The sequence below is a fragment of the Polyangiaceae bacterium genome, assembly GCA_016715885.1.
In the GTDB taxonomy this organism is placed as follows: Bacteria; Myxococcota_A; Polyangia; order Polyangiales; family Polyangiaceae; genus Polyangium.
On sequence record JADJXL010000010.1, the window covers coordinates 57,672 to 140,031 of the forward strand.

71 protein-coding genes and 5 pseudogenes (1 of these 76 running past the window's edge) are annotated in these 82,360 nt (G+C 60.2%); 37 read left to right on the forward strand and 39 right to left on the reverse strand.

Features of this window, described 5'->3' with window-relative positions:
- Nucleotides 1-96, forward strand: partial view of an AHH domain-containing protein gene (locus IPM54_12505; protein ID MBK9260629.1) — the final stretch only. The gene continues 1,677 nt to the left of window position 1, outside the view; only the last 96 of its 1,773 coding nucleotides appear in the window; the start codon falls outside the window, past its left edge; its stop codon occupies nucleotides 94-96.
- A 202-nt stretch (nucleotides 97-298) separates the two neighbouring features.
- Nucleotides 299-1,036, forward strand: coding sequence for a hypothetical protein (locus tag IPM54_12510; protein MBK9260630.1), 738 nt, complete (start codon nucleotides 299-301; stop codon nucleotides 1,034-1,036).
- A gap of 344 nt (nucleotides 1,037-1,380) precedes the next feature.
- Here the strand turns inward: IPM54_12510 and IPM54_12515 are convergent, their stop codons facing one another.
- The gene (locus IPM54_12515) at nucleotides 1,381-2,403 is read right to left on the reverse strand and encodes an AraC family transcriptional regulator (protein MBK9260631.1); all 1,023 of its coding nucleotides are present in this window, start codon (nucleotides 2,401-2,403) and stop codon (nucleotides 1,381-1,383) included.
- A gap of 167 nt (nucleotides 2,404-2,570) precedes the next feature.
- Between IPM54_12515 and IPM54_12520 the strand changes: the two genes are divergently transcribed.
- Together IPM54_12520 and IPM54_12525 are read left to right on the forward strand one after the other, a co-directional pair.
- Complete coding sequence (locus IPM54_12520) at nucleotides 2,571-3,515, forward strand: hypothetical protein (GenBank protein MBK9260632.1); 945 nt, start codon at nucleotides 2,571-2,573, stop codon at nucleotides 3,513-3,515.
- Between the two features lie 412 nt (nucleotides 3,516-3,927).
- Nucleotides 3,928-4,668: a tyrosinase family protein gene (locus tag IPM54_12525; protein ID MBK9260633.1), complete on the forward strand. Its 741-nt coding sequence runs from the start codon at nucleotides 3,928-3,930 to the stop codon at nucleotides 4,666-4,668.
- 8 nt (nucleotides 4,669-4,676) lie between these two features.
- Here IPM54_12525 and IPM54_12530 read toward each other — a convergent pair whose 3' ends face one another.
- Entirely contained in the window at nucleotides 4,677-4,979 is a 303-nt protein-coding gene (locus tag IPM54_12530) for a PD-(D/E)XK nuclease domain-containing protein (protein ID MBK9260634.1), read from the reverse strand.
- Nucleotides 4,919-6,421 carry an AAA family ATPase gene (locus IPM54_12535; GenBank protein MBK9260635.1) on the reverse strand — a complete coding sequence of 501 codons (1,503 nt, stop codon included), beginning with the start codon at nucleotides 6,419-6,421 and terminating at the stop codon, nucleotides 4,919-4,921. Before IPM54_12535 ends, IPM54_12530 begins: the two co-directional genes overlap by 61 nt.
- Nucleotides 6,422-6,498: 77 nt before the next feature.
- On the opposite strand from IPM54_12535, the gene IPM54_12540 reads away from it, so the two are divergent.
- The 6 genes from IPM54_12540 (at nucleotide 6,499) to IPM54_12565 (ending at nucleotide 10,097) form a co-directional block, all read left to right on the forward strand.
- Nucleotides 6,499-7,308 (forward strand): metallophosphoesterase, encoded by an 810-nt coding sequence (locus IPM54_12540; protein ID MBK9260636.1) that lies wholly within the window; start codon nucleotides 6,499-6,501, stop codon nucleotides 7,306-7,308.
- 15 nt (nucleotides 7,309-7,323) lie between these two features.
- Nucleotides 7,324-8,148, forward strand: coding sequence for a nucleotidyltransferase (locus tag IPM54_12545; protein ID MBK9260637.1), 825 nt, complete (start codon nucleotides 7,324-7,326; stop codon nucleotides 8,146-8,148).
- 360 nt (nucleotides 8,149-8,508) lie between these two features.
- The gene (locus IPM54_12550; protein ID MBK9260638.1) at nucleotides 8,509-8,850 is read left to right on the forward strand and encodes a hypothetical protein; all 342 of its coding nucleotides are present in this window, start codon (nucleotides 8,509-8,511) and stop codon (nucleotides 8,848-8,850) included.
- Between the two features lie 16 nt (nucleotides 8,851-8,866).
- Nucleotides 8,867-9,247 (forward strand): hypothetical protein, encoded by a 381-nt coding sequence (locus tag IPM54_12555; GenBank protein ID MBK9260639.1) that lies wholly within the window; start codon nucleotides 8,867-8,869, stop codon nucleotides 9,245-9,247.
- On the forward strand, nucleotides 9,184-9,558 hold the full coding sequence (locus IPM54_12560) for an ATP-binding protein (GenBank protein MBK9260640.1): 375 nt from the start codon (nucleotides 9,184-9,186) through the stop codon (nucleotides 9,556-9,558). The genes IPM54_12555 and IPM54_12560 overlap by 64 nt, the downstream gene beginning before the upstream one ends.
- Nucleotides 9,555-10,097, forward strand: a complete 543-nt coding sequence (locus tag IPM54_12565) for a hypothetical protein (protein ID MBK9260641.1) — start codon at nucleotides 9,555-9,557, stop codon at nucleotides 10,095-10,097. The genes IPM54_12560 and IPM54_12565 overlap by 4 nt, the downstream gene beginning before the upstream one ends.
- Nucleotides 10,098-10,138: 41 nt before the next feature.
- On the opposite strand, the gene IPM54_12570 is transcribed toward IPM54_12565, so the two are convergent.
- From IPM54_12570 to IPM54_12580, 3 genes are all read right to left on the reverse strand, one after another.
- Nucleotides 10,139-11,623: a hypothetical protein gene (locus IPM54_12570; protein MBK9260642.1), complete on the reverse strand. Its 1,485-nt coding sequence runs from the start codon at nucleotides 11,621-11,623 to the stop codon at nucleotides 10,139-10,141.
- Nucleotides 11,602-11,850 (reverse strand): hypothetical protein, encoded by a 249-nt coding sequence (locus tag IPM54_12575; GenBank protein ID MBK9260643.1) that lies wholly within the window; start codon nucleotides 11,848-11,850, stop codon nucleotides 11,602-11,604. The genes IPM54_12570 and IPM54_12575 overlap by 22 nt, the downstream gene beginning before the upstream one ends.
- Nucleotides 11,851-12,011: 161 nt before the next feature.
- Entirely contained in the window at nucleotides 12,012-13,229 is a 1,218-nt protein-coding gene (locus tag IPM54_12580) for a DUF2156 domain-containing protein (protein MBK9260644.1), read from the reverse strand.
- A gap of 388 nt (nucleotides 13,230-13,617) precedes the next feature.
- Between IPM54_12580 and IPM54_12585 the strand changes: the two genes are divergently transcribed.
- Complete coding sequence (locus tag IPM54_12585; GenBank protein ID MBK9260645.1) at nucleotides 13,618-14,196, forward strand: hypothetical protein; 579 nt, start codon at nucleotides 13,618-13,620, stop codon at nucleotides 14,194-14,196.
- A gap of 43 nt (nucleotides 14,197-14,239) precedes the next feature.
- On the opposite strand, the gene IPM54_12590 is transcribed toward IPM54_12585, so the two are convergent.
- Nucleotides 14,240-14,467 (reverse strand): hypothetical protein, encoded by a 228-nt coding sequence (locus IPM54_12590; GenBank protein MBK9260646.1) that lies wholly within the window; start codon nucleotides 14,465-14,467, stop codon nucleotides 14,240-14,242.
- Nucleotides 14,464-14,829 (reverse strand): hypothetical protein, encoded by a 366-nt coding sequence (locus IPM54_12595; protein MBK9260647.1) that lies wholly within the window; start codon nucleotides 14,827-14,829, stop codon nucleotides 14,464-14,466. Before IPM54_12595 ends, IPM54_12590 begins: the two co-directional genes overlap by 4 nt.
- Before the next feature lie 119 nt (nucleotides 14,830-14,948).
- On the opposite strand from IPM54_12595, the gene IPM54_12600 reads away from it, so the two are divergent.
- Entirely contained in the window at nucleotides 14,949-15,821 is an 873-nt protein-coding gene (locus IPM54_12600; protein ID MBK9260648.1) for a hypothetical protein, read from the forward strand.
- 21 nt (nucleotides 15,822-15,842) lie between these two features.
- Here the strand turns inward: IPM54_12600 and IPM54_12605 are convergent, their stop codons facing one another.
- The 4 genes from IPM54_12605 to IPM54_12620 form a co-directional block, all read right to left on the reverse strand.
- Complete coding sequence (locus IPM54_12605) at nucleotides 15,843-16,328, reverse strand: hypothetical protein (GenBank protein ID MBK9260649.1); 486 nt, start codon at nucleotides 16,326-16,328, stop codon at nucleotides 15,843-15,845.
- 26 nt (nucleotides 16,329-16,354) lie between these two features.
- Nucleotides 16,355-18,016, reverse strand: a complete 1,662-nt coding sequence (locus tag IPM54_12610; protein ID MBK9260650.1) for a GH3 auxin-responsive promoter family protein — start codon at nucleotides 18,014-18,016, stop codon at nucleotides 16,355-16,357.
- Nucleotides 18,017-18,124: 108 nt separating this feature from the next.
- Complete coding sequence (locus IPM54_12615) at nucleotides 18,125-19,246, reverse strand: FIST C-terminal domain-containing protein (GenBank protein ID MBK9260651.1); 1,122 nt, start codon at nucleotides 19,244-19,246, stop codon at nucleotides 18,125-18,127.
- A complete protein-coding gene (locus tag IPM54_12620) occupies nucleotides 19,243-19,470 on the reverse strand; it encodes a hypothetical protein (GenBank protein MBK9260652.1) in 228 nt (75 codons plus the stop codon). The genes IPM54_12615 and IPM54_12620 overlap by 4 nt, the downstream gene beginning before the upstream one ends.
- Nucleotides 19,471-19,635: 165 nt before the next feature.
- Here IPM54_12620 and IPM54_12625 point away from each other — a divergent pair, with 165 nt between their 5' ends.
- From IPM54_12625 to IPM54_12635, 3 genes and pseudogenes are all read left to right on the forward strand, one after another.
- A complete protein-coding gene (locus tag IPM54_12625) occupies nucleotides 19,636-20,544 on the forward strand; it encodes a PAS domain-containing protein (protein ID MBK9260653.1) in 909 nt (302 codons plus the stop codon).
- Nucleotides 20,545-20,590: 46 nt separating this feature from the next.
- Nucleotides 20,591-20,749, forward strand: a pseudogene (locus IPM54_12630) (aromatic ring-hydroxylating dioxygenase subunit alpha).
- A 95-nt stretch (nucleotides 20,750-20,844) separates the two neighbouring features.
- Nucleotides 20,845-21,663, forward strand: coding sequence for a hypothetical protein (locus tag IPM54_12635; GenBank protein MBK9260654.1), 819 nt, complete (start codon nucleotides 20,845-20,847; stop codon nucleotides 21,661-21,663).
- Nucleotides 21,664-21,695: 32 nt separating this feature from the next.
- Here the strand turns inward: IPM54_12635 and IPM54_12640 are convergent, their stop codons facing one another.
- Both IPM54_12640 and IPM54_12645 read right to left on the reverse strand, forming a co-directional pair.
- A complete protein-coding gene (locus IPM54_12640) occupies nucleotides 21,696-22,793 on the reverse strand; it encodes a hypothetical protein (GenBank protein MBK9260655.1) in 1,098 nt (365 codons plus the stop codon).
- Complete coding sequence (locus IPM54_12645; GenBank protein MBK9260656.1) at nucleotides 22,790-23,170, reverse strand: hypothetical protein; 381 nt, start codon at nucleotides 23,168-23,170, stop codon at nucleotides 22,790-22,792. Before IPM54_12645 ends, IPM54_12640 begins: the two co-directional genes overlap by 4 nt.
- Nucleotides 23,171-23,658: 488 nt before the next feature.
- On the opposite strand from IPM54_12645, the gene IPM54_12650 reads away from it, so the two are divergent.
- Entirely contained in the window at nucleotides 23,659-24,432 is a 774-nt protein-coding gene (locus IPM54_12650) for a hypothetical protein (protein ID MBK9260657.1), read from the forward strand.
- 104 nt (nucleotides 24,433-24,536) lie between these two features.
- Here IPM54_12650 and IPM54_12655 read toward each other — a convergent pair whose 3' ends face one another.
- Nucleotides 24,537-25,448 (reverse strand): phosphotransferase family protein, encoded by a 912-nt coding sequence (locus IPM54_12655; GenBank protein ID MBK9260658.1) that lies wholly within the window; start codon nucleotides 25,446-25,448, stop codon nucleotides 24,537-24,539.
- A gap of 122 nt (nucleotides 25,449-25,570) precedes the next feature.
- Between IPM54_12655 and IPM54_12660 the strand changes: the two genes are divergently transcribed.
- On the forward strand, nucleotides 25,571-25,795 hold the full coding sequence (locus IPM54_12660; protein MBK9260659.1) for a hypothetical protein: 225 nt from the start codon (nucleotides 25,571-25,573) through the stop codon (nucleotides 25,793-25,795).
- 158 nt (nucleotides 25,796-25,953) lie between these two features.
- On the opposite strand, the gene IPM54_12665 is transcribed toward IPM54_12660, so the two are convergent.
- Both IPM54_12665 and IPM54_12670 read right to left on the reverse strand, forming a co-directional pair.
- Entirely contained in the window at nucleotides 25,954-27,102 is a 1,149-nt protein-coding gene (locus IPM54_12665) for a PQQ-dependent sugar dehydrogenase (GenBank protein ID MBK9260660.1), read from the reverse strand.
- A 109-nt stretch (nucleotides 27,103-27,211) separates the two neighbouring features.
- The gene (locus IPM54_12670; GenBank protein MBK9260661.1) at nucleotides 27,212-28,579 is read right to left on the reverse strand and encodes a sodium-dependent transporter; all 1,368 of its coding nucleotides are present in this window, start codon (nucleotides 28,577-28,579) and stop codon (nucleotides 27,212-27,214) included.
- Between the two features lie 304 nt (nucleotides 28,580-28,883).
- Here IPM54_12670 and IPM54_12675 point away from each other — a divergent pair, with 304 nt between their 5' ends.
- The 5 genes from IPM54_12675 (at nucleotide 28,884) to IPM54_12695 (ending at nucleotide 35,780) form a co-directional block, all read left to right on the forward strand.
- Nucleotides 28,884-29,801 carry a zinc metalloprotease gene (locus IPM54_12675; protein ID MBK9260662.1) on the forward strand — a complete coding sequence of 306 codons (918 nt, stop codon included), beginning with the start codon at nucleotides 28,884-28,886 and terminating at the stop codon, nucleotides 29,799-29,801.
- Between the two features lie 88 nt (nucleotides 29,802-29,889).
- Nucleotides 29,890-31,779: an AAA family ATPase gene (locus IPM54_12680; protein ID MBK9260663.1), complete on the forward strand. Its 1,890-nt coding sequence runs from the start codon at nucleotides 29,890-29,892 to the stop codon at nucleotides 31,777-31,779.
- 239 nt (nucleotides 31,780-32,018) lie between these two features.
- Nucleotides 32,019-32,705 (forward strand): hypothetical protein, encoded by a 687-nt coding sequence (locus IPM54_12685; protein ID MBK9260664.1) that lies wholly within the window; start codon nucleotides 32,019-32,021, stop codon nucleotides 32,703-32,705.
- A gap of 309 nt (nucleotides 32,706-33,014) precedes the next feature.
- On the forward strand, nucleotides 33,015-34,484 hold the full coding sequence (locus IPM54_12690; GenBank protein ID MBK9260665.1) for a S8 family serine peptidase: 1,470 nt from the start codon (nucleotides 33,015-33,017) through the stop codon (nucleotides 34,482-34,484).
- 168 nt (nucleotides 34,485-34,652) lie between these two features.
- Nucleotides 34,653-35,780, forward strand: a complete 1,128-nt coding sequence (locus IPM54_12695; GenBank protein ID MBK9260666.1) for an NADPH:quinone oxidoreductase family protein — start codon at nucleotides 34,653-34,655, stop codon at nucleotides 35,778-35,780.
- 197 nt (nucleotides 35,781-35,977) lie between these two features.
- On the opposite strand, the gene IPM54_12700 is transcribed toward IPM54_12695, so the two are convergent.
- Nucleotides 35,978-36,871 (reverse strand): PCRF domain-containing protein, encoded by an 894-nt coding sequence (locus tag IPM54_12700; protein MBK9260667.1) that lies wholly within the window; start codon nucleotides 36,869-36,871, stop codon nucleotides 35,978-35,980.
- A gap of 309 nt (nucleotides 36,872-37,180) precedes the next feature.
- Nucleotides 37,181-37,645 carry a thioredoxin gene (gene trxA, locus IPM54_12705; protein MBK9260668.1) on the reverse strand — a complete coding sequence of 155 codons (465 nt, stop codon included), beginning with the start codon at nucleotides 37,643-37,645 and terminating at the stop codon, nucleotides 37,181-37,183.
- Between the two features lie 162 nt (nucleotides 37,646-37,807).
- Here trxA and IPM54_12710 point away from each other — a divergent pair, with 162 nt between their 5' ends.
- Nucleotides 37,808-38,422 carry a hypothetical protein gene (locus IPM54_12710; protein ID MBK9260669.1) on the forward strand — a complete coding sequence of 205 codons (615 nt, stop codon included), beginning with the start codon at nucleotides 37,808-37,810 and terminating at the stop codon, nucleotides 38,420-38,422.
- Between the two features lie 4 nt (nucleotides 38,423-38,426).
- On the opposite strand, the gene IPM54_12715 is transcribed toward IPM54_12710, so the two are convergent.
- The gene (locus tag IPM54_12715) at nucleotides 38,427-39,458 is read right to left on the reverse strand and encodes a hypothetical protein (protein MBK9260670.1); all 1,032 of its coding nucleotides are present in this window, start codon (nucleotides 39,456-39,458) and stop codon (nucleotides 38,427-38,429) included.
- A gap of 14 nt (nucleotides 39,459-39,472) precedes the next feature.
- Nucleotides 39,473-40,585 carry an acetyltransferase gene (locus tag IPM54_12720; protein ID MBK9260671.1) on the reverse strand — a complete coding sequence of 371 codons (1,113 nt, stop codon included), beginning with the start codon at nucleotides 40,583-40,585 and terminating at the stop codon, nucleotides 39,473-39,475.
- A gap of 264 nt (nucleotides 40,586-40,849) precedes the next feature.
- Between IPM54_12720 and IPM54_12725 the strand changes: the two genes are divergently transcribed.
- Nucleotides 40,850-41,905 (forward strand): hypothetical protein, encoded by a 1,056-nt coding sequence (locus IPM54_12725; GenBank protein ID MBK9260672.1) that lies wholly within the window; start codon nucleotides 40,850-40,852, stop codon nucleotides 41,903-41,905.
- Between the two features lie 16 nt (nucleotides 41,906-41,921).
- On the opposite strand, the gene IPM54_12730 is transcribed toward IPM54_12725, so the two are convergent.
- The 3 genes from IPM54_12730 to IPM54_12740 are packed head-to-tail and all read right to left on the reverse strand — an operon-like array spanning nucleotide 41,922 to nucleotide 48,138.
- Nucleotides 41,922-42,743 (reverse strand): hypothetical protein, encoded by an 822-nt coding sequence (locus tag IPM54_12730; GenBank protein ID MBK9260673.1) that lies wholly within the window; start codon nucleotides 42,741-42,743, stop codon nucleotides 41,922-41,924.
- Nucleotides 42,740-44,602 carry a DUF1998 domain-containing protein gene (locus IPM54_12735; GenBank protein MBK9260674.1) on the reverse strand — a complete coding sequence of 621 codons (1,863 nt, stop codon included), beginning with the start codon at nucleotides 44,600-44,602 and terminating at the stop codon, nucleotides 42,740-42,742. The genes IPM54_12730 and IPM54_12735 overlap by 4 nt, the downstream gene beginning before the upstream one ends.
- Entirely contained in the window at nucleotides 44,602-48,138 is a 3,537-nt protein-coding gene (locus IPM54_12740) for a hypothetical protein (GenBank protein MBK9260675.1), read from the reverse strand. The genes IPM54_12735 and IPM54_12740 overlap by 1 nt, the downstream gene beginning before the upstream one ends.
- Nucleotides 48,139-48,145: 7 nt before the next feature.
- On the opposite strand from IPM54_12740, the gene IPM54_12745 reads away from it, so the two are divergent.
- From IPM54_12745 to IPM54_12755, 3 genes are all read left to right on the forward strand, one after another.
- On the forward strand, nucleotides 48,146-48,820 hold the full coding sequence (locus IPM54_12745) for a hypothetical protein (GenBank protein MBK9260676.1): 675 nt from the start codon (nucleotides 48,146-48,148) through the stop codon (nucleotides 48,818-48,820).
- A 283-nt stretch (nucleotides 48,821-49,103) separates the two neighbouring features.
- Nucleotides 49,104-49,610, forward strand: coding sequence for a hypothetical protein (locus IPM54_12750; GenBank protein ID MBK9260677.1), 507 nt, complete (start codon nucleotides 49,104-49,106; stop codon nucleotides 49,608-49,610).
- A complete protein-coding gene (locus IPM54_12755) occupies nucleotides 49,610-50,176 on the forward strand; it encodes a hypothetical protein (protein ID MBK9260678.1) in 567 nt (188 codons plus the stop codon). Before IPM54_12750 ends, IPM54_12755 begins: the two co-directional genes overlap by 1 nt.
- A 484-nt stretch (nucleotides 50,177-50,660) precedes the next feature.
- Here the strand turns inward: IPM54_12755 and IPM54_12760 are convergent.
- A pseudogene (locus IPM54_12760) lies at nucleotides 50,661-54,726 on the reverse strand (N-6 DNA methylase).
- Between the two features lie 9 nt (nucleotides 54,727-54,735).
- A pseudogene (locus IPM54_12765) lies at nucleotides 54,736-57,854 on the reverse strand (DEAD/DEAH box helicase family protein).
- A gap of 441 nt (nucleotides 57,855-58,295) precedes the next feature.
- On the opposite strand from IPM54_12765, the gene IPM54_12770 reads away from it, so the two are divergent.
- Nucleotides 58,296-58,586 carry a hypothetical protein gene (locus IPM54_12770; GenBank protein MBK9260679.1) on the forward strand — a complete coding sequence of 97 codons (291 nt, stop codon included), beginning with the start codon at nucleotides 58,296-58,298 and terminating at the stop codon, nucleotides 58,584-58,586.
- A gap of 154 nt (nucleotides 58,587-58,740) precedes the next feature.
- Here the strand turns inward: IPM54_12770 and IPM54_12775 are convergent, their stop codons facing one another.
- The 5 genes and pseudogenes from IPM54_12775 to IPM54_12795 form a co-directional block, all read right to left on the reverse strand.
- Nucleotides 58,741-58,983, reverse strand: a complete 243-nt coding sequence (locus tag IPM54_12775) for a hypothetical protein (GenBank protein ID MBK9260680.1) — start codon at nucleotides 58,981-58,983, stop codon at nucleotides 58,741-58,743.
- A 63-nt stretch (nucleotides 58,984-59,046) separates the two neighbouring features.
- Nucleotides 59,047-59,412 (reverse strand): response regulator transcription factor, encoded by a 366-nt coding sequence (locus tag IPM54_12780; GenBank protein ID MBK9260681.1) that lies wholly within the window; start codon nucleotides 59,410-59,412, stop codon nucleotides 59,047-59,049.
- Nucleotides 59,409-60,905, reverse strand: a complete 1,497-nt coding sequence (locus IPM54_12785) for a hypothetical protein (protein ID MBK9260682.1) — start codon at nucleotides 60,903-60,905, stop codon at nucleotides 59,409-59,411. The genes IPM54_12780 and IPM54_12785 overlap by 4 nt, the downstream gene beginning before the upstream one ends.
- 156 nt (nucleotides 60,906-61,061) lie before the next feature.
- Nucleotides 61,062-61,979, reverse strand: a complete 918-nt coding sequence (locus IPM54_12790) for a phytanoyl-CoA dioxygenase family protein (protein ID MBK9260683.1) — start codon at nucleotides 61,977-61,979, stop codon at nucleotides 61,062-61,064.
- A gap of 120 nt (nucleotides 61,980-62,099) precedes the next feature.
- A pseudogene (locus tag IPM54_12795) lies at nucleotides 62,100-62,619 on the reverse strand (superoxide dismutase family protein).
- A 197-nt stretch (nucleotides 62,620-62,816) separates the two neighbouring features.
- On the opposite strand from IPM54_12795, the gene IPM54_12800 reads away from it, so the two are divergent.
- From IPM54_12800 to IPM54_12810, 3 genes are all read left to right on the forward strand, one after another.
- A complete protein-coding gene (locus tag IPM54_12800) occupies nucleotides 62,817-63,557 on the forward strand; it encodes a crotonase/enoyl-CoA hydratase family protein (protein ID MBK9260684.1) in 741 nt (246 codons plus the stop codon).
- A 4-nt stretch (nucleotides 63,558-63,561) separates the two neighbouring features.
- Complete coding sequence (locus IPM54_12805; protein MBK9260685.1) at nucleotides 63,562-63,975, forward strand: hypothetical protein; 414 nt, start codon at nucleotides 63,562-63,564, stop codon at nucleotides 63,973-63,975.
- 164 nt (nucleotides 63,976-64,139) lie between these two features.
- Nucleotides 64,140-64,865, forward strand: coding sequence for a hypothetical protein (locus tag IPM54_12810; protein MBK9260686.1), 726 nt, complete (start codon nucleotides 64,140-64,142; stop codon nucleotides 64,863-64,865).
- A 108-nt stretch (nucleotides 64,866-64,973) separates the two neighbouring features.
- Here IPM54_12810 and IPM54_12815 read toward each other — a convergent pair whose 3' ends face one another.
- Nucleotides 64,974-65,714, reverse strand: a complete 741-nt coding sequence (locus tag IPM54_12815) for a hypothetical protein (GenBank protein MBK9260687.1) — start codon at nucleotides 65,712-65,714, stop codon at nucleotides 64,974-64,976.
- Between the two features lie 254 nt (nucleotides 65,715-65,968).
- Here IPM54_12815 and IPM54_12820 point away from each other — a divergent pair, with 254 nt between their 5' ends.
- Nucleotides 65,969-66,109: a hypothetical protein gene (locus IPM54_12820; protein ID MBK9260688.1), complete on the forward strand. Its 141-nt coding sequence runs from the start codon at nucleotides 65,969-65,971 to the stop codon at nucleotides 66,107-66,109.
- 5 nt (nucleotides 66,110-66,114) lie between these two features.
- On the opposite strand, the gene IPM54_12825 is transcribed toward IPM54_12820, so the two are convergent.
- Together IPM54_12825 and IPM54_12830 are read right to left on the reverse strand one after the other, a co-directional pair.
- A complete protein-coding gene (locus IPM54_12825) occupies nucleotides 66,115-68,208 on the reverse strand; it encodes a serine/threonine protein kinase (GenBank protein ID MBK9260689.1) in 2,094 nt (697 codons plus the stop codon).
- 80 nt (nucleotides 68,209-68,288) lie between these two features.
- Complete coding sequence (locus tag IPM54_12830) at nucleotides 68,289-69,404, reverse strand: prolyl oligopeptidase family serine peptidase (GenBank protein MBK9260690.1); 1,116 nt, start codon at nucleotides 69,402-69,404, stop codon at nucleotides 68,289-68,291.
- Nucleotides 69,405-69,530: 126 nt separating this feature from the next.
- On the opposite strand from IPM54_12830, the gene IPM54_12835 reads away from it, so the two are divergent.
- The gene (locus IPM54_12835) at nucleotides 69,531-70,601 is read left to right on the forward strand and encodes an alpha/beta fold hydrolase (protein ID MBK9260691.1); all 1,071 of its coding nucleotides are present in this window, start codon (nucleotides 69,531-69,533) and stop codon (nucleotides 70,599-70,601) included.
- 4 nt (nucleotides 70,602-70,605) lie between these two features.
- Here the strand turns inward: IPM54_12835 and IPM54_12840 are convergent, their stop codons facing one another.
- The 5 genes and pseudogenes from IPM54_12840 to IPM54_12860 all read right to left on the reverse strand — a co-directional run bounded on the left by IPM54_12840 (nucleotide 70,606) and on the right by IPM54_12860 (nucleotide 74,783).
- Nucleotides 70,606-71,214, reverse strand: a complete 609-nt coding sequence (locus IPM54_12840) for a hypothetical protein (protein MBK9260692.1) — start codon at nucleotides 71,212-71,214, stop codon at nucleotides 70,606-70,608.
- A 41-nt stretch (nucleotides 71,215-71,255) separates the two neighbouring features.
- A complete protein-coding gene (locus IPM54_12845; protein MBK9260693.1) occupies nucleotides 71,256-72,563 on the reverse strand; it encodes a hypothetical protein in 1,308 nt (435 codons plus the stop codon).
- A gap of 79 nt (nucleotides 72,564-72,642) precedes the next feature.
- Entirely contained in the window at nucleotides 72,643-72,933 is a 291-nt protein-coding gene (locus IPM54_12850; protein ID MBK9260694.1) for a hypothetical protein, read from the reverse strand.
- A 75-nt stretch (nucleotides 72,934-73,008) separates the two neighbouring features.
- Entirely contained in the window at nucleotides 73,009-73,578 is a 570-nt protein-coding gene (locus IPM54_12855) for a serine/threonine protein kinase (protein ID MBK9260695.1), read from the reverse strand.
- Nucleotides 73,579-73,900: 322 nt separating this feature from the next.
- Nucleotides 73,901-74,783 (reverse strand): annotated as a pseudogene (locus IPM54_12860) (hypothetical protein).
- Between the two features lie 315 nt (nucleotides 74,784-75,098).
- Between IPM54_12860 and IPM54_12865 the strand changes: the two are divergent.
- The 4 genes from IPM54_12865 to IPM54_12880 all read left to right on the forward strand — a co-directional run.
- Nucleotides 75,099-76,448, forward strand: a complete 1,350-nt coding sequence (locus tag IPM54_12865) for a sigma 54-dependent Fis family transcriptional regulator (protein ID MBK9260696.1) — start codon at nucleotides 75,099-75,101, stop codon at nucleotides 76,446-76,448.
- Nucleotides 76,445-80,182 carry an AAA family ATPase gene (locus tag IPM54_12870; protein MBK9260697.1) on the forward strand — a complete coding sequence of 1,246 codons (3,738 nt, stop codon included), beginning with the start codon at nucleotides 76,445-76,447 and terminating at the stop codon, nucleotides 80,180-80,182. The genes IPM54_12865 and IPM54_12870 overlap by 4 nt, the downstream gene beginning before the upstream one ends.
- Nucleotides 80,161-80,574, forward strand: coding sequence for a tetratricopeptide repeat protein (locus IPM54_12875; GenBank protein MBK9260698.1), 414 nt, complete (start codon nucleotides 80,161-80,163; stop codon nucleotides 80,572-80,574). The genes IPM54_12870 and IPM54_12875 overlap by 22 nt, the downstream gene beginning before the upstream one ends.
- Nucleotides 80,575-80,858: 284 nt before the next feature.
- The coding region (locus IPM54_12880; protein ID MBK9260699.1) for a right-handed parallel beta-helix repeat-containing protein at nucleotides 80,859-82,360 on the forward strand (1,502 nt) is incomplete at its 3' end.

Consider the following 82,360-nt stretch of genomic DNA (forward strand, 5'->3'; position numbering starts at 1 on the left):
GACCGCTTCGTCGAGCGGGTCAAAGCGGCCAAGCTGAAGGGCACCGAGTTCATCAAGCTGTGGTCGTCCGACGAGTCTGCGCAATCGGGCGCATAGATTCCCTCCATCGACAGCGCCACGCGCGACGCATGCAACGTACGTTTTCCGGCGCGAGATCGCTCGAAGCGTACGTCGCGCTTGTCGAATCGCTCGAAAACGCGACGATGGTACAGGATACGACGCGCGAAGTGCTCGACTTTGACGACCACCAACAAATTTCTTGACACCCGTTCGCCCTCGTCCTACGCACCCCCACCGCATGAACTACAGCCTTTCCACTGTACGCCGAGGCTTGCGCAACCTGTTCACTCAGCGCATCGCAGCCCTCGAAGCCAGCAAGGCCGGCGCCTATTACAAGGTCGAGCTGCATGGGTATGCCACCGAAATCGGCGACCTCCCCGCCGCCATTGCATCCGCCCCCTTCAAAGACGACCTGCGCACGACCGACGTCCGACACGATAGCCTCGGCAAAGTCATTCACCTCGTCACCGAAACTTGCTTCGTCTGCCCCGATGTCGATCCCGCCATCATCGCCGCCGCCAAGCAAATTCGAGACGCTTTCATTCCTTCGCTCGATGAATTGCAAAGTCCTTATGCGGCCGAAGGCGAACGCGCCACCGAACGCAAACCCTTGCTCGACTCACTCGAACCCCAATTGAGTGTTCTTCTTGCCTTGGGATGCGAGCAAAACATTGCTCGATGTCGCCACGGCCTTCTTGAACGAAGGCCAAAAGCTCGATTCGCTCTTGAATCAACGCGCCGACGTGCCCAAAGGCATTCCACGTCGAGCCGCATCGCTACGAGCCAAAGCCGTCGGAACACTCAATCGCCTTCGCAAAGACTTGAAAAAGAAAATCGAACGCGATGCGAGCTTGCCCCGAGACCTCGAACCAAAGCGTCTTCGGCTTTTTTCGATACGCTGCATGCCATGGAAGCCGCAGGAAAAGGCCACGAGCCGGTCGAGGGCGAAAACGAAGCTCCCATAGCAACGCCGTAGTCCGCTCCTTCGCGACCGCCCTGGCCTCCAAGATGGCCCCCCGGTCCAATCAATCGCATCCTCCCCTACCTCGGAGACCAACCAGGGTCCGAACGATCGCATCCGCCTTGGTCTCGACGACCGACCGGCATCCGAACGACGGCATCCTCGCTTGGTTCAGAGATAGGCCGGACCCCTTACGAGCGCAACCAACGCTATCTCGAATGCCAACCGCAGGCCGAGCATTCGCGCGAGCCTTGATCGCGGTGACGTGCTCGGGTCCGGTCCATCGCATGGCGCGCCGTCTCGAAGACCAGCCGAAGTTCAATCGCTCTCGGCCCACGAGCCGCTGAGTTCGTCGCTGGCTACGACCTACGCATGCTCCGCTTGTATTCTGCCGGAGTTATCCCCGTCCATCGCTTGAAAGCTCGATGGAACGCGGGAACTTCCGCAAAACCAATCAGAAACGCCACTTCATTGATCGTTCGTTTTGGATCTTGCAAATATCGCATCGCCATTTCTCGGCGAAGGTCGGCGAGCAGCTTGGCAAAGCTCGTGCCCTCGTCGCTGAGGCGCCGCTGCAACGTGCGTGAGCTCATGCGCATTTTCGCTGCAACGGCACTCACCGCAGGCTCGCCATCCAACAAATGGTCGGTCATGTGGCACTTCACCCGCCCGGGAAACGAGCGATCCTCGGGCAGCTTGGCCATCAAGTCCTCGAGCTGACGCTCCAGCACCGCTTGAAGGCGAGGTTCGGCCCGGTGCTGAGATCGATCCAAGTCGGAACCATTGAGCACCAATTCACTGCGCGGACACGAATAATGCACGGGCGATCGAAACAGCCGCTCCTGCTCGTGTGTTTGCGCGGGCGCAGGATGGGCGAAGCGCACCTCGCGCGGGGAAAAGTCGTCCCCCACAGCTCGGCGACCTTGCAGCACGGCCAGCGCCAACATGCACTCCACAGGGTGCCTCGGTGCAACCGCTACATCAATGAGACCATGCGCCAAACGAGCCACGTCGCCCTCCACGTCGAGCGATAGAAACGTCCCCTCGTGAATCAGGCGCACATAACGCTCCATCCGCCGGTAATGGTCGCCCAGCGTCGCGCAGCTCCGCACGGCAAACGCAAGCACGTCGAAGTGCTCCTCGGGACAGAGACAAACCCATTCGGCCAGGTGCAAGCCAAAGTCCGGATCGCCGGCAAGACGCGAAGCCTCGTCCCACAAACGCAGCTTGGCCTGGTGCGGAATGCCCGCGTCGGGATCACCGATTGAAGCTGGATTCAGCCCCACCGCGTGCAAAAGCTCATCCGGCCGCACACCCGATCGGATTGCGAACGCAATGAGACTCGGAAGCCCCTTGTACTGTCGAACATCGCCGTCGCTCATCGTTTGTACACCAACCTATAAAGATTGGCGCGCACGAGCAATCTTTTTGGCACCGTCGAGCAATGTTTTTGGCTGCGCATTGCGTACGCTGATCGCCTCCGTCCGCTCGTACACCAACGCACGAGTCGGAAGCGACATCGATCACAAAAGCGGCGAAAGGACGCGTCATGCCAATTCACATTCGTTCGAGCTCCCACCATGCCATTGCAGGTTTCGTCCTGTCCAGTCTATCGCTCACCGGCTGCTCCGATGAGCCCAATGCGGCAAGCGACGAGCCGACGTACATTCGGGACATACAGCCGCTCGTAAAGGCGAATTGCGTAGATTACGTCACGGGTTTCGGCGTCGAGCCTGGAAATGCGGCTATCGTGCATCATGCGATCGCCTATGTCGTTCGACCTGTCAAAGTAGCCGAATTCCAAACGCTCGATGATGCCGACCCGGAGCCGGGGTGGGCTTGTTTCGGCGGCCCAGGGGGAACGCCGGGCCAAGGGCCTCCGGCGAGCTGGATTGGCGGATGGGTGCCGGGCGGACTGGGAGAGGATTTCCCCGAAGGAACGGGTATCGAGGTCCCGGTCGGTGCGAAGCTCATCGTGCAAATGCATTACAACAGTTCGAGCGCGACACCTTCGTCCGATCAGACGAAAATCGTCCTTCGAACCGATACCGCGGTGGAAAAGAAGGCCGCGATCATTCCGTTTGCCAATATTCAATGGTTGCTCGGCGGAATGACCATCCCTGCCCATTCGAAGGACGTGGTGCATTCCTATTCCACAGACCCGATGACGGTCGTCAATCTCATGACCGGGGGCGCGCTTTCCGGCAGCAAGCCCCTCACGCTCCACAGCGTCGGGCTGCACATGCACACGCTGGGCAAGCGCATTGCCACACGTTGGGACCGCAAAGACGGCACGAGCGAATGCCTCATCGATGTCCCGCGCTGGGACTTCAATTGGCAATCCAACTATACCTTCCGCACGCCGAAGCAAATGGCTCCCGGCGACGAGCTTTATCTCGAGTGCCAATGGGACAACCCCGGGAGCACCGACGTGAAATGGGGTGAAGGTACGAATGACGAGATGTGCCTTGCGCCGTACTACGTCACGGAATGATCCAATAAAACTGCTTACAGGAGACAGAGAACATGAATTCCATCCGAAATACGTGGGCAATTTCAGGCGTCGTGTGCGTGCTGCTTGTGGGGACCGCGGGCGGTTGCTCGGACGGCAATGACAATACGGGGACCGCCGGGACGGGTAATGCCGGCGGCGAGGCTGGTTCAGGCGGTCATGGTCATGGAGGCATGGGAGGCATGGGGGGCATGGGGGGCAGTATGGTGACTCCGCAGCACGAGCAGCTTTGCAAGCTGGTCACCATGGGTGTCGGGACGAGCGGTGGGTATGCCATTCCGGGCGTAGCCGGTGCAGCGACGTGGGGAATGCCGGCCATGCCGCCGGCCGTGCCGCGTGTGCGCAAATCGTGGTCGTCGCTTCAAGACAGCGAAAAGAAAAAAGTCGTCGACGCATGGCCGAAGTCACGGGCGATCCGAATTTTGCGTTGCCCTATTGGGATTGGACGGATTGCCATGCCGACGGCAACCCCAAAACATGCGCGCCGCTCTTCGACAATAGCTACCTGGGCACGGCCGGAGGCTGCGACGACGCCACCGCGGCAGTCACCGGTTATCTCACCGACCAGGGCTTCATGACGAACATCTATACCGAGGGGCAGCAGCCCTTCGGCACGAGCGGCGTGCGCTGCGGAAAACGACCCATTCTGCGCAAAGTCGGATGCATTCCTCTCGTCAATGGGCCGCCGGATGCCGCTGCGATCGACGGCATCTTCGATCGCCTCGTGTACGACTCGAACCCCAATGACAGTTGCTACACCGAAGAGGACGTCTCGTTCCGTCAATACCTCGAAGGCTTCGACAACGACGACACGGAAGCGCTCTGCGTCGCCGCGGGCTGCAAGATGCACGGACAAGGCCACGTATTCATTGGTGGCGACATGCAAGCGAGCACCGCGTCACCCAATGACCCCATGTTCTTCCTCAACCATGCCCAAGTCGATCGCCTGTGGGCAGCCTGGCAGGAGGCGAATGTGCAAAGCGGTGATCCCGCGAGGATGGTCGATCACGGTAACCCGGGCTATCCCGAAACTTACCGCGGCCCGCTCTTCAATTTCACCGAGGTCGATGTCTCCGACGTCTTCGACTACAAGACGCTCGGGTACGAATACGATACACTGCCCAGCAAGAAGTGAGGAAACGCCTACCCCGACGCCTCCGCCAAAACATCGTCCACCCGCTTTACCCACGTCTCTTTGCCGTCGAACGTCATCACGTATTCGTACACCGGCGACGCACCGGCCGCGACGAGCTCCGCGGCATAACGTAGCTCGCGCACTTGCTGAGCGCCTTCTTTCAGCACGCCCTCCACGGTTTTTCGCGGGCTGTCGAGCACCTTGAATTCGATGACCACACCGGGACGCCCCGCGGTTTTCGGCCGCATGATCATGTCGGCGCGACCGTACCCGGATTCGCGGTTGGAACGAATTTCGTATTGCTTTTCCAAACTGCAAGCAGCCCCAGGACGAAACCATGATAAAGTTTCTCCGGGCTCGCTCCGGCCGGATCGAAATACGACATCGCCGTCAAAAGAATGCGCCCGAGCCTCTCTTGCACCGTCGCCGCATCTCCGGCAAGCAGCGCCTTGACCACCATCTTCGTATCATCCGACGACGGATCCGCTTTCGCGAGCCAAAACCGAAAAAGGTCTTGATACACGATGTTCACTTCACGGTTGGGGATCGCGAGTTTTCCATAATAGCGTCCCATGTCGAGCTGCAAATCGACGACCTTCAGGTATCCCGCGAACAGCAAAAAATTCCAAAACGCCTCGGGGATCCGCTCGATGTCCCGCAAGACGATGTTGGAATCGATTTGCACGTCGATGGTGCCTCCGTTCAAGAGCGCCGCCGACTTTTCGGACAAGCCGAGCCCCTCGTTCAGCGCCAGCCGCTCGATGAGCTCGTTCAGAGCGGTGTTCACCCAATAAGGCTCGAGTTTACCGCGTTTGAGATAATGGAGAATCGACCCTGGATTGTAGATGACATGCCCACCGAAAACATACCCGTTATACCACGACCGGACTTCTTCCAAGCGCCCTGGTTCGATGATGGAGGCGACCTCGTCATCGGTGAATCCAAACGCCATACTGTACGGCTCGTGAATGATCGAATACACGTCGATATGGTTCAGCCCCGAGAACATATTTTCTTTGGACACACGCAAAATGCCCGTCAGCACCGCCTTGAAGAGGGCCGTGTTGTCCTTCAGGCAAGCGGAGAAGAAGTTGCGGAAAAACAGCACGACGTCATCGAAAAAGCCATGTGCATAGGCGGATTGCACCGGCGTGTCGTATTCGTCGATCAAAATTACCACACGTTCGCCGTGGTATTCATAAAGAGCCCGCGACAACCAATCAAACGCATAGGGGAGCTCCCCATCGCCGAGCTCGCCGCTGAGTATGCCCTCGAATTTTCGCTCCATGGTCGGATCGAGCTCATGCTGATCGAGTAGGTAGCGATGTCCGCGAAACGCCTTCACGAGCTGATCGCGGATGCCAATCATCGCATCCGACAACGTACGTGCCTTCACGTCCTTGAACGTGACGGAGATGACCGGATACTTCTGGAAGTGCTCCATCGCCTCGGCGTCGTTCGTGACCTCGAGGCCCGCGAACAACGAGGAAAGGTCTTCGTTCGTTTTGCGAAGAAAGTAGCCGAGCATCGACAGGTTGAGCGTCTTGCCAAACCTTCGCGGCCGAGGGAACAGAAAGACCTTGCTCGGGTCGTCGAGAATCTCGCTGATGAAACCGGTCTTGTCGATGTAGCCGAGCTTTGCTTCGCGAAGCTCGCGAAAGTCCGAATGACCAATGGCAGGACGAAACTTCTTCCTGACGCGACCCCAAGCACGCCGGCCACTGTTGCCCAGTGCAACCAGGATGTCAAGCAAACGCGGGCGTGCGGCGCGGACCGAACTGCACCGAGAATGGGAGCTGGTCTCGACCTTGCATTCGGTAGGCGGACACGGTGAACGACATCCTGCAGAAAGTGCGCCTCGCTGCGATCGGCGACCTTCATTGCTCGCGATCGACGCAAGGACGGCTCCGAACCACGCTCGCATGGGTCAACGAACATGCCGACGTGCTCATCCTGTGCGGCGACCTGACCGATCGCGGCACGGTCGAAGAAACGCGAATCCTCGTGAAAGAGCTATTCCCTGCGGTAAAAATCCCCATCGTCGGAGTCCTCGGCAATCACGATTATGAGGCCGGTAGTCAAGACGAGGTCTTCAAGATCCTGCGCGGACACGGCGTGCAATTGCTCGACGGCGACACGTGCGAAATTCGTGGCGTCGGTTTCTGTGGGGTCAAAGGGTTTGGCGGGGGCTTCGGCCAGTACGCGCTTTCGAGCCATGGGAGAACCGGCCCTCAAACGGTTCGTGCATTCAGCGATCGAGGAGGCTCTGAAGTTGGAGAGTGGTCTGTCGCGATTACGCACGCGCTCGCGGATTGCCGTCTTGCACTATGCGCCGATTGCACGCACGGTGTATGGCGAGCCTCCGAGATTTACCCGTTTCTCGGTTCGAGTCGCCTCGAAGAACCGCTGACGCGCATTCCGGTCACATTGGCGCTGCACGGACACGCTCATCGAGGCATCGCCGAAGGTGCCACATCGAATGGTGTCCCCGTCTTCAACGTGGCAGTTCCGGTATTGCGGAAGTATTTCCCCGACCAACCGCCCGTTCGAATTCTGCAGGTCGATGCGGATGAATCGAACGAATTGCCAGAACCGAGCAACGTGGAGCCGAACATGCCCCACGTCGCATCCCACACTTGATTGGAAGGACGGATCATGGTAGCCGCGTGCTCAGTCTGCGCAAACACGGTTTACGAACCGAAGAGCCATGAGACGTATCGACGCGCGCTCGTCACGCTCAATGAATCCGGCGTCGATTATCTGGTGGGCGGCGCTTTTGCGCTCGAACAACTCGCGGGTATCCCGCACAAAACGCATGACCTCGACATCTTCACGCGGGAAAAGGACAGCAGCGAGCTGCTCGCGGTATTGCAGGACATCGGCGCGACGACCGAAATGACGTTCCCGCATTGGCTCGCCAAGGCGCATTTCGAGGATTGTTTCGTCGATGTCATCTACAGCTCGGGCAATGGCGTCGCGGTCGTCGACGACGAATGGTTCGACAACGCGTTGACAGGCACGGTGCTCGGGGTCGAAACCAAGCTCTGTCCGCCCGAAGAAACACTTTTTTCGAAGGCGTACATCATGGAGCGCGAGCGATACGATGGCGCGGATATTGCGCATTTGCTTCGTTCTTGGGCAACTCGCATGGATTGGGATCGTCTCGTTCGTCGTTTCGGGCCGCATTGGCGGGTGCTCCTCAGTCATCTCGTTTTGTTTGGGTTCGTGTACCCGGGCGAAATGTCGAAGATACCGCCGAAGGTCATTCGCAGGCTTGCAAGGCGCCTCGTGCAAGAAGAAGAGGCCACGCCACTCGAACCCGTTTGTCGCGGCGGATTCCTTTCGCGTGGGCAATACCTGATCGACTTTCACGCATGGGGGTACGTCGACGCGCGTCGCTGCTCACCGGGTCGAATGAGCGACGAGGACATCGCGCATTGGACGAACGCGATGCAGCGGCAAAGAGGCGGGCGGCATTGAGGGCTGCACAACACTTGGCATGTCGAGTGACATGCGCGCGTGACGCGCTCGGTGCACTTGGCATGTCGAGTGACGTGCGCGCGTGACGGGCTTGGTGCACTTGGCATGTCGAGTGACATGCGCTCGTCCGGGCTCGGTGCGCTGGCATGTCGAGTGACATGCGCGCGTGACGGGTTCGGTGCACTTGGCATGTCGGTGACATGCGCGCGTGACGGGCTCGGTGTACTTGGCATGTCGAGTGACGTGCGCTCGTCGTGCAATGAGGTATTGCCAACATTGCGTCACGGGCGGGGAGTGAGGAGAGGTCGAGTTCGTTACCGATAGGCAAGGATGGCGAATCGGAGTAACATCGAGCGCGACATGAAAGTCACCAAAGTAACCCTGTCGGAGTTCAGCGCGTTCAAGGCGACCACGCTCGGGCCGTGCACCGGCATCAACGTGTTCCTCGGTACGAACGCGAGCGGGAAGTCGCACGCCATGAAGGCGCTTTACGCGCCCATCAAGACGATGGAGCAAACCGACAGCACCATCCCGCTCGATGCTCGTTTGCACGAAAAGCTGGCCAAGGTGTTCCGACCCGATGATGGTTTCCTCGGGCGCCTCGTTCGCCGGCGCAAGGGGTCGGGGCAAGGGCGCATCGACATTCAAGGGACGACGGGAACGTTGGCGTCACGCTCTACACGCGCGGGAAGAAGAAGATAGATGTGTGGGCGGATTCGTGGAAAACCGAGGAGCCGACGATTTGTTGCCGACGCGCGAAGTGCTCGCCATGTACGAAGGATTCATTGCAGCCTACCAAGCGCGCGAGATATCGTTCGACGAGACATATTACGATGCTTGCATAGCGCTCAGTCAATCCGTGTTGCGAGGCCCGCGGTCGGAGCAAGCCCAAGCGCTCATCGCGCCGATTGAAGTCGCGCTCGGGGGCAAAGTGGCACTGCAGGGCAATCGGTTTTACGTCGTGCGCAAAGATGGGGTCATGGAAGCGCACCTGGTTGCCGAGGTCTGCGCAAAATCGCGTGCCTGGCACACTTGGTGCTCAATGGTTCCCTCACGACGAACGGCATTTTATTTTGGGATGAACCCGAAGCGAACCTGAATCCGCGTCTCGTGTCGCTCGTGGTCGACATCTTGGTGGAGCTTGGCAAGCGCGGGGTGCAGATGTTCGTCACAACGCACGATTACCTGCTCGCGCACAAGCTGTCGCTGCTATCGGAATACGACAAGCACCCCGACGTTCCGATTCGATTTTTCGCATTCCATCGAGACGGAGAGCATGAGCCGGTGCAGGTTTCACCTGGGAGGACGCTGGCGGATTTGCCGGACAACCCCATTTTGGACGAATTCACGAAGCATTACGACCTCGAACGAAGGCTGTTCGACGAAAGCGTGTCGGGAGCGTCCACATGAGCGCCACGCATCCCGAGAGCCGCCTCGAATTCACGTTCAGCGACGATTGGCGGGTCATCAAGTGGGACGATCATCCCGCGTTCAAGAATGGTTTGTGCAAAGCGGGCGACACCAAGAGCGTGGACTTCGTCGGCGTCCTTTTCAATGCGCCGTGGCTCATCGAGGTCAAGAATTTTCGCCAGTATCGTATCGAAAACAAACCACGCTTATCGAGTGGCGCGCTGGCGAAAGAGGTAGCAGACAAGGTTCGCGATTCCATCGCGTCGATGACGTGGGCGTGCAGGCGCGCTCCGCTCGACGAACGGGACTTGGCGCCGTTCGTGCGAAGTATTTTCGGCTGGAAAGAACGAATCTGCGTCGTATTGTGGCTCGAGGAAGACCGCATCATGACGGCGGCCCAAGCTTCGGCAATGGCCGAGACGATCAAACGCGAGCTGACGTGGCTGAACCCCAAAGTGCTCGTCATGTCCCGTGACCTGGCGGAAAAGAAGCCTTGGCAAGGCATCTCCGTGGCAGGCGGAAGCTCGGGCCCCAAATAATTCGCAGGACCCAAGACCCCCTCGCCCGTTTCCACCCCACGTCACAGCATCGAGCACATGGCCGATCCGCCGGACTTGAGCCGCGCGAACTTGAGCGTCGTGCTGCCAGCGCTGTCGAACCATGCCCACACGACGTCGCCATTCAAGTGCACGCGGAACGGATCGTCGCGACGTCCCCACTTCGCCGTCGCAATCGTCAGCGGCCCCTCGAGGAAGTTGCCGCTCGCACCAACGCGGCCAAGGTAATACGTGCCGCCCGTCGGCGCCGACGTCCAACCGACCACGTATTGCTCGGTCGCGTCTCCCGACGGTTGCCACCGCGCAATCGACGAGTTGGCCTCGTTCACGCCCGTCGTATTCGTCAGCCATACGATCGGCCCCAGCGTCTTGTCGTTCGCAATGCCGACAAACCCGATGTCCTGGTTCATCGTGGACGTGTTGTAGGAATTCTGGCCCTTCACGGCCGCATTCTGGTGACCGTTGAACACGAGCTTCCAACCCGCCGCAGCCGGTGCCGCGCTCCCGAGCTCCGTGGCCACCTTGCCATTGCAACCGGCATTGAAATCTCGAACTTTTCGTTCGTTGTTGTTGAGGTAAATGCCGCCGATCGAATCGGTCGAGAAGTTGCTGCCGGTCGTGCCGGGGTAGCAATCGGTCGCGCAAATGGGCAGCGTGATCCCCGCCGCCGGACTGAAACGCAATAGCTCGCTCATGCTGTGCGAACAGCCCCACGTCCAACCATTGGTTTGCGCACCAGTCGCCGCGGCGACGTGGATCAATTGATCGCCCTCGTGACCATAAGCGAAGTAATTCATGTTCGTACCGTGCACGTGATAATACGCGCTGTACTTGCCCGCGCCGAACTCCAAACGGCTTTCGCCGATACCAAAATCGGTCGGGCCGACATTGCTGTTGTCGAGAGCCGTGGAGAACATTTGATTGGCGTCCTTGTCGTAACGACGCACGACCATTTGATTCATCGGACTGTCCGCGCCCTTGTAGTCCCACAAAAGCGCGCCCCAATGGCCATCACCTTCGGCAGCAAGGCCGCGCATGATGAACACCCCAAGGTCGTACGTCGCGACGAGCTTGTCGTCCTTGTCGAGCCGCGCGACGCGTGCTCGAGGCGCCGCATACGAGCCGGTCGTGTAGCCGACAGGCGTACCGCAATCGGCAAAAGGCACGGTATACACGGGCGATATGCCGAGCGATCCAAGCGCCCAAATGCGCCAATTGCTGTCGCCGCTCGCGACCCCCGCAGGCGTCGTCACGTCGACCGTGACCAAACGCTGATCGAGCGTCGTTGGCGGAGGTGGAGGGCAATCGTTGTCGGCTGCGTACATGCAGCCCATGGGGCAGCAGCCGTCTCCATTGACACATGCCGTAATCGGCGGATACGTACACACCGCATTACACATCGCAGCACTGCCGCTGAGCACGTTCATCGTGCATGCATCGCCATCGTTGCAACTCGTCGGGCAACTCGCAGGCGGATCCACAAACCTCATCGCCCTCGATAACACCATTGCCACACGTCGGCGGCATACCACTCGATGACGAGGACGATGATGACGACGAGGACGAAGATGCGGATGATGACGAGGATGAGCTGCCTCCCGACGAGCTGCTGCTCGATGACGAAGACGACGCTTCGCCTCCGGACGACGAGGACGCATTCCTGACGAGGACCCATTGCCCCCGGCTGAAGACGAGTTGCCGGACGACGTATCGCCTCCCGAGGACGACGTGTCACCAGCGCCTCCCATTCCCCCAAACTCACCGTTGTTGGGGTCGCTGATGATGCCCGTACAACCGTTCGACATCACGACGATGACGCCGAAGGCGAGCGTACCTGCAGCGACGTTACGCTCGTGAAGACCATGTTTCATAGCTCGTTTCATGAAGAATACTCCTTCATTCGTTGCCCAAGAAATGCCCTTGCCATTCGAACGATCGCTTTGCGTGGTCGTGCGAGCGCTGGTAGCGACGCCTGCGACGCGGGCTCATGATACACGATTCTTCAGCGGACCAGCACGAGCCGAACCGGTGCGGAGAAAATTTTTGACAATCGACCTGGGGCTCCCCGTGCAGGTCGGTCAGGGCCTCGCAGACCGCTTCTTCTGTCGCCAAGCCCGCAGCGCGAAGTGAATGGGGCGGCCGGCCGTGAGCGCGGAAGCGACATCCCACAAAACAATGAGACGGCTCGTGCCTCGCGGGTGGATGAACCATACCGGTTCCCAGCTTTCCGGAGCAAACCGGGCGAAACGCGTGGAGCCCGTCGAAATCGAAGACGAAGCCGCCCATGCGACGCAGAAGGCGCAATGCGAAAGGCAGCGGGCCGGCGAACGGGACGAGCCCCGTCGTCACTCGTCCACAACCTTCCTTTGCGAGAGCGCGCATGGTTGCATCGAACAAGAATTCGACGGTCCCATTCGGCGCATCGCTCCCGCGCAGAATGTCCTCGAAGAAAAACCCTTTCCGGCCCGGCACGGCACGGCCGCGAGCAAGTGCGTGAATGCGATTGCCTTGCTCGGCCACGACGTAAAACCGTTCGGAATGACGATGAAAAAGGTTGACGGAAAGCAGGCAGCCAAGCGCCCCACCTCGCCGCGTCGCGAGCCACTTCGCACGGAGCGCCTCGATCTCGGGCCGCATTTCGCGAGCGATTTGCTCTCCCGCGACCACGCGCGCGCGCACGCCTTTTGCACGAGCGCGCCGAATTTGCTCGCGCAAGCTTCGCCGGCCAGCGAGCACGTCACCCCATTTGCGTGGATCCCAGATTGGCTGCTGGCCAAGCGGAAATCGCGCAAAACCATCGTCCCATGGAAATGCCTCGGCCGCGCAAAACCCGGCTCGGCGCCCCTCCATGCGTGCAGCATTGACGAAATCGCGCGCCACGCGACCCATATCGTCGCCCGGGCAAAGCGGAGAGCCCACGGCAAGCCACGCGCTGCCCGTATCCATGTACGTTACCCAACCACCCGCACCGTCGCTCCACGCCCGCATTCCTGGCGCGAGGCCCTGAAATGCGACCGTGTCATGACCAAAACGGCGGATTGCCTCCTCCAGCGCCAATGGGACGAGCGACACGTGAGGCTCGACGGCCGCCTTGATCGCAGCGTGGTTGGTCATCGACCGCTCTTTGGCCGCACCGCGGGGGCTGGTTCATCTTCGAAGGACAACGGCGGCACTCTCTCGTCTGCTCCAATCGCGGCGGGACAGTAGCGTCGGCTCGACCCTTTGACAAGCGGTCATGCCGCCTCACGCACCACGATAGACGGAAATCGTGAAGCACGACGCGCATCGACTCGGCGCTGCATAGGGTTTGCCTGTAATGACTCGCGCGAAATCAGTCATTCCACGGTCCCGTTCGCGCACCTCGACCACGCCTTGCACAACCGTACCTTGGAGACCCTGACAGGGCACTCGTGGCTGAGACCTTTTTTCACAGCAGACGGCCCATCGGGCCCATCCGTCCGGGCATGAAGCTTGTTATCAGCCTTGGACGAATGGAGGATCCATGCGTTTTGGAAACATTTTTCTCGCATTGGGGTGCATCTCGCTCGTCGTGACGGGTTGTGCTGCCGATATCGACGAGTCCATCTCTGGCGACGAGGCTGTCGCACTGTCGGCGGTGGGCGATGAATCGACAGGCGTCGCCGAGGGAGCCCTTTCGACGTATACGGTCATCAACGCAGTGACACCTTTCTTCGTCCCGCCGCACGTGCGTGGCGACCGAGAATTCAAGGGGCACGGCCCTGTCGTGGATTCCGAAATAAAACTCGAAATCTTCAACCAACGGGAGCTTTGGGCACGCGTTTACATGCGCGCCATCGAATCGGAACGTGATTGGACGGAAGCCAGAGGACACCAATATTACCGCCTACATACCGCCAGCACCCCGATTGTCAGCATCCTGGGACCGACGTCGTTCACCCACCGATACATCGACAGCGATCATGGAACCGATTCCTTTTCGTTCTCTCCGTCCTCCCTCGTCAAGAGACTCGATTACGTGGGAGATACGCGCGGCGATGAAGCTGGCACGCGCACCGGCGTAAGGGTTTACTTCAACCCGATTCGACTCCAACTTCAATGATCGACAACGTCGAATGACCCGGTCGAGCAGCTTTTTGCTGCATTTATCTCAGAAAAAAACCGCCCACGAGAGCTTGCGACAAGAAACCAGCAAAGATAGCAAGAGTTGCTCGTCCCGCGCCCATACCATGCGCTCGTGACAAACCCACCGCGCCGAGCCAAACGCACGCAATCGCTGCAACGGGCGCATACCAGCGCATGGCCTTGCCAATGGCGGCAAAACCCAATGTCAAAAATACCGCGACATCAGGCAAGAGAAAAAGCACCGTCATGGGGACGGCGTATGCCACGCCAAAACGGCGAGCGAAGCATCCCGGCTGCCCGATCCCGACAAACGCCGCGCCAGAGCGTGCGTAACGAGCCCGCCCATCCAGAAGAGGACGAGGTACAGCGGCACAACGAAAATGGCCTGGCGCAAGTAATGACCTTCCCCGGCGAGCCCAGGGATACCCATGCGCGGCGCGTGGCCTGCAAAATGAAGCATGAGCGAAAAAAGCGCGTGCACGGCGCCGAGGACGAGCATGGCCCCGAGCCCTTCGCGCACGTGGGCGCGTGCTGCGACGTCGGCCATCGCAGCGCGCGGATTGCGAAGGACAGCGAAAAAGAGGGACCAAGGCGAGAGAGGACGTTGCATCGGCGCTCGGTGCGATAGCAGAAAAGGCGGGCCTTGGAAAGAGGCAAGAGCAACCGGATTCGGTCAACACCACCCTTTGCCTTCTTGGCAAACTCCCCTCGCTGCCGTATCGTCGCCGCGTGCCGCGTCGTCTGCTCGCTAAAGCTTCACTCGCCTTCGTCCATCTCGCGTCGTGCGGACAAACTCCCTCCCCGCCTCCAAGACCGATCGTCGTCGCAATAGCGTCGTCTGCTCCAAGCGCCGCGCCCATCGCAAGTGCCAGTGCGGCCCCTCCACAAGCGCCGATACCTCCGCCCGAGCCCCCGGCGGAGCCGCTCCATAAAGTCGCGCTGACGCTCGAGCCAGGAAAACCTCCTTGCACGTTGGCCATGGAAGGCACCTTGTTTCAGGACCATCCCGAATGGTTCGTGATCACGTCGGTGTCGCGTATGGCCACGGAAGAAAGTGGAGGTTGTGTGGCGTCGTTGTTGTACGATTTGTCCCAGGAAACGAAGGCCGATCCGAATGACATGGATCCCGAGCCGCTCATCGCGGGGATTTTTCGCAAGCCCGGACAAACCATTCCTCCGGACGTAGCCGATGGTCCCATTTGGAACGTGACCGAGGACCTCGATTTCGACAACATTATGGATTTATGCGTCGTGGTCATGACGGGCGCCTACAATTACAGCCAAATGTGCTGGTTATTCGATGCGAAATCACGCACGTTCGTGCGCCACGCCGAGCTCGACCCGCTCATCTTCGTGCAAGTCGATCGCCAAAAGAAAAAGCTCACGAGCGCCTTTCGCGCAGGCGGTCCGGTCTACGAAAACAACGAATACCAATGGCAAAACGGGAAGCTCGTGAGGACATTTCAATCGGTGAGCTACTTCGGGGAAAAGCCCGACGGAACGCCGCTCGGGCCCGGATTCAGCCATTGGCTGATTCGATACGAGCTGCGCCACGGCAAGATGGTCAAGACGTTCGACGGGGCATTGCGTGAAAAACCTTGACGTACGGGGCCATAACGCAAGCTAAATGGCTCGCTTGGCTCGACGACGTACGCCGCGAGCTGCGATGAATGCCGCGAGCACCCACACCATTGCGTTTGCCTCCGATCGAGATGCATCCGAAATGCCGCACGAATTCGCCGATTTCGGCGCAGGTGGAGCCGGTTTCGATTCGACGGGCGGCGCCGCGGATGCCACCGCCGAGGCGCTCGGCGTGGCGGCCGCATTGGCAAACGTGAGCTCGTTGCAGGGTTGTTCGCCGTAGCCTGGCGAGGGGACATTCCCTGGACCCTTGGCGCTGTAACACATGGTGCCTTCTTTGCAGTACCAAAACCCCCTCACATCCTGCATGCACGTGCCCTTGTATTCGAATCCAAGCAATCCAATCGTGTAACCCGAGCACGCAGCCCCCTCGGCTGCGCATCGCGCCGCTGGCGGGGGTACGTCGGCGCGCGCCACATTCATGAAACACACCAATACGAAAATGCAAACATTTGCGGCGTATCTCATGATGTTCTTCGTAGCCTTTCCTGAATTCAACGAACCTCGGCTGCCCCATTTCGAGTGCGAGCGTCGAGCAATTCGAGCATCTCCGCGTCGCGAACGACCCGCGGCACTTTTGCTTGTGCCGGCGAAGCACCTCGCCGTACGAGCACATCCTTGAGGAGCCGGAACGTGCCCGGTTCGACGTGGCGAAACGCGGCCTTGCCCAACTTTTCCGGCTTGCGCATCATTTCGTAAAAAGGATTGGCCCCGCACAATGCGACATCGAGCAGCTTCGCGAGCGCCTCGTCATCGACGCCTTGGGCCCCGCCTGCAAGCTCGACGAAAAACACATAACGTTCCGGCGTCGATTCGACATCCGGGGTGACCGTGTAATCGACGAGCTCCAGTCCCTTGCGCGAAAGCGTGCCCATGAGCGCCGCGTAGGCCGCATCTTCCGACGTTTTTTCACCGACCAAGTTCAAAAGACCACCTCGCCGGTACAAAAAGTCGACAATGGGCAATGACCGATAACGCCCCACGACTTGAACCACGTCGCCCATTCGATAACGATAGAGGCCCGCTCGAGTCGTGATGACGATTTCGTAACGCTTGCCCTCTTCGAGCTCGCTGATGAGCCGCGGCTCGGGATTCGGCTCGTCCATGGCTTCTGCGTCGATGAATTCGAAAAAGGCCGCTCGAGGCGTCAGTACGTAGTTGGGTTTTCCCGAGCCAATGCCGACACCCAACATGGTTTCGGTCGATCCGTACACGGACGAATACACGGGCAAGTCGCCGGTGTATTGGGCAAACTTTTCCGCGTAGACCGCGAAGCTCCCCCCGCACACCGTGTTGATCCAACCAATGCCAGGAAAAACGCGGCGCGCGATGTCGCCCATTCCGCGCGAAAACTCCTTCTCCAATCGCTTTGCATGCGCCGTCCGCGGGCGAAGACGCTTTTCGATGCGTGCACGCAGCGCCGGCGCCATCTTCATGTCACTTCGCAGCGAGCCCTGGCCAATGTCTTCCACGAGCCGTGGCCAATGTCGTTCGAGCGTATGAAACAGGTCGAGGATGCCCGAGGCAAAAGGCGCGCCGAGAAAACGCAGGGACGGGTCACACAGGCCAAAAAGCAGATGCAAATACATGGCATCGGCCTGCGTGGGCGCTTGGTACGCCTCCGGCGGCGACGTCCATATCCAATGGCTCATGCGAAGCATTCCTGCCATTCCCACCGATGTCGACGGCCCCATGGGCAAACCACCTTCACTCGTCTTTGGCAATGTCGCGCTCATGAGCAGCAAGCCTCGACCACCGAATCGAGCCGCAGCCACTTTGTCCGCCAAAAACCCCTGCACGAGCAGCGTCATGGCCTTGGCGACCGTCTTTCGCGACACGTCGGTCATGGGTATCATTTTGCCGACGCCCGTCGTGCCCGACGTTATGCCAAGGTGCGTGACGCGATCGGCCGTCAGTATGTTTTGCTCTCCGCGCGCAATGCGTTCGATATCGTCGCGAAACGCTTCGTACGAGGACACGGGCAAGGTTCGGCGAAACGCGTCCACCGAATGGATGTCCGCAAAGCCGTGGCGCCTCCCGAATTCCGTGTCGCGATTGTGCCGAAGAAGAGCAAGCAGGGTTTGATCATTGACCGCCTGTGCGCGATTGGCGTCGACATCGAATCGCTGCTTTTCTCGTTTGGCAGCGAAGGCCATGAGCCGATGTATGTACTGACTGATCCACGCAATGAACATCGCGACGGAAACGATGCCACGTCCGAAGCCGATTGTAAAGAAACACGAAGCGAGCGTCGCGCGACGACGTCAGGCAAAGAGAAGACCAGTCAACGTTTGATTGATGTGACCGATGTAGGATTCGCCGTTGGTGTGCAGGCCGGCGTGTGGAATCGTCGACAAGACGCGGTGATAACGTTCTTCGCAGCCTTTGATGCTCGCTTCGACCATCCGGAACGCGCAATTGAAGAAAATGCCACCTCCCACCGAACCTCCAAGCTTTGCGCACGTCTTTGCAAATGCTTGCTCGGCATCCGCCACCATGTCGCCGGCGCGCATGAAATGGAGTCGAGCGCCTTCGATGACCGCGCACGCCAGAAGAAGCGCATCCCCTTCGGGCCGAATGACGCTTCTGAGCCAAGGCTCACCGTCAATCATGAGTCCCAAAGGATTGACGTGAAAATGCTCGAACGCCAGCTCGGACACTGGAATGCCGAGCACCTTCGCATAATACGGCGCGGCCGGCTCACCATCGAGCGCCAGAATCAACCGTCGCGCCGCATCGATTTTCGTCACCGTGACGACGCGCTCGGTTGCATCGAAATGACATGTCTTCATGACCGTGAACGGAACCAGCATTTCCGCGCAAACCAGCGCCGTGCCGTCTCGTTCGAGCTTCCCGTCGACGAACGTCCACGTACCGGAAAAGGTAATGTCGTCCCCTGCCGATCCTCCGACGAAAGGCAAAAATGGGGCGACGTTCCCCAGCGCTTCATTGATTCGCTCTTCACGCCCGCGTGCGCCTTCGAGCAGCGCAAGTCCCGCGAATCGTTCCGGCGGAAGCTCGTTCAATCCGCGCCCGAGCTTGGCACTCATCCGCGCGGCCGCATCACGAATGCCCGCATCGACATCGCCTCCGACGAGCGCCATTTCCGCAGCGCACGCGCCAATGCGGTCAGGCCCAATGGCGACCGCTACCGCGCCCCCCTTACCATAACCTCCATCCGAAAACTCACCATTCGACGAACATCCAATGACACTCGCTCCCGGAAAGCGCTTTCGCAATGCTTCACCAATCGCCGCCCCATCCTGTTTGATACCGGCGAAAAAGACGACGAGCCGCGCAGAAGCTCCCGATAAACCGGCAACCAGCTCATTCGCCGCATCGAATGAATTCAGCTCCGTCGTTCGTGCGGAATGTATGCCGGTCATGTCGTCGCCTCCACGCGGATGTTCATGCGCTTCAGCGCATCAAGGACTTTTTGCAAAAGAGCCGGATCACGATTTTGTTCCGGTAAGATGTCATTCAAATTCACACCGAGCTGAATGATGAGTCGAGTGTTCAGGTGGCCGAAGATCACCGGTGACGGTATGCGTGCTCGCAAAGACGCATGCAGTTCTTCGAGACTACGAATGATTGGTATGTGACTCGACATGCCGCTCCTCCCTCCCACACCGAACGCTCCGAGCGCACCAGATTACCCGAAACCGAGCGGATTTCCAGAAAAAAGTGTGGAGCTTGCCGAGCGACGGCTTTGATGCGCAGCGCTTCGAAAATGCGGCGCATCCGTGGCAGGTGTCGTGGTAATCTGAGCCGGATCATGTTGGAAACGGATATTCCCCAAGGGGTCGATGATCTTCGTGAAGCGGAAACGTTGCGGCAAGAGCTCGACGCCGCCACGAAACGCATTCGCGATCTCGAGGTCGCGGTGTCCCGGGCCGACGAGCGTTTTAATGCGTTCACGTCGACGCTGCCAGGGATTTCGTGGGAAACCTGGGGCCGACCCGATGAAGTTGCCGCGAGCTACGTGAGCCCGTCGGTCGAGGCGATCACGGGCTACGGTATGGAACGATGGCAAAGTCAAGCCGGATTTTGGCTGGAGCTCGTGCACCCCGACGACAAGGAAAAAGCCAAACGAGAAATTCAAGCCCTGGCGGCTGGAAATTCCACTGAAGGCGTCCAAGAATACCGCTGGATATTGGCGAATGGCGAAGTCATTTGGATGCACGTGCGATTTACGATTCTACGCGACGAATCCAATGAGCCCGTCGTCTGGCAAGCGTTCTCACTGGACGTCACGGCGCAAAAAATGGCCGAAATCGAACGCGACAAGCTCCTCGGTAGCCAAGCGTTGCTACTCGCACAATTGTCCACGCCGCTCATTCCCATTACGGACGACATCGTCGTCATGCCGCTCATCGGCCCCATCGATCAGGCGCGTGCCAATCAGGTGCTGGAAGTGCTTCTCCGCGGGCTTGCCTCGCAACGGGCGCGATTTGCCATCGTCGACGTCACCGGCGTCCCGGCCATCGACGAAGACGTGGTGCACGCATTGACGCGCGTGACGAATGCATCGCGCCTGCTCGGGGTCGACGTGCTGCTCACGGGCATTCGTGCCGAGGTTGCGCAGGCGTTTTGCAAACATGGCGACGACCTTGCCGGCATGAGCACTTGCGCGAACTTGAAACATGGGATTGCGCAGGCCATGCGTCGAGGCAGGAGGCGGTAGTCGCCTGCCCTCGGCGTTCACTGCTCAGCCGTGGGTGCATTCCTGAAACAAGACCAACCGGCAAGACTGGCACGTCTGCGAGCTATCGCAGCTCGGCGTGAGCTCTCGCGCCTACACGCCCGGTCCCTATGCGAATGCCGAGGGCCTCGTCTGGCAGTTCGATCAAGAATACTTGCGGGCGATGGGCATACGTAACGACGGATGAGCCGCGGGATCCCCCCGCCCTCCTTTTTTTTTCACCATCGAGGGCTCGTGGGGCTGACGCCCCGGGCGTAAGGCCCCAAGGCAATACGCAGCAACATGGGCTCGCGACAACAGATGGCGGCGCTTGCCGCGTTTGTATTCGTTTTTCTGGCGGCCTCGGCAGCCAGGAGTGCCGAGCCTGTCGCGACGCGAGCGGGAGCTCGGGTTGCTCCGGGAAAACCGAAGGGCCCCACGCCCATGGTCAAGCGCGGGCTCATTTTGCCTGCGGAGATGGTCGACGTGTATTTGATTCCCTCCATCGAATACCCTGGCGGCGACCAGGATCGCCGCGTGGCCGCGACGGTGGGCACGCTTTGGGGCATCGTTCCCGAGGTACATGTCGATTTTCAAATCACGCCGTTTTACATGAATGCGCATTCCGTTCCAGGGACGGGCCGCTTTGCCATCACCGGTCGATTCGTGAAAACGCCGCCCATCGATGTCGGCGCTGGCGTCATTGCTTGGTTCGACACCCAATCGCCCAACGTCATCAGCTACATTCAGCCGATGTTTCCTGTTATTCTTCGACCGAGTGACCAATTCCGATTGGATGTTGCCATGCAGGTGCCGTTGTATACCGACAACGATCCTCATTTTGGCTTCCGCGTCCCCGTCAGCGTTTATACGCAAATCACGGATCGCATTCATATTGGATCGACGACCACGCTTGCCATCGGTGATCTGCGCGATCCTGTGGCGACGGCATCCATTCCGATCGGCCTCACGGGTGGTTACAGTGCCGGCCCGGAGCTTGGGTTTGCCGCGTTTACGCCGTACATTACGTGGACGAACTTTTACACGCCTGCCAGCGGCGCGGTGAACACGCAAGCGTTCGTGGCGGGCGTCATTGCGGATATTGCGACGCGGTTGCCGTAGGCATGAAACAAATCAACTTCTGACCCAGAATGCTAATCCTCGTCCGGAACGCCAATCCAATCCAACTTCTCTGCGCGTACGAATTGTTTTCCGGTCAATGGTCGGAACAACGTCCCACGCACATGTGCTTGTACCCCCGCGCGCGCCATATTTCCAAGATCCTCCGCACGAACATAACAGTGCAGGCGTTCCTTCTGGCCAAGAATGACAAGGCCGCGATCAAGATCTACGCCGCGCGTTTCATCTTGTCGGTCAAAAGGTTCTGATGCTGCCACCGAGCCGATCACCTCCATGATGCGCTTTTCGTGCTCAGGGTGGAACTCGACCGGTCGTGCACGACCGATGAATTTGCCACCAATTGCAACTTGGCTTATCCCTGCTTGCGGGAGTATTCGGAGCGATTGGACTGCAACGCGCGTACGCTGTTCGACGTCATCCACCGGCAGATCAGACACGTTGGAACCAGACCCAGCCCACTCACCCATGGTAATCAAATTGGCTAGCGCATCATGTACCTGCTCCTGCGCTAACAAGTCTTGCTGCCCGGGCCCGGCGCCAAGCAATAGAAGTGCTGTGGCAGCGTGGCCATTGGGATGAGTCATGCGTACATCATTCAATGAAAAATCAGTTGCTGCTTCGACACCTTTCGTGGGACGCCCAATCGCCTTGTCCCGTGGCCTTGCCACAGCCCGTGCCGCCCGTCGAAACTCCTCATAATAACCAGTCACAGCCGACGCTGTTGGGACTACTCGTGGCTTGAAGGTAAGTTGAATTGCGATATGGTGGTGCTGATACGGGTTTTCCTCCAACATTTGCGGAACGAATGCATCCCGGAATTTGCGCAACTCGGCAGCCAAATTGAGTCCAAGACGATCTGATTCTACAATTTGACAGAGTGGGCGATGTGGCTTTGTTGGGTATGTTTTCGCGAGATACGCTGCGTAAGTATCGAGAATACGACTAGGATTGTCTAATTCTTGTGCAGGTCGCATTGCGAGAGCACGCATCTCGAACAATAGTAGCAATTGCATTTCGACAGCTTCATCTCCACCCCACATTCGAGGTGCCGAGAGCATATCTTCAATGCGCTGGTCGACCCAGTGAACGATGGTATGATGAAGGGATTTCATGACACATCGTCCTCGATTCCAACATCAATCGTCTCCACATCGACCATTTCTACGGTCAGCATTTGATGGAAATGCCAATATCTTTCGAGGTACTCTTTCGCATGATAGCCATCTGCACCGGTTACGGCATCGACGTTGTGGTCATGTGTAGCCACCAGTGTATGGCTGTGCCAATACGGCACGTTTGGCTCTATCGGCACAAGATATCTCGCGCCCCTTTGTGGTCTGAGTTGTACCCCGTAGGTGTCCGGATCTCCAGGTTTTGCGATCTTGTAAATCACTCGAGCAAGCGCTGCGCATCGTCCGCTCTCGATCGGATGCTTTGCAATACCCTGCTCCACGTCATTCCGTTCGTCTTTTGTCCACGGGATCGCCACGCGACAGATGATACTACAAGTCGGTTCGAGTTGGAACAAAAAGTGCGCCCGGCAAAACTCTTCACGGTTAGGTCCGCAAGCGCGTGCTTGACGAGCCATGCACCGTCCATAGATCGCTCCGACCCGACCCTCGGTGCCGCTTCCGACCTCCGCGCACCGCTCCGACCCGACCCGCGGTGTCGCTTCCGACCTCCGCGCACCGCTCCGACCCGACCCGCGGTGTCACCTCCGGATCCCGCGCACCGCTCCGACCCGACCCGCGGTGTCGCTTCCGACCTGCGCCAACTGATCCGATCCGACCCTCGGTGTCGCTTCCAGGTTCCGCGCGCGTTGCGGATCCCAGCGCCGAGTGGCTCTTGCGAGGCGCACGCCTTCGCTAATCGACCTTCGCGGTTACTTCGGACATCGCGGGAAGCTCGAAAGTAGCCCACGCTGTCCACACGACAAAAGCTTGACAGACAACTCGGCACTCCTGTACCGTCCCCGACATGAGCACTTCCGTACGAGACCTCCAGATTGGTGAGATGATCAGCATTTCTGCGGCATGGGTGGGCCCGCAGAAGGCTACCTTTCTTGCGGTGCCTCAAATTGCGCCGCTGTACGATCGCGTCGATACGACCCACCAGGCCCTCATCGTCGCACGCGATGGTGCAACGGCCGATGCGACGCTCGGCGAGCTGAATGCGAAGGCCGAAAAGCTCGATGACCGGCATGACAACCTGAGCCGCGGTCTTCACTATTCATTGCTCGCCGCGAAGTATTTCGAGCTCGGGCGCGATGGCGGCGATGAAGCGCATGCAGCAGCGATCGATCGGGCGAGCGATGCGCTTTTCCCGATTGGCCTACGGGGCGTGCTGGCAACGTACCAAGCCGAGGCTGGTAATGCGGCGCAATTGAATTCGCTAGCGACGAACGAATTCGCGTCGGTGCTGAGCAAGGTGCACGTGACGAAAGACATGACGGCGCTCGATGTTGCGCATGCCATTGGCGCGGTGGGCACGGAGCTTGGGGCGGTCGAGGGGCAACGGGTGGTCGCTGCGGCGGATGCGAAGAAGGACACGATCACGCCGGCGGAAGTGCGGCGCCGGATGCGGGATTGGGCGCAAGTGGCGGAAGCGGTGCTGATGAACTTGGAGCTGTCGACGGCGTCGGAGCAAACCATCGAGGCATTGCGGCGGCCGCTTTTGGATGTGGTGGCCAAGGCGACAGCGCGGCGGCGCGAGAAGCGAGCGAAGAAGGAAGAGGGGACGGGGGGGACGTGAGCCGTCACGGATTGTTTTGCAACAACTCGACGACGACTCGGTCATCGAAAACGTACGCGTGATTGCCGTCGCGTTTAGCTGGGTGTGACGGCATTGGCTGCACCTCACGCCCCGACCCACCGATGCAAAGCGTCTCGAGCGAGCGCGAACTTGCGGCGTCCAGCAAGCAAATGCGCAGGGTCGGTCTCGCCAGCCTCGGCACGCACGAGCGCCCACGTGTACCAAACGAGGCGCGAGAGCTGTTGTGCCCAGAAAAACCGCTCGACAGGCAAAGCTTCCCCAGCACGGAAAAAGTATTTCTGCAATAGGATCCGGTCCTCGTCAGGGCCGAAATCTGCCTGCACCGATAGGTCCGCAAGATCGTACACCGGGTCCGCAAAACCGCTGTGTTCCCAATCGAGGAGGTACAGCCGCCCACCGACGCGAAAGAAATTGCCTCGATAAAGGTCCTGATGACAAGGAACTTGCTCGGCGCGAAACGACAGCAGCGCATCGCGGCACACGGCGAAGTGCTCCTGCGCAGCGGCAAGCTCCGGCGAAAGACGACCGCTCGTATGTACGATGTCCTCGTAGAGCCGTAGCGGGCGAAACGCCGGCGAAAATGGCATCCCGCTCTGGTGAACGCGGCGCAAAAGCTGGGCAACCTCCGCAACGACCGCCGGATCACGTAGATCCTCCGGCCCGAGCGGCGCTCCGTCGAGCCAACGGGAAACCTTGACGCCCGTGGCTGGATCCAAAAACAACGTCGGCACGTTCACGCCAAGCTCGGACATCATTCGCGTATTGGCGGCCTCCGCCTCCCGATCGAGAAGGCGCGGAGTCCCCGGCCGCGGCACTCGAATGACGAATCGCTCGTCATTGACGACCACGCCCCAGCTCTGGTTGGTAACGCCCCCGAGCGGCACTCCCATCGCAGCGCGCACGTCCGCGGCCGTCAAGAATGGCAGCCCCGCCAGCGCGTGCCGAACCTCGGCAGGCAACGGGCGCATGGCGTCTCCGGCGATCAGCGCTGTCATGTCCAAAACACGACGCTGTCGTCGATTGCCCCGAGAAAACGGCTGACCGATATCCGCGGACCGGATTTGCAAAATTGAGTGGCGCCGATCTGCTGCACGCGCACGTAGCCATCGTCGGAGCGATGCGAGCCGACCGATTCGACGGTGCGCCAGAAATTGTTTGCGAATACACGTATCGCGTCGGGTTGGACGGCACGGCGTACGACGAGCGCGACGGCGGGCACTGGGCCACGCCCGGCGCACAGGGCGCGCACGAGGAGCGGATCGGGTTCGTGGAGGGCCTCGATCACGCGGAATGCATCGCCGAGACGGCGCCCGCCGATGCTGTCGGCGCGTGGTTCAGGTAGGCTTATTGCGGCTGTGGAAAAGCAAGGTTCGAGCATTCGGCCCCATTCACCCGTCCCCCACCGGGCAATCGGCCGATGCTATCAGCGTGCGAATCGGCTGCATAGTGGGATCCGTGGTGGACGGCGACGATACTCGTGCGTAGTTGCCGTGAGAGGCATCAACGCCCTCTGGGTGTCAATCGCAGAATCTTGTCGTCTCCCGGGCGCGGGGTGCCGCGACCGTCTCGATTGCTGGTCAGCACGTACAGGCTTCCATCCGGCCCACGAACCACGTCGCGCAGTCTTCCGTAGACGCCGTCATCCCAATCCCTTGCAAAGAGGCGCTCAATGGCAGTCACCTCGTACGAGCCGCCCCTTTGTGCCAATTCGACCCTCACGAGCGCTTCGCTTCGCAAGGTCGCAATATACAAATCCTCATTGAGAAAAGCCATTCCCGCCGGAGGCGTCGCCTGTTTCCACATGATGATTGGATCGACATAAGGGGCCATGTCGACGTCCCCGAGCACGAGCGGCCAACCATAATTTCCGCCCTTTTGAATGACATCGATGCTGTCGTGACCTCGGAGCCCGAATTCCCCGGAAGGCCCATGCTCGGATGAAAACAAATGGTTTGTCCGAGGATGCCAGGCAAGTCCTTGAGGATTTCGGTGACCGTAGGAATAAATGGGCGATCCTTCGAATGGATTGTCCTGAGGAATGCTTCCATCTGGAGCGACCCGCAATATCTTGCCTCCCAGGCTATCCAAATCCTGTGCAATTTCCGCTTCCCAAGTATCACCCGTCGTGACGTAAAGCATGCCGTCGGGCCCAAACGCGATTCTTCCACCGTCGTGAACCCGATACCCCGGAATGCGGTCGATGATGACTTTATCCATCGCGGCCGTAGTTCCATGATCCCTCAGGCGGATGACCCTATTGAAAAGCTCGCCCCCTACGCGAACCGTATGCATTGCATACACGTAGGGCTCTTCGGGAAAACGCGGATGCACGGCCAGGCCCATGAGGCCCCCTTCGCCGACGCTGGCCACGTCGATTTTCACGTAGGGTTGCTCGACGAGGCGGTCATTTTTAATGAGCCGTATTCGACCGGGCCGTTCGCTGACGAGCGCTCGGCCATCCGGTAAAAATGCGAGCGACCAGGGGATTTCGAGGTTTTGGATCCACGTTTGTACGTGGAAATCTCCAGGTTGAACGATGAAAACATCGTCCACATTTCGAGGAGGATCACCTACGACGGGATTGCCCAATGCCGCGTTTGTCTTGCCGTTCGGAGCCGTGACCGTGCAGGCACCGAGGACCAGAAGCATGAGCAAACAGCGCCTAGCGTTGAAATGTCGCACAGGGAACCTCCTTGATCGGGCCGCAGCACGAGGAGTGCCTGGCGACGAGGAGGCAGGTCAGCAAGCGAGCGGCGGCTCAGACGACGCCGATCGCGTGCAAAATGATGAACAGGATCGCAATGGGTGCGACGAACCGGATGAGCTGCAGCCAACCCATGTAGACGAACAGCAGCTTTCCGAGGCGCGAACCATCCGCGAAATCGGCGGCACGAGCGGCAGCGTCGATCCGGTAGCCCGCAAAAAGCGCAATGCCAAGGCCTCCCAGCGGAAGCATCCAGTTGCTCGCGAGGTAATCGAAGGCGTCGAACCAGTTTTTGCCGACGATTTGGGTCACGCCCGCGCCAAAGAAGCCTTTGCCGCCAGACAATGCCGACGGAATTCCGAGCAAAAAGATGAAGATACTCGTCGTGATGACGGCTTTTTTGCGGCTCCAGCCTTTCTCGTCGATGAAGTACGCGCAGATCACTTCGAGCATCGAAATGCTGCTCGTGATGGCTGCGAATACGAGCAGCACGAAGAACACGGTGGCGAGCAAAGCGCCGCCGGGCAAACCTGCCAAAGCCACGGGCATGTTGATGAACACGAGCCCCGGGCCGCTCGAGGGCGCAATGCCCGCCGTGAACGTGATGGGAAACAAGATGACACATGCCAGCAAGGCCACGAGCGTATCGAGCACCGTGGTTGCAATCGATGCGGCGACGATGTCATCGTGTTTGGACAAATAGCTGCCGTACGTGAGCATGGCTCCCATGCCCACGCTGAGCGAAAAGAAGCTGTGCCCCAGCGCTTCGAGCACCCCGGCGGGTTTCAAGTCATGGGTATGAAACCCGAAAACGAAATTGAATGCCTTGGGAAAACCCGAGAGCCGCGATGCGTAAATGGCCAGAATGATGAGGAAGATGAACAAGGTGGGCATGAGCACGCGCGACGCGCGTTCGACCCCTTTTTGAATGCCGCCGATGACGATGAGCGCCGTCGCGAACATGAACGCCGAATGATAAATGACATTGAGCATTCCATTTTCGTATAGCGCTCCGAACGCGGCTTTGCTTTGCGCAATGTCGGCATTGAGCACGCTTCCCGTGACGGATCCCACGGTGTAATGGATTGCCCAGCCGGCCACGACGCTGTAGTACGAGAGCACCACGACGGACGCGATGACGCCGAGAAAGCCGACGCCCATCCAGGGACTCTTCGGACGCGCGAGTTTCTGGAATGCGCCGACGGGCGAAGTTTGAGCCATGCGCCCAATGAGGATTTCTCCAAGCAAGATCGGCAGCCCGACGAGAGCGATGCAACACAGATAGATGATGACGAACGCACCGCCGCCGTTTTCGCCCGTGATATAGGGAAATTTCCAGATGTTGCCGAGGCCAATGGCGGAACCTGCCGCCGCCAAAATGAATCCCAGACGAGATCCCCACTGTCCGCGTGTCGTGCTCATCGTATGCTCGTGGATGGTGTTTGTGCGTGCGCTCGCGTGCTAATCCGGCGGCGCGCGCGATGCAAGCCGATTCGTCCTCGCTAGGTGGATTCCGTCTCGCGTCCTCGACCAGAAGCTCGGTGCATCAATTCCCGCGAGCCACATCGCGGACGTCGTGCTTGGCGGCGGGTCGCGATCCTGCTTTCCTCGGAACCGCATTTGCTCTGATTTAATCGTAGGCGCTGTCGAATGAGGAGACTGCAATATGAATGCTTCACGTCTTGCGCTTCGTGCCGCGACCATGACGATGCTCGTCAGCAGCGGAATGATTCTTGGAATTGGTTGTATGGCAGAGACGGGCGACGAGGTCGATGACGAGGCGTTCGTCCATCAAGAGCTTGGACAGAAAGCCACGCCGGCGAATGGCAATCCGCAATTTGCGCGATGCAGCACGCGCACGCCGAGCGATGAAGAAATTGCGCGTGTGCAGATGGAAGTTGCGGCGAGGCTCGCGCAGGGCGAAAAGGGAAAACCCGGTGGCGGTAATCCGCCCCCGCCCGTTACGGGGGGCAAGATCAATGTGTACTTCCACGTCATCAACAAGGGGGCGGGCGCCGCGAACGGTGACGTCCCGAGCTCGATGATCAACGCACAGATGAACGTGCTCAATGCAGCATTCGCCGAGACGGATTGGAGCTTTGTCCTCGTGAGCGTGAGTCGTACGACGAATGCGACGTGGTATGCGGCGGGACCAGGCACCACTGCGGAACGCAATATGAAAAACGCTCTGCGCAAGGGCAGCGCGGATGACCTCAACATTTATTCGAGCAATCCCGGTGGCGGGCTTCTCGGTTGGGCGACGTTCCCGTCGTCCTACAACAAGGCTCCGAGTGATGACGGCGTGGTAATTCTATATTCGTCCATGCCGGGTGGCGACGCGGCCCCGTACAATCTGGGTGACACTGCGACGCACGAGGTTGGTCATTGGATGGGCCTGTACCACACGTTCCAAGGCGGTTGCGCGAAAAAGCCGGGGGGTGGTGACGAGGTCAGCGATACGCCTGCGGAAAAGTCTCCGGCCTATGGTTGCCCCGTCGGACGCGATTCGTGCAAAAACATTGCGGGGCCCGACCCGATCAGAAACTTCATGGACTACACGGACGATTCGTGCATGGACCACTTCACGGCTGGCCAGGATGCGCGCATGGACGCGCAGTTCACGACGTACCGGTTTGGCAAGTAGCGGCAGGGGCGCCAGAAACCCCTGAACTTCCAGACTGCCCACGCGCTCCGTTTCGTGCTAGCGTTCGCCCCGCACGAAGGCCGCGCCCATGAAAATTCCCTACGGTCAAGCCGATTTCGCGAGAATCCGCCGCGAAGGTTACTTCTACGCGGACAAGACGCGGTTTCTCGCAGACCTCGAAAGTGCGGAGTCCGGCTACCGGTACCTCGTTTTTCTCCGCCCGCGGCGGTTTGGCAAGTCCACGCTCGTCAGCATGATGTCTCACTACTACGACATCGATGGGGCAAACCATTTCGATGAGCTCTTTCGGGGTCTATGGGTCCACGAACACCCCACGAACGAACGCAACAAGTACCTCGTCCTCCATTTCGACTTTTCTGCCGTCGAAACGACCGGGGACATCGACGACATTCGGGATAGCTTCGTGAGGACGGTGAGGACCTCTGTGGAGGTGTTTCTCGACAAGTATCGTCGACGGTGTCCCAAATTCGAGCATCTCCTCGCAGACATCGGCAATTACCCCGATGCGTCTGGGCTGATGGGCGCCGTCCTTGCGGCAGCGACAATGGAACGCCAATCCCTGTACATTCTCATCGACGAATACGATCACTTCGCCAACCGGCTGCTCGCGGAGGGGCTCGAGGACGTTTATGGCTCAATCGTGACCAAGACCGGGTTCGTGCGTACCTTCTACGCAACGCTGAAAACGGGCACGACCTTCGGTACGGTCGCTCGGCTTTTTGTGACTGGCGTCACGCCGCTCATGCTGGACGACATGTCGAGCGGGTTCAATATCTCGACGAACATTTCGACGGTTGCGGAGTTCAATGCGCTGGCGGGTTTTACGCGTCAAGACGTCGAACGTGCATTGGACGAATTCGTTGCGGCGCATCCGTCGCTGTCCCAGCACGTCGGCGACCGCACAGTGCTTTTCGAGACGCTCGAAGCCTATTACAATGGCTATCGTTTCTCTTCGGATGCAACCGATCGCGTGTTCAATTCGGACATGGTGCTTTATTTTCTGCGCGAGCTGGCGACGAAGAAGCGCTTTCCGGATGACCTGCTCGATCGAAACGTCCGTACGGCATACGAGCACTTGCAGCGGATTGGCGCCTTGGGAGGTGTCGCGGCGCGGGAGCGGCGTGAGCTACTCGAGACGATCCTGCACGAGCCGTCGATTCAAAGCGACATCGTGGATCGATTCGGCGTGAAGAGTTTGTCGTCACCGGCGTCGTTCATTTCGCTCCTCTATTACATGGGAATGCTGACGCTTCGCGACGTGCCTCAGGTTGGTGTGTTCTACGATTTGGAGATTCCAAACCGCGTGATCCGGACACTGCAGTGGGAATACCTCGGTCACACATTGAAAGAACAAGAAAATCTCCAGATCGATACGCGTCAAATCGAATTTGCGCTCGGTGCCCTTTCGATCCGAGGGGACATTGCGCCGCTCTTGCACGTGTTCCACGAACAGGTCCTCCAGCACTTCGGCATCAAGGACACGCAAAAGCTCGGTGAAAAGACCATCAAACTGCTGCTGATGATGTTCGTGTCGCTGGGCAAAGTATTTTATGCGCTGAGTGAAAAGGAATTTTCGCAAGGCTATTGTGATCTGTTCCTCGCGGCGGCGAAAAACGTCCCCGGTTTGAATTATTCGTGGCTGCTCGAATTGAAGTACGTCAAGGCCAATGCAAAAGAAGCGCAAATCAATGCGGCATTTGCCGATGCGGCTGCGCAGGTCGAGCGGTATTCGAAAGACCCGACGCTCCTCCCGCTGCTCGTGGGGGATTACCAATTGAAATGCGGAACGCTCGTGTTCGTCGGGACGAATAGAATCCTTTTTCGCGCCTGGCCGGACGATGTACCGGAAAAACGGGTCGAGGTGGTTGGGAAGCGGATGAAGAAAGCGGCGGCGAAAAGGAAAGTGGTGGGGGCGAAGAAGAAGGCATCGCCCGCTCGTACGCGCAAGCGCGGGTGAGCGTCTTGTGTGACACGCGCGGCCTGCGAGAAATTCGACCAGCATTATCGACACGAAGCCGTTCATACCATCTCGCATCGCGCTCGACTCCTGGTATGTCCCTTTCGGATCGTTTTTCTCGAGCGAAAGGGACCTTCGACCGGAATGTTCGGCACACGCCGCGCCGTCATGGAATGACTGGCTTCGGCGACGGTTGGAGTCATCGTTCCCTCCGACGTGGACCATTTCGGAGGACGCGCATGACCTCGAATTCTTCTTCCGACGAATTGTTTCGTGACCAAGGATTTCGTTACCGAATCGCCCGCGACGAACACGGTGAAGCCATGGCGCGGCTGCTCGGTGCCGCGTTCGCGCACGAGCCCATGGCTCATGCCATTGGCCTCCATGCAGACGATGTCTACCCATTGGCGTCGCGCTTCATTCCCGAATGTACAGCCAATGGTTTGTCCGTCATCGCCGTCCCCGAAGAAGCTCCCGATCTGCTTGCCGGGGTATTCATCAATCGTGACTTCAAGGCGCCTTTGCCTGCCGGAATTCCCGACCATTTTCCTCGTTTCGGTCCCATCTTCCAGGCGCTCGAAAGCGTCGATGCATTGTACGAGGCGCAAGTACCCGGTCTTCAGGTGGGCCAAGCCTGCGATCTCTGGATGGTCGCCGTCGACCCCGACGGACGATTTTCTCGCCGAGGCATTGCGCGTAATCTGTTCCGCGCGAGCGTCGAAGTCATTCGCGATCGCAGCTTCGAACGCTGCGTGACCGAATGCACCGGAGCTTATTCACAACGTAGCGCCATTGCGACCGGCTTTACCGAACGTGCAAGCATCGTCTACAAAGATTTTATTTTCGACGGCCGCCCCATCTTCGCCTCCATTCCCGAACCTCATCGCCGCCTCGTGCTCTACGAACGTGTTCTCCGAACATCTTGATGGGCATTCGCATCACGGGAAACGGCGCACATCTTTCTTGGCCATTCTCCCGATTTTCCTCACCAAGCAATCTCGGCGCCATGGCGCGGTCTGCTCCGAACATCTTGACAGCTTGGCGTAGGGTCGATTTCCAGAAAGCCCCTGGTTGACCCTTGTTTTGGGTTGCTCGGCAGAGCCAGAAGGTTAAACCTTCCCGCATTAACCGTGTGCTGCACCACAAAACGGTGCCGCGTTGAACGGATTCGGAGCCATTTGCCGTCGCTCGATATTGCGCCCGTCGGCGCGCCCGAGCGCCGTCTGGGGGTATTCATGCGCCGTAATGTACTCGCTTTCTCTTCGGTCTTCATCTTGGCCCTCGCGACAATCGAAGCTTGCTCGCCCGATGCGCCGGACATCGAGGACCCGGTCGATACGGACGCCAATCACGACGCCGATAGGGATGTCGATGCCCATCACGATGCATGGATCGACCTACCGACGGCCGAGTTCATGCCGGGCGAGCTGCTCATTCAATACGAGCCAGGCGCGACGGAATGGCAAAAGGTCGCAGCACGAGGGCGACTCGGCGCCGTCGTCGCCGAGCGAATCCATACTGGGGCGATGAGGCGCAGCGGCGCAGGCTCGCTCGAGCGGGTTTCCCTGCCCCCCACGATGGACGTCGCCATCGCGGCGCGAGCGCTCGACAACGCCCCTGGTGTCGCGTTTGCCGAGCCAAACTACATTTACCGGCATACGGCGGACTCCAACGATCCATCATACCTAGATGGGGACCTTTGGGGCACTTATGGTGACAGCAGCTCTCCTGCGAATCAATTCGGCTCGCAGGCCGCAGAAGCTTGGGCGATGGGCCATATCGGCAACATCGGCGACATCGGCAATATCGAAACGAGCGACGAATCGAACGACGTGGTCGTCGGCATCATCGATACGGGTGTGGACATCGACCACATTGATCTCGCGGCAAACATCTGGACGAATCCCACGGTCGTCGATGGCGTGGGCACAGACGGAAACAACTTCGCCAACGACCTTCATGGCTGGGACTTCTTCCATAACGACAATACCGTTTTCGATGCCGGCGACGGCGACAGCCACGGGACGCACGTCGCCGGCACCATCGGCGCGGTCGGAGGAAACGGCATAGGTGTCGCTGGCGTAAACTGGCACGTGAAAATGGTCGTCGCCAAATTCCTGGGTCCCAATGGAGGCACGACCGCCAATGCGGTCAAGGCCGTCGATTACATGACCGGCCTCAAGCAGAGCGGTGTCAACCTCGTGGCCACGAACAACTCTTGGGGAGGCGGCGGGTTTTCGTCCGCGCTTTACAACGCCATCAAGCGCGCGAATGCGGCAGGTATCGCGTTTGTCGCGGCTGCTGGCAACAGGGGGAGGAACACCGACTCGTGGCTATTCCCGAACTACCCATCGGGCTATGCCGTCGACAACGTCATCTCCGTCGCAGCAATCGATGAAAATGGCAATCTGGCATCGTTCTCGAATTACGGCAAAAAAACCGTGGATCTCGGCGCGCCTGGTGTGCGGATTCTGTCCACGGTGCCGTCTAATAACTATGCGTATTTCTCGGGCACGTCCATGGCCACGCCGCACGTGACGGGCGCCATCGCCCTGCTCATGGCGGCGGCCCCTTCGGACCCTCCGAACCACTTGGCCGTGCGAGCGGCCCTCCTCGACACGACGATCCCGACACCCGCACTCCAGAACAAATCCGTGACCGGCGGGCGCTTGGACATTGCCAGCTTCTTGACCGAGGATCTCTGAACATCGGGTGACATCGATTCGATGCGCCCGCTGTAGGCACCCCCGCCGCTCGTCAACGATCATTTCCACAGAATTGTCGTCGCGTGACTTCACGTTGCAAGAGCCAACGGTTGACGCTCCCACGACAATCATGATAGCCGCATGGTAGGGACGCGCTTGGAGGCTCATTTGCAAAGTGACAAAACTCTCCGTGTAGGCAAAAAGGTCGTCGTCGCAGCGTTCGGCGAGACTCCCCTCGAGGCCATCGAGCTGCACACGTCGCTCGAGGACATGCCGCCGCCCGATCCGGCGACGCTATCGGCCCGCGACGTGATCGTGGCCATCAAGAGCGCGTCCGTCGGCTGGGTCGATCTGCTGATGACGAGCGGCCAATACCAGCACATGGCGCGGCCGCCGTATTGTCCGGGGCTCGAATATGCGGGTGTCATTGCGTGGATGGGCCACGAAGCCGCAGCCATGAGCGATTTTGCCGTTGGTGATCCGATCCTGGTCGACGGATTGCTCGCAGGGCCGCGCTCCATTGGCAATTACCAAAAATATGGCGGATTCGCCTCGTATGGCGTCGCGCCCATCGAGGCCGTGCAGCGCATTCCCAATGGACTTGGCTTCGACGAAGCGTGTAACCTGCTCGGCAACTACGAGACGGCGTACCATTGCCTCGTCACGCGCGGGCGCCTTCGCGCCGGCGAGACCGTGCTCATCCATGGTGCCTCGGGCGCGACCGGGCTCGCTGCGGTCCATATCGCCAAGATCATCGGCGCCAAGGTGATCGCAACGGGTCGCTCGAATGAAAAACTTGCAATCGTGGCCGCACAAGGCGCCGATCACGTCATCAACTGCAAAGGCGAAGGCGACGGTATTCGGCCGTTCCGCGCCGATGTGAAAGCCTTGACGGGCGGCGACGGGGTCGACGTGGTTTATGACGGCGTGGGCGGCGAGATCTCGGTCGAGAGCTTGAAATGCGTCCGCTTCGGCGCTCGGTTCCTGATCGTCGGATGGGCTTCGACGCCTTTCGTTTCGAAAGGCAAAGGGCAACGTGGCGCGCCAAACGTCAACACGCTCCCGACGAACCTCATGATGATGAAGGGCCTCGACGTGCTCGGTTGTCCGACGGCCATTTCGACATTGCACGATCCAACGATTCGCGCACCGCGGCTCCAGCAGGTCATGCGTTGGGCAAGCGAAGGGAAAATTCGGCCATACGTCGCGCGGCATTACCCACTCGAACGATATGCCGAGGCGATGCGGGCGAAATGGAATGCGGAGTTCGTCGGCGGTGCCGTGCTGCATCCCTGAAGCGCGGGCAGGGTGTCGTATGACGGAAAATCAACCATCCGGTGGTTGATTTTCAACCACGGGCATGGAGCACGCGGCGCTCGCGCCGGACATCTGGGCGCCTCCCGTGAACGCGTTATGGATGACGAACACGCCATAGAAAACGTGCCAACCACCTTTGGGACGACGCCCCTCGAGTGGTTGGCACGCTCGATCCATTACGCCATCGCCGGATCCAAAAATGCATCCAGCTCCCCATCGAGGACACGCTCGATGTGCGGGCTCGCGATTCCGGTGTTCTCGTCGCGCACCATACGTTGCGGCGCAAAAACGTAGCTGCGCCGCTGATGCCCAAATCGAATCACCGGCCGCGCCCCACGCCTCTCCGCCAAAGCCTGCTCACGCCGCTCCATTTCGAGCTGCATCAGCTTGCTCCGCAAAAGCCGCAATGCATTCGCCCGATTCTGATGCTGACTCCGCTCGGACCGCGCAACCACGACAATCCCCGTCGGAATGTGCCGCATGCGCACCGCCGAAGCGACCTTGTTGACGTTTTGCCCACCAGGCCCGCCGGCAGTCATCGTCGTCACCTCGAGCTCGTCTTCGGCAATGTCGATCGTGATGGTATCATCCACGTCGCACAGCACTTCGACCGCGACAAACGATGTTTGCCGGCGATCCCCTCTGCCAAACGGGCTCACCCGCACGAGCCGATGCACGCCGTGTTCACCGCGAAGCAGGTTGTACATACCTGCCCCCGGAATTCGAATCACCGCGACATCGATCCCAGCTTCGGCACCTTCTTGGCAATGCAGCTCTTCGACCGAAAACCCTCGCCGAAATGCCCATCGCTGGTACATCCGCAAAAGCATCGCTGCGAAGTCTTTCGCATCGATTCCACCCGCACCGGGCTGAATCGATACAATCGCCCCACGACACCCTTCCGGCTCCGGCGGCGCGCATTGATGCGCGCTTTCCCGCAGGTGCCCTTCGAGAAGCGCGACGTCCGACTCAGCCGAAGCGAGCGCATCGAGGTCGCCTTCTTGCAAAGCGAGCGAGACAAACTCCTCCGTTTCGTCGAGCTTATGCTCGGCGAAAGCAATTCGATCCAATTGCGCCCCGAGTCGTGCACGCTCGGCAAGGAGCTGCTCGGCACGTTCGCGGTCGCGCCAAAGATCGTTCGTACTGAGGAGGAAGTCGAGTTCGGCGAGGCGCCTGGCCTGCCGGGGAAGGTCAAAGACCGTCGCGGAGCCTGGTCAAGCGTCGACGTAGATCGGACAGTCGTTCGAGGATGGGAGAATTCATAGCGCGTCGTGTATACATCACGCCATAGCCCTCGTCAAAGGCAATCTTGCTCCGTGGCAAAAATTTTTCTATGGGGCGTCGAATACGCCGTCTTCGCAGCTTACTACATGCATCGGCTAGCCCGAGGCCCTTCGAATCCACTCGAGCAACTGGGCGGCGGGCTGCATACCACTGGTTTTCGCCGCGATACGCCCGTTCTTGATGAGGGCAAACGCGGGAATGCCCTGAATCTGAAATTGAGCCGCGATCTGCTGCTGCTCGTCGGTGTTCACCTTGGCAAAAACCACATTGCCAGCCGCTTGCGCCGCCGCTTTCGCAAATTCCGGGGCCATCATTCGACACGGACCGCACCACGAAGCCCAAAAATCCACGACCACCGGCAACGGGGATTGAGACACAAGGCCGGAAAACGCCTCGGGACCCGTGATTTCAATCGGACTGTTCAGGGTTGGGAGGCCGGTTTTGCACGAACCACAGCGTCCTTCTTGGGCAAGACGCGCATAAGCAATGCGATTCGCCGTGCCGCAATGAGGACATGGATAAATGACGCCACGTTCATCCGTGGTGAGATGTTGACTCATGGTGGATAGCTTCCGTTGTTGTCACTTTCCTGAATCTGCGTACGCACTCGTCGTTGGCAAGCGAAAATATGCGGCCCTGACGGATTGCAGTCGACATCGCCCGTCCTAGACATCTCGAGAGGAAGCTCGCGAGAGTCGGTCGCCGTCAGAAAGGAGAGCGATATGCGAATGTCGATTGTACTTGCCGTGGCAGCACTCGGTGCATCGTGCATGTGGGTTACCTCCGCCCAGGGAGCAAGCTCGGTGACCGCAGCGGACGCGACAGCGCGACAAAACATCTCGCAGCTCGGCGGTTGCTTCCGAGTCTCCTATCTATTCGTCGAAGACGGGAAAAACGACTTTTTCGTGCGTGACGTTCGCGAATACATCAACGTTACGGAGAAGGGAACGGGATTCGTCGTGCGCCACTTCATGGCGACCGAAGGTTCGTCGTTTCATCATTTCACGGAAGAATGGCAACCCGCTGGACGAGGGCGCTGGCATCAGCGGGTGACGACTTCACGCGGAACGCTGCGTTATGAAGGAACTGGATCCTGGAATTTCAATCAATGGGAAGCGCATGCGAAAAATGCCGCGCGTCCCGTCCGGGATACTCGCCGCGATTACGCGACGCTCGACCGCCGCAACACGGTTCAAATAACGCCGCAGCGCTGGGTACAGGCCGAAAGTAACATCAAGCGACGCAATGACGGAACACCCGTGGCGTCCGAAGTAGGCTGGGTGCAATACGAGCGCCTTCCGAACGAGCAATGCGCGGCCATCGCTGCAGCGCAGTAGTCGCTCAATTCTGCCCCCATTTGCGCGGGCGATCGAATCGGAAAAACCCGCTCGCTTCCTCGGCAGCAATGACCTCCGCCTCGTCGCCAAAGGTTCGCCGCAATAACTCTGCGAGCTTCTCGTCGAGCTCCTTGCCGCTATACGCCTCCACAAGCGCCGCGCGTTCGGTCATGTACTTCTTGCCCTTGTCCCAGCGCGCGTCTCGCTCCTGGTCGAGCGAATCCCAACGCTTCATCGCTGCTTCGTCGAGGCCCATTCCTTTGCGAATCGCCCGCAAATTCGCCGCACGCTCCGCCGCCGACATCGCATCGAGGTCCGCTTGCACCGATTCGAGCCCAATGAAGCGATTCATCGCCTCGTGCCGATGCTGTTCAATGTACGTATCGTACTTCTCCTCGTAAATCTCTTCGAGCCGCTCGGTGTACGTTGCGAGTTTGTCGCTGATGCTCTTGCCCTTTTGCCCGTCGATTTCTTTCAGCGTCTCCGATACCGCCTGGTTTTTCTGTTCGGAAGCCCAAATCTCGTCCGCCGCTTCCTTCCCAAATAGCCGCTCCCGCTCTTCGCGTATTGCAGCTCGTCGCTGTTCCGGTTCGAGCTCGTCGAGGCGCGATCGGTTGTCCTTCATCCAGCGCTCGTATTCGATGCGCCGGTCGAGGTTCTTTGCAATTTCGTCGTAATGCGCCGGGAATGCCGCACGTACCAGCTCGAGCAGTTTGTCGCGCCAATGCCCAGGATATTGCTTTTCGAATTGGCGCATGAGCGCTTCGATGAGCTTCAACTGGACATGGCGATTGCCAATGCTTGCCCCATATTGCGAGCGCAAGCGCTCGACCACTTCGGGGTCGACCGTCGAGCTCGCCGCGATCGTGGTAGGCATTGCAGCTTTTGGCTTGCTGCGCGGGGCCCGCGCCGCCGTTTCAGGAGGACTTGCAACAGCGGCCGCGGGCTCTTCGACTCTGTCCTGGCGCAGCCCGAAATAGAGCGCAAGGACGACGAGCGAGCTGCCGATCGCGACAAACCAATTCCGCGTCGTCATGGTCGCGTGATTTCTCAGTCGTACGTCGCAATGTATTCGAAGATTGCGCCGTAAAACTCCATTTCGTCGAACGTGTCGGGACCGACGCCGATGACGTCAATGTGATCCTGGTCGATGACGCTGGACATCGACGTCATTTGTGTCGACGTCGGCGCGTTCAAGTTACTCACGTAACCCGGGCCAGAGTCGGTCGTGATGCTATCGAGCGACAAGAATTTCTCGGTGTACTTGAGCCGGTGGCCCATGTGTTGCGAATTCACGCCGACGAGGCCGTCGTCGTCGCGCTCGTTGCAAATGCCATCACCGGCGCCCGCTGCCCCGTCGTTGTCACAGTCGCCCGAACAGTAGCCATCGCCGTCGATGTCATAAACGAGCTCGCTCAAAAGGAACAGCGCGGGGTTGACACTGGTACCGTTTTGCGCCGTCATGAGCGATCCATAGCGATAAGCATATTTCGCATCGACTGGGTAGAGCGTATTGAACGCCTGCATGCCCGTGGTAACGCCATCGGTCGACGAGTAATCCTTGTACACGAGCTGTTTGGCGCCCGCGTATCCATCATTGCCAGACTGATAGATGGTATCCCCGTAATACGACGCGAGTGCGGAGACGACACTGCTCACGCCCGGTTTGAGGTCGAGAATGTATTTGGCCACGGGCGAGCCCCGGTGTGGCGAGGAAATGCTGATGAGCACTCGAACCTTCGCCGTCCCATAACGGTTGTAAAGCACACGCGCAGCCTTACGAATGTCCAGGCCCCCCTGCGAATGCCCAACGAGGTTTACCTTCGACGCTCCCGATGTCGCCAAAAACCCCTCGATGTCGTCGGCAAGATCAAGCCCGCGTAACTCGGAAGACTGAAATGCCGCAACCTGGGCCACGTAAGCTTTCTGGCCCGAGTCGATGTTGTCATTGCAGTACACTTCGAGAAATTCATTACAGGCGTCACCGACGAACGTGCCGTAGTCGTCGCCCCAGTAGTCATAACCGAGAATGTTGTCGAACCCGCCCATGCCGTGGGCAAACACGACGGGGTAGGTGGTTTTCGGGGCAGCGGCCAACGCCGCTCCACCGCTGCCTGCAAGGATGGAGATGGATGCCAACAAGGCCACCGGCAATTTGCGCATGGGACTCCTTGACGATCGAGGGAAGAAGAAGAACCGGCTCGTGGTGCCGTAAGAAGACCAAATATTCCGGCCACGTGTCAAGCGTGAATCAAAGACGTTTACGATTCGTGAATTGACGCAACGCGCCTTGTCACAGTTATTAACGCGCAGCATCAATGCGGAGCTTCCCTGACGGCACTCTTCGGATGTGCCCGACTGTCCGGAAGCGTCGCGCCGAGCGTATCGTGGGCATCGGCCTATTTGGCGGCCCGAGATGGGGAAACGATGAACACGAGGTATGCAGCTTGGCGTTTGCTCGCGGCTTTATCATTGCTGATTCCATTGCCCGCGTGCCAAGCCTCCACCGCGCCGACCGTGCGCAGTCCATCATCGACTGCGACGCCGCCCAAAGCGTCCGCGGATGCGTCTTGCCCGCTCCCTTCGGGAGACCCGCTTTGCCCATTGAACGGTTTTTTTCGCGAAACCTACGCTCAGCGCCGAGCTGCCATGCTCGCCGCATCGGGACCGATACTCGTGCAGTACGGCGACAAGCTCGTCCTCTTGCGCAATGGCCAGCGGCTGGAGGGACGCGCCACGAACGAACGTTATCACGAGCTGAAAAGCGTCGCGCACGTGCCCTTCGCAGCGTATCTGCTCCTTGCGGAGACCAATGGCCCGATAGACGATGCATTGCTGCCCAAATTGATTTCCTTCGAAACGCTCGTGTCGCAAGCCCTCTCGTCCATCAATACAAGGTTTCCCGATGATTCCCAGCGTGAGCGCCAGCGGCAAATCCTGTCCCGCTCGCTTTTGCTGCTTCGTCGCGTGATCCAAGAAAAACAGGTACGCTCGAGCGATATCGATGAATACGTACGAGCACAACGAGACGACATTGCGGAAAACGTAAAGGATGCCGCACGCGAAAACATCATGACGCTGCACGCGCAGGTAACGGCGTGGGCAGCATTGCTGACGCCCGAGGAGCGCAATCGATTGCGTGTGGTCGTCGGTGCGTCTCACATGGCACGACCCGGCAATTTGGCATTACAATATTTTGCCGCATGGCTCGGCGAGCCTTCCACGGGTCGCACAACGGACGAACGCATCGCAGAGAACGCGCGTATCATCGTCGCGGAGAACATTTTCGATACGGATCACTCCGCCACACTCGTGGGAACACACCTTGTTAGTCGTGCCACTTCCATTGCCTTCTTCAATGATCCACTGCGCCTCGACCGAGACCTCTTGGCGGACGCGGCCGAAGAAGCAATTCGCGCGCTGTTTGGTCAATCTGCGAACGTACATGCGAGTGCGCCCGGCGACGATGCTGAGAAGCGTTGATGCGTAAACCGAGCGCCTATGCCCGCACCACCACCCCCGCCTCCACCAAATTCATCCACTGCCGCTCCAGGCTCGCGGCAAACGCTCGATCCTCGATGGCCACCCCCGCCTCCAAATTCCGCGTTTGTCCCCGATCCGTAAAGTTCGCCGACGTGATCAACGTGTATTCTTGGTCGATGACCACACACTTCGCATGCAAACTCATCGCACTTCGTTCGTCCACGGTTCGCGGATCGAAATACACGACCGGTTTCGGATCTCCGAATGGCCACATGAGCTCATAAAACAATGCCACGATGGCTCGTCCACGCGCGACAGGCCCCGCCGCAGCGTCCACCCTCGCCGAAGAGCTCGGCCAATGCTGCCCCGCTTGCTTTGCCGTTTGTCGCAATCTCTCCAAGAGTTGCCCCGCGTCCACGAAAAAGTCCGCGGTGACGCCGTGCTGCGCCATCGCCCGGTACAGCGACAAGAAAAGCTCCGCACCATGGTCGATGGCATACCCGGCCACGAGCACGTGCTCCCGAGCGCGCGCGAACAGCTCCGGCAATACGATGCGCGTATGCCGAGAATGCCCCACGCCTGGATCATCGCCCGTCCACACGAGCGTCAGCTTCGGCGCCTTTCGACTACGACGCTCGGCCATCGCCACTTCGACGAGCGCACGAATCCCAGCCACGCCCAGCTCGACGTAGGGTTGCATCACTTCGACGAGGTGCCCGAATCCGTGCGCCCGCAAGCTCGTGCCGTCGAGCGGCGCCCGTAATGTGCCCCGTTCGAGCGCCGCTGAAAGCGCCATGAGGTCCTGCTCGGTGACGGTCGACAACCCCGCGCTCGTCATGGCCGCTCTTTGAAAAATGCCAGATTCGGATCGTGCCCCATGGCCGGCACCACCAGCGCCCGATCCAGATATCGATTGAAACGCTCGCACGCAGGCTCCGCGACGAACAAACAACCGTGGCACGCCGCGCCCTCCAAATATCGGCCCGAAGGATCCTTCGGTGAATGATGCGCGCACACCGGATCACTCGAGCAAAGCGACGCCATGTCCCACGCGCGACGCAAATGCCGATGCAAGAAACGACCCTGTTCGACCAATCCCCCAAGCGTCCCCTCCGCACCGCTCGTTCCCGTCATGATGAAAATGGCCGCCATGGGCAACGCATCCGTCGCCGGTGCACAATAAATGCGCTCCGACAAGGCACTCGCCGAATACCCGCATTGCAACGAAATCGACGACATCAGCAGATGCGCAAGCGAATGCAGCAGGTAAAACCGCGCCCCGGGGAAACCAGGCCCGCGATTCGACGCACCAAATTCCAACTCGTATCCCTCGGCCAGCTCCTGCTCACGCGCCATCACCGCGTCACGTTTTTCCCATTCCAACACCGCCGCCTCGTCCAGGCAAACGAGCACCCCCTCGCCGAATATCTCGGCCGCAGGGAGCCATGTTTGCACGAGGCCCAGCGGCTGCAGGTTCGACGTATCCCCCGGCGTGCCCTGAAGATCCTGCGCCGTCGCCGAAAGCCGTGTCAGGCCCACCTGCGCCCGCACCTGGCGAACCTTCTTCGCCAGCACGATGCGGCTCACCCTCGCCGGCAATTCATATCGCTTCGACGACAAACGACACGCAAAGAAAGGCTCGTCCCGCGGCGGAAGCTGCCCCGGCACCTCGTCTTTCGCCTCGAGAAATACCTTGTATTCAGCCGTGCGCAGCTCCTCGCGCGCAGGCGTCTTGCCCTTGCGAATCGTTTCGATCGCCGTCCAGATCTGCTCGTCGTCGTATTCGCGCAGCGCATTTTTCACCGCTGGTATCTTGCGGTATATGACCAAGTCTTCGCGCGCCGCCTCTTGCAACACACTCCACACGTCCGCTTGCTGCACACGGCTCAGCACCTCGCGCGACTTGTCCGGAATCGACAGCGCGCTCATCCATTGCGAAAAGTACCCGCTGCTCGCCGTGCGCACGAGCAACGTCATCTTCTCCTCGCAACCTTTCTCTTCATTGCCCTCGGGCCCCAGCCACGGGCGCTCTCCGTGACACGTCGGCAAAATCTTCGGCTCACGCGCCTCCGAAAGCTTCCTCGATGCATCGCAGCTCCGGCATACCACCCGAATCCCCGCGAAATCACCCGACGCATCTTCCTCCAAGTACAGCTCCGGCGCCATACATCGCGTCTCCGCCGATACGTGCACGAACCAGTTCCAGGGAAATTCCTGCAAATGCCCGCGCCTGCATGCACCAACGAAACGCACCGGCACGCAAAAACCCCGTTGCGTATTCGTACAATGATGCACGTAACGGTACTTCTCCCGCTCCAGGTTCTTCGATTGCCCCAGCGCTCGGCACTGCTGACACACGAACCACGTCGGAAACTCCGCCACCTGAATCCCATTGTGCTGCGTCGGCGCGTCGTCGTCCCCCGCCGGAGGCAACCGGAATGCCCGACCAACGTGCAGCTCCACCCCCAGCTTCGACCCCACCTTCGCCACGATCGAATCGCGCAATCGCGGCTCGTCGATGAAACCCTGATCCTTGTACTTGTCGTAGCGCCAGAAATCAGTCCCCCCCACCAACACCGCGTGGTCACGCAAATCCACCATCGCGCCAGGACCAAACGTCAGCACCACTTGGCTCAGCCGAATCTTACCCTCGGGCGGCTTGCCTCCACCCTTCGGACTGCTCTTCTTGATGGCCATCAGTCTTGCCTCCCGAGGCGCCGGCCTACGAGCCACAAATGCGCCGTCGATTCCACGTCGCGCATCGATGTCGGCGCCGCAAATCGCCCCTCCGGGCTATGCGCATGCGGCCGCTCTTCATCGAGCGGCGTAAACAGAATCGGCTTGCCCCCCACCTTGTCCCGATCGAACTTCGAATACCGCCGCTGCTTCGGATCGTCCGGCGTCGAATGCACGAGATCTTCCCATGTATCGAGCACGTTGTGGCTCCGCTTTTCGATTTCGTCGCGCAGCTTCGCTTGTTCCTCGGCCTGCGATCCCGGTTGGCTCGTCGCCCGCTCGACAATCGCCTGCACCATCGCGTTCGCCAATTCCCGATGTTTCGGTAGCGCCATCGCGCCCCGCGCCGGCGTCAATTCCGGCGCCGCAAAACGCGTCATTGCAAACAGCGTCCCCACCAATCCCCGATCCAGCGCAGGACCCGAAAACGGCGTCACGCTCGTCGCCTCCACGAACCGATAAAAACTCTCGTGGTACGCCGTGAAGTGCTCGTAATGCGAACGATCCCGCGATTTGTGCAAGTTGTACACCGTCACCACCAGCCCCGGCCAGCGCTCTTGCCGCCCCACGCGACTCGACGCCTGAATGTATTCCGCCGTCGTCTTCGGCTGACCCGCCACCACCATCAAACCAAGCCGATCGATATCGACACCCACCGAAATCATGTTGCTCGCCAATAGCACGTCGATCCGTTCGGCATCGCGATGATGCGCCGAAAGCCGCTCCCGCGTCTTTTTCACCGCGTCCGTGCTCTCGCGGCTCGTCAATTCGACCAATTCCCCCACATCGCGATTCTTGAACCACAAATGCGAACCCCGCGCACTCAGCGGCCGAGCCTCCTCCGCCTTCTTCGTCCTCCCCAGCACCTCGTCTTCCACCAGCCGCCGCATCCCGCCCAGCTCGCGCAAACTATTGAAATACCCCGCGAGCGTCATGTACCCATCCGCCGTTTGATCCGAAGGCTCGTTCGCATCGTACGTCTTCATCGCCCCCGCCAGCAGCGTTCGGTACACCCGCAGCAATATCGCCTTCATGCTGCGCCCTTGCGCCGCCACCCCCACGTACGTGCGCCCCGGGCTCTCCTTGTCCACCGTCGCAAAAAACGTCTCGCCATCGTCGATACCCGGCGGCGGAAACACGCTCACCATGTCCGCTCGACGCCCGAACAGCGATTGAATCTGCCACGGAGCACTACGCACCGTCGCCGTCGCTGCCAATACCTTCGGGCGAATCGTGCCCGATTTCGTCCGTCGCGAACACAGCGTATCAATCGCCGTTTCGTACAGTCCAACCATCGTCCCGAGCGGCCCCGAAATCAAATGCAGCTCGTCCTGCACGATGAGCTCGGGAGGCAAAAGGCCACCCGGCAATGCTTTTGCCGAGCGCGGCGGTTTGCCGTCCACCGGCCCATAAAAACATCGACCATCACGCGCCTCGACCTTCCCGAAAAGCATGCCCGCTTCGCCGCGCCAAGGCATCATCGCGAACTTGTCCACCGTCGCTATGAGAAAACTCGGCAGCTCCCGATAAACTTGATCGTCGACGAAAACGACCGGGAGCCCCTCCGGGTTGTTCGCGCAAGAAAACTCGCACGTGTCGCTCGTGCACCCCACGCGCACTTCCTCCGGCGACGTCTTCGTCGGCAAGAGCGTCAAGCTGTTCGGTCCCAATGGCTCGCGGCACCACGGACACGAAGGAAGCGGGCAAGGATTGTGATTGATGCCCGTTTTGTATCCGGTCACGAGACGCGACACCTCGGCCATCGTATTCGCCGTCGCGCTTCGCCCGACCCATAGTCCCACCGAAAAACGCCCATCCCCGAGCACCGCGGGCATTTTTCGCCGCAATGATTCCAGCGCGCACATCAAAGTCGCCGCTCGACCGAGCTGGTCCAGCGTGAGCAGCCGCAACGTGTACCGAAGCAATACGGCCACGCCGAGACCCCCATCGGGCATTTTTGCTCGACGCAATCGGCGCAAGAGCAGGCAATACGCAATCACGCCCAGGTACGCCTCCGTCTTACCCCCGCCCGTCGGAAAAAAGACCAGCTCCACCCGCTCGCGATCGATATGTTCGCCGCTCGCCACGCCTTGCAGGTTCATCAGCACGAAAGCAAGCTGAAACAGGCGCCATTCGGGACGTTTTCCATCTTGATATCGCCCCGGGCTCCGCCGCCGCGCCGCCTCCGCCATCGCCTGGTTCGCCAAACAAAACGCTCGCCGAACCTGCGCATCCTCCGCCAATAGCTCGATGCCTTCGCGAATGCGCGCCTGCGCCAGGCTCGCCTTGCCCATCAAAAGATCGCGCGTCACGACGCGACTCCCGCCCCCGACGTCCGTCGTGCGCCGTTCGTCAATCCATTCGCCATACGCTGCGGGCAAGCGTTCCAGCCGCGTGCGCACGTCTTCGGCCGTTTCCAGGTTGCCGAGGTCATCCATGACCACGGTCACGCCGTCTTCGTCGCGCGGAATCACGCGGCGCACTTCATATTCGGGAATCCACGTCGTCTTGACCGCCGTCACGCGTTCGCCCGGCGACGGCTGCGATATCGCGACGCCGTGCCCCACCGCGTATTCGACGCGCTCGCGGAATTGCAGATCGGCGACGTTCGCATCCCATTGCTCGCTTCCTTCATCGGCCACGTTCGGGCGAGGCACGATGCCTTCGGCGCATTCGATCTCCAGTTCGACCTGGAAAATCATTTGTTCGTCGCGCCGTCCGCGTTCTCCTTGCCCGCGCCGATTGACCACGAACAGCGCGAGCGCCTGCGTCCCTTCGGGGATGCCTCGCGCATGCTCGACGGGTTTGAGCTGCCCGATCAATTTGATGCCCACGGTGTTCGGCAGGGGAATGCCATTGTTCAAGCTGGCCGGGTCGAGCGGCACGGGCACGGATATGGTTTGGCGCGGCTTTCGTTTCCACACGCGTTTGCCGCGCCCGCCTTCGGCTTTGACCGTTTCGGGGACGTATTCGGCAAACCGCACGATGGCCTGTACGGAGCGCGTTTCTTTTGGCAAGAGCACGCTCATGCCCATCGATGCGGGCCACAAATTCGGCCGCGGGTCTTCGCGCACGTCGGCGCCACCGGGGTTTTCTTCTTCCGGTTCGTCGGATCCGGCGCCGAGGTCCTCGTCGGCCGTCGCATCTTCGGGCGAACGTTCTTCTTCGGGGCAGAGAAAACCCGTCAGGTACGTGCGCGAGGGTGGCAATTCCAGCACTTCACGTGTGGCATCGCTTTCTTCGAGCGCGTAGGGGCCCACGAGGTCGGCATGCAGGGCGCGAATGAGGTGTTCGCGGGGGGCGGTGAACGAAGACACGCGCCCGTTGTACCGGGCAATCGGCGCGGGTGTAAAGGGAAAACGTGGAGGGAATATGCCCGTAGGAGGGGGCTGGAGCAGCGATGGGTTCGAGAGGTCGTCGAGCCATTCGGCGTTCTGGTTGCTCGGGATGGGGCGATGCACTTTTCTCTTCCCATGCGTTCGCTCGTCCGCTAGCATCGCCCGCATGGCGACCCACATCCGAGACACCACAATCATCGAAAACGCCACGGACATCTGCGCTGCCATTGCCGGAGGCCTCGAGAGCGACCCTGAAACGAAGCACCTCGCTCCCCTATGGGACGGCCTCACGGCCAAAGGCGATGCGCTCGTCAGTGCTCGCCGCGTCGCCGAACGCACGCTCGGTCGCGCACGCGTCAGACTCGACGTGCTGGATGCCAAATGGGATCCCGAAGTCGGCGCCTTCGGCCGCGACGTCGTCGACCAAAGCGGTGGCAAACGCGATCAAGCACCTTATACGCGTTTTTTCAAAAACGTGAGTCCCTCGGCCGCGCAAGACTTCGGCGTCGATCGCGAAGTCGCGCAAGGCAACGCTTGGCTTGCCGAATTGGCCCGTGATCCCAACGAGCCGCTCGCCCAGAAATGGACCCCGCGACTCGCCGCAGCCACCGAAGCGCTGGCCACCGGATCGACCAATCGCCGCAAAGCCCTCGAAACGCTGGCATTGCAAGATACCGCCGAGGAATTGTTCATTGCCGATGTGAACATCGAAATCGACGTCCTCGAAGGCGAGCTTTTGAAACTTTTTCCAGGACAACTCAAACGCGTCGCCGCGTTTCTCTCGCCCACCAAACCTCGAACCAAACGATCCCGTAAGAAGGACGACTCGGGCGAAGAGTGAAACCCGCGCGCGCAGCGCGCACACGTCACTCCCCGTCAGGATCGCGCGTCACGCCTCACCCCCCGGCCCCCTCTCCCCGTCGCAGCTATGCTGCTCCGCGGAGAGGGGGAGATTTCTGAAGAGAAAACGCATAGTTCCCCCTCTCCGCGACGCGTAGCGTCGGGGAGAGGGGGTTAGGGGGTGAGGCACTCCCCGCCTGGATCGCGCCTCGCGCTTCAAAACCCCAGGAAGATTGCCAACCACGTTCTCGTGCGCGTATTCTGCCATTCGGGAGGTCGTTGCCATGCAGTTGCTTGCCGTATTGGGTCTCGGATTTTCGGGGTTTGCAATCGGTGGTTGGGGTGGTGGGACGCCGGCCTCGAACCCGTTCGACGCCCCGTTGGTCCGCTCGCCCTTGGTCGAACCCCAAGCTCCTGCCGGAGCGGGGATCTTCGTCCCGATCCACAAACCAACCCATTTCAAGTTCGTCACCATCGTCAAGGATGACGGCAAGGGCCCGGCTGGCGGATGGCAAGCGGCCAAAGCCAACCTGCCCTTCCAAAAAGTCATCCTTCCCGTCACCTTGATTACGTGGTACTGCCCGCTCACGATAGGTGTGCCGATTCGACATTCGGTCAGGGGGTACATCTCGCCGGCCGCTGCGGCCGCCATGAGCGCAGCGGTCACGAACAGCGTCGCCAGTCGCATGAATTTCGACCTCCCCCAAGGAGTTTTTTGTCACACCTTTCGCAAAGGCGTTGAGGCGGCGTTTCCAGCCATGTACCCAGTTGGCGCTACGGTAGGTCGCTGATGAAAACAACACGCTCCGAACTGCTCGATGTCGTATATCGGCACTACCCGCGGGGAATGCTACAAATCGCCCGCATGCACGTGTCTCTTGGAGATCTCGTTTATGATGACACGGAAGAGCACTGCCGCCTCATGGTCGCCGCTGCCCGCGGGCGACGCGAGTACCGAACGTGGCAGGCGATGATCCACCGCCTCGGGGATCGATATGACCTTCAAGACGAATCGCTCCACCTGTGGTCGGATGGGGTCGAGCCGGCCTATTCGGGCCGCGTTTGGCTTGTCTTGGGCAAAACGTCGATCAACTTCCACGTGTCGCTGCTCGGGCCTTATTACGGGATCCAGCTTCCAGGCGTTCCCGAAGAGGAACCAATAGCACGCGAGATCGCTCGCGAGATCGAAGCCACGTACCCCGGCTATCAGACGATTCCACCCGAAATTGGTAATGAAGTCGTGCCGGACGTAGACGCCGGGTTCGAGTTCGGCGAAGGAACGATCTACATGTGCCTCTTCTCAAACCTCTGGACGCGCGTCTATAAAGACCTCGACACGAACTGGACCTTGCCATGAACGGGTGACCGTGCTCCTTGCGCGCAGGCGTTCTCGAAGGCGCAGCCGCCCACGTTGGTCACGCACGCTGACGCGCACACGTCGCTCCCCGTCTGGATCGCCCTCTGCGCCTCACATGCGACGTGCACTCCCCGTCTGGATCGCCCTCTGCGCGTGACGTGCAGCGTGCACTCCCCGCCTGGATCGCCCCTCGCGCGTGACGTGCAGCGTGCACTCCCCGTCTGGATCGCCCTCTGCGGCTCACGTGCAGCCTGCACTCCCCGTCTGGATCGCCCTCTGCGCCTCGCGTGCAGCCTGCACTCCCCGTCGGGATCGCGCGTCACGCCTCACCCCCCGGCCCCCTCTCCCCGTCGCAGCTACGCTGCTCCGCGGAGAGGGGGAGATTTCTGAAGAGAAAACGCATCGTTCCCCCTCTCCGCGACGCGTAGCGTCGGGGAGAGGGGGTTAGGGGGTGAGGTGTCCCCGCCTGGATCGCGCCCCCCGTTCAGAACCCCAAATTCCCCTGGCCTTCGTCCTTCTTTTTGCGCCCTTTTTTCGCCGGCTCTGCGGGCGTCTCCGTCGCGGCCTCTTTCTTTGCGGCAGCCTTGCGCGGCGCTTTCGCCGGTTTTGCCGTCGCCGCGGCGGCTCTCTTCTCGTCCTCGGCGCGCGCGGCATTCAGCACGAACAGCCTATCGATCACCTCGTCCTCGAACGCTTGTTGCGCGGCTCGGTCTTCGTCCGACAGGGCGCAATACGGCGGCACGGCGATGTCGTTCCAGCCGTAGGTTTCGAGCACGGCGCGGTCCATGTCTTCGTGGAGCTTGCGGAGGTGCAGAAATCGCGGGTCCTCGCACGCGGGGTCTTTCAGGGCATTGTAGGTTTTTGTGAGGCCCTGATTGGTGTCGATCATGAGCTTGGCGCGCGTCGTGTAAAGCGTTTCGCCGATGGTTTCCAATGCGGGAAAGACGGTGCGCGGATCCGGCGCGGGGAAGGGGAAGTTGACGAAGCAGTCCGAGGCGGAGTAACGTAGCCGGTCTTCGAGCGAAGAGGAGTGCAGCCGTGCCCATGGCTCGTGAATGCGGGATTGCAGAATAGCAAGACATGTGTACTGATCGAATGGAAATATAAGAAGCTGCTCACTAAAAACACGGTCTGTGGGCTGAAACGAAAAGCACAGATGCTTCGTAACGCGTGCCGTTACGAGACATTTGGGTGCTTTGCGAAGTTCGTCGTAGAACGCCGTTCTATCGGCCCAGAATCGCCACCAATACTTCTTTTGTTGCATTCCTATAGTGTTGTCCTTTAAGCGATCGCGTTCTGGTTTCACACGTTCCCGTACAATAGTAATGAGCTCAGGCCATCGCTCGGCCTCTTCCAAAGTCATTTGCCCGAAGTTGATCGTCCATCGGTCGAAAACTTGTCTCGGGTTTGTGTTTACCTCCTCGCCCCCGATATAAGGAAAAATCCGGTCCCCATTAGATGGGTTTCTGCTGACTAGATCGTCTCGTTCTGAAGCGGATAAAATAAATCCAGCTCCATTCATGATACTCCCTTGAGAATAAACCGAAACGTTATTTTCAAGTTTAGCTGCCATAGAGCGTTCCGAACCGCTCCGTAAGCGTGAATTGATTTCCGGAACAACTCTCCCGTCAAGTCTGCAAGCACCCACATGCATGGCCACTCCACCCTTGGCCATGAGCACAACCGACACGGTCACATTCGCATCGCCTGCCCACGACAGCGTGCTGGTTGCATCATATGCGCGCAACCCTCGATGGAGCAAATATTCGAGGGCCGATACTCGAGAATCCCCCTGCGCAATCGTATTGGTCGCAATAAGACCAATGGTTCCATTGGTACCCAGCAGGCTATCAGCACGGCGAAAAAAATGCGCAGACAGGTCGGCATTTCCATGCGCCTCATCATGAATCGTAAGAAGCCACGGACCATAACATGGCCCGCCCATGTCCCCTATTGCATTCTTCCCCGCAAACGGCGGATTCCCGACGAACGCATCCACCCACGCCGTGCCCGTCACCTTGTTCCCCTCCAGCGGATCCGCCCTGCCCGGCCCAAATACCTCGGGAAACTCGATCATCCAATGAAACGGCACCTGCTCCGCGCGCAGCTCCGCCTGCATCGCCCGCAATTCCAATTCAATCGCATGCGCCTTCGCAAAATCCCCCGCCTTGTCCGCCGCAAGCCATGACGTCACCCGATCGAGCCGCCGATCACGCTCCGCGTCCCGCGCCTTGTCGTTCTTCTGCGAGAAAAAGGCGCCCACCACCAAGTCCGCCATCAAACGCACCCGCCCCAGCGCATCCTCGGCATCGAAGAGCAACCGCTCCTTCTCACGCTGCGCCGCATACGTGCCCTCGGAGGCCAAATCCAATATCTGCCGCCGAATGGATATCGCCTCGTCGAGCGCCTCCTTCAACAGACCCGCCGATGTCTCGACCTGCGCCTTGGGCTTCCAATGAAATGCCCGAATCTGATCGAATCCGAGGCCCACCAGCGAATCCCCATGGCGAATGGCATGATCCACAAAGGTAAATGGCTCGTTCCGCGCCATCGTGACGAGCCACAAGGAGAGCCGCGCGAGCTGCACGGCATAGGTGTTCTTGTCGACGCCATACAAACATCGCTGCGCGACGAGACGCCGGGCGTGATTGACGACATCCTCGTGCGCACTCGCGACCTTTTCCAAGGCGCCCTCGCGCGTCCACGCCGCGACGACGTGATCGGCGAGATACCGGCACGCCGCGACCAAAAAGGCACCCGAGCCGACGGCCGGATCGCAGATGACCAAATTGAGGAGCGTGTCCGACGAAGGGTTTTCCCCCATGGCCTTGATGAGGGGCTCGAGGGTGCGCGCGACGATGGGCTCGGTCAATGCGCGGGGGGTGTAATGGCTGCTCGTGCGGCGACGTTCGGGACCAGGCTGAATGACGAGCGTTCCGGGACGGGCGCGTTCGGGGGTGCGACCGGAGAAGCTTTCGAGCGCGAGGAGGGCATCGTCGGGGGTTTTTGCGGACTTGACGGCATCGGCGATTTTTTCGGCGACGTTCTTGTCGAAGGCAAGCTCGTCCTGGAGCCACCGCTGGCGCTGATTGGGGGGTGTTGCGAGGAGCTGCGCGGCTTCGACCCAGACGCGTGCGGCGCCTTTTTTGCTGCCGAGCTTGATACGGACGGCGCCGCTCTCGATACGGCGGACGGCAAAACCCATGAGGGCCTCGTAGACGCTGCCGATTTGCTCGACGTCGAGGGCTTTGTAGGACAATCGTTGTCCGCCGAGGAAGAGGAGTTTTTCGAGGGCGGCGTAGATGGTGCCGTCATCGATGCTGGGCAAAACGGTGGCGGCGCGGGCTTCGGGTTGGGTAATGGGGGCGCTGCCTTCGGGGCCCCAGCCTTCGAGGAAGGGAAAGGCATTGGGGTCGAAGAGCTGTCCGCGGCGCGGTGGAATGCGGAGGCCGCGATGCTCGACGCCGAGAAAGACGGAGCGAAAGAGGGCGACGAGGCGGGGATAGGCGCCGAAGCGGCGATGCATGGTGTCGGGGTATTTGGCGGCGTCGGCCTGGAGGGCGCCGAAGAGGCCGAGGATGCTGTAGTTTTCGGCGAAGAGGGGGTTATCCATGGGGAGGAGGCCCCAATCCTCGCAATAGAGCAAAAAGACGAGGCGCAAGAGGAGGGTCAAGAGGCCGGCATAAAGATGGTCGTCTTCTCGTTCGAGCGCGGCGCGGAGGGCTTGGGTGCCGTCGCGGTCTTCGGCGGCGGAGAAGCCTGCGAGGAGGACTTCGAGGGCCGAAGACCTGGCGGGACAATTCGGTGGTGACGTCGGCGTTGCGTTTGCGGCTTTCGGCGAGGATGGCGGGGAGCTGCTGTTCGGGGGCGACGCCGAAGAGGCGTTCGCGGGACAGGAGCATGACGAAGGCATCGAAGAGGGGTCGTCCGCTGACGGAGGCCATGTCGGCGATACGAAAGGCGATCCAGCCGCTGGATTCGCCGTGGGGGGCATAGACGAGACGGACTTCGTGGGCATTGGAGAGGATGCCGATGGGGACGCGGCATTCGCGGAGGAGGCGTTCGAACTTGGCTTGGGCGGGGTATTCCCAGGTGCCGGTGGTGGTCTCGGGCTTGTCGAGGTTATCGACGGCGGGGGGGATGTCCCAGACGAGGAGGGTATAGGGGCGACCGGCAATGGCGGCGGGGGTGTTTTCGGCGGGTGAGGAGGCGTCGTCGCGGGGTTTTGCGGCGCGGAGGGCGCACGTGGGGCGGAGGAGTTGTTTGCCTTCGGGGACGTAGAGGGAGAGGTCTTCGGGGAGGGAGGCTTGACGATGGAAGCGGTTGTCGGCGAGGCCGAGGACGCGGGCGAAGAGGGTATCGAGGTGGGCGACGCGAGGATTTCCTTTGGCGTCTTGGTGGAGGCATTCGAGGAAGGCGAGGTGGTCTTCGCGTGCGTGTTTTTCGGCGCATTGGGCGTCGACGAGGACGGGGACGGAGACGACGAGGCCTTCGGAGGGTTGGGCCATGCCCAGCCATTGTTCGTGGAAGCGTTTGTCGGCGTCGGTCATGGTGCGTGCTCAAAAACTCGTCGTTGGCCAAAGGTACACGAGGCCCACGGGCGATAGGCGTTTCAGGCTGACGTGATACAGGGCTTCGAGCTGGGCGGGTTCGTCGCGAATTTCATCGTCGATGCGCGCGAGGCGTTTTTGCATTTCCTTGCGCTCGTTCTGCAATTGATTCTTTTGCGGCTCGAGCGCCTGGTCCTGGGTGTTGAAGAGGGGCAATTCGAGCTGCTGGTGGAGCTGCGCTCGAATTTCCGTGCGTTGCGCCTTGAGGATTTCACGCAAATCGTCGGCTTCTTTGGCGCCTCGACGAGCGAGCTGTTGCGACGCCTCGTGCGCGCGTCCGTCGGCTTCGTCCCGCACGTGCTTGAAGAGCGTGGCAAAGTCGCTCGGAGCGGTCTTGACCAAACGACGGCGCAAAACGTCGGGCACCGGAGGGAGATCGGCGACGCGGGTGAGCAAGTTTTCCAGGTCCGCCAATGCAATGCGATCGCTTTCGGCCGATAGGGGTGTCAAATGATCACCTTCGCCACTTTCGCGAAAATGGGCGGATACGGCGATCATTTCGTCGTGCAATCGGGCCGCACCGGGGCCGAAGAGGGAAAGACGGCCGAGCGCCAAGACGCGGGGGACTCCATGGCGGTCGTCGGGGACGATGGTGACGCGGGAGAGGTCCTGCGAGCCGAAACCTTGGGCCAAGAAGCGGGAGAGAATGCGCTGGACGAAGGGGTGTTCCAAATGCAATGGACGCGGTCTTCGCCCATGCGGCCGAGGGCTTTGAAGACGACGGGCTGAGGGGGCTGCTTGCGCCATTCCCATTCGGCTTCGTCGCGGCGGCGGGGGCGGCGCAAGCTATCGAGGGTGCGATCCCAGCTCGGGGGTAGCGTTGGCAATGCAAAGGCTTGCTGGCCTTCGATGGTTTTTTCGAGGGGCAAGAGGGGGCCGGCGCCGGCTATTTCGAGGCCGACGTCGATGGCGTCGCGGAGCAATTCTTCGCGAAAATCGAGGACTTTGCGGGAATCTTCCAGAATGCGGCGGGCCTGATCGAGGTCGCGGGCGAGGGTTTTGGCGTCGCAACGCTGGGTTTCGAGCTCGCGTTTGGTGGTTTCGACGTGCCCCGGGAGCCGCTCGGCTTGGTCGAGCTCGGCGGCGGTGGTTTTGTCGATGCCGCGGCTGAGTGTGCGTTCGATGCGCTCGATGACGACTTCGCCCAAGGTGCCAAGCTCGGATTGAATGGTTTCGACTTTGTGGACGAGCTTTTCGAGGACGGCGTCTTCTTCGCGGTCGGGGTAAACGAAGTAATGGCACCGTACGCGAGGGGCGGGCTGGAGGGTGCGGTCGATGCGGCCATTACGTTGCTCCATGCGGGCGGGGTTCCACGGAATGTCGATGTGGAAGAGGTCGGCGCAATGGTTTTGCAGGTTGAGGCCCTCGCGGGCGGCGTCGGTGGCGATGAGGATGCGGACGGGGTGTTCTTTGGGGTCGCCGTTGAACGAGCGTTGGATTTCCTCGCGGGCTTCGTCGCCCATGCCGCCATGAAAAACGGCGATGCGTTCATCGCCGCGACGGGTGTCTTCGAATGCGGCTCCGAGAATCTTTTGCCAATACCGCATGGTATCACCGTATTCGGTGAAAAGAATGACGCGACGGTCGTTCCACGTGCCCGGACAGAGCTCGGTACGAAGCCATTGCAGGAGCCAAGCAACTTTGGCATCGGGCCGAAGACGATGCTGGCGGGAGACGTCGAGCATTTTTTCGAGCAGCTCGCGGGCACGGCCTTCGGGCGAGGAGATGGCGGTCGAGGCGGACGCTACGTCGGCGGCATCTTCCGCGTCGCGCTGTTCGTCGTCGACGCCGTGTGCATCTTCGTCTTCGTCGGCGGGGCGTGAAAACGTGCTTTGCTGGGGGGAAGGATTTCCCACGCGGGCGGCGTGCGCTTGCAAGGTGCGATGAAAGGCTTCGATGCTGGAGAGCAGGCGCTTTTGGAGATTGATGAAGACGAGCTGGCCGCGGCCGCGCTTGGGTTTCACGAGGTCGGTGTATTCAGCGAGCATGCGGGACAATTCGAGCTCGGGGCTGTCCGTGGGATGCAGGGGGATACGGACGACGTCGCGCGTGGGGAAATCGCTTTTGCCGAGGGCTTGCAGGTCGCGTTTGAGGCGGCGGACCATGACGGCATTGAGGGATTTCGAGCCGGCGGCGATGGGAACGCCGGGGGTGAAGCGTTGTGGATCGAGCATGGCCATGAGGGCGCTGAAGCTATTGGAATGGCCGTTGTGGGGGGTAGCGGAGAGGAACAGACGATTCTCGAAGCGGGGGCCGATTTCGTCGCGCATCATGTAGGTGATATGCGAATCGACGGCGTACAGACTGGCCGAAGCGGGAGCCGCGGTATGGGCTTCGTCGAGGACGAGGAGGCTTTTTTTCAAACGCGTGCCCAAATGCACGAGGAGAGGCTCGCGGTATTCCGGGCGGCGCAGGGTTTGATACGATACGATGAAACGATTGTGGGTGCTCCAAGCATTGACGCCGAAGCCGCGTTCGCGACGGCGGCGAGCGACGAGGTCGCGGTCCATGATTTCGAAGCGTTGGCCAAAGCGTTTTTCCATTTCGCCGCGCCATTGAAGGCATAGCGATGCTGGGCACACGACGAGGACGAAGGCGACGCGTTGCCGGAGCTGGAGCTCTTGCATGACGAGGCCGGCTTCGATGGTTTTTCCGAGGCCGACGTCATCGGCGATGAATAGGTTTGCCCGGGGCAATTCGAGGGCTTTTTTGAGGGGGGTGAGCTGATGGTCGAGCAGCTTGATGCCAGCGCGAAATGGCGATTGAAAACGATCGGCGCGCGTGGCGGTGACGCTGCTCCATTTGAGAGCATGAAAATACGCGGCAAAGCGACGCGGCGGGTCGACGGATTGCACCGCACCGAGCCCCTCGGCTTCGGGAAGGAGGACTTTCGCACCAAGCTCGAGCTCCCACAGGACGGAGAGGCGGACACCTTGGGCGTCGTCGTCGAGGCAAACCAAGTCGACGCGGGTGGCTTCGTTGGGGGCTTCGGGGGCGAAGACGTCTTCGACGAGGTATTGGCGCTGGCGGACGAGGGTGATGTCGCCGCGAACGGGGGTATCGCGCATGACGACACGTGCGCCGAAGAGACCGGGCGGCGGGGAGCTATCGCGCACGCCGAGGGCTTGGAGGAGGCGCGCAGCGAGCTCTTGACGTGCGCGGCCCGTAGGATCGAGCTGAAGGGCCTGGCACGCAGCACGAAGCTCGTCGCGAGCCATCCACGAAACGACGGCGCGCATGCGGACCTGCTCGGAGCGGGCGAGCGCTGCGGCAAGCTCGGCTTTGGTCGCTTTTTGGGGGACGGAGACGCCGAAGGAGCGGGCTAGCTCGATGAGGCGGCCGCGCGAAGGCAAGGATTCGAGGAGTGTGCGAGCGGTTTCAGAAGGAGCGTGCATCGTGGTCGTGGGCGGTTGTGGCGGGAGGAACCGTACACCACGCGGGCGCGAGGCGGGAAATTTTTTCGAGGCGTCCACACGCAACGGAATCCGAGCACCAACATCAAATTTGTCATGCCGGGACAGATGGAACGCGAAGGCAAGATCATTCCCCCTGCCGAACCGCCCCCGCCTGGGCCTGCCGAGCCCGTAAAACCGCCCATGCGCGAGCCTGAACAAGGTCCTCCCGTGCGCGACCCGGTGCGCAAGAAGGGCCCCGTGGGCGATCCCGCGCCCGCCGAGCCACCGCGACGGGATCCACCGCCTGCGCCACCTTCGCCGGGCGAGCCTAGCCCAATCATCGAGGATCCTCTGGCGCCAGGGCAGCCAGAAAAACCCATCATTGCAGCATTGTCGACGAAATGACTTACTCGACCAATCGCCGCGCGTGCCCGAGCACCCGAGGACCATCCTTCGTCCCCGTCGGCGTCGGCTCCCAGCCGCGAGCGACACGCGCACCGAGCAATTCGTCCGCAGTAGGTTGGTGATCCCAGACGGCGACCGCCGCCAATCCACCCAGTCACGTCGTATCGTACACGAGCCACACGCCGCTCGGGTGCTGCATGACGACATCGTGCGTGTATTCATCCTGCACGACGACGTCTTTCACGAGCTGGATGGGATTCATGCCAAGCCCCCAGCGCACGACATCCTCGAGCGTTTTTTGCGACGCAAACAATGCCTCGATGCTCGATCGCACATCGTCACCGACACGCACCCGCCATTCGACGTCACGGCGTTCGGGGATCGCACAACTCGACATAATGAGAAGACCATAGCACGACTCGCCCGCTCGGGTAGCATCGACAACGAGTCGCCACCGTGCTCACGTTTCGGGGCGGCCAATCAGCCGGTGGATCTGAGCAGAAAGCTCCTTCAAGTTGAAGGGCTTTTGCAAAAACGCATCTTCGCCGAGCGAGTCGGCCGCAACGATTTCACGCGCGGCGCTCATGAGAATCACCGGTATCTTCGACTTACGCGCATCCCCTCGAATGGCTCGCAAAACCTCGCGGCCATCCACGATGGGCATCATCAAGTCGGTAATGACGAGGTCGACCGTTTCCGCATCGAGAGTCCGCAGTCCTTCACGACCGTCGGCCGCATGGAGAACCCGATACCCCTCGTCGGTCATTGCAATGTCGATGACCTCGCCAATCGCCATCTCGTCGTCGATGACAAGGATCGTCTTCATGGCTTCCGCCGACTTCGTCCCGAGGAACGGCCCGACACGATCGACGCGGCGCGTGCTCGACCCGTCAAGACCGCTTCGGCACTGTGAAAAGTTTCGGCCACGTCGATCCCCGTGCGCGAAATCGTGAACTCACGCAAAGCGCTGTCGTAGCCGCTCTCGCGCATTTTGAGAATGGAAATGAGGCGATGAAGGTGCGCGCGATATTCCACATAGCGCAGCAAAATCAAATTCTCGACCATGGCCGACATGCCCGCAATCGGCGCGTCGATGTCCTCTTGAAACAACTCCAGCTCCTCGCTGAACAGCGTGGTCACCCCCAGAAAACGCAGCTCGTTGCATAGTGCGGTAAAAAATGCCGGCAGCCTCTCCGGAAGCATCGCCGCACGCAAAAAGCCGTCGATGCCGTCAATGAAGACGCGCTCCACCCGTCGCTGCCGCACGATATCCAAAAGCTGATGAGCCAGCTCGTCCAAGAAGCGCTCGACCGGTGCCTGCCAAACGACATCCAACAAGCCCTCTTGCATCAGCTTGCTGAAATTCAGCCCAATCGCATCGGCTTTGGCAATGAGACGCGGTGGTGATTCGTAAAAACCAAAATAAAGACCTCGCTCGCCAGCGGCGCCACCTGTCGCGAGAAAGTTCACACCAAGAAGCGTTTTTCCAGCACCAGGTGCACCCAAGAGCGCCGTCGTCGAACCGGTATTGACGCCGCCCTCGAGCATCTCATCGAGGCGTGCAATGCCGAATTGTTTGCGAGTCCGCCGCTCGCCGCTCACGAGATTGGCCTGCGATACCATCGCCTCCAATCGTGGAAATACGACAATCCCGTCGCTCGTGATCCGGAACGTGTGCCGTCCTTGAATGAAATCACTTCCGCGTAACTTGGTAATCGCGAGCTGACGTATGCTTCTGACGCCCACGAACCGATAGGATACTTCCATGACCGAATCAACCATGCCGTGCTCGACGAAGGTCCTGTCTTGCTGGCTATTTGCGAGCAAAAGCAACGTGCAACCCGCCGCGGCGACCAGGGCCGAGAGTTGCTGAATGAATTTCTGGAATTCGAGCGTGGAGCCGGTCAGCGCTTCAATGACCGCGATGCCGTCGAGCACGAGCATCGTCGCGCCACGCTCGTGCGTCTCCTTGTGTATCACGTGAAGAAAGTTCGCCATGCCTTCTTTGATCAAGTGCTGATAACCGCCAATGAAGGAAAGTTGGTCCGGGATGAACTTGTCGTCGAAAAAGCTCAGCGTACGGAGGTAGTCGAGCATGCGCCCGTGCGTCTCGGTCAATAGCGTAATGTATACCGCCCGCCCGCCTTGGCGGACGTGGTGAAAAACGATCTGGTTGCCGAGAATGGTCTTGCCAGCTCCCGAAGGGCCGAACACGAGCGTCGACGAACGCTCGAACAGTCCACCGTGCAAAATCGCGTCGAGACCGGGCACACCCGTAGCAACCCTCGCCGACCTCGGAGCATCCTCTGTTGTCGACATAACTGCTTCCGCTCCCGAGCAAGAGCGTGCAATCCGTAGGCCGCCGGATTACCGCAACGTCGAGAATGACAACTGCGCCGAATGGCCAAGCACACCAGCCGCGTTTGCTCGTCCGCGTGGGCGACGACGAATGCGCGTGCCGTGACCGTGTCTATGTCAGCGCCCGAGCCAGGTTTTGGCGCGTATGATGAGGTCGAAGGCTTTGAGGTACGACGCGGTGTCGCTTTGCTCGGATTTGGGCTGGTACGGCCCGGTCACGTACGGCACGTACATGCTTTGGCGGCGGCTGCGAGCGCCGGTGTATTGGGACGCGGCGACGCGATGCCACGTGCGGCCGTCGTGCACGGTGAGGTCGCCCGGCCATGTTTCCACCATGACTTCCGCCGGGTCGGGCCGATTGTCGACGAAGTAAAGCTTGCGAAACAAGAAATCGCGCCATCCTTGATTGTGGCTGCCCGGAATGATGCGTAGGCCGCCGTCTTCCGGGGTAATCCGCTCGAAGTGCAGGCCCACGTTGAGCATCGGGCCGGGGAGCTGTCCATAAAAGGCGTCGCGCAGGCCGTCGGTGTGCCACGCAAGGCCCGGGCGGAGGCTGCCTTTCGTGCGGATGTATCGGTTGAACACGACGCCATCCTTTTCTTCATGGCCAATGCGAGCGTCTTTGCCGACGAGCTTCCGGATGGGCTCGAAGCGAGCATCGGTGACGAATTGGCGGACATAGTCGGAATGGACCGACAGAAAACCCGTGCGCTGCAGATAAGGTTTTCCCTGTTCGTCGCGGCCGAACCAAATGGGAATGCCGTGGACCTTGCGCCGCCCTTCGGCGAGGAACTGCGCCTGCACGCGGTCGACTTCGGCGACGATGCGTGCGACCTCGTCGGGCGATGCGACCCGGGCAAACACGAGGTAGCCGTTTTTGTCGAGGTAGGCGCGCTGGACGGGTGTGATTTCGGCGCCGAGGCGGAAGCGGTGGTTCAATGGAAGCGCCGCGGCGACCTTGGCGGCCTCTTCGGGGGAAAGCGCGGCGTGCGGTGTTTCGTGGCTTGGATCGGGCAACTCGACGGCGGTGTTCATGCAAAAGCTCCGGGTAGGGCGAACTAAACCAGATTTTGCATGAATTGCAAGGTGCGGGCGCCGTCCGCCTCGACTTCGCCTTCGATGGGTCGATGGTCAGCGACAAGACCGCCGCAAGGTCTATTTCTTCTGTATGACGCCACACGCAATGCGCGCGCCCGCTGCCCCCGCGGGATCGGTCGTATAATCGTCCGGTTGTGCATGCACCACGATGGCCGTGCCCTCGTCTGCGAGCAGGCTATTTTTTTCCTTGGTCGAGCATGGCGCCCGGCGCGTACACTTCGATCTTCATCCGACCGTTTTGCGGAACGACGATATTGGGTAAATCGCCTGCGTGTGGGCCCGCGGGATCGCGAAAGCCGTGCTCGGCGCCGGTCGGATTGAAGTGTCCGCCGGCCGCATCGAAATTGGGCGTGCATGCGCCCTTTTCGTGAATGTGGAAACCATGAGGCCCTGGCGGCAAGCCGGATAGCTCACCCGTAATGAGGACCCCGTTGGGCGTGCTTCGAAGGTCGAGCGTGCCCAGGGTCTTGCCGGATGGATCCACCATTTTGACGACCGCACCGTCGGCGGCGACGGCGGGTGCGGCAAGTGCAACAGTCGCGAACATCGCAGAAAATACGGAGCACAATCGGGTCATGGTACCTCCCCTCCAATGGCAGGCGCCCTGCGCGCCCCACTGTCATGTCTGGAGACGTCCCTGGCAACGGCAAGGGGTCGCATGACCGAAGACCTCGGCTGCGCGATCGAACACAAGCGCTCACGTCGACATTCTTTTGGTAGCCATGGGCATGAATGTTGGATTATGCTCGCGGCTCTTCCCAAGAGGAGCGTTTCATGAGCCAGTCACCGGTCAATTATCATCGCGACGGCGAAGTCGCCACGATCACGATGGACGACGGCAAGCGTAATGCGCTTTCGCCGCAGATGTTCAAAGCATTGAACGAGGCCATCGATCGCGCCGAGCGAGACGATGCGATGATCGTGCTGACGGGTCGGGTCGATGCATTCTCGGCAGGCTTCGACCTCAAGGTGATGCGTTCGGGCGGCCCGGCCGCGGTGGGGATGCTCAACGCAGGGTTTGCCATGACGGCGCGGCTCTTGTCGTTTCCTCGGCCGGTCATTGCGGCGAGCAGTGGTCACGCGATGGCAATGGGTCTTTTTCTGTTGCTGTGTGCGGATTACCGCATCGGCGCTGCTGGCGACTACAAATACGTTGCCAACGAGGTTGCCATTGGATTGCCCATGCCGCGGGTTGCGGTGGAGGTGATGCGATTGCGATTGCCGCCGGCGCATTTCCAGCGCGCGGCGACGCTGTCCACGATGTACACGCCCGAAGAAGCCGTCGCAGCAGGAATGCTCGATGAATTGGTGTCACCCGACAAACTGCTCGAGCGCGCGTATGAACGGGCCGCGCAATTCGGCGAGCTCGACAGGCACGCGCATCGGGTGACGAAATTGCGTATTCGGGAAGATGCACTGAAAACGATTCGTCGATCGATACCGCTCGATTTGGGCGATGCGGTCGTCACGGGCGTACGCCGATTCATCGCGGCAAAGAAGACGGGGTCGGCGTAAGACCATGTCCGATTTCAGCGATCGATCGTATGCAACAACCGAAGAGCCCGACGTCTTGATCGGGCATTACATCGGCGAAGTCACCGCAGCGGACGTTCAACGTATGGCGGTTGTTCAGAAGGAATTTTCCGCCAACCGCACGCACCTTTTTCTGGTCATCGATCTCCATCGAGTGACAAACCTTACGTCGGAGGCGCGGCGCGCTGCTTCTGCCGAACCGCCGGACCCATCCGTGCCCACGCACGGGACCGCTGTGGTTGGCGCAAGTTTCCATCTTCGCGTAATGATGACGATGTTTTTCCGCGCGGCAAAGCTCCTTGGACGGGTAAGCGATTTTCCTGTCCGCTTTTTCGACGACATGGCGCCGGCACGCCGCTGGTTCGACGAACGACGTCGAGAATTGGGCTTGCGCCGGTGAATGATGCGGCGAGCGACGCGAATCGCCGTTGGTCAAACGTCATCCGGTAGCGTTACTAGAATCTCTCCACCACGACAATGCCTCTCCAGCGAGCCAAAAACTTGCCTGCGGCTGTGCACCCTGTTTTCCTCGTTGCGACAAGACGCTCAACTGGCGCTTCCCGAATGGACTCTGACGAGGCAATGATGCAGTTTTACGTGCTGAAAGTCGAAGTCGGTTCAACGTATGAAACATGGTTCGAGAAGACAGAGCCGATACATCGAGGCGACGCCCTGTATTGCCCTACGTGCGGCATCAACGTGACGAATTTGCGCTGGCTGCCTCCCTACCGGGCAGCAATCAAGGCATACGGCCGCGAGTTGGGCGACGTCGCATTTTTCGGGATGTCCATCCTTGTTTCGCATCGTTTCCGACTGGCATGGGAACAGGCAGGGCTGCGTGGAATCAATGAATTCACGCCGCTCGAACGTGTGCGTGTGCGACCCGCGCGTTTGGGCAAGAGACCCGTGAACTACTACCATGTTGAAGTGCGACAATTCGGCACACGTGTCGATATGAAGCGAAGCCTCATCGAGTATGGTGAACCGATCACCTGTGATAGGTGCTTGAGCGCAGGCGTCGACACCGTACGTGGGTTTGCGATCGATGAGAGATCCTGGACGGGTGAGGACATCTTCGAAGCATGGGGCATGCCCGGCTCGATCATCGTCACCGATCGCGTGCGGCAATTGCGCGACGAGCACGGCTTGACCAACGTCAACCTCACGCCCGTGGAGGAGTATTTCTGGGATCCGCTCAGCAAGTGGACCCCGGTCGACTACAGCCCGCCCGATTGGTACAAGCCCGACGAGACGGACGACGGCGACGACGCGCAGCGCTTGGCCAATTGATGATGGCAAGGAACGTCAATGCAGGCCGATGAGCACTTGCATATGCGTGCCGCAACCTTTTTGCTGCGGGCGCTCGCACGTCGTGACCCATTCCCCGCGCCAGCCCCCTCAACCGTTTTCCGGCTTTTTCCGACGCACCGTCCGCGATTGCAGCGCCGGAACGAATCGATCCACCTCGTCCATCCACAACCACATTCCCACACGCCGCAGCTCCTTGTGGCGCATCGCAAGCAGCGTCCAGAATCGATCACGTAATGCCACAGCCTCGATCGCTGGGTCTTTGCTCCGCGTACCCTTGGGCTTGAGCCGTTTGAGCAGCTCGGTCCCCACATGCGCCGCTTCCGTCACCTGCTCCGGCGTGACCGCAGTTTTTCCGGCTATCGCCGTAGCGTGTTTGGTCAAAAGCGCAGCGAGATCGACGTTGTCTTGCGCCAAATCGATGGGCCCAGTGCCCGATCGAATTCGCTCGACTTCATGCGCCGGCAAGATTCCGGCGACGGCCAATGCTTCCGCGGATGCAAGCAAAAGCGTGCGCGATGCTCGGGCCTTGTCGATCAGCGCGCCGGTCGACCCGTCGCTCGTACGATCCACCTGCGCCGCCGCATAAATGACCGCAAGCGCCAAGTCGGGGAGCTTTTGCAGCGCAACGACATCCACGGTCGGCAGTTCCGCTTTGATCCGATCAACGTGGGGCGAAATGGCGTCGAGACCCATCTCGACGTTGTGAAGCGCCAGCGATCCATCCGCGCGAAATGGGCGCACGTCGGCATCGGCCAGCGCTTCTGCTTCAGAAAGGTATTGCTCGTAGGCTTTTTGCGAACCCACGACCTCAGGAGTGGGATTGGACATGATGCGCATCAAACCAGAAGCTGACCCTGATGGCAAGTCCAGGCTGCTCGACCGGCGCACATCACCAAATTGGTGACGCAGAAAGGGTCCATCATCGAGGCCCGTCACCCGCGTGGTCACAACGCAAGGTTGGACATCTGCCCATCATCACCAGCGCGGTGACCACGGAAGGGTCGACATGCGACCGTCGTCACCAGCGCGGTGACCACGGAAGGGTCGACATGCGACCGTCGTTACCAGCGCGGTGACCGCGCATGGGTAAGAGCTCTAAAGTGCAGTCGTCATCGTCGGAATCGCCGCTCTACGATGCCCGCGCCGCGCAACCAGTGCACTCGATACGTCCCGTGGCGTGCGGGCGGCGCTTCATCGTGGCGAAGAAAACGACGTCCGCGTGAAAACCTCACCTCTCCGCCATTGCGTCCGGAAATAGCCTGCGCAACAGCCACGATTGTACGAGCTTCTGCTGCTCGCTCGCCGAAAGCGCGTCACGCATGCGGCCCACGATCCACGCCGAAAACACGATGAACGACAGCGTCGAATACAGCATCGCCAAGAGCGTCGCCGTCTCCGGCAATGCCACCGCCCGCGCCAATATGATGAGCCTGTCCGCCTCGAACACGTACGACCGACCAAGTACCCCCGTAAATTCCGCAAGGAAAGGCAATGACGTAAACGCGACGAAGACGACGACGCCCACACGCCGCTCGTACGGCGTCGCATGCATCGCATAAATCAGCATTGCGGACACCGCACACGTGGGCACGAGCGCAAACGGCCCAAGATAACAGCTCGATAACGCCACCGTCGCCGCCACGAGCACGGACAATGCAATCGGCACGCCAGCACCAATACGTTGCCGCCGCGAATAAAACAATGCAAATAACGCTGCCATCACATCCACGGCCGCCGTCGCGCCGACGGCGAGCTTGCTATGCACGCCAATGACGAATGCGAGCGGAAGCACCGCAAGCCACGCCATGAGCCCATAAAATGCGCTCCGCAACGTCTCGGCTCGCGCCTTGTCCCGCGCCCGCTCGAGCTCCGGCATGGCCTCGGGCGGCACCTCCGTCGTGTTCACGATGAGCTCCACAAAGAGCCGCTGCGCCGCGCGATCCTCCGGATCGAGCGCCAGCCCCTGAATCACTTCGCGCACCGCCATGACGCGAGGCGACTGGTCGAGTGCATTCGCCACATCCACGCTCGCTTCGGCTTTCACCAGACCGCCCGCATTCGCCTCCGATTCCTTGAATGCTTTGGCACGCTCGACATGCGTCCGCGCCAAGTCCTGCCGCAGCTTGAGATCCCGATCTCCATCGAGATACCGCTCCACGCCCTCCGCAAGCTCGCGCGCCGACGAAAGGCGATCCTCGGGCTCCTGCGCCAGCGCTCGCATGCACAGCGCGTCGAGCTCCGGAGCAATCGATGGAACATGCTCGCTCGGCTGCGTCGGAACGCCCGAAAGCGCCGCGCGCATGATTTCATCGACGCGCGTCCCCGGACGAAGTCGCGATAACGTCAATATTTCAAATAGTATTGCGCCAAGCGCATACACATCGGCGCGCGCATCCACCGCGTCGTGCCCCAATATCTGCTCGGGCGCCATGTACGCCGGCGTGCCCAAAAGCGCGCCTTCGGCCGTCAGCGCCGCGTTGTCCGACGTGAGCCCCTCGGGACCGAACGGAGCTTCCCCCATTTTGGGCGGAGCAGGCCGAGCTTCGTCCACCTTGCTGAGACGCTCGTTTGTCTCGGCCATGTCGGACGGGTTTTCCCCGACGATTTTCGCGAGTCCCCAATCGAGGACGTACACTTCGCCGAAATCGCCGAGCATGATATTTCCCGGCTTCAAGTCGCGGTGAAGCACGCCGCGGGAATGCGCGTAATCGATGGCGAGACAAACTTGCATGAACGCCGAAAGCAGTCGCCGTTCGGCATAACGCTTCATGAAGACTTCGTCCTTGCGCCGAAGGTGCTCGATGACGCGTTCGAGGGTATCGCCACGCACGCGTTTCATCGTGAAAAATGGGCGACCTTGGGGGTCCAAATCGAGGTCGTACACGGGCACGATCGAAGGATGTTCGAGCTGCCCTTGCACGCGCGCTTCGCGCAAGAACCGAGCTCGCGCCGTCGGCGAATCGGTATCGGCGAGGAGCGTTTTTTTCGCGACGCGCCTGCCAATTCGAGTATCGCCGCTGAGGCGCACTTCGCCCATGCCGCCGACACCGAGGACGGGGCCTGCGTCGTAACGAGCTTGCGATGCGAGCGCGCCGAGCTCGCCGGGTCCGACGTCGACGGCGCCGGCACTGACCTCGCCGCTCGCAAGGGAAAACGGATCGTGGCTGGTCGCATCGACGAGCGTCACGATGGGGAGGTCGGGGAGCGCGGCAATGGTGGCGTCGAGCGGCCTTTGCGGTGCAGATTCGACCGTGGGCGCCATGGGATCGAGCGCTGTGGGAGGGCCAGAGTGCGAGGGAGGAGCAGAGGCGCGCTTGGACATCGAGCGGACTGTACCGCGATGCGCGTGCAAAACGGAACCGTCAAGCAAGAGCTTCGCGCACCTTACCCGCGAACCCTGGGTCAGGGAGCGACGCGCTTCTGCGCAATGCGCCGCTTTCCTTCGAGCCAGGCAAACCCCGCATCGTAGACGACGTCGTGTCCGCCATCGAAAAGCACGAGCGTCGTATTGCCAGACGTGCGCGACGCGCGCACGGGCGTGCCCGCAAGCGCATATGGGTCGAGCTCGCCCGCGGGACTTCGTAGGGATGCAGGGCGCGTGGACGATTTCAGCTTCGGCAGAAAATCGTCTGCCAATTGGTCGGCGGCAATGGCTAGCTGATTGAACGCGGCAATGGCGTGCCGCGGATACACGATGTCGTCACGAACACCCGCGGCAATGTACATGGGCACGCCGGCTTGCCGAGCTCGCTCCAAAACGGCGCTCGGGCTACGTCTTTTGCATTCGGTAAAAGCTTTCGTACCAGCGCGCGGCGCACCTCCGCAAACGGCTTCGATGTTGCCCACGTAATGCCGGCGAGGCACATGTGCGACATTTTCGCGATACCAATCCACGATATCGTGAATGGGACACCATGCCACGACGCCGGCCCACATGTCCGGATGCCGGCCCGCCATGGCGAGCGCCGCGAGGCCGCCGCCGGAAAAACCCGCCAAATAGATGCGATTCGTGTCCACACGCGCATGCCGCTTGGCGTATTCCACGGCATCCAGAATGTCGCTCGTCACGAGGTCCGATACGCCAGCGGCGGCGTTTCTGTTTGGACCTCGGAAATTCGGATGAATGAAGACCCAATCTTTTTTTGCCGCGTGCAGAGCATACGGAATGCCGATGTTCTGACGATAATCCGTGCTCCAACTGTGCAAGACGACGAGAAGCGGTTTTTCCGCGGACGATCCCGAATCGAAAAACATCGCACGTTGCGCCGATCCATCCGACGAAGATGGAAGCGTGACATCGCGCGCCCCTGGAACGAGACGTTTCCATGCTTTGGCGCTCATGGCGCCCTCGCCGCCCGGAAATCGCGACGCAAGCGTATGACTTTTTACGCTCATGGCTTTCACTTCGAGTCCTTTGGGCTTGGGCTTTGCGTAGGCTCGAGATGCAACGCGGCCCGAAATGAGCGTCAAAAGAACCGCACACGTGAGGAGTGCCACGACAAACAAGGAACGTTTCATTCGATAAACCTCTTTGCCGCGACGTTAGCAAAATGGATGGCCCTTGCCATACGAGCGGCACCATGAATACACGCCCCAGATCGGTGGCTCGGTTCGTCGGTACAGCCTTTGCGTGCGCATGGTGGAATGCTGGCCATCAAGTTCGTCCTGGTGAGCGTATTTTTGACATTTGCGGTGCTTTTTCCGGCGTCCGCTCGTGGCGAAACCATAACGACCGGGCAACCTTTGCTGATGCTGGTCCCGGAATATCCGCGTGCCGTGGGTGGGCCCTTTCCATTTGGCGCGCAGGATCTATCGGTATGGCGCACACGCGTTCCCCGGATCGAAGAAGTCGACATTCGTTCGAGCCTCGATAAAACAATACAAAAAGCCTTGTTTTATACTCCAACGGGCGATTCGCCGAAGCCGCTGCTCGTCGTGCTGCATAGCTGGAGCGAAAACTATTTGCAAAATATTGGCATTCCTTATGCCATTTTTGCCGAACGAAATGGCTGGGCGCTCATTCACCCGGATCATCGCGGTCCTTATCGCAAACCCGAAGCGGTGGCCTCCGAGCTTTCCCTCGGAGACGTGCTCGATGCGGTGGAATACGCCAAAAAACGCGCTCGGTTCGATTCATCACGCATTTATTTGGTGGGTTATTCGGGCAGCGCCATGACGTCGCTCGTGCTGGCGGGTAAACACCCCGAAATATGGGCAGGTGTGGTTTCGTGGGTGCCGATTTATGATTTGGTGGATTGGTACGAATGGATGCAAAAAACGTCGCCCGAACGGCATTATGCGGGCGAGATCGCGGCAGCTTGCGGTGGCCGGCCCATTCCGGGAAGCCCAGCAGAAAAGGAATGCCGGCGGCGAAGCCCGAGCCAATATTTGTCGAATGCACGCGGACGAGTTCCCGTTTATTTGGGCTTGGGCATTTGGGATCATCTGGTTCCGCCAAACCATGCGCTTCGAGCATTCAATGATCTCGCATCACCGAACGAACGTATTCCGGAGGGTCAACTGAGGGAGCTCGACCGAACACGTCGCGTGCCCCATGAGCTTGTATTTTCAGGGAAACGACCGCTTTATGAGCAAGCGGGCGCCAAGGTGCTCCTCGAAAGGTCGAGCCTTGGGTCGACGGTGACGATTTTTCAAGGAGGTCACGACATCATTTACAATGCGGGCCTCGCGTGGCTTGCGGAAAGAAGGCGGTGACTGGTCATTGACAGCACGCGCCGTCGATAGGGCATCCCAACGTGCCGCACGAGCCGCTCGCGCAATCGGCATTCGAGAAGCATCGCGTCCCCTTGGCTCCCGCAACGCACGCGCCATTCGTGCAAACGCCGCTCCAACATTCACCGTCATTGGTGCAGCCCTTACCTGCGCGGCATGGCAAGCAATCTCCACCACAATCGACGTCGGATTCCGCCGCATTCTGCGTGCAGTCGGCGCAATGGGGATTGTTCGGGTCTGCGCCTTCGCACATGTCTCGACCATTCAGCGAGATACAATACCCGCGCGAAACCGGACAGTAGCTACTCAGACAATCGGAGTCCATGCTGCAACCACGTCCGTCAGAACAAACGTCACATGAATCCCCGCCGCAATCGACACCGGTTTCCGTGCCGTCTTGTACGCCATTGATGCACGTCATTGCCGCCCCAGAGCTGCTGCTACTGCTGCTGCTACTACTCGTCGGCGTGTCGTCTGTATCGGGTTCGTCTACGCGATTGTGATCCTCCCACGGTTCGACTCCGAGAACTTGCTCGCACCCCGCCATTGCAGCAAGGGCCACGAACGCCCAGCCAACGCAAAATATGGAACGCATGTTCAGTATTCTTCCCCGTATTGGGGCGTTTGGCAAGACTTTTAGAAGCGCCCGACGAACTGCGCTCCTGCAACGTCCCGCCCCGCCCATGGAACGAACTGAACATGCTGGGCTTGGGTCTTTTCTCGCGCCAAAGTGGAAGATCGATTCGGCAAAAGGGCCAGCACGAGCGCGGTCCCGGCGCCAACGACGCCGATGCCAAAGCCAACGTTGGCCACCGTCGCCGCCGCAAACGCTTGCTCGCGCAGTTCCTTGCCCTTCTGACACGTAGCCGCCGAACCGCAAGACTGTTCAATCGGGATGGATGCGCTGTTCTTGCTGGCGGCCGAGATGGCGAATGCGGCGCTCATGCCAAAACCAACGAGCCCCACACCACCGGCCACAATCGCGCCGATACGTTGCGGCGAAGGCGCAGTCGGTATCACAGGTTTGTCTGGGCGAACGGGCGCCGTCGATGCCGTCGCAACTCGATCGGGATCGGGGACTTCGAGCTCGGCGGTCTTGCGCGACGTGGCGATGAGCGTCGCACGGAATTCCGGTTTATCCGGCCATCGAACGACGATTTCGTACGTGCCTGGATCAACGGGCACGACGATGCCGAGATCTTCGGGCATCAGGCGGATGCCATTTCGATAGATCATCACGTTGGGATGGGGTTTGGCCAAACGCACGAGCAGCCGCGGCAATTCGGCTTCGAGCGCCTTCACACGTTCCCGGGCAAACGTGGCGCGTTCATCGCCCACGGCCTCGGCGCGCGCCGCCGTCTCACCGTATTCACGCCATGCCGTCGCCGTGCGCCCCTGCTGCTCGTGACACGCCGCGAGCAATCCAAGCGTGCCGATCGCAGGATCGAGCGCGTCGCTCTCTGCGAGTTTGTCGCACGCTTCGAGGAACTTTCCTTGCTCCAAAAGTTGTTTGCCCTCTTGGAACAACGCATCCGCACGGGACATCTCCGGAGGAGGCGTTTCCGCAGGCGTTTCCACGGGAGGCGTTTCCGCAGGCGGCTCGTCGGCGCGAGCTGCATGGGGCACGAGCGCAAGCATCGACGCAAGCACGATGGCGAGGCTATTTCCTTTTACCACCAAACATCTCCACGGAAGTTTTGACCGAGTCTTTGGGTTGTCGCACAGGCCTGGTGCCAGCCGGAGTCTTGGACGTTTTGCCGCGCTCGTAGCAGACGCTGATGCCGCCGGAGTCGCGCTTTCCGTGGGCGCTGCGGCGGTCTTCTGAGGCGCTGCTTCGACGATGGGCGCTGCAGCGACAGCCGAGCTCGACGAGCTATCCGCAACGACCGTCGGTTCATCGTCGCCCATGCCGAATACGAGGGCGACGACGATGATTGCGGCCACCACGGCGCTCGCTGCAACGATGATCGCCGTGCGTTTGTTTCTCGAGCGCGGTGCGCGTCGAGGCTGCGCGTGGAGCTGGTCAGGGCCGAGTGGGTCTCCATCGCGGGTCGCGGCAAATCCCGCGGCAACGTGGTGCTTCGTCCGTCGGCGCGCGCGACGTCCGGCTCGGCTCGGGATCCACATGAGCGTTTGGCGTGACAAGCGCTCGAGCAACGAGCTCGGCGCGCGTGCGAGCGTCGGATCCACCAAAGGGGGCAATGGCTGCGGCAAATGCTGCCAAATCCGAAAAACGATCCCCCGGGCGTTTCGCCATCGCGCACGAGGGCTTCGTCGAGCTTGGCAGGTGCGTCAGGACGAACCACTCGAACATGCGGAGGAGGATGGGTCGCGATGACGACGATGAGCTGGGTGACGGAGGGTGCCGAAAACGCCGGCTGGCCCGCGATCATTTCATGAGGATCATGCCGAGGGCGTGTTGATCACTGCGTGCATCGACGTTTCTCGCACTTTGGATCTGCTCGGGCGACATGTACTGCGGGGTGCCGAAGACGGTCTCGGAGCCGGTGAGTCCTGCGTGATTTCCGGTGTCTTCCTTCGACAAACCAAAATCGAGCACTTTGAGCACGCGCGGGCGCAGCGGCCTTTCGGCGAGAAAAAGATTTGCCGGCTTGAGGTCGCGATGCACGAGGTTGTATGCGTGCGCCATGGCGACGCCTTCGCACGCTTCGAGCATGAGATCCACGGCCTCCGCGATGGGAAGCTTGCCGCGCATGTGAAGCTCGGCATCGAGGTCACGACCGACGAGACGCTCCATCACGATGTACGGCTCGCCGGTTTCGGTCATGCCGACATCGCTGACGCGTGCGATGTGTTCCGACGGCAAAGTCGCTGCGATCCGCGCTTCGCGGAGGAACCGCGCGACGACATCGGGCGACCGAGCATGCTCGGCGTTGAGCAGCTTGACGGCGACGGTTTGGCCCAGCGCAACATGCGTCGCTTCGAGGACGACGCCCATGCCGCCGCTACGAGCTGCCGCTCGATGCGGTATTTCCCCACCAGGAGTGTGCCAGGCTGAGCACCCAACATTGCCCGGGCAGAGCTTACTATGGGTTCGTCGCGCAAGGAAGCGGGTTCGAGGCTGGGTCGGGGTCGGGTTGAAGACCGGGGCAGGATTTGTATGCTCGCTACGCGCGCGTGGGACGCGCGCTTCGCGAGATTGGTCACGATGGGGGCTCGCAGGCGGCTCTTTGAGTCTTTTGGGTCTACGACCCAAAGACGAGCCGACTGCTCTGCCCCATACCCCCCGAATTGCCTTTCCCCAATTCAGAGGCGCTCTACTACCGCTCGTCCGATGTCCAATGCACGCGGAGAAGGCTTTCCTCGGACGGCACGCCGACGCGAAGCGGAAATCCATAATGGCCGGTCCCTCGATGCACGTACAATCGATTACGTCCAAGAGCCCATAGGCCATGATCTGGAATCTGCGTGAACGTGCTGACGAACGTATGGGGCAATCCGAGCACCAAAAGACCGAGCTGACCATCAGGTATGCCCGCCGAAGACCAAGTCGGCTTCTCCGTCGGGCACGTGCCGAAATGCACCCGGATCATGCAAGAGCACGAGGCGCTTCATTCCTTCAATGCGCGGTGCCGAGCGAAAACTCGTTTCATCCGTTGTGCTCGGTCGCGGGAAAATGAAAAATCGATACCGAGTATTTGGACCGGCCCGGCGGGTGTTTCCACCGTGCGCTCTTCGTCGATGAGCAGCGTGGCGCCAATGTCGTGCATCGCTCCCGCGACGGTTTCGGGAGCTTCGTGATCGTGATTGCCGCGACACGCAAATACTCGCCCCGGAAGCTGCGCCAGAGGTTCGAGCGCCCTTGCAAGCGACGCGCGAGCTTCGTGGGACTCCATGGTCAAAAAGTCCCCGGTGAAAATACGAGGCAGGCACGCTGACGAGCGCTCGGTACCAAACGGGCCGCATTTTGGGCACGGCGAGGAGCGCAAAGTGCACGTACACGGCGGCATGAAGAAATGCGTAAATGGGAAGGATGGGCTCGAATACCTTCGCCATTGCAATGGCAATGAGCGTATGAATCGTCAGAAGCACGCCGACGAAGGTGGCATACAAACGACCACGGACGATCCGTGCGAAGAGCACGACGAGGACCGCAAGACCCGCGGAAAACCAGGGAAATAGTGCCAGCACGAGGGTACAAATAACACGTCGCCCACACTGCGCGAGGGGTTTTGCAAAACTTTACAGGCGAGCAAGCTCGCTGAAGACTGCGCAGCCCGGTGCGTAGAACCACCGGACCAACCACTCACAGAAAATGCCGGACTACGCGACATTGCGTATCGCGCGACAGGCAAAGCCATGCTTGCATGCCTAGGCAGGCATACGCTGTCGTCATATACAATACATTTAACAAGTTTGTATTACAGTATGTATGTGAAGAAACTGTTAGTACGATTGCAACTTGCATAAATTGCAAACTTTTTGGCCAGCTCGTGTGCACGCTGATAGACGTGGCGCATGTACCGAGATGAGTCGACGAGAACCGCCGATGCTGGTGGCAAGCAAACTGTGGCGCTCCGAACACATAAGATCTGCATCGAGGTGGTGCGGGGATCGATGGCGGGCAGGGTCGTCGAGCTCGCGGGACCGGAGGTGAGGATCGGGAGCAGCTCAAAATGCGACTTCGTTTTGGAGGATCAGACCGTCAGTCGCGAGCACGTCATTTTGCGCATCGAGGGCGATAGGCTGCGGGTGGTCGACGCGGGCAGTCGTAATGGAACCACGGTCGATGGAGTGGTCGTGCGTGACGCGGATGCGCGGCCGGATTCGACGATAGGGCTCGGGACATCGGCGATTCGATTGAAAATGACGCGAGAGATGATCGAGCTGCCAATTTCGTCGCGCGACCATTTCGGGCAGTTGATGGGTCGGAGCGTGGTCATGCGTCGCGTCTTCACATTGCTCGAGCGTATTGCTCCGACGGATACGACCGTATTGATCGAAGGCGAGACGGGCACGGGCAAGGAGCTAGCGGCTGCCGCGATTCACGTGGCGAGCAGCAGAGCACGTAAGCCTCTCGTGGTCTTCGATTGTTCGGCAGTTTCGGCGACGCTCGTCGAAAGCGAGCTGTTTGGGCATGTCAAAGGGGCGTTCACAGGCGCCGTGCGTGAACGCGTGGGCAAGTTCGAGGCGGCGCATGGGGGAACGTTATTTTTGGACGAGCTCGGCGAATTGCCTCTCGATATGCAGCAAAAGCTCCTGCGTGCGCTCGAAGCGCGCAAGGTATCGCGTGTGGGGAGCAATGATCCAATCCCCGTGGACGTACGAATCATCGGCGCGACGAACCGCAGCTTGGCCAATGAAGTCGAGCGAGGTCGTTTTCGAGAGGATCTTTATTATCGTTTGGCGGTCGTTCCCGTGCGACTGCCGCCCTTGCGCGAGCGACTCGACGACGTTCCGATGCTCGTACGCCATTTCGAGGCGTCGTTTCGAAAGGGGGAATGTCCGCCGCCTTCTCTGTCGGATGATGCAATCCATGAGTTTTTGGCAGAGACATGGCCCGGCAACGTGCGGGAGCTCCGAAACCGAGTGGAATTGATGCTTTCGCTGAAGTTATCGGAGTTTCCCGCTGCAGCGCAAAGCGCCGCACAGCGATTCGCGCTTCCGGCACTGGGTGTGGACGTCGACGTGCCGCTCGACGCGGCCCTCGCGCATCTCAAGGAAGCCTATGAAAAGGCGTATGTCGAGGAAATCTTGAAAAGGCACGGTTACAACGTGACGCGCGCTGCAATGGCAGCAGGCGTAGGTCGCGCGCATATGCACAGGCTCATGCAACGATACGGGGTTCACCGGGATCAGCCATCATGAACTGGCCATTCGAGGAGACCCGACCCGTGGATCCATTTCATTGGGTGGGACAAACCATTGCCGGCCAATATGCCATCGAGCGCATAGCGGGCGAAGGTGGTTATGGCATCGTGTACCGGGCGCACCACGTCTCGCTCGAAGTTCCCGTTGCAGTGAAGTGTCTGAAGCTCCCGACACACCTGGACGAACGAACGCGCGCAACGTTTCTTTCTCGACTTCGCGCCGAAGCGCGCCTTTTACACCGGCTCTCCACTCGGCACGCGGGCATTGCACAAGCGCTCGATATGGGGGCAGCATCGTCTCCCGCAGGTCCGCTCACGCCGTATTTGGTCATGGAATGGCTCGATGGCGACACGCTCGAGCGGTTTCTTGCCGAACGGCGTCGTACGGGGCAATCGCGTCAAGGGATCGGCCCGAGCATTGACATGCTTACGCCAGCGGCGCAGGCACTCACGGTCGCCCATGAAGAAGGCGTCAGCCACCTCGATATAAAACCTTCCAATCTCATTTTTTCGCGCGCTGGCACGGGACAAACGCTAAAAATACTGGATTTCGGGGTTGCTGCGACGTTTGCTCGAACCGAAACGATGACCAAAACAGGCAAAACCCGCACGGCCTTCTCTCCGGCATACGGGGCGCCCGAGCAATTCGATTCGAGTCACGGAACACCGGGCCCTGCAACGGATGTATTCGCCATGGCCCTCATTGTGATCGAAGTTGCCACGGGTCGGAGAGTGCTCGAAGGCCAAGACTTCATGCAGCTCTTTTTTGCGTCACTCGACGCGGCATCCCGCGCCCGCGTCGAAGATGCCAGTCCGCGTGTGGATGCAGTACTGCGCAAGGCGCTGGATCCAAGATGCGAGCGGCGCTTCGGTAACGTCGGGGAAATGTGGTCTGCGCTGGTGGCTGCTCGCAATGGGGTGGTGGCTACGCGCGCAAAGTCGAATACGCCGGCTGCGCATATCGAGGCAGGAGTCGTCACTGAAGGCGAGCATCGGGTGTGTACGGTATTGACGGTGGATCTCACCTGGATCCTTGCGCACAGCACACCTATCGACCCTGAGGATGTCAAGGAATCGATCGACAGGTGTTTGCGCGCGGTGACGCATATCGTCGAGGAGCTTGGTGGTGTCGTCGAGCCATCGGTTGGAGAACGAATCGTCGCAGCGTTTGGCATTCCGAACGCATCGGATCACGATGCCGAGCGTGCGGTGACGGCTGCATTGCGTGTGGTGGAGGAATTGTCGAGCGCGAGATTTGTGCGTTCCTTGCGGATTGCAGTGCCTGGGCCGCGGATCGGCGTCGGTACGGGTCGCGCATTCGTGGAATGCGCGGTAACGTCGACGAACCCGGTCGTTCGAGTGGTAGGTGATGCCGTGCGCATTGCGCGCAGCATGGAGCAGCTTGCACCGCGATGCTCGGTTGTGATAAGTCCGGAAACGTATCGACGGCTGATTGGCTTGTTCAACGTGGCACCGCTGCATGCGGATGCTGCGAAATCAATGACAGAGTCACCAACGGGGTATCGCATTATGGGCGTCGTGCCGTTGCGAGCTCCGGTGACGACATGCGACTTTCGCGGCATGCCGACGCGTGTTTTCGGGCGCGAGGCTGAGCGACAGCGTTTGCTCGAATCGCTGGAAACGATGCTTGCGGAGGGCACCGCGCATCGAGTCACGCTGGTTGGCCCGCCTGGGATTGGTCGTAGTCGATTGCTTGCGGAATTCGTCATGACGCTCATTCATCGAGACGAGACGTTTCTCATGCTGCTTGGCCAAGGTTCGCCTTTGGCGCAATCGACGACGTATGGGCTCGTTGCGACGATGTTGCGGCGGCGTTTTGGTATTCGCGAAGAGGACTCGGCTGCTCGTGCACGACGGAGGCTTTCGAGTGGGCTGCGGTGGCTCCGCATGAAGAGTCGTGTTTCACGGAGCGTATCGAGTTTCGCGTGGGACGAGGGCGACGAATTCGATGATATGGGCGCGATTCTCGACGATCTGGAAATCGTGGTCGGATTGCAGCCGCCACGTGCACCGGTTTCCGGGGCGAGCCCCTCCGATGATTCTGCACGCACGGAGAAAACGCGAATCATTGCATCCATGAGTCGGCTTTGCCGTTTCGCGGCGCGCAAGCTGCCGTTTGTCGTGGTATGTGACGACATGCAATGGGCGGACGACGCGAGCCTCGATTTGCTCGACGCATTGCTTTCCGGAGTCGATGATCTTCCTGTTTTCATCGTCACGGCGACGCGACCGGAGGCGTTCGAGCGGCGGCCGGCGGTGCATGAGGACACGACCGGACTGCATACGATCGTGCAATTGCCGATTTTGCCGCGCCGGCACCTCGAAGAAATAGTACGCGATCGATTGAGCCGTGTTTCTGACTTGCCGGCGGATCTCGTAAACCAGCTCGTCGCGCGTGCCGAGGGAAATCCGCTGGTGCTCGAGGAAATGCTGCATCTCTTGTTCGACGCGGGGGCGATCGACACGACGGACGGTGATGTTTGGGTTGTCCGGCAAAACTATTTGGATGCACTTGCGCTTCCGGCCACGGTACAGGGGATCGTGCAGGAGCGACTTGACCGTTTGGGCGTGGAAACTCGAATGGTGCTATCGCGAGCGGCGGTCGTGGGACGCACCTTCTGGGAAGGTGCTGTCAACCATCTTTCGGTCTTTCAATGCGACGACGCAAAGGTCGGTGAAATGCTCGTCGAGCTTCGACGCAAACAGATCATCAAGGGTCGCGAACCTGCGAGCGTGCCGGGCGAGCGGGAATTCATGTTCGTCGAAGCGACGACGCACGAAGTCGCCTACAAGGCGCTGCGTTCGCGCGTGCGCCAGCGCCTCCATTTGCAGGTGGCGCACTGGCTCGAGGCGAATTCACGCGGCGCAGCCGGCGCGGCGATGATTGCGCACCATTACGATCGGGGAGCCGACGTGCCGCGAGCGGTCGCGGCATACCTTCGGGCGGCAAGTCATTCCGCGGCGCTTGGCGAACATGCTACGGCGGCGAGCCTTTTGTCACGCGCATCCGAATTGCTTCGTCAGCCCCCACAAATTGCACCAGCGGATATGCCGGCGGGAGACGACCGGCGGGTCGCGGATTTCTCGGTGCGCATTCGCGTGGAGCTCGATTTGGCGGCGGCATTGCGGCGTCTTGGGCGGCTCGACGAGGCGCTCGAGGCGTGTGCTCGTGCGAAGGTGCTGGCGGCTCAATATGAGCGGCGTGCCGATTGCGTGGGTGACGATGATGAACGGCGACGTTGGCGGGCACGGATCGATTACAACGCCGCGCTCGTTCACAGGGTGCAGGGACAAACGGTGGACGCGATTGCGTCTGTCGAGCGTGCAATTGCCATTGCGCGAGAGGTGAACCTCATGGAGGAGGTGCCGCCGATGTATGCATTGCTTTCGTTTTTGCATCGGCGGCAGTTGCGGCCCGATGAAGCGTTACGTACGGCGCGACGTAGCATCGCCGGTTGTCGCGCGCTGCCTCGGGATCTGCCTCAGCGAGGAGAGCTCCTGGCGCATCTATTGTTGGGCGTCGCGACCGCGTATTATTCGAAGCGACGATGGTTTGCTGCGGAACGATGTTATCGTCAAGCTGCTCGTTCCGTGTCTGAATCGACTCACCCGCACCTTGCGGGAGTTGGGTGGAATGGTGTTGCGGGGCACTATTGGGTCGAGGCGAGGTGGCGGCGGCACGTGATGTCATGGCGCATTCCTTGCGCTTGAAAGAGCGGGCGGGCGATCAACATCAAATTGCCGTGGCTCATTCGAATATGGCGGAGGTCGAGCGTCGGCTGAATCGGCCGCGGGAAGCGTTGGAGCACGCGAGGCGTGCCGTGGAGATTGGTGAAAAAGCGGGCGCGCACTCGGACCTGGCGGACATGTACAAGAACATGGCGGAGGCGTCGCTCGCATTGGGGGATATCGAAGCGGCGCTCGCCTCGGGACAGCGCGCAGTAACGCTCGCGGAAAGTACGGGGCGCGTGTATTTGGCGGACGCGCTTGCGACGCTGGAACGCGCGATGGCGCGCGCGCACGAAACGGATGCGCAGCGATGGAGCGATGCGATTGAGGCTGCGCGAGGAGCGATTGCAAAACATCGCGGAGGTGCGTCGTGAATGAGCGTGGACGCGCAGCGGGGATGAAGGGATTCGTCATGATGTGGCAACGCGTATTTCGTCAATGGTTCGTGCTGATGTTGGTGCTCGTGTGCGTGACGAGTTGCGAGCTCGAGCGAAATGGCATGAGCACGGCGTTGCCCGAGGTGAAATGCGAGGCGGGGGAATGGAGAAATGACAGTGGGAACTGTCAACCCGCTGGATTGCCTCTGGACATGAAATGCTCGCCAGGCGAATTGTTGCTCGACGATGGAAGATGTCAGCCCGCGGGTTTGCCGCTGGACATGAAATGCCAGCCGGGCGAGTTGGAGCTGGCCGATGGCAGGTGTCAGCCCGCGGGCGTGCCGCCGGAGATGTGCGGGGAGGGTTTCGAGCCGGATGGGAAGATGGGATGCAATGCGATTCTGCCGGCGGAAGCATGTCCGTTTGGATTGATGGCGGTGCCGGGGGAAACGGAGTGCCGGGAGGTGGCGCCGTGCGGCGAGGGGAAGTGGGGCGACATACCGGTGGATGAAACGACGCAATTCGTGGATGGCGCGTACGCCGGGAATGATAGCGATGGAACGAAGGAAAGGCCGTGGAAGACGATTCAGGAGGGGATTGATGCGGCCGATCCGGGGGCGGTCGTGGCGGTGGCGGAGGGGACGTATTACGAGAATCTGCTCATCAAGGATAGGTCCGTCCAGTTGTGGGGAGTTTGTCCGAAGAAGGTAACCGTGACCGGAACGGGAAACGCCGCCTCGATCATCATTGACAATTCGGATTCAGCTCAGGTCAACAATGTCGCGATCACGGGACAGTCGACGGGAATCGATATACGCGAAACGGATGACGTCGTGATCCGCGGAGTGTGGATTCATGACACACACCGAGAAGGACTCCATGTGCCTCCCAAATTGCCCAAGCCGGCATCCATCCAATTGAGCAGGTCCCTCATCGAGAAAGTGCACGGCACCGGTCTGCTCACCTTCGGGGCGCTTACGACCGCCACGGAGATCGCTGTGCGCGACGTGCAGCCAACTCAATTCGACGCTCGCGGCATTAATGTCATAGACAGCATGAAGAGCATGCTGCGGGGCGGTTTGACATTGCGTAGGTCGCTCATCGAAAGATTTCCGGGAATCGGCGTACACATTCAGGGATCCGACGCCAGCGTCGAGTCAAGCGTCGTGCGTGATTGCCAACGAGGCGGTATTCTTGCTGATGTCAACATCAATACGAAGGAACGTGCCGCCCTAACAATGAGCCAGGCAGTGCTCGCACACAATAGTTACTTTGGGATTCGGGTATCTAATTCGTACGCAGCAATCGATACCACAATGGTCCTAGGAACCAGGCTGAACCATCTGCAACGCGCGACGGGCGTGGTGCTCGAGTATCAGAATGGTCGCTCCGATGCGAACATCGCTGCTTCCGTTATTGACGGCAGCGAAAAAGCAGGCATGGAAGTGGCCGGCTCAACTGCCGAACTCAAAGGGACCATCATTCGGAATACACGGCTTCCGTACCCCAGCGTACATTCGATAGGCATGGCCATCTACGAGGTAGTACACGGAAAAAAGGTCGAACGGTCACAGGTTAACATGCGCGGATCCATCTTCGAGGATAATGAGTACACTGGCGTTCAGCTAACGGCGTCCAGCCTCGTGCTCGATGAAACGATCATAAGCAATCAGCAAGGGTACGGCTTGTACATGATGGCTGGTACCAAAATGGGCAGCACAATTGCCGATACCCATGTTCAAGCGAGTCTATTTGAAAACAATGGCGGCATGGGATCTATGCG

What these genes read in the sequence shown, in the direction of transcription:
- IPM54_12510 (MBK9260630.1), top strand. Translation starts at nt 299, where the DNA reads ATGAACTACAGCCTTTCCACTGTACGCCGAGGCTTGCGCAACCTGTTC.
- IPM54_12515 (MBK9260631.1), bottom strand. Translation starts at nt 2,403, where the DNA reads ATGAGCGACGGCGATGTTCGACAGTACAAGGGGCTTCCGAGTCTCATT.
- IPM54_12520 (MBK9260632.1), top strand. Translation starts at nt 2,571, where the DNA reads ATGCCAATTCACATTCGTTCGAGCTCCCACCATGCCATTGCAGGTTTC.
- IPM54_12525 (MBK9260633.1), top strand. Translation starts at nt 3,928, where the DNA reads ATGGCCGAAGTCACGGGCGATCCGAATTTTGCGTTGCCCTATTGGGAT.
- IPM54_12545 (MBK9260637.1), top strand. Translation starts at nt 7,324, where the DNA reads ATGGTAGCCGCGTGCTCAGTCTGCGCAAACACGGTTTACGAACCGAAG.
- IPM54_12550 (MBK9260638.1), top strand. Translation starts at nt 8,509, where the DNA reads ATGAAAGTCACCAAAGTAACCCTGTCGGAGTTCAGCGCGTTCAAGGCG.
- IPM54_12565 (MBK9260641.1), top strand. Translation starts at nt 9,555, where the DNA reads ATGAGCGCCACGCATCCCGAGAGCCGCCTCGAATTCACGTTCAGCGAC.
- IPM54_12570 (MBK9260642.1), bottom strand. Translation starts at nt 11,623, where the DNA reads ATGGTGTTATCGAGGGCGATGAGGTTTGTGGATCCGCCTGCGAGTTGC.
- IPM54_12580 (MBK9260644.1), bottom strand. Translation starts at nt 13,229, where the DNA reads ATGACCAACCACGCTGCGATCAAGGCGGCCGTCGAGCCTCACGTGTCG.
- IPM54_12585 (MBK9260645.1), top strand. Translation starts at nt 13,618, where the DNA reads ATGCGTTTTGGAAACATTTTTCTCGCATTGGGGTGCATCTCGCTCGTC.
- IPM54_12590 (MBK9260646.1), bottom strand. Translation starts at nt 14,467, where the DNA reads ATGACGGTGCTTTTTCTCTTGCCTGATGTCGCGGTATTTTTGACATTG.
- IPM54_12595 (MBK9260647.1), bottom strand. Translation starts at nt 14,829, where the DNA reads ATGCAACGTCCTCTCTCGCCTTGGTCCCTCTTTTTCGCTGTCCTTCGC.
- IPM54_12605 (MBK9260649.1), bottom strand. Translation starts at nt 16,328, where the DNA reads ATGAGATACGCCGCAAATGTTTGCATTTTCGTATTGGTGTGTTTCATG.
- IPM54_12610 (MBK9260650.1), bottom strand. Translation starts at nt 18,016, where the DNA reads ATGGCCTTCGCTGCCAAACGAGAAAAGCAGCGATTCGATGTCGACGCC.
- IPM54_12615 (MBK9260651.1), bottom strand. Translation starts at nt 19,246, where the DNA reads ATGACCGGCATACATTCCGCACGAACGACGGAGCTGAATTCATTCGAT.
- IPM54_12620 (MBK9260652.1), bottom strand. Translation starts at nt 19,470, where the DNA reads ATGTCGAGTCACATACCAATCATTCGTAGTCTCGAAGAACTGCATGCG.
- IPM54_12625 (MBK9260653.1), top strand. Translation starts at nt 19,636, where the DNA reads ATGTTGGAAACGGATATTCCCCAAGGGGTCGATGATCTTCGTGAAGCG.
- IPM54_12635 (MBK9260654.1), top strand. Translation starts at nt 20,845, where the DNA reads ATGGGCTCGCGACAACAGATGGCGGCGCTTGCCGCGTTTGTATTCGTT.
- IPM54_12640 (MBK9260655.1), bottom strand. Translation starts at nt 22,793, where the DNA reads ATGAAATCCCTTCATCATACCATCGTTCACTGGGTCGACCAGCGCATT.
- IPM54_12650 (MBK9260657.1), top strand. Translation starts at nt 23,659, where the DNA reads ATGAGCACTTCCGTACGAGACCTCCAGATTGGTGAGATGATCAGCATT.
- IPM54_12655 (MBK9260658.1), bottom strand. Translation starts at nt 25,448, where the DNA reads ATGACAGCGCTGATCGCCGGAGACGCCATGCGCCCGTTGCCTGCCGAG.
- IPM54_12660 (MBK9260659.1), top strand. Translation starts at nt 25,571, where the DNA reads ATGCGAGCCGACCGATTCGACGGTGCGCCAGAAATTGTTTGCGAATAC.
- IPM54_12665 (MBK9260660.1), bottom strand. Translation starts at nt 27,102, where the DNA reads ATGCTTCTGGTCCTCGGTGCCTGCACGGTCACGGCTCCGAACGGCAAG.
- IPM54_12670 (MBK9260661.1), bottom strand. Translation starts at nt 28,579, where the DNA reads ATGAGCACGACACGCGGACAGTGGGGATCTCGTCTGGGATTCATTTTG.
- IPM54_12675 (MBK9260662.1), top strand. Translation starts at nt 28,884, where the DNA reads ATGATTCTTGGAATTGGTTGTATGGCAGAGACGGGCGACGAGGTCGAT.
- IPM54_12680 (MBK9260663.1), top strand. Translation starts at nt 29,890, where the DNA reads ATGAAAATTCCCTACGGTCAAGCCGATTTCGCGAGAATCCGCCGCGAA.
- IPM54_12685 (MBK9260664.1), top strand. Translation starts at nt 32,019, where the DNA reads ATGACCTCGAATTCTTCTTCCGACGAATTGTTTCGTGACCAAGGATTT.
- IPM54_12690 (MBK9260665.1), top strand. Translation starts at nt 33,015, where the DNA reads ATGCGCCGTAATGTACTCGCTTTCTCTTCGGTCTTCATCTTGGCCCTC.
- trxA (MBK9260668.1), bottom strand. Translation starts at nt 37,645, where the DNA reads ATGAGTCAACATCTCACCACGGATGAACGTGGCGTCATTTATCCATGT.
- IPM54_12710 (MBK9260669.1), top strand. Translation starts at nt 37,808, where the DNA reads ATGCGAATGTCGATTGTACTTGCCGTGGCAGCACTCGGTGCATCGTGC.
- IPM54_12715 (MBK9260670.1), bottom strand. Translation starts at nt 39,458, where the DNA reads ATGACGACGCGGAATTGGTTTGTCGCGATCGGCAGCTCGCTCGTCGTC.
- IPM54_12720 (MBK9260671.1), bottom strand. Translation starts at nt 40,585, where the DNA reads ATGCGCAAATTGCCGGTGGCCTTGTTGGCATCCATCTCCATCCTTGCA.
- IPM54_12725 (MBK9260672.1), top strand. Translation starts at nt 40,850, where the DNA reads ATGAACACGAGGTATGCAGCTTGGCGTTTGCTCGCGGCTTTATCATTG.
- IPM54_12730 (MBK9260673.1), bottom strand. Translation starts at nt 42,743, where the DNA reads ATGACGAGCGCGGGGTTGTCGACCGTCACCGAGCAGGACCTCATGGCG.
- IPM54_12735 (MBK9260674.1), bottom strand. Translation starts at nt 44,602, where the DNA reads ATGGCCATCAAGAAGAGCAGTCCGAAGGGTGGAGGCAAGCCGCCCGAG.
- IPM54_12740 (MBK9260675.1), bottom strand. Translation starts at nt 48,138, where the DNA reads ATGCTAGCGGACGAGCGAACGCATGGGAAGAGAAAAGTGCATCGCCCC.
- IPM54_12745 (MBK9260676.1), top strand. Translation starts at nt 48,146, where the DNA reads ATGGCGACCCACATCCGAGACACCACAATCATCGAAAACGCCACGGAC.
- IPM54_12750 (MBK9260677.1), top strand. Translation starts at nt 49,104, where the DNA reads ATGCAGTTGCTTGCCGTATTGGGTCTCGGATTTTCGGGGTTTGCAATC.
- IPM54_12755 (MBK9260678.1), top strand. Translation starts at nt 49,610, where the DNA reads ATGAAAACAACACGCTCCGAACTGCTCGATGTCGTATATCGGCACTAC.
- IPM54_12770 (MBK9260679.1), top strand. Translation starts at nt 58,296, where the DNA reads ATGCCGGGACAGATGGAACGCGAAGGCAAGATCATTCCCCCTGCCGAA.
- IPM54_12775 (MBK9260680.1), bottom strand. Translation starts at nt 58,983, where the DNA reads ATGTCGAGTTGTGCGATCCCCGAACGCCGTGACGTCGAATGGCGGGTG.
- IPM54_12780 (MBK9260681.1), bottom strand. Translation starts at nt 59,412, where the DNA reads ATGAAGACGATCCTTGTCATCGACGACGAGATGGCGATTGGCGAGGTC.
- IPM54_12785 (MBK9260682.1), bottom strand. Translation starts at nt 60,905, where the DNA reads ATGTCGACAACAGAGGATGCTCCGAGGTCGGCGAGGGTTGCTACGGGT.
- IPM54_12790 (MBK9260683.1), bottom strand. Translation starts at nt 61,979, where the DNA reads ATGAACACCGCCGTCGAGTTGCCCGATCCAAGCCACGAAACACCGCAC.
- IPM54_12800 (MBK9260684.1), top strand. Translation starts at nt 62,817, where the DNA reads ATGAGCCAGTCACCGGTCAATTATCATCGCGACGGCGAAGTCGCCACG.
- IPM54_12805 (MBK9260685.1), top strand. Translation starts at nt 63,562, where the DNA reads ATGTCCGATTTCAGCGATCGATCGTATGCAACAACCGAAGAGCCCGAC.
- IPM54_12810 (MBK9260686.1), top strand. Translation starts at nt 64,140, where the DNA reads ATGGACTCTGACGAGGCAATGATGCAGTTTTACGTGCTGAAAGTCGAA.
- IPM54_12815 (MBK9260687.1), bottom strand. Translation starts at nt 65,714, where the DNA reads ATGTCCAATCCCACTCCTGAGGTCGTGGGTTCGCAAAAAGCCTACGAG.
- IPM54_12820 (MBK9260688.1), top strand. Translation starts at nt 65,969, where the DNA reads ATGGGTAAGAGCTCTAAAGTGCAGTCGTCATCGTCGGAATCGCCGCTC.
- IPM54_12825 (MBK9260689.1), bottom strand. Translation starts at nt 68,208, where the DNA reads ATGTCCAAGCGCGCCTCTGCTCCTCCCTCGCACTCTGGCCCTCCCACA.
- IPM54_12830 (MBK9260690.1), bottom strand. Translation starts at nt 69,404, where the DNA reads ATGAAACGTTCCTTGTTTGTCGTGGCACTCCTCACGTGTGCGGTTCTT.
- IPM54_12835 (MBK9260691.1), top strand. Translation starts at nt 69,531, where the DNA reads ATGCTGGCCATCAAGTTCGTCCTGGTGAGCGTATTTTTGACATTTGCG.
- IPM54_12840 (MBK9260692.1), bottom strand. Translation starts at nt 71,214, where the DNA reads ATGCGTTCCATATTTTGCGTTGGCTGGGCGTTCGTGGCCCTTGCTGCA.
- IPM54_12850 (MBK9260694.1), bottom strand. Translation starts at nt 72,933, where the DNA reads ATGTTCGAGTGGTTCGTCCTGACGCACCTGCCAAGCTCGACGAAGCCC.
- IPM54_12855 (MBK9260695.1), bottom strand. Translation starts at nt 73,578, where the DNA reads ATGGGCGTCGTCCTCGAAGCGACGCATGTTGCGCTGGGCCAAACCGTC.
- IPM54_12865 (MBK9260696.1), top strand. Translation starts at nt 75,099, where the DNA reads ATGTACCGAGATGAGTCGACGAGAACCGCCGATGCTGGTGGCAAGCAA.
- IPM54_12870 (MBK9260697.1), top strand. Translation starts at nt 76,445, where the DNA reads ATGAACTGGCCATTCGAGGAGACCCGACCCGTGGATCCATTTCATTGG.
- IPM54_12875 (MBK9260698.1), top strand. Translation starts at nt 80,161, where the DNA reads ATGGCGCATTCCTTGCGCTTGAAAGAGCGGGCGGGCGATCAACATCAA.